Raw genomic sequence first — 111,658 nt, 5'->3', positions numbered from 1 at the left:
GATCAACACCTTCCAGAGCTGGGCCGGAGTGATCACCTCGCTCTACTGGCCCGCCGCGATCATGCTGCTGATCGTCTTCCTCACCACCCTCTACCACGTGGCCGTCCCCGTCAGCACGCCCTGGCGCGAGGACATCCCCGGTGCGCTCGTCGCCCTCCTCGTCCTGGTGGTGTGCAGCGTCGCCCTGCGGCTCTACCTGGTCAGCTCCGTCGAAGGCCACTCGGTGTACGGGCAGCTCGCCGCCCCCGTCGCCGTACTGCTGTGGATCTTCGTGGTGGCGCTCGCCGTCCTGATCGGCGCCGCGATGAACGCCGCCATAGACCGCCGCTGGCCCGCCGTCGAAACCGCCGACGCCCGCGCCGAGGTCGAACGCCTCACCGAGGACGCCGCCGTCCAGCGCGGCCGCGAGGCCGCCACCCGCCGCGCCGCCGAACGCGCCGAACGCACCCGCCAGTTCGGCCTCGCCGAAGGCCACGACGAGGACCTCTTCGACGAGGACGACGACGAGCCGGTGCCGAGCGAGTACCCCGAACGCTGGGCGAGCTTCCTCCCGCACGACGACGTCAAACGCCGGCTCGGCCGGGTGCGGCGCAGGCAGCGCTGAGATCCCGGGCTCCAAGGAGCGGCCCCCGTCGGTACCTTCCGGTACGGGCGGGGGCCGCTTCGCGTCTGCCGGGGATGTCCCGGACTTGCGTGTCAACTGCCTTGCGCTACAGGGGCGGTGAGGGTCGGCGCGGGTGGTGCGGAAATTCGGTGGCGGAGGGGGCGGGGGAGTACTAGCGTGGCGTCCGCCGATCGAGGGCGCCCCAGGGCGGGGTGCGCGAGGCGTGTCGCAAGAAGAGGAGGTGAGGACCGTGAGGCCTGTCCTTGCAGGTGTTGGTTCCCGCGTTCAGAAGTTCATCGAGTCCTGTACCCCTCGGTCCGCGGCCGACCTCGGACCGGTGTCGCCCATACGCTGACACCGCCGTCGCGCGGCCGGGGCCACCCGTTCCCTGAAGGGTTCACCCCGTGCTTTCCACGACCTCCGCTGCCCACCCGCTCTCCGGCCTCGGCTGGGACGAGGACCGGGCCGCCGATTTCCGTCCGCTCGCCGAGGCGGGCCTGCTCCCCGGGCGGATCACCCGCATCGACCGCGGCCGCTGCGATGTGCTGCTCGTCGATCCCGAAACCGGCGAGCCCGCCACGCTGCGCGCCGACACCCGGCCGGTGACCAGCGCCGACACCATTCACAACCCGTGCACCGGGGACTGGGTGGCCGTCGACCCGGCCGCCCGGCCACTGCCCGCCGTCACCACCGTGCTCCCCCGCACCACCGCGATCATCCGCAAGGGCGCCCACAAGCGCTCCGAGGGTCAGGTGCTGGCCGCCAACATCGACACCGTCCTGATCGCCGTCTCACTCGCTGCGGAACCCGACCTGGGCCGGGTGGAGCGTCTGCTCGCCCTCGCCTGGGAATCCGGGGCCGAACCGCTGATCGTCCTCACCAAGTCCGACTTGGTCCACGACGGCGACTTCGTCCGGGCGGACGTGGAGGCGGTCGCACCCGGGGTCCCCGTGCTGACGGTCAGCGCCGAGACCGGAGCCGGCATGGACGCACTGCGCGCCCTGGCCACCGGCTCCTGCGCCCTGATCGGCCAGTCCGGCGCCGGCAAGTCCACCCTCACCAACGCCCTCGCGGGCACCGACACCATGACGGTCCAGCAGGTCCGTTCCGTCGACGAGAAGGGCCGGCACACCACCACCACCCGCGAACTCGTCCCGCTCCCCGGCGGCGGCGCCGTCATCGACACCCCGGGCCTGCGTGGCGTCGGCCTGTTCGGTGGCGAGGGCATCGACCTCGCCTTCGCCGACATCGACCAGCTCGCGTCCGGCTGCCGCTACGACGACTGCTCGCACCGCACCGAACCCGCCTGCGCCGTCCGCGCCGCCCTCGCCGACGGTACCCTCCCCGAGCGCCGCTGGGAGTCCTACCTCAAGCTCCAGCGCGAGAACGACTGGATCGCCTCCCGCGCCGACGCCCGCCTTCGCGCCGAACGCGCCCGCCACCACCACAAGACCCGCACCAAGACCCTCCGCACCGTCCGCCGCCCCTGACCGCGGCCCGGGGCGGGTTCGTCGCGGCCGGTGCGCCGCACCAGGACGAACTCGCCCCGGCGCAGGGGTGATTGGGGCTGCGCCGGGTTGACGGGTGGTCAGAAGAGCTGGTCCGCGTCCTTGCCGTTCTCGTGGGCGAGCAGCCAGCGCTTGGCGTCGATGCCGGCGGCGAAGCCGGTGAGGCTGCCGTTGGCGCCCATGACGCGGTGGCAGGGGCGGACGATGAGGAGGGGGTTGGCTCCGACGGCGCCGCCGACGGCGCGGACGGCGCGGGGTGACTGGCCTGCGGCGTCGGCGAGTTGGCCGTAGGTGACGGTGGCGCCGTAGGGGATGTCGTCGATGCTCGCCCAGATCCGGCGGCGGAACTCGGTGCCGACGGGGGCGAGCGGCAGGTCGAAGGTGGTGCGCTCGCCGGCGAAGTACTCGGTGAGCTGCTCGACGGCGGGGGCGAGCGCGTCCGGGTCGGGCTGCCAGTCGGCGGCGGGCTCGGCGAGCGCGTACTTCTGGCCCGGGGCGGTGACGGCGGTCAGCGCGAAGCCGTGCTCCTCGTCGAGGGTGCCGCTGAGCAGCAGGGTGCCGAGCGGGCTGTCCATGGTGGTGAAGACGGTGGTCATGCCGGTTCCTTGCGGGTACGGAGGGCGGTGTGGTGGGCGGAGGCCGCCGACCACAGGTGGTGCAGGGCGTAGGAGCGCCAGGGCGCCCAGGCGGCGGAGCGGTCGGCGGAGCTGCGCGGATCGCCGCTCTCGCCGAGGGCGCGCAGGCCGTCGCGGACGCCGATGTCGGTGGGGAGGAAGACGTCCGGGTCGGCGAGGGCGCGCATCCGCAGGTAGCCGACCGTCCACGGGCCGATGCCCGGGAGGGCGAGCAGCTCGGCGGCGGCCTGTTCGCGGTCCACGCCCGGGTCGAGCCGGACGGTGCCCTCGGCGAGGGCGGCGCACAGGCCGAGCAGGGCGCGGCGGCGGGCCTGCGGCATCGCCAGGTGCTCGGGATCGGCGGCCGCGAGCGCGGCGGCGGTCGGGAACAGCAGGCGCAGGCTGCCGTCGCTGGACGGCAGCGGGGTGCCGTACGTCTCGGCGAGCCGACCGGCCAGGGTGCGGGCCGCGGCGACGCTGATCTGCTGGCCGAGGACGGCGCGGACCGCGAGTTCGTGCGGGTCGACGTGTCCGGGGGAGCGCAGTCCGGGCCGGGCCGCGGCGAGCGGGGCGAGCAGCGGGTCGGCGGCGAGCCGGTCGTCGACCGCGTCCGGGTCGGCGTCCAGGTCGAACAGGGCGCGCAGCCGGTGCACGGCCGTGGTGAGGTCGCGCAGGTCGCTGAGCGTGAGCCGACAGTCCAGCCAGCCGCGGGCCCGGTCGTCGCCCGGGGCGAGCCCGTCGACCTCGGCGATGCCGTGCCCGTACGGCAGTGCCAGGGTGCGCCGGTAGGTGCGGGTGCCGGGACGCGGGCCGGGGACGACTTCTTCGACGCCCGGGACGGCTCGCAGCGCGAGGAAGTCCAGCAGGTGCTCGGTGTCGACGGCGCCCCGGTACGCGAGCCGCAGACCCAGCGCGCCGGCCGCGACGGGGGCGCGGCGGTGGCCGCCGCGCTCGGTGCGCAGCGTGCTGGGGGTGCGGTCGTAGACCTCGCGGATGGTGTCGTTGAACTGCCGCACCGAGGCGAAGCCCGCCGCGAACGCCACGTCGGTGACCGGGAGTTCGGTGGTCTGCAGGAGCAGCCGGGCGGTCTGGGCGCGCTGCGCGCGGGCCAGTGCGAGCGGGCCGGCGCCGAGTTCGGCCGTCAGCTGGCGCTGGAGCTGGCGGGCGCTGTAGCCGAGCCGGTCGGCCAGCCCCGCGACGCCCTCCCGGTCCACCACGCCGTCGCCGATCAGCCGGACGGCCCGGCCGACCAGGTCGGCCCGGTGGTTCCACTCGGGCGAGCCCGGCACCGAGTCGGGCCGGCAGCGCCGACAGGCCCGGTAGCCCGCGCCCTGCGCGGCGGCCGCGGACGGGAAGAACGAGCAGTTGGTGCGCTTGGGAGTGGTGGCCGGGCAACTCGGACGGCAGTAGATGCCGGTGGTGCGGACGGCCGTGAAGAACACCCCGTCGAAGCGGGCGTCCCGGCTGTGCACGGCTCGGTACCTGGTCTCGTCGTCGATCACGCCATCCAGTCTGCGTCATCCCCGGAGGGCCGACTGGCGGAAATCGGACGTCGCCATGCCTCGGCTGGTGGCGCGGTGGGGTCGGCGTGCGGGGTCGGCGCGTGTGAGGGTGTGGGCGCGGTGGGGTCAGCGTGCGGGGTCGGCGCCTGTGAGGGGGCGAGCGCGGTGGGGTCAGCGCGCGGGGTCGGTGCCCGCGAGGGTGTGGGCGCGGTGGGATCAGCGTGCGGGGTCGGTGCCCGCGAGGGTGTGGGCGAGGTGGTCGAGGCCGGGGAGGGCCTGCATGACGGCTGCGCGGTCGGCGGGGGTGAGGCTCAGGAGGGCGGTGGCGAGGCGGCGTTCGTGGGCGCTCTGCCAGTCGCGGAGCTGCTGGTGACCGGCCTCGGTGAGGGCGATCCGGGCGGTGCGGCGGTCCCCCGGGTCGGGTTGGCGGTCGACCAGGCCGGCGTCGAGGAGCTTGGAGATCAGACCGCTGACGGTGTTGGGCGCCAGGCGTTGACGAGCGGCGAGTTCGCCGACCCGCATGGGGGCGACGGCGAGGGTCTGGAGGAGCTCGACCTGGGCCATTGGCAGCGCCTCCCAGGGGAACTCGGACCGGATGGAGCTGCGCAGGGCACGGCGCAGCCGGGTGATCACATCGGTGAGCTGCTGGGCCCCGGCGAGTGCGTCGGGCGCGGGCTGGGGCTGCGAAGACATGGCGGACAGCGTAGCGCCAGGTGGTGTCGGTGCTGCCCCAGGTCCCGACGTTGACCAGCGAGGACGGTTGCCGGGGCGGTGCGGCGGGGCTGCTGCGGGGCTGCCGCGGGGCTGTCGGGAGGGTGGATGGCTCGGGGCCGGAAACAGTCCTTGAGCGATTATATCGGTGGCAGATATATTCGACTCATGGCTGAACCTGCCGTTGCCCCCAGGCTGCTCGACGCCCTGCAGCGCGCCGAACGCCCGCGCCCGCGCGCCGTCGCACGCTGGCCGCACGCGCACTGGCTGGCCGTCGGCACGGTCTGCCTCGGCGCGTTTCTCGGCCAGCTGACCGCGAGCGTCACCTCACTGGTGTTCCCCGCGCTGGAACGCCGGTTCGACGCGGGCTTCGCCGCCGTGGAATGGGTGTCGCTCTCCTACCTGCTGGTGCTGGTCGCCCTGCTGGCCCCGGTCGGGCGGCTGTCCGACCTGGTCGGCCGCAAAACCATGTACCTGGCCGGTTTCGCCGTGTTCGCGGCCGCCTCACTCGCCGCCGGACTGGCCGACAGCCTGGCCGTACTGGTGGCCTGCCGCGCAGTACAGGCCGTCGGCGGCGCGATGATGCAGGCCAACAGCGTGGCACTGGTCGCCCGCGGCGTACCGGAACGGGCGATGCGCACCGCACTCGGCATCCAGGCCGCCGCCCAGGCCCTCGGCCTCGCCCTCGGCCCGACCCTCGGCGGCCTACTGGTCACCCACGCTTCCTGGCGCTGGGCGTTCTGGGTCAACGTCCCGATCGGGGTGCTCGGCATCCTGGCGGGCTGGTTCCTGCTACCGCGAACCTTCCCGGACGGCGCGAGGCCGTGCGGCGGGCAGGTCGGGGACGGGCGGGCTGGGGGCGTGCGGGCCGAGGGCGGGCGGATCTGGGATGGGCGGACCGGAGTCGGACGGGTCGGGGATAGGCAGGCCCAGGCCGGGGGTGGACACGTCGGAGGCGGACGGGTCGGGGATGGGCAGGCCGGGGGCGGACGGGCCGAGGGCTGGCGGATCGGCGGGCAAGTCGGAGGCGGGCGGATCGGGGGCGAGCGGGCCGGAGGCGAATGGGCCCGTAGCGGGCGGGTCGACGGTGGATGGGCCGTGGGCGGTCGGATCGAGGATGGGCGGGCCGGTGGCGGGCGGCCCGAGGGCGGGTGGGCCGGGGACGGGCGGGCCGGGGACAGGCAGGTCGAAGGTGGCGGACGGTTCGACCTGGCCGGGCTGTTGCTGCTGGCCACCGCGTCGACGGCGCTGCTGCTGGCGCTGTCCGCCGCGTCCGGATTGCCGCTGCCGGGGTGGGCGGCGGCCGGGCTGGCGGTGCTCGCGGTTGTCGCGGCGGCCGGGCTGGTCCGGCAGGAGCGGCGTGCGGACCGGCCGATCGTCCCTCCCGGACTGGTGAACACCCCGGGTATCCGGGTTGGGCTGCTGGTGGCGCTGATCGGCTACCTGCTGCTGTTCTGTCCGCTGGTGCTGGAGCCCGTGGTGCTGGCCGGTCGCGGGGCGTCCGCCGGCACGGCCGGGGTGGTGATCACCGCGCTGCCCGCGGCGTTCGCGCTGGCCGCCACGGTCGGTGGCGGGCTGCTGCCGCGCGGCTGGAGCGACGCGGTGCGCTGCCGGGCCGGTGCGCTGGCCGCCGCGGCCGGACTGCTCGCGCTCGCCGCGCTGCCCGCGCCCGGAGCCGGCACGACGGTGCTGCCGCTGCTGGTGACCGGCTACGGCCTCGGGCTGCTGCTGCCCGCCAACAACGCGCTGGTGATGCGGGCGATACCCGCGCAGAGCTCGGCCGTGGGCGGCGGCCTGGTGAACATGGTGCGCAGCCTCGGCACCGCACTCGGCACCGCCCTGCCGGTGCTCGCCGTCCACCTTGCCGGACCGGCGTCCGGCGGCCGGGCGGTCCTGCTGCTGCTCGCGGCGGTCGCCGCACTGGCGGCCCGCCTGTCCGCCCGCTGACGCCACGCCGCGACCGCCCGCCGACGCGCCGCTGCCGCCACTGGCGCACTGTTGGAAATGCCGCCAGGCGCGCCGCCGAGACCTCCCACCGCTCCGCCGCCGAGACCTCCCACCGCTCCGCCACCGCGACCGCCCGCCGGCGCACAGCCGCGAGCGCCCGCCGGTGCCGTGCCGCGACCGCCCCCACCCCAGCGCCGCGCGGGATCGCGCGAGGGGCGCCGCCCGGGCGTTTCCGGGTGGCGCCCCTCGCGGGCGGTTGACGGCGTCAGGAACTTGGCGGTGCGCCGCGTTCCGTGAGCATGGTGGTGATCAGGTCGATCTCGGCCTTCTGGCCGTTGACCATGGTCTGCGCGAGCCGCTTCTCGACGTCGTTCTTCGCCGCGTCCACGTATGCCTGGGCCATGTCCGCGCCGCCCCGGTGGTGGGCGAGCATCAGCTGGAGGTAGAACACCTCGGCGTCCTTGCCGCTGAGGGTGCGGAGTTTTTCCAGGTCGGCGTTGGTGGCCATGCCGGGCATGAGCGAGCCGTCGTGGGCCTCGTAGGTGTGACCCATCCAGGTCATCGGCTTGGCCGCGCTGGTTTGGGTGAGGCCCCACTGGTCGAGGTAGCCCATCAGCATGCCGCGCTGGTTGGCCTGCGTGTTGATGATGTCGAACGCCAGGGTGCGGACCGCCTGGTCCTGGGTGCGGTCGCGGACGATGAACGACATGTCGATCGCCTGCTGGTGGTGGGTGGCCATGTCGCGGGCGAAGCCGGCCTCCGCCGAGTCGGTGCTCGGGGTGGAGGAGGAGCTCCCGGACGCCGGGGTGCTGCTGGAGACCAGCGCGGGCACGCCGAGGCCGAGCGCGACGACCGCCGCCAGCGCGGCGGGCCACCACAGGGTGCGGCGGCGCCGGCCGGTGGCGGGCTGCGACGGTTCCCGGTCGGCGGTCAGGTCGGCGGTCACATCGCGCCCGAGCTGCAGGAGGCGCCGGGCTCCTGGGTCTGCGGGCCCTGCACGTACTTGGTGAAGAACTGGTCGATCCGCGGGTCCTTCGAGTTGTCGACGATCAGCTGGGTGCCCCAGGCGCTCAGCGTGATGGTGCCTTCCTCGTCGGGGTAGGGGCTCATCAGGCTGTAGGGAGTGGCCTTGACCTTCTCGCTCAGCGCCTTGATGTCATCGGGGTTGGCCTTGCCGTTGTAGGTGACCCAGACCGCGCCGTGCTCCAGGGAGTGCACCGCGTTCTCGTTCTTCACCGGCTGGTCGTAGACGGTGCCCATGCAGGTCGCCCAGACCGGGTTGTGGTCGCCGCCGACCGGCGGGGCCTGCGGGTACTTGACCTCGGTCTGGACGTGAGTGCGGGACAGGTTGTCCCAGGTCTTGACGCCCTCGATCGGCGACTTCGCCGCCTCGGTCTGCTGGTTCTTCTTGTTCTTGGCGTCCAGCGCCAGCCAGGTGCCGCCGCCGACCATGGCGAGCACCAGCCCGGCCGAGAGGGCGATGGTGAGGATCTTGTTGCGGCGCTCACGGCGCTGCTCGATCGCGCGCAGCTCGGCGATTCGGGCCCGGCGGTCGGCCTGCTGGGCGGACTTGCTTCCCTGCCGGGGCTGCTTGTAGGCGGAACCCATGAGTGATGTCCTTGTCCCCGCCGTGCGGTTCACGGCGGTCTGCGGTGGGGTTGGGGCAGCGGAGCCGCCGACCGCCCCTTCGTCGGGGAACGGGTCGGCGGTGGGTTCCGCTCAGGACCGGTGAACCTGGAGGATGTGCAGGTCGGGCGCGTGGTGCGGCGCCGGTCGGACGTCGCACGCCGGGGCGGCGGGCGACGCGGGGGGAGCCACCAACTGCGGCAGGACGACCGCGCCGGGCTGCGGGGGCGCGTTCGGGAGCTGCGACTCCGGGCCGCAGAAGGAGTGACTGGAACAGCCGTGACCGGGCACCCGGCCCGGGCCGTCCGCGGTGCACAGGATGAGCACGCCGGGGCCGTCCGGTGCCAGCGCGTGCTGGTGTCCGGACGGTGCGCCGACCCGGTCCCGGTCCGCGAAGACGGCGGCCGCCGCCGGAACGACGGTGGACACCGCCCGGACGGACGTGACGGGCGCGGGGGGCGCGGAGCTCGCCGTGCGGGCGTTCGCCGCGCACGGCAGCAGCGCCAGCAGGGCGGCCAGCAGCACGGACCACAGCATCGCCACGGGGCGGAATACCGCGTACGCGGTCCCTTCCCGGGGTCGAGTGCGAAGTCCTGGCGCGGTCATGCGCACATATTAATCAGCCGATCGGGTGAAGCGATGCCCCTCTTGGGCTCCGAATTTCCCCCGCGCGGCCCATCGCTGCGGCTCATTTCGACCGGCAGTGGCCGGAACCCCACCCCGGCGTCGGTGCGATGTTCCGATTCCCGGACACCGTCGTTGTGCTTCGGAAGAATGACTTGACGTCCGGCTATTCCACGGATCAATCAGGAGCCGTCAGTTGAACGAGCAGGGCGCACCCGGGCCGAGCCGACCCGACGACGCCTGGTGGCACACCGTCTACGCGGGCCCCGCCGGCACCCTCCCCGACACTCCCGACGCCGTCGCCGACACTTCGTCCGTGGACGAATGGTTCACCTCCGCCGTCGGCCTCTTCGACACCCAGGACGGGCCCGCCACCGAGCACACCCCCGTGGATGCGGTGGCGCACCCGGAACCGTCCCTGCGCAGCTGGGCCGAGGCCGCCTGGCCCGAGATCCGCCCGACCGACGACGACGCACCGGCCGAGCAGCCGCACCAGCCGCACCCCACCGAACCGCCCACCGAACCGCCCGCCGTTGCGGAGCCGGAGCCGGAGCCGGCCCCGGTGGCGGTCGCGGTCGCGGTACCCGAGGCCCCGGTGGCGGTCGCGGTCGCGGTACCCGAGGCCCCGGTGGAGCCCGAGGCCGTCGCGGAGCCGGATGCCGCAGTGGCCCCGCCGTCGGAGCGCGGTGCGCCCTGGCGCGGGCCGGAGGCGCCGGCGGTGCCGCATGTCGGGGAGCGGCCGCCGACGTACGCCGCCGAGCCGACCGCGCTGCCGGTCACCGACCCGGACGGGCTGGCCGGCATCGTGCCGGACACGGCCATCGACGGCGCCCAGTTCGCGGCGACCACGCTGCGGGCCGTGTCGATCCGCGGCGACTCCGCCCGCTACCGGGGCGAGCCGCGGCGCGACGCGCTGCTCACCGTCCGGTTCGGGGAGGCCGAGGACGGGCTGGTGCTGACGGTGCTCGCGGGCCCGGCGCGGCGGGCCGACGCCGCGTCGGGTTCCGCCGCGGCGGCGGACGCGACCCGGCAGTTGGCCGTCGCGATCGGGCGCAGCCGCGCCGAACTCGCCGCCGACCTGCGGGCCGGCGCCCGCGACCGGCTGCGGTACGGCCTGCAGCGGATCGCGCTCCAGGCGGCGGCCCGGCTGCGCGGCGACGCCGAGAACGCGGTGCCGGAGGGGGCCGAGCCGGAAGCCCTTCAGGAGACGCCGGCGGAGGAGACCGCCTCGCTGCACTGCCTGCTGATGTCCACCGACCCGGCGGCCACCCACCGGGCCGCGTTCGGCACCGGCCCGGGCGGGCTGTACCTGCTGCGGTCGGGGCACTGGATCGACGCGTACGCGGCCCGGCTGCTCCACCACCCGGACGGCCAGCCCCCGCTGCCCCCGGCCGCGCGGCAGGCGCCGCGCCCGTTCCGGTTCCGCCTGGTGCCGGCCACCTCCGGCGACATCTTGCTGCTGTGCACCCCGGGCCTCGCCGACCCGATCGCCGAGGAGCCGGCCGTCGCGCACTTCCTGTCCAGCCACTGGGCGCACCCGCACCCGCCGGGCACCGTCGACTTCCTCCGCCAGATCCAGGTCCGCGCCAAGGGCTACGCCGACGACCGCACGGCGGTGGCGGTCTGGACGGAGTGACGCCCGCGGCGGGGGCTCCGCCCCGTGCGGCAGCCGCACGGGATCCGGTGCGGCCAGGCTGGACCCGGCGGGTCCGTTCGGGCCGGTGCCCGTCGCCGCCACGCTGCGCGCGCCCGTTGGCGTCGTGCGGGCTTCGTCCGGAGGAGCGGTAGCCGGGTGGCTCGGTGGGGCCCGGCCGGAGGCGGTGGGTCTGTCCCGGCCGGTGCCCGTCGCCGGGCCGCTGCGGGTGTCCGTCGGCGCTTCCGGTTCCGTGCCGGACCGGGTCGGCCGGGTGCCAGGGTGGCCTGCGGGTGGTGAGCGGCGGCTTCGCCGGGTGGCTCGGTGGGGCCCGGCCGGAGGCGGTGGGTCTGTTCCGGCCGGTGCCCGTCGCCGGGCCGCCGCTGGTGTCCGTCGGCGCTTCGGGTTCCGTGCCGGACCGGGTCGGCCGGGTGCCCGGGTGGCCTGCGGGTGGTGAGCGGCGGCTTCGCCGGGTGGCTCGGTGAGGCCCGGCCGGTGGCGGTGGGTCTGTCCCCGCCGGTGCCCGTTGCCGGGCCGCTGCGGGTGTCCGTCGGCGCTTCCGGTTCCGTCCCGGACCGGGTCGGCGAGGTGCCCGGGCGGCCTGCGGGTGGTGAGCGGTGGCTTCGCCGGGAGGGGCGGTGGTTGCCCGGTGCGGCGCGGCATCCGATCGTGAACGCCCTGCCGCTTGCGTTCGTCGGCGGCCCGGTGCCCAACGGCCGGTGGCCGGTTGCCCGTGGCACGCCGCCGGTGGCCGGGCCTGTGCCGGTCGCGTTCCCTCGGCCCGTGCCGAAGCCGTGGCGCCCGTCCGACCGCTGCTCCGCTACTTCGCCGCCTTCGCCGGGACGCCGAGGAGGGCGTGGGCGGCGGAGGTGGCGTGGGCGGTGGCCTGGGGGCGGGTGGTGGCGGGGAGGCCGATGGCGAGGGGGATGGCGAGGCCGTCGAGGAGGGCGCGGAGCTGGGTGGCGCGAGCGGGAGCGGGGGTGTCGGCGACGGGTGTGAGGACGCCGGTGGTGAGGCCCTCGGTGATGAGTGCGGTGAGGTCGTTCTGCCAGGGGGTCTCGATGTCGGGCTGGCCCTGGCGGAGTTCCGCGGTGCCGGGGGAGCGGCTCCACACCTCGATCCACAGGATCCAGCGGGGGTCGCCGGGGCCTTCGGGCAGGTAGAGGTCGATGTAGCGGGCGAGCCGTTCGATTACCGGCAGGTCGTGGCGGGCGAGTTCGCGGGTGCGGCGTTCGCCGAGCTGGGCCTCGCTCCAGCGGAGGGTTTCCAGCAGGAGCTGGTCCTTGCTGCCGAAGTAGTAGAGCAGGTGTCCGGCGCTCATGCCGAGCTGCTGGCCGAGGCCGGCCATGGTGAGGCGGGCGAGGCCGTGTTCGGCGATGGCGGCGCGGGCGGCCGCGTACACCTCTTCCCGCGGGCGGGCCGGGCGGCGGGTGCGTGGCGGGGCCATCCGCTCTCCTCGTTGCTGGCTGTCCGGCGTCCAGTTTCCCGTACGGCGCGGGGCGGGGGTGTGGCCGGGGGTCACCAGCCGCTGTGTTCGCGTCCTTCGGCGGTCTCCTGCCGGCCGTGGTCGAGGCCGGCCCGGTAGGCCTTGCGGAGGACGGCGATGGCCTGTTCGCGGTCCAGTCCGGGGGCGAGGCGCAGCAGTTCGTCGGTGAGTTCGTCGAGCGTGGGGGGTGTCATGCCTCCATGACACCCCGGCGGGGCCGGGCCCGCCCCTCCTGCCGACGAAGGGGTGGGCCGGGCCGGGAGGTCAGCCGATGGTGGCGGCGTACGAGGTTTCCGCGCCGAAGCCCCAGGCGGGGGTGGCGTCCCACGGGTTGAGTTCGACGTCGTCGGTGGCGTACGCGTACCCGGCGCCGCGGGTGAACGCGGTGCTGAGGGCGGTCTTCATGGCGGTGGCGTTGGGCGTGGCGTGGATCAGGTGCCAGTAGGAGGTGCCGTCGGGGTCGAACCCGGCGCCGGGGTAGTAGCCGGCGGTCAGGTTGAAGACGTTCCCGCCCAGGTAGTGGTTGATGTAGTTGTCGTAGGTGCCTTCGAAGGTGACGAAGGTGTCGGCGGTGCGCTTGCCGGGCTCCAGGAAGCAGTCCTGGACGGCGGTGCCGGGGTTGTTCACCACCAGTTCCTGCACGGTCGGGTCGATCGAGTGGACGAGCGCCTGGACCTGGTGGCGCAGGTCGAGGTAGAAGTCGCGTTCGACGTTGTTGACGCCGCAGTTGCGGCTGCTGGTGTCGAAGAAGATGCCGTCGACGTGCAGCTTGCCGTCCGGGGTGACCAGGTAGTTGCGGACGTCCTTGAGCACGGCGTCCCGGTCGCGCCCGGTGGATTCGGTGTGCACGTAGCCGATCACCTTGGTGTGCTCGCCGGTGGCGGTGGTCTTGGCGCGCAGCGCGTCGGCGCGGGCCTGCCAGTCGGCGGCGAACGGGGCTTCGCCGCTGCCCGGGTTGAGGATGACGACGGACGGCGCGGGCGTGGTGGCCTGGACGTTCAGCAACATCGGGTAGTCCGGGAAGCTGTAGGCCGGGATGCCGATCTCCAGGCCTCGGGTCGAGGTGGTGGTGGCGGCCGGGGTGGTGCCGGCGCCGGCCTGCGGTGCGGCGGTGGCGCCGACGGCGAGCAGCGAGCCGAGGAGCAGGGCGGTGAGCCCCTTCGCGCGAATGCGCATGCGTGGATCCCCCAATGCTGGGCGGGCGCCCCCCTGGCGCCGCATGGGCATGCTAACCAGCGACGCGCGTTCCGAGGCCGAATACCGGAGATCGTTCGCAGGAGTTCACCGGCGACCGGACGGCCGGTCGGTGACGGAGCGTCAGCTCCACCACTGACCGGCCGTTCGATGCGTGAGGCGGCGTCAGGCCTTCGGCTGCTGCTGGGTGATGCAGTGGATGCCGCCGCCGTTGGCGAAGATCTCGCGGGCGTCGACCAGTTCGACGGTCCGGCCGGGGTACGCCTTCTCCAGGATGGCCTTGGCCTGCTCGTCGCGCGGGTCGTCGAAGGCGCACAGGACGACGACGCCGTTGGCCACGTAGTGGTTGATGTAGGAGTAGTCGACGGGCTCGCCGTCCTCGTCGAACAGGACGGTGGGGGCCGGGAGTTCGATGACCTCCAGGCTGCGGCCCCGGGCGTCGGTGGCGGAGCGGAGGATCCCGGCGAGCTCCTGGCAGACCGCGTGGTCGGGGTGCGCCGGGTCGGGCTGGGAGTGCACGACGACGGTGCCGGGGCGGACGAACGAGGCGACGATGTCGATGTGGCCGCGGGTGCCGAACTCGTCGTAGTCGCGGGTCAGTCCGCGCGGCAGCCAGATCGCCTTGGTGGTGCCGAGGTGCGCGTGCAGTTCGGCCTCGACCTGCTCGCGGGTCCAGTCGGCGTTGCGGCCCTCGCCGAGCTGGACGGTGTCGGTGACCAGGACGGTGCCCTCGCCGTCGACGTGGATGCCGCCGCCCTCATTGATCAGACGGGAGGCGAAGCGCCGCACGCCGGCCAGCTCGGTGACGTGTTCGGCGATGTGCTGGTCGTTGTCCCAGCGGGCCCAGGACTGGGCGCCCCAGCCGTTGAACACCCAGTCGGCTGCTGCCAGTTGACCTTCGCCGTCGATCAGGAAGGACGGGCCGATGTCGCGCATCCAGGCGTCGTCCAGCGGGCGCTCGACGATCTCCACGTCGGGGGAGAGGTAGGGGCGGGCAGCCTCGGTCTCGCCGGTGTTGACGACCAGGGTGACCGGCTCGTGGCGGACGATCGTGTTGGCGACCTCGGCCCAGGCGCGGCGGGCCGCGTCCAGCTGCTCCGCTCCGTCGAAGGTCGGGTTCGGGGTCGGGAAGGCCATCCAGGTGCGCTCGTGCGGGTGCCATTCGGCGGGCATCCGGAAGCCGAGCGAGGCGGGGGTGGGGGAGGTCATGAGGAATCAAGTCCTAGGAAAGTGAGGGGAGTTCACAGGAAGTACAGGCGGCTGAGGGAGACCGAGTCGGCGGGCGCGGAGCGCAGCGGCTCGCCGTCCAGCGAGACCAGGCCGGTCGCCGAGACGTCGACCTGTCCGAGCCGGCCGTTGCGCAGCATCGAGCGCGGGCCGATGCCCCGGGTGCCGCGCACTCCCACCCGCCGCCTGCGGGTGGGCAGTTGGTCGCCCGCGACGTCCAAGTAGGCGGAATCGGCGGCGGCTTGGGCGACGAACGCCACCGAGAGGTCCGCGGCGGTGGCGCCGTGCGCGCCGAACTGCGGCCCCAGCACCAGGGGTTCGCACCGGTCGGTGGAGGCGTTCGGGTCGCCGACCACGCCGTACGCGGGGAAACCGGCCTTCAGCACCAGCTGCGGCTTGGCGCCGAAGTGGTCCGGCCGCCACAGCACGATGTCGGCCAGCTTGTCGACCTCGATCGAGCCGACCTCGTGCGAGAGCCCGTGGGCGATGGCCGGGTTGATGGTCAGCTTGGCGATGTAGCGCAGCACCCGCTCGTTGTCGTCGCCGCCCTCGGCGGTGCCGTACGAGCCGGTGCCGTCCAGCGGGCCGAGTTCGGCCTTCATCTTGCCGGCCATCGCGAAGGTGCGGCGCACCGTCTCGCCGGCCCGGCCCATGCCCTGGGCGTCGGAGGAGGTGATGCCGATGACCCCGAGGTCGTGCAGCACGTCCTCGGCGCCCATCGTGCCGGCCCGGATCCGGTCGCGGGCCATCGCGGCGTCGCCCGGCAGGTCGGGCTTGAGGTCGTGGGCGGAGACGATCATGTCGTAGTGCTCGCCCAGCGCGTCCCGGCCGAACGGCAGGGTCGGGTTGGTGGAGGAGCCGATCACGTTCGGCACGCCCGCCATCTTCAGCACGTTCGGCACGTGGCCGCCGCCGCAGCCCTCGATGTGGAAGGCGTGGATGGTGCGGCCCTCCAGCACCGCGAGGGTGTCCTCCACCGACAGACATTCGTTCAACCCGTCGGTGTGCAGGGCAACTTGGACGTCGTACTCCTCGGCGACCCGCAGCGCGGTGTCCAGCGCCCGGGTGTGCGCGCCCATGTCCTCGTGCACCTTGAAGCCGGACGCGCCGCCCTCGGCGAGCGCCTCCACCAGCGGAGCCGGGTCGGAGGACGAACCGCGGCCCAGGAAGCCGATGTTGACCGGCCAGGCGTCGAAGGAGTTGAACGCGTGCCGCAGCGCCCACGGCGAGTTGACGCCGACGCCCCAGACCGGGCCGAACTCCTGGCCGATGATGGTGGTCACGCCGGAGGCCAGCGAGGCCTCCATGATCCGCGGCGACAGCAGGTGGACGTGGGTGTCGATGGCGCCCGCGGTGGCGATCAGGCCCTCGCCGGAGACGATCGTGGTGCCGGTGCCGACCACCACCTCCACGCCGTCCAGGGTGTCGGGGTTGCCGGCCCGGCCGATCGCCGAGATCCGGCCGCCCCGGATGCCGATCGAGGTCTTCCGGATGCCCTGCACCGCGTCGATCACCAGCACGTTGGAGATCACCACGTCGCAGGTCTCGCGGACCGCGGCCGGCTTCAGGTGCAGCCCGTCGCGGGCGGTCTTGCCGAACCCGGCGAGGAACTCGTCGCCCGGGGCCTGCGAGTCCGACTCGACCCGGACGATCAGCCCCGAGTCGCCGAGCCGAACCCGGTCGCCGGCCCGCGGGCCGTGCACCGAGATGTAGTCGTGCGGGGTGATAGCACTCATGCGTGGTGATCCTTCCTGGTGCGGCGGGCGTTGGCGGTCACTGAGCGGGCTCCGTGTCGTCGAACTCGGTCAGGTAGCCGGTCGCCCGGGCCTTGGCCAGCGCCGCGTCCTTCGCGCCCGGCGCGTCCAGCGTCCCGTCCACCAGCCCGGCGAATCCGATCGCGACCCGCTCGCCGCCGATCGGCACCAGGCCGACCTCGACGGTGCTGCCCGGGTCGAAGCGCACCGAGGAACCGGCCGGCACCGCCAGGTGCATCCCGTACGCGGCGGCGCGGTCGAAGGCCAGGCGCGGGTTGGACTCGAAGAAGTGGAAGTGCGAGGTCACCGAGATCGGCACCGAGGCGGTGTTGTGCACCGGCAGCAGCAGCGCCTCCTCCACCGGGTCGTAGCCCGCGCCGGCGCCCGGCAGCGCCGCGCCCGGCGCCCCGTCGCCCAGCGAACCCGCGCCGCGGAACGGGTCGTTGACCACGGCCAGGCGCGTCCCGTCCTCGAACACCGCCTCCACCTGGACGACCGTCACCACGTCCGGCACGCCCGGCAGCACGTCGGCGGCGCTCAGCACGGTGCGGCCGGCCTCGATCGCCTCGGCCAGGCGGCGGCCGTCCCGGGCCGCCTCGCAGACGGTGTCGGCGATCAGCGCCGTCGCCTCCGGCACGTTCAATCGCACGCCGCGCGCCCGTCGGGCGCGGGCCAACTCGGCCGCGGTGAAGATCAGCAGCCGGTCCCGTTCGGTGGGAGTCAGTCGCACGGTGCCTCGCTCGTCGAGGGTGGACGGAGGGTGGTCGGTGAAGAGTTTAGAACGACGTTCAAACGCGTCGGGCCCTATTGAACCCGCGGCTGCCCGCCATGTCCAGCGTCCGGCCGCGGGCCCGGGACGCCCCGCAGGCGCACGGGAGGGGTGTGGGAGAAGTGGGGAGGAGCTGTGCGGAAGTGGTCGGCAAGGATCGGAATCGATGATCGGGGCGGGCGAGGATCGCGCCGGGGACGAGCTGACGCACCAGCCCGGAGATCGCCGACCGGCGCACCGACAACGCCGCGCCCACCCGGCTGTGGGGCTGCACCAACGGCGCCAACCAGGGCCGGCGGATCTCCTGGCGTCGAACGGGCACGCGGGTGAACCGGGGCCCCGGCCCGGGCGAGCGCCCCCGGCTCACCCGCGTGCCCGCGCACGCCCTTGCGCACCGTTCACCACGGGCGTAGGGGCGGATCACTGTTGCAAACGCCGCCGAGTGGGCATGAGGATGACCAGAAGTGGCCGCCGGGCCGGTGGGGGACCGGAGCGGCCGTCCGGAACGAGGGCGGGGGCTGAAGAAGTTGATGGACGGTCAGGCAAGGTTCCCGCGGCAGCGCTCGGCCTCGCGCCGGGAGCAGACGGACCGGCAGGGGCCCGCACAGATTCAGTCACAGCCGGCGGCGAAGCCGCAGTCGCAGGGTCCGGCCCCGGTGCACCAGCCCGAGTGCGCCCTGCACCGCCGGCTGCACGCCTCCCTGGAAGCGGCGGACCTGCCCGCCGTCAGTACCGTCCGGCGCCGGCTGCGGGCCGCGCTCGACCACTGGGGTGTGCCGGAACTTGCCGACACCGCCGAGCTGCTGACCTCCGAACTGGTCACCAACGCGCTGGTGCACACCGGCAAGGGCGCCGAGTTCGACGCCCAGTTCACCGCCGAACAGCGCCTGCGGGTCGAGGTGCACGACCGCACCAGTCACCTCCCCGGCCGCCGCCACCCGAACGAGGACGCCACCTCCGGGCGCGGTCTGCTGCTGGTGGAGGCGCTCGCCGACGACTGGGGAGTGCAGTTGCGCGGGGACGGAAAAGTCACCTGGTTCGAGCTGTCCGTGCTCTGAGCGGGCCCGCCCCGAACCGGTGGGGGGAATTCCGGACCGGCCACCCGGGTGAGCCGTTCGGGTGAGGATTCTCCGGCGGGATCGTGTGCGATCAGTACCGCGCAGGTCACCGGCATTGCCGCCTTGCCGAACATACGAGAGGGTAGTGAGAATGTGTGCCAGTAGGCACACGCAACCATCGCGGTCCGGCCGGCCCAGCAGGGGACACGGAAACCAGCGGCCGCCAGGCAAGGCACCGGCAGGAGAAGCATGGCCACCGAGCCCGAGGCGCCTGGGCCCGCCCGCCGCACCCCGCCCGCCCAGGCCACCCGGAACAGCACTCCCGCGAACCCGCTGCGCACCGCCGCCGGCCGCGCCGTGCCGTCCACCGCCCGGGGCCTGCCCACCCGCACCGGGGACTCCACCCCCGAGTGGCTCGAACCGGCGATGGCCGCCAACGGCATCGGCTCCTTCGACTGGGACATCCGGCGCGACACCCTGGTCGGCGACCGGCGCGCCTGCACCATCCTGGGCCTGGCCGGCCAGCAGTTCGACCGCAGCTCCGGCGCCTTCCTCGCCCTGCTGCACCCCGAGGACGCCCCCGTGGTGCGCCGCCGGGTCGAACGGGCCGTCGCCGAACTCGGCCAGTGCGGCGCCTACTACCGCACCGTCTTCCCCGACGGCGAACTGCACGCCGTGCGCTTCCGCGGCCGGGTCCTCGCCGACGCCTTCGGCCGCCCCTCCCGGATGGTCGGCTTCGTCTGGGACGCCACCGTCGAACTCCACAAACGCGAACGCGCCGACGAACTCGCCGTGCTGCGCGAGGAACGCTCCCGGTTCATCAAGGAAGCCGCCCGCGCCCTCTCCGAAGCCGTCACCGTCCGCGACGTCACCCGGGTCTTCACCGAACTTCCGCTGCCAGGCCTCGGCCCCGACGGACTCGCCCTCGCCTCGCTCGAAGGCGGCCGGATCGCCGTGCTCGGCTCCAGCGGCTACCGCAGCACCCTCGACGACCGGTTCGACCGCATCCCGCTCGCGCCCACCCACCCCGCCGCCGAGGCGGTCCGGCAGCGCGCCCCGATCTTCGTCTCCAGCCGCGAGGAGTACCGCGAGCGCTACCCCGAGGCCTGGGACTGGGCCGAGAGCAGCGGACGCTCCTCCTGGGCGTTCCTCCCGCTGGTCGCCAGCGGCCGCCCCACCGGCGTCTGCGTGGTCTCCTTCGACGACGACCGCGAACTCGACCCCGACGAACGCACCCTGCTCTCCACCCTCGGCGGACTGGTCGCCCAGTCCCTCGCCCGGGCCCGCCTGCACGACGCCGAACACGAACTCGCCGCCGGCCTCCAGCGCGTCATGCTGCCCCGCACCGTCCCCGCCGTCCCCGGCGTCACCACCGCCGTCCGCTACCTCGCGGCCGGCTCCGGCCTCCAGATCGGCGGCGACTGGTACGACGTCGTCCCGCTGCCCGGAGGCCACGTCGGCCTGGTCATCGGCGACGTCCAGGGCCACGACGTGCACGCCGCCGGCATCATGGGCCAACTCCGCATCGCGCTGCGCGCCTACGCGGCCGAAGGGCACCCGCCGGCCGCCGTGATGGCCCGGGCGTCGCGCTTCCTGGCGGACCTCGACACCGATCACTTCGCGACCTGCACCTACGCCGAGGTCAACGTCGACTACGGCGTGGTCTACGCCGTCCGGGCCGGCCACCTCGACCCCGTGGTGCGCCGCGCCGACGGCAGCACCCACCCCGTTCCGGTGGCGGGCGGGCTGCCGCTCGGCGTCGCGCCCGACGAGGAGTACCGGGTGACCCGGTTCAGCCTCGACCCCGGGGAGACCGTGCTGCTGTTCACCGACGGCCTGGTCGAAGCCCGCGACATGGACCTCGACACCGGGTTCGCCCGCCTCTGCGACACCGTCTCCGAACACCTCGCCCCGATCGACGAATCCCCACGCGAACCACTGGAGGAACTCGCCGACCGGATCGCCTCGCAGGCCGCCGACACCAGCGAACGCGAGGACGACATCGCGCTGTTGCTACTGCGCTGGGACGGGCCCGCGGGCGGCCGCGCCGCGCAGCAGTTGCGGCGCAGGATCGGGCAGGCGGACCTGGCGCGGATCTCCGAACTCCGGGCGGAGCTGCGGGACGCGTTGCGGCGCTGGCGGGTGCCCGAACTCATCGACACCGCCGAGCTGTTGTCGTCCGAGCTCGTGACGAACGCGATTAGGCACACGGACCGGGACGCGATGTTCACCGCGCGGCTCTACCAGGAGGACGGGCGGGCGCGGCTGCGGGTCGAGGTCGAGGACGAGAGCGATCTCTGGCCGACACGCCGCACGCCCGGCGAACAGGCGTCGTCCGGGCGTGGGTTGATGCTGGTCGAGGGCTTGGCCGATGCGTGGGGGGTTGAGCCTCGCGGCTCGGGCAAGCGGATGTGGTTCGAGGTGAGCAGTTAGAGGATCGGGGTGCGAATCCAGGGGCTCGGGGAACGGCGAGGCCGAGCTGCGGGTGGTCGGGGGCAGCGAGTGGTCGGGACTGCTTCGGGTTAGAGCGGGGACCAGAAACGGCGGAACCTTTCAGCGCCCTGTTGATCGCCAGCAGACTCGGCCCCGCCGTTCCCCGGGCCCCTGTCGGGGCTCCCTTCGTTCTCCTCAGCCGAACTGCTGCTCCAGGTCCTTGAGCTTCTGTTCGAGCGAAGCGAGTCTCGTGGTGTCCTCATCCGGGGTGAGGTCGATGCTGCGGTGGGCGGGGGTGGCGGGGAGGCCGGCGGGGGCTATGGCGGGCTCCGTCGGGGTGGGGGTGGTGGGGGCGGGTTCGAGTTGGCGGGTGTGGCGGGTGCGCCAACTGGTGCCGGGCTGGCGGCCGATGGCGCGGATCTCGGCGCGTTCCCGGCGGGAGGCCATCCTGCGGCGTTCCCGGTTCTCCGCCGAGGTGCGCTTGTCGTCGCGGACCTCCTCGACGGCCTCGTCCAGGGTGCGGACGCCTTCGAGGAGCATCAGCGACCACGCGGCGTAGGTTTCGCGCGGGGCGCGCAGCCAGCGGACCACGCGGATCTGCGGGAGCGGTCGCGGGACCAGCCCCTGCTCGCGCAGGGCGGCGACCCGGGTCTGCTTGAGGGCGCGGTCGAACAGGACGGCGGCCGACAGCGACATGCCGGCGAAGAACTGGGGTGCGCCGTCGTGGCCGAAGCCGCGGGGGGCGTGCACCCAGTTGAACCAGGCGGAGGCCGCGGCGAACAGCCACACCAGGAGGCGGGAGCCGAGTGCCGCATCGCCGTGGCTGGCCTCCCGGACGGCGAGGACGGAGCAGAACATGGCGGCCCCGTCGAGGCCGAACGGGACCAGGTACTCCCAGCCGCCGGAGAGGCCGAGGTTCTGGACGCCGAAGCCGACCAGTCCGTGAAAGGAGAGCGCGGCGGCGACCGCGGCGCAGCAGAAAAGCAGTAAGTAGGAGGCGCCCCCGTAGAGGGATTCGGTGCGGCGGCGGCGTTCCTCGGCGCGTTCCCAGGAGTCCGAATTGCCGGTGTTGGTGGCTGCGGCCGAGCGGCTGCGGGCGAAGGCCAGCAGGGCGACGGCGCCCACGAGGGCGGCTGCGCCGGCGACGACCCAGCCCAGCGGTATGTCCGACAGTCTCATGAGCTGATCAAGCCTCGCTTTCCGCGTCGTGATTGAGGGGAACCATCATGGCGGAGATATGCGGGGAATCATGACCGGATCGCGAGCAAAACACCAATTGGGGGGAATTTCGGAATCAGATCAAAATATTGTCGGAGCTATTTGCTGCGGGGGCAACTGAAACAGGGTTCGGCCGGCCGGACCGTGTAGAACAGGCAGCAGCCGACCCTGGTCCTGGTGCGGTGTCCGCCCTCCTCGCGGAAGCCGGGCGGGCCGACGAACGGGGCCGAGGAGGCGTCGGCGGTCAGCAGGGCGGTCAGTTCGGCCACGGCCCGGGGCTCCTCGCCGAGCAGGGTGGCGAGGTACCAGAGGCCGTCCACCACGTCGTCGGTGGCGAGCGCCCAGAGGGTGCGCGGGCCGCGTCGCACGCGGGGGCGGAAAGCGTGGAGCACCGGCGCGAGATGGTCGGCGAGCGCGGTGCGCAGTGCGGCGTCGAGGGCCGGGCGGTCCGGGACGACCAGGGCGTTCGGGCGGTCGGCCGCCGGGTCGTCCGGCAGGCAGTGGAAGGCGGTCGGGCGGGCGGTGAGTTCGCCGGTGGCGCGGTTGATCGAGACGCGTTCGACCGGGAGCACCGGGACGCGGCGCTCCAGGAACCACGGCAGGGTGAAGGCGAGGGCGGCCGGCCAGGCGTAGCGGTGCAGGCTGAAGCCGGCGGTGACGTCCGGGCGGGTGGGGGCGCCGTACAGCTCGAGGCCGAGGCGTTCGTCGAAGGCGATCGTCGCGTCGAGGGCGGCCGGGTCGGTGGCGAGGGCGGCGGCGGTGGTCCAGCCGGCGCCGGTGCGCGGGGCGGCCGGGTGGATCCGCAGGCCCGGGAAGACCTCGGTGAGGCGCCGCCAACTCCCGTGTAATACCTGGGAGTCGGCGGCGGTCGGTGCGGGGAACTGCTCGACCTGGTGCGCGGTCACGCGGGCTCCCTGGGTGGTACCCCGGGAGCGGGGCCCGGGCACGGCGCGGTGGACCTGTCCGGGCCACTGCTCGCCCCGGACAGGTAAGGCTCACCTTAGCTGATGCCGTGCCGCGGGTCGTGCACAGTGCCGTCTTCCGGTTCCGCCGCCCTCGCCGGGGCCCGGCCCAGCCGCCGCGCCAGCCACACCGGCACCCCGCCGAGCGCCTGGACCAGCCGGGACGCCTCGGCGCGCAGCCGCTCCGCCTCGGCCGGTTCCGACACCTCCGCCAGCGAGGCCAGGGCCGGCGCCACCCCCACCGTGAACCCGAGTTGTTCACGCAGCTTCAGTGCCGCCCCGAAACCCTCCCGGGCCCGCTCCGGATCGCCCGCTGCCGCTGCCAGCCCCGCCAGGTGGCACCAGGTCGAGGAGCGCAGCAGGTCGTCGCCGCGCTCCCTGGCCCCATCGTGCGCCCGGGTGTACGCACTGTGCGCCGCCGCCGGATCGTGCAGCAGGTTCTCCGCGACCAGCCCGCGCCGGAAGTCCAGCAGTGGCCGGCCCGGTGCCTTCGGCGGCAGCAGCGCCGAGGTGCGGCCCAGCGCGGCCTGTGCCTCGTCCAGCCGGTCCCGGCGGCTCAACACGCTGGCCACGTACGCCAGGTAGCCGCGTGCGCAGGAGGCCGCCGCGCGGTGCTCGCTGCCGGCGACCGAGGCTTCCGCCTGGCGCAGGGCGTCCTCCGCGCGCTCCCAGTGGTCCGCGGTGAACAGGCACTGCTCGATCAGCAGTTCGGCCCGCTGGAGCGCCGCCGTCGGATCCCGGCCGGCCTGCGGGCGGAGCAGGTCCGCCGCCTCCTGCCAGCAGCCCCGCGACCGTAGCCGCCAGACGACGTCCGCCATGCCCCCCGGGGCAGTCCCGTGCACCGACAACGCCACCTCCTTGTGCGCGCCATGCAGCGACCAGCCGGCCCTCCCCAATCCCCAAGGGCCCGCGTCGTGGCGGCAATTCAACACGCGTAGGAGCTTGTGCACCAGATCACGAGCGTGAGGAAATCCGGAAGGCGTGCTTCCGGGTAACGGTGGCGTGACGGCGTGTCAGGACGTCCAGCCGGTCTCCATCAGCGCCTCGGCCGCGCCGTTCGAAGGCTGCGGGATGCCCGCCGCGTCCAGCGTGAAGAGGGCCACCAGCAGCTGTTCGCCGCGCACCATGGCCTGCCGGGAGTAGCCGGAGACGGTGAACATCGCCGCCGCGACCTGCTCACTGTGCAGGGTCTCCAGCCACAGGCACTCCACCGCCTTGACGTCGGCCGGCTCCGTCCAGGTGTCCACCCGGGCCACCATCCGGCCGCCCAGCAGACTGGTCGAGTCGCGCTCCTGGCTGGTGGTCAGCTCCAGGTCGTCGAAGCCCAGCCACTGCAAGTAGCGGGCCGCCGTCAGCACCGCGTCCTGCGGGGTGCGCACCGGCTGCGGGCGGAACGGCGGGCGCAGCGTCCGGGCCGGGCCCGAACCGGCCGCGAGCGGGTTCGGCGGGGAGAGCGGCGGCACCGCCGTGGTGTACGGGCGGGCCGCCTCGACCGGACGGGTCGCCCGCGGGCCCGCGCTCTGCAGCTTCGGCGCCCGGTCCACCGGCATCCGCACCGTCGCCCCGCAGTCGCAGGTGAACTCCGGCTGCGGCCACTGGTCGTTGCGCCCGCAGTGCGGGCAGCGCATGCTCACCCAGGAGTCCTCCCAGGAGCGGAACCGCACCTGCACCGGCACCCCGCCGCGCAGCAGCGGCACCCGCAGCTGTGCGCCGCACGGGCAGGGCAGGCTCGGCGGCTCGTAGCGGTGCTCGCGACGGCAGGCCGGGCAGCGCAGTTGGCTGGCCCCCGACGGCGAACCGGGGGAGAACCGGGCCGGATCTGCGGCGTCCTCGGGCAGCGGCATGGTGGGCACCGTCCGTCTGGGTCGAGCTGGCAGGGATGCCATCCATCCTCGCCGATCGGGCTCCGGCCCGGTGCGGAATGAGGTAATCCTGCACCGCAGTTGAGGCGGGGGAAAGGTGCGGACGCGCTGACGAACCGTCAACTGATGTGCCATCGGGCCAGATCCGCCGGGGTGTCCAGGTCGTCGGGGGCGGCCACGCCGGTGCAGTCCACCAGGGCGACCGGATGGGAGGACAGCAGGGCGCGGGCGCCCGCATCGCCGGTCGAAGTGGCCAGCAGCTCGGGAAAGTGCGCCGCGCCGATCAGGACCGGGTGCGCCCGGCGCCCGTGGTAGGCGCACGCCGCCAGATCCGTGCGCCGGGCGTGCGACGCCAGCAGCCTGCGCACCGCCTCCGCCGTGACGCCCGGGGTGTCCACCAGCAGCACCAGCACCGCACTCGCCCCGGCCGGCAGCGCGGCCAGGCCCGCGCGCAGAGAAGAGGAAAGCCCGGTGGGCCAGGCGGGATTGTCGACCAGCACGCAGTCGCCAGTGTCGACCCGCGACCGGACCTCCGCCGCCGACGCGCCCAGCACCGCCACGGTTTCGTCGCACCCGCCGTCCCGCGCCGCCAGCAGCGCGTGCTCCAGCAGCGTGCGCCCCCGGTAGCGCAGCAGCGCCTTGGGCCGCCCGCCCAGCCGGGACCCGCCGCCCGCCGCCAGCACCAGGGCCGGCACCCGCAATTCCGTCATACCGCCAGTCTGCGCCCCCGCCCCCGGGCCTCGGCGAATCCTTCGTGCGGACAGGTTTTGCCCGGATTGTGAGGTGTGTCATGCTGCGGCGTGGTCGCCTTGACCCGTGCTTGACCGGCTGGTCTTCTGGTGGGCCGTCAGACTCGCCCACCCGCAGAGGAATACCGTGCGATCCCGCCGCCCCGTCATAGCCGCCGCCCTGTTGCTCGGATCGCTCGCCCTCGGCGCGTGCACCAGTGCCAACAAGGCATCGACAACCGGCAGTTCGAAGCCCCAGTCGGCCCAGTCCGCCTCCAAGGGCACCAACCCGCTGCAGAACCCGGACGGCACCAAGCCCGGCCTGGCGCCCGTCACCAGCGACGAGGACCGCAAGGCGGGGCGGGATCTGATCGGAAAGGTCAAGACCGCCGACGCGGGTCCGAAGACCGGCTACGACCGCGACCAGTTCGGCCCGCCGTGGACGGACAACGTGGACGGCGTCCCGATGGGCCACAACGGCTGCGCCACCCGCGACGACATGCTGGCCCGGGACGGGCAGAAGGTGGAGCACAAGGACGGCTCCGAGTGCGTCGTCACCGGAATGACGATCTGGGACCCGTACACCGGCAAGACGGTGGACTGGAACAAGCAGCAGGCGTCGAAGATACAGATAGACCACGTGATGCCGCTGTCCTACGACTGGCAGCAGGGCGCCTCGCAGTGGGAGAAGCCCAAGCGGGTGCAGATCGCCAACGACCCGCTGAACCTGATCCCGGCGGACGGCTCGCAGAACGCCTCCAAGGGCGACTCCGGCCCGGCCACTTGGCTGCCCGCCAACACCGAGGTGCACTGCTCGTACGCGATCCGCTGGGCGCAGGTCTCGCTGAAGTACCAGCTGCCGGTGACGCCCGCCGACAAGAAGACCATGCTGTCGTTGTGCGGCGGCTGACGCGGCAGTTGTTGACCGGCGTGGAATGACCCGAGGCCGTTCGCGTCCCCCCCCGGGGGGGCGCGGCGTCGGGCCACGGCTCGCTGGTCGGAGGAACGGAACTGGACGTGGTCATGGGAGACACGTTGGGTGGCGTGCCTGAGAACCCGATGAGGCCCGACTACGAGCGGGCTGCAATCTCCGCGCAGCCCACGGTTCGTCAGCTCGCGGCGGCAGTCGGCTGCGGGAGCCGGCTGCCGAGCCAGGTGAGGGCCGGGGGGATCTCCCGGGTCCAGGTGTGGAAGTTGTGGCCGCCGGTGTCCAGGGTGATGGTGGACAGCTGGGTCGGGGCCTTGAACGCGCCGATCATCTGCTGCGTCGCCGGGTAGTTCTCCTCGTTGCGGCTGGTGGCGAGCAGCAGCGAGACCGCCGGTGCGGGCTTGTTCTGGAGCCGCCACAGCAGGTCGTTGTCCTGCTTGACCTCGGCGCTGCCGCCGAACAGGTCGCCGGTGGTCGGGTCGTTGTGGACCTCGTAGTAGCCGGACAGTGCGATCGCCGCCCGGTACGAATCCGGCTTGCGCATCGCGAACTTGACGGCGCAGTAGCCGCCGGTGGAGTCACCGATCACCGCGCGAGCCTCGGGCCGGTCGTCGATCCGGTAGGCGGCGGACATCGCCTTCGGCAGGTCCTCGGTGAAGAAGGTCTCCGCCTGCGGGCCGTTCGGCACGTCCATGCACTCGGTGTCGCGGTTGGCGACCAGGGTGGGCCGCATCATCACCAGCACCGTCGGCGGCATCTCCTTGGCCTCGATCGCCTTCAGCGTGGACGCCGGGTACTGGAGCAGCGAGATCAGCTTCTCCGCCGTGCCCGGGTAGCCGGACAGCGCGAGCAGCATCGGGAACTTCGTCCCCGCGTAGGCCGGCTGGAAGTACTGCGGCGGCAGGTACACGTACGCCGGGGTGCCGGTCAGCCCGGAGTGCTCGCCGCGGATCTCGACCTTCTGGATCACGCCGGAGCGGTCCTGCGCGGAGCCCTGCGAGGAGTACATCTTCTGCTCGCCGGTCACCGAGACGGCCTTGCCGCCCGGCTCGTGGTTCACCACCGTGCCCGGGCTGCCGTCCAGACCGAGCAGGTCGCTCCAGGTCGAGTAGAAGCCGAAGTACGAGTTGGCGACCAGCCCCATCGCGGCCAGCACCACGATCTGCGTCCCGAAGAACGCCCCCAGCCGCCCGAGCCACGCCCGCCAGCTCCGGCCGCCCAGCCGGGGCCAGAGCCACATGGTGGCGGCGAAGGCGGCGATCGCCAGCAGGCTGGCGATGATCTGGATCGGGACTCCGGTCAGGCTCGGCACCCGATGATCGTAAGGTACGGCTTCATCTGGCTCACAGCCGCCTCCCAGCACCTTCCCGGGTTTGCCAAGCCGTCCCCAAGGGCAAGCCAATTCCTCGGCCTGTCGGATCTCCCGGTTAGCCTCCGGTGCCTGTGAGAACTCCTGAGGAACTGCACCTGGTCGACTGGCCGTCGCTGCACCACGCGTTCGGGGAGGGCACCGACGTCCCCGGCTGGATTCGGGCGCTGTACGACGAGGACGGGGTGGTGGTCGACGAGGCGCTGGACGAGCTGTTCGGACGGGCGCTGCACCAGGGCACGGTGTATCCGGCGAGCGTGGCGGCGGTGCCGTACCTGGCGCACGCCGCCGTGCACGCCGTCCACCGGCGCGACAGCATGCTGGCGTTCCTGGCCAACGCCGGGAGGGCCGACGCGGATCGGTGGTTCGACGACGGGACGCTGGACGGCATCACGGTCTCCGGCGAACTCCCCGGCCTGCTGCACCTGTTGCGGGACGAGGACCCCGAGGTGCGCCGCCGGCTCGTCCGGGTGGCGCGCTGGGCGGCGGGGGACGAACTGCCGCTCGCCCTGGACGCGTTGACGGCCTGCCACCGCGACGACCCGTCCGCCCGGGTGCGGGCCGAGGCGCTGGCCGTCCTCGGCCGGCTGGACCCGGATCCGGCCGGGCGGCTGCGCGCCGCGCTCACCGATTCCGAGCCCGCCGTCCGGGCGATGGCCGCGCTCGGCCTGCTGGAGAGCGGCGAGGTGCCGTACCCGGCCGAGCTGGTGGATGTGCTCGCCGCGGACGGCGGGAGTCCCGTGTTGGCCGTGCCGTGGGCGGAGTTCTTCCACGGCGTCGGCAGCACCGACGATCGGGCGGCCGCGGTGCTGGATTCGGACGCCGAGGCCTGCCGTACCGTCGCCGCCGCCTGGATCGCCGCCGGCGACCACGATGGGCGCGGCAGCCGCCTGGCCGTGCGGCTCTCCGACACCTGGCGGGACCGGGAGGCGGACACCGTCGCGCTGCTCGCCCGCGCCCTGCCGCACCAGCGCGAGTGGCACCCGCACATGCAGGCCCTGCGGGACCTCGCCCGGTGGGTCGACCGCTGCCCCGACCCGGGCCCGGCCGCCGAGGCCGCGCTGCCGTACGTCACCCATCCGGACTGGCGGATCGCCACGGCCGCGCAACTCGTGCTGGGCCGGGCCGGCGACACCCGGCTGCTCACCGCCGTCCCCGAGCCCGACCGGGACGCGCTGGCCGCGCTGGCCGCCCGCACCGACGACCTCCAGCTCCGGCGCAGGGTGCTCACGCCCTATCTGTGCGGAGGCTGCGACCGGCCGCACAGCGGGGCCCGTGAACTCCTGGCGGCGCTCACCCCCGCGGACGCCGGCCCGCTGCTGCCCGAGCTGACCCGGCTGCTGCGTGACTGCCCGAGCGGGCAACTGGTGCGGGTGCTTGGCGGGACGGGCCTGGCGGACCCCGAATTGATCGGCCTGCTGGAGGAGTTGGCCGCCACCGCGAGCCAGGACCCGGTGCTGCACGCCGCGGTCGCGGCCGTCCGGCTCGGCGCGGACCCGGCACCCGCGCTGCGTCTGCTCGCCGAGGACCTCGGCCGCCACGGCCACGCCATGTCGGAGATCGCCCTGCTCGGACCGCTCGCGAGCCCGCTGCTGCCACTGGTCGAGCCCTACCTGACGTACCAGCACGAGTGGTCCCGGGCCCGTGCGGCCGAGGCGCTGTGGTCGATCACCGGCGACGCGGCCCGGGCAGTTCCGGTGCTGACCGAGCTGCTCCAGCCGCTCCCGGTGGGGGCGTTCGCGGTGGCGGCGCTGCGGCGGATGGGTGCGGCGCTCAGCGACGAGCAGCGGGCGACGGTCGAGGAATGGGCGCGCGCCGACCGCCGCGTGCTGGGGCCGTTCGATTCGTGGGAGCACCAGGACGACCGGCTGCGCGAGGAGGCCCGGCTGCTGCTCGACCAACAGCCGTAGGGCCTTGTCAGGGCGTTCGGCTAAGGTCCGGCGTTCGTGAGATCACCTGAGGAACTGCACCTGACCGACTGGGCATCGCTGGAGCACTCGTACGGGAGCGGCACCGACGTCCCCGACTGGATTCGCGGGCTGTACGACGAGGACCGGGCGGTGGTCGATCGGGTGCTCGGCGAGCTGTTCGGGCGGGCCCTGCATCAGGGGACGGTTTCCTCGGCGGGGGCCGCCGCCGTCCCGTACCTGGCGCACGCCGCCGTGCACGCCGTCCACCGGCGGGGCGACATGCTGGCGTTCATCGCGACCACCGGCGGGGCCGAAGAGGAGTACGAGGGCGAGGCGGACGAGTTCGGGTTCGAGGACAAGGTGACGGGGCGGACCCTGGCGGCCGAGGAACTCCCGGGCCTGCTGGGCCTGTTGCGTGACGACCCCGACCCCGAGGTACGCCGCCAGCTCGTCCGGGTGGCGCGCTGGGCGGCGGCGGGGGAGTGTCTGCCGCTCGGGGTGGCCGCGCTGACCGCGTTTCAGCGCGAGGACCCGGCGCCCGCCGTGCGGGCCGAGGCGCTGACGGTGCTGCGCTTCCTCGACGCCGACCCGGCCGGGCGGCTGCGGGCGGCGCTGGCCGACCCCGAGCCGGCCGTCCGGGCCACCGCCGCGCTCGGGCTGCTGGAGGCGGCCGAACTTCCGTACCCGGCCGAGCTGTTGGACGTCCTGGTCGCGGACGGCGGCGACCCGGCGTTCCGGGTGGTCTCGGGCGAGTGGTTCCCCGGCGTCGGCAACACCGACGACCGGCTGCGGTACCTGCTCGACGAGGACGCGGAGGCGACCCGGGCCGTCGCCGCCGCCTGGATCGCCGCCGGCGACCACGACGGACGCGGGGCCCGCCGCGCGCTGCGACTGGCCGAACGCTGGCGCGGATACGAGGAGGAGGCCGCCGCGCTGCTGGCCGCCGCGCTGCCCCACCAGCACGAGTGGTACTGGCGGATGAAAGTCCTGGGCGGCCTGGCCGATCTCGTCGCCCGCTGCGCCGACCCCGGCCCGATCGCCGAAGCGGTACTGCCGCACACCACCGACCCCGACTGGCGGATCCACCGGCCCGCCCAACTCGCCCTCGGCCGGGCCGGCGACACTCGCCTGCTCACCACCGTCCCCCAGCCCGAAGCGGCCGCACTCGACGCGCTCGCCGCCCGCACCGACGACCTCGACCTGCGCCGCCGGGCCCTCGCCCCGAAGCCCTGCGGCGGGTGCGGCAGCATGCACGGCAGCGCCGACGAACTCCTCGACACCCTCACCCACGACAGCGCCGCCCCACTGCTGCCCGAACTGACCGCACTGCTGGGCGCCCGCCCGACCGTGAAAATCGTCCGCTTCCTCGGCGGCACCGGCCTCACCGACCCCGAACTCCTCAACCTGCTGGGCGAGTTGGTGACCAGGGGCGACCGGAACCTGGCCCCCGCGGCCGCCGTCGCCGCCGCCCGGCTCGGCGCCGACCCCGAACCCGCGCTGCACCTGCTCGCCGAACGCACCGACTGCCTGGCCGACATCGCCCTGCTCGGCCCGCTCGGCGCACCGCTGCTGCCACTGGTGGAACGCTGCCTGACGGAGGGCCACCCGCGGCAGCAAGTGGAAGCCGCCGAAGCACACTGGCGGATCACCGGCGACCCCGACCGGACCCTCCCCGTCCTGCTTGCCGCACTGTCCCGCCGCGCGCCGGCCGTCCACGCCCTCACCGTGCTGCGCCGGATCGGCCGGCCGCTGCCGCCCGAGCACCGGGCCCTGGTCGAAGGGTGGTTGGCCACGGACCGGCGCGTACCGGTCGAGAGGGACTGTTGGTGGAGCATGCGCGAGGAGGACCAACTCCGCGCGGAGGCCCGGCTGCTGCTCGCCCACCGGCCGTGAAACGGCGACGGCCCGCCGCACCCATGGGGAAGATGCGGCGGGCCGTCCGTTCATTGTGCGACGAGGTGTCAGCCCAGGCTGGTGAAGATGGAGTTCAGCAGGGTGCCGGAGTTGTCGTCGTTCTCCAGGGCGAAGGCGAACATGCCGGCCAGGCCCTTGGACTTGGCGTAGGCCGCGCGGGCCTGGATGGCCTTCGGGTCGTCACCGGTCCAAAAGTTGGTGCCGTCGTAGACCCAGGTGGACTCGGTGATCGGGTCCCAGTGGGTGTTCTGGGCGGTCAGGGTGAGCTCGCGCCAGCTGGCGAGGCCGGCTTCCTGGCTGCCGGGCTTGGCGGGGGTGGCGCCGGTGGCCTTCTGGTAGAGGCCGTAGTTGTTGCCGGCCTGGACGCCGGTCCAGCCGCGGAAGTAGAACGGGACGCCGAGGACGATCTTGTTGGCGGGGAAGCCGCCGGTGATGCCGTACTCGGGGAGGCCGGTGGTGTAGGCGGCCAGCGCGGTGTCCACGTTGTACTTGGCGGTGCCGGGGGCGATCGGCAGGGTCGGGTCGGCGGGGCTGTCGTGCAGCGGGTCCTGGAGGTTGGTGGGGCCGGTGGCGTCCCAGGAGCCGTGCATGTCGTAGGTCATGATGTCGGCGTAGTCGAGGTACGCGCCGATCTTGTCGGTCTCGATGGACGAGATCTTGTCCTGTCCGGACGGCAGGGCCGCGGTGAGCAGGAACTTCTTGCCGAGGCCGGCGCCGTAGGTGTCCAGCTGGCTGCGGAACTCGGCGAGCAGCGCGGTGAAGTTCTGCTTGTCGGCGGCGGAGTAGTGGTTGCCGGTGTGGCCGCCGGCCGAGCCGGGGTACTCCCAGTCGATGTCGATGCCGTCGAAGATGCCCGCGGCGCTGGCGGCGCCGCCGGAGGCGTCACCGGCCACGCCGGTCGGCAGGTTGCCCTTGAGGAACATGTCGATGCAGGACGAGACCAGCTTCTTGCGCGAGGCGTCGGTGGCCGCCGCGTCGGAGAAGTACTTGGAGTAGGTCCAGCCGCCGAGCGACAGGGTGACCCGCAGGTTCGGGTTCTTCGCCTTGAGCTGGCGCAGCTGGTTGAAGTTGCCCTTCAGCGGCTGCTGCCAGTCGTCGCCGGAGCCGTCGACGGAGATGGCACCGCTGTAGTCCATCTGGTAGTCGGCGTACGCGTCGGCCGCGCCGTCGCCCGCGTTCGGGTTGTCCTCGTGGCTGGCGTCGGAGGCCTTGACCGCCTCGAAGCAGTCGAGGTTGGTCGGGTGGATGTTCTCGAACGCGTAGGAGATGACGTCCAGCTTGCCGGCCGCGCCGGAGGTGTCGACGTTCTTCGGGTAGTAGGCGGCGTCGTACACCGACCACTGGTCGAAGTAGGCGGACTTGACCGGCTTGGCGGTGGCGGGCGCGGCGGCGGTGGAGGTGGTCACCGCGGCGGACTGCTGGGAGGCGTGGCCGGCCTTGTCGTACGCCTGGACGGTGAAGGTGTACGAGGTGTTCGGCAGCAGCGAGGAGATCGCGATGGAGGTGCCCATCGAGGTGCCGACCAGCTGGCCCTTCGACCAGACCTTGTAGCCGACGTAGTTGCCGGTGGAGTCGGTCGAGGCGTTCCACTTCAGCACCACGGCGTTGGCGGTGGTGCTGCCGACCGTCACTCCGCCCGGGACGGTGATCTTGCCGTCGCCGGCGGGGCCGTTGCCGGTGTCGGAGCTGGAACTCGCGGACGGCGAGGGCGAGGTGGAGGTGGACGGGCTGGGGGAGGCGCTCTGCGAGGGGCTGGCCGAGGCCGAGGCGCTGGCGCTCGCGGAGGTCGACGGGCTCGGGGAACCGCCGCCGTCGGGGCCGGTCAGGCTGAGGTCGTCGGCCTGGTAGGCGCCGGCGCCGTACCAGCCGTGGGTGAACACCGTCACCGAGGTGGTGGTCGCGCCGGTGGTGAAGGTGGTGCTCAGCTGGGTCCAGTTGGCCGCGGCCGGAGTCCAGATGGAGGCGTTGACGCCGGTGCCGGTGGCGCCCAGGTACACGTAGTTGCCCTTGAGCCAGCCCGCCAGGGTGTACTTGGTGTTCGGCTGGACGGTGACGGTCTGCTGGCACTGGCCGGTGTCGCCGGCGGTGGCGTTGGCGTTCAGCGCGTAGGTCCCGCCGTGTGCGCCGGTGTTGACCACCGAGGCGCTGGTACAGGTCCAGCCGCTCGGGCTGCCGGTCTCGAAGTCGCCGTTGGCGAGCAGGTTGACGGCGGCGGCCGAGGCGCTGCCCATGGAGAGCGCGAGCGCGGTGGAGCCGACCGTCATGGCGGCGGCCACCACGAGGGCGCCGGCGCGGCGACGGGAGGGGGCCCGGCGCGTCGACCCGGGTGCGGGCGTGGCCCGTTCAAGCATGGAGGAACCTCCGGAGTCAGTGGGGTTTGTCCGGTAGGTGCGGTGGCCCGACGGGCCCAGGTGGGAGCCTGTGCGCTTTGGGGTGAGCGCGTCACCTAGATTGGACTGGACCAATCGCCCGGGTCAAGGATTTCGGCTCACGAACCGTCAGGAAGCTTTCCGATCGGTTCGGTTGGGGAGGGCCGGGCGGGACCGGGGATCGCGCCGTTGTGCGCCTTTGGCTTTCAGTTGCATATGACTTGCAATTACGAGCTGATCAAAGGAAGGATGATGCGGCTCGCCACCCTCCCGGAAGGACCTCCCCAATGCCCGCGCCCACGCGCCTGCGCGACCGGCTCACCCGCGAGGAGTGGATCCGGCTGGCCGGAATGGCCGCGTTCGTCCTCGCCCTGCACGTGGTCGGCTGGTTCACCCTGCTGGCGGTCATCGCGCCCAAGCACTACGACGTCGGCGGCCAGGTGTTCGGCGCCGGCATGGGCCTGACGGCGTACACCCTGGGCATGCGGCACGCCTTCGACGCCGACCACATCGCCGCCATCGACAACACCACCCGCAAGCTGATGGGCCAGGGCAAGCGCCCGCTCTCGGTGGGCTTCTGGTTCTCGCTCGGGCACTCCTCGATCGTGTTCGGCCTGTGCGCCCTGCTGGCGTTCGGCATCCGCTCGCTGGCCGGGCAGGTCGAGTCCGACGAGTCGGCGCTGCACAAGGCGACCGGCCTGATCGGCGTCACCGTCTCCGGCACGTTCCTGGTGCTGATCGGCCTGATCAACCTGGGCGCCTTCAACGGCATCCTGAAGGTGTTCCGGCGGATGCGGCAGGGCGACTTCGACGAGGCCGAGCTGGAGCGCCAGCTCGACAAGCGCGGTTTCCTGAACCGGATCCTCGGCAAGGTCACCCGGGCGGTCACCAAGCCCTGGCACATGTACCCGGTGGGCCTGCTGTTCGGCCTCGGCTTCGACACCGCCACCGAGGTGTCGCTGCTGGTGCTGGCCGGCGGCGCGGCCGCGTTCTCGCTGCCCTGGTACGCGCTGCTGGTGCTGCCGATCCTGTTCGCGGCGGGCATGAGCCTGCTGGACACCATCGACGGCTCGTTCATGAACTTCGCCTACGAGTGGGCGTTCTCCAAGCCGGTCCGCAAGATCTACTACAACCTCACCGTCACCGGCCTGTCGGTGCTGGTGGCGCTGGTGATCGGCGTGGTCGAGCTGGTCGGCCTGCTGGCCGAGAAGCTGGACATCACCAGCGGCCCGATCGGCTGGATCGGCTCGCTCGACCTCAACCTGGTCGGCTACGTGATCGTCGGCCTGTTCGTGCTCACCTGGGGCGCCGCGATGGCGTTCTGGAAGTTCGGCAAGGTCGAGCAGAAGTGGTCGGCGGGGCTGCGCGAGCAGTCCTGACCGACGCGTCGTCAGCGAACAAGGGGCACCCGGCGGGTGCCCCTTTCGCATGTGCGGGGGCCGGGGTGTACCCGCTCGGCGGCGAGAAGTTCACGTCAAGGCCCTTGTCGGGTCAACTTCTACGCGCGTATCTTTCTGGCTGGATCTACGCGAGTTGCCGTTCGGGGCCCGCCCGGCAGGGCCGGAGAGGCCCCGACAGTCAGCCTCCTGACGAACCCTCAATGCCACCCGGCGCCCGAGTGACGGCGACCGGGCCATGGTCCTGCCACGAAGGAGCCCCGCCAAGGTGCCCAGCCCCACCCCCGCCCGCCGCTCCCGCCGCACGCTGCTGCGCGTCACCGCGCCGGCCGCGGTCGCCGCGTCCCTGGTCCTCGTCCCGCTGCCGGGCGCGTTCGCCGCGCCGTCCACCGGTGCGGTGATCGCCGAGGTGTACGGCGGCGGCGGCAACTCCGGTGCGACGCTGAAGAACGACTTCATCGAGCTCGGCAACCCGACCGGCGCCGCCTTCGGCCTGTCCGGCTACAGCGTGCAGTACCTGCCCGGCAGCCCCGGCGCCACCACCCAGTGGGGCGTCACCCCGCTGAACGGCTCGATCCCGGCCGGCGGCCGCTACCTGATCTCCGAGGCGCCCGGCGCCGGCGGCACCGCCGACCTCCCGGCCGCCGACGCCGGCGGCAGCCTGAACATGTCCGCCACCTCCGGCACCGTCGCGCTGGTCAACGGCACCGCGCCGCTGAGCTGCAAGACCGCCGCCGACTGCGCCGCCGACACCCGGATCGTCGACCTGGTCGGCTTCGGCTCCGCCGTGGTCCGCGAGGGCGGCGGCCCGGCCGCGGGCGCGTCCAACAGCGCCTCGGTGGCCCGCGGTTCGTCGCTCGCCGACACCGACGACAACGCCAAGGACCTCACCGCCGGCGACCCGACCCCGGTCAACTCCAAGGGCCAGACCACCGGCGGCGGCACCACCCCCGGCGGCGGTGGCACGCCCGTCCCCGGCGACGTGCGGATCCACGACATCCAGGGCACCACCCGGATATCGCCGCTGAACACCAAGACCGTCACCAACGTCCCCGGCATCGTCACCGGCGTGCGCGGCTACGGCACCAAGGGCTTCTGGATCCAGGACCCCAACCCGGACAACAACGCCGCCACCAGCGAGGCCGTCTTCGTCTTCACCGGCTCCGCCGCCCCGACCGTCAAGGTCGGCGACTCGGTGCTGGTCACCGCCAAGGTGAGCGAGTACTACCCGAACAGCGCGGGCGGCTCGCAGTCCGTCACCGAGCTGACCGGCCCGAAGGTCGCCGTGCTGTCCTCCGGCAACGCCGTGCCCGCCCCCGTGGTGCTGGACGCCGCCAAGATCCCGGCCGGGTACGCCCCGGACGCCGCCGGCGGCTCGATCGACAACCTGCCGCTGGACCCGTCGAAGTACGCCCTCGACCTGTACGAGTCGCTGGAGGGCATGAACGTCGAGGTCCGCGACGTGCCGGTGGTGCAGGCCACGGACAAGTACCACGAGCTCTGGGTGGACGCTTCGTCGGCCGACCCGCGCACCAACCGCGGCGGCGTGGTCTACCTCGGCTACGACAAGCCGAACAACGGCCGGATCATGATCCAGTCGCTGCCGCCGCTGACCGAGCAGCCCTTCCCGGTCGCCAACGTCGGTGACAAGCTGACCGGTTCCACCGCCGGCCCGCTCGACTACAACCAGTTCGGCGGCTACACCATCGCCGCGAACACCGTCGGCACCGTCCAGGACAACGGCCTGCAGCGCGAGGTCGCCGACCGGGCACTGCCCAGCGAACTCGCCATCGCCACCTACAACGTGGAGAACCTCGCCCCCGGCGACCCCGACGCCAAGTACAGCGAGCTCGCCCAGGCCGTCGTCACCAACCTGCGCTCGCCCGACATCGTCGCCCTGGAGGAGATCCAGGACAACAGCGGCGCCGCCGACGACGGCACCGTGGACGCCTCGGCCACCGTGCAGAAGTTCATCGACGCGGTCAAGGCCGCCGGTGGCCCCGCCTACGACTGGCGCTCCATCGACCCGGTGAACGACAAGGACGGCGGCCAGCCGGGCGGCAACATCCGCCAGGTCTTCCTGTTCAACCCCGACCGGGTCTCCTTCACCGACATCGCCGGCGGCGACTCCACCACCGCCGTCGACGTCACCGGCACCGGCAAGCGCACCTCGCTGACCGCCTCGCCCGGCCGCATCGACCCGAACAACGAGGCCTGGAACAGCAGCCGCAAGCCGCTGGTCGGCCAGTTCAGCTTCCACAACAAGCCGGTCTTCGTGATCGCCAACCACTTCAACAGCAAGGGCGGCGACCAGGGCATCGACAGCCGCTTCCAGGCCCCCACCCGCAGCTCCGAGGTGCAGCGCCAGAAGCAGGCCGAGATCGAGCACGCCTTCATCGCCAAGCTGGAGGCCGCCGACCCGAACGCCCGGATCGTCTCGCTCGGCGACTTCAACGACTACCAGTTCTCGCCCGCGATGCAGACCCTCACCAAGGACGGCGTGCTCCGCGACCTGGTGAACGACCTGCCCGCGAGCGAGCGCTACTCGTACGTCTACCAGGGCAACTCGCAGGTGCTCGACCACATCCTGGTCAGCCCCGCGTTCAAGCAGCAGCACGTCCGCTACGACGTGGTGCACATCAACAGCGAGTTCGCCACGCAGGCCTCCGACCACGACCCGCAGGTGGTCCGCGTCAAGCCGTGACGGCCCTTCGGGAGCCCTCGTTCTGCCTGAATCGGTGGGGCGGGGGCTCCCGCGTTGTTACCGGTGGGTTGACCTCGCGGCCCGGTGGCCGCAGGATCGGGGCTCACTGTCTCTGGGAAGGACCTCGGATGGCCCTCGACGCCGACGTCATCGTGATCGGAGCCGGCCTGGCAGGCCTGGCCGCCACCGCCGAACTCGCCGACGCCGGACGGCGCGTCATCCTGCTCGACCAGGAACCCGCGGGGTCGCTCGGCGGGCAGGCGCACTGGTCCTTCGGCGGACTCTTCCTCGTCGACTCGCCCGAACAGCGCCGGATGCGGATCAAGGACTCCCGCGAACTCGCCTGGCAGGACTGGCTCGGCACCGCCGGCTTCGACCGCCCCGAGGACGCCTGGGCGCGCCGCTGGGCCGAGGCGTACGTCGACTTCGCGGCCGGCGAGAAGCGGGCCTGGCTGCACGCGATGGGCGTCCGGCTGTTCCCGGTGGTCGGCTGGGCCGAACGCGGCGGGCTGCTGGCCACCGGACCGGGCAACTCCGTCCCGCGCTTCCACATCACCTGGGGCACCGGGCCCGGCCTGGTCGAACCGTTCGCCCGCCGGGTCCGCGACGCCGTCCGGGCCGGACGGGTCACGCTGCGCTTCCGGCACCGCGTCACCGGCCTTGCCTCGAGCGGCGGTTCACTCGACACCGTCACCGGCGAGATCCTCGCGCCGTCCGCCGTACCGCGCGGCGAGGCCAGTTCCCGGTTGGTGGTCGGACACTTCGAACTGCGCGCCCAGGCCGTGATCGTCGCCTCCGGCGGCATCGGCGGCAACCACGACAAGGTCCGCGCCGCCTGGCCCGAACGACTCGGCACCCCGCCCGCCCGGATGCTCTCCGGCGTCCCCGCGCACGTCGACGGCCTGATGCTCGACGTCGCCGCCGAAGCCGGCGCCGGACTCGTCAACGGCGACCGGATGTGGCACTACACCGAGGGCATCGAGAACTGGAACCCGATCTGGGCCCGGCACGGCATCCGCATCCTGCCCGGCCCGTCCTCGCTCTGGCTCGACGCCACCGGCGCCCGCCTCCCCGTCCCGCTGTTCCCCGGCTTCGACACCCTCGGCACCCTCGACCACATCATGCGCACCGGCCACCAGCACACCTGGTTCGTGCTCACCCAGAAGATCATCGAGAAGGAGTTCGCGCTCTCCGGCTCCGAACAGAACCCCGACCTGACGGGGCGTTCACTCCGGCGCGTCCTCGGCCGGGCGCTGCCCGGCGCACCCGGGCCGGTCGAAGCGTTCAAGCAGCGGGGCGCGGACTTCGTGGTGGCCTCCACGGTGGAGGAGCTGGTGCGCGGCATGAACGAGCGCCAGGACGGCGCCCCTGCGATCGACGCCGACGCGCTGCGCCGCGAGATCGAGGCCCGCGACCGCGAGATCGCCAACCCCTTCGGCAAGGACCTCCAGGTCACCGCGATCCACGGCGCCCGCCGCTACCTCGGCGACAAGCTGATCCGCACCGCCACCCCGCACCGCCTGCTCGACCCCGCCGCCGGACCGCTGATAGCCGTCCGGCTCCACATACTCACCCGCAAGTCCCTCGGCGGCCTGCACACCGACCTCGACTCCCGCGTCCTGCGCTCCGACGGCTCGGTGCTGGACGGCCTCTACGCGGCAGGCGAGGCAGCCGGCTTCGGCGGCGGCGGCATCCACGGCTACCGCTCCCTCGAAGGCACCTTCCTCGGCGGCTGCCTCTTCACCGGCCGCACCGCCGGCCGGGCGGCCGCAGCTGCCACCGCCTGATCCGCGTACTACCGGCCGGTCGCGCCGTCGATCTGCTCCCGCAGGATGTCGGCGTGACCGGCGTGCCGGGCCGTCTCACTCGTCATGTGGGCGACCACCCAACGCACCGACAGCAACTCCTCACGGACCGGCACCGCCACCGGACGCGACAGGTCGGCGGACGCGCCGATCACCTCGTCACTGGCCTCGATCGCCTCCGCGTATGCGGCCAGCACCTGCTCGGCGCTGGTGTTCGCCGGGACTGCCATGTCGAAGTCCGCGTTCTCGTAAGCCATTTGGCCCGCCACATGGTGCCCGAACCAGTACCGCTCGGCCGCCGTCAGGTGCTGCACCAGGCCCAGCAGGTTCGTCCCCGTCCCGACCAGGACGCGGCGCAGCTCCTCCTCCGTCAGCCCCTCGGTCTTCTTGACGACGGACTCCCGGGCAAACCTCAGAAAGGCCAGCGCGGTGTCGAGTTCGCCGCTGTCGTTGAACGGAACGGGGCGGCGCTGGGTCTCGGTCGCAGTCATCCTTCGAACCTATCCGGCCGCCGCGTGGGTCGCACCGAGATTTCCGGGCCGGTCAGCCCTGGCCGGTCAGCTGGGCCAGGACGATCTTGGCCATGGTCTCGGCGCCGAGCGTGGACTCCGGATCGAGAGCCAGCGAACCGAGAACGGCGACCGCCGCCGCCGGGTCGGTGTGCTGCAGCAGCAGCGCCTTGTTGACCAGCAGCATCCCCCGGGTCTCCCCGTCCGGCTCCCCGGCCAGCCCGCGTTCCAGGGCGGTCAGTTGCTCGTCCGGGTCGGTCAGCAGTGCGGCCAGCTCCTTCCAGGCCGGCGGGAAATCCGGGAAGCGCCGCACGATGCCCTGGAGCAGCTCACGCTTCTGCGCCGGATCCTCCAGCCACTCCAGCTGCAGGAACGCCTGACTGAAACCGTCGAACAGCTCGCCGCGAAGCTCCCGGCGCAGCGTGTCCAGCGTGGTCTTGCAGGTGAAGAACCCACGCGGCGCGATCCGGTCCACCTCCGCGTACAGCTTCTCCGCCCCCACCGCGTCACCCTGCAACAACACCGTGAACGCCGCGTCGTACGACGGATGCGGCCACCCCGGAGCCAGCGCCTGAGCCTGCCCCAACAGCCCGAGCGCCTCCTCGTACTCGCCGCGCTCCCCGGCCTCCCGCCCCCGCCGGTGCAACAGCCGCGCCTGCGCCGGTACTTCCTCACCCCCGACGAGCTCCCACCCCACCTGCCCGGTCACCCCGGCCAGGTCCTCCTCCGTGAGCTCCCGCCCCTCCGCGTCCCTGAACACGACCCGTCCGGCCATCGGGCACCCCCACCTGTCGCAGCGAATCCGTCGGGTGAGGCTACCGGGTGCAGGGAGCCGGCGTGGAGGAGAAGTACGCGGGCTCCCTGAGGCTCCATGAGAGTGTCGGAGAAGCCTGCTCTCGACCCGCACTCACGAACCCTCCGGAGCTGCCACAGTGACGAGCAACACCGCACAGCAGGACGCCGCAGTCGCCGACAAGTCCATCCTCGCGAACAGCGCATACGCTGACGGACGCCACCTGGCCGCCCGTCAGTCCATCTACCGGTGGCAGCAGCCGCAGTACGACCTACCCGGGATCGTCGTCGAAGAGCTGGCCGACACCAGCGGCACGGTCCTCGATGTCGGCTGCGGCAACGGCAAGTTCGTCAGCCGTCTGCACACGGACCGCCCGGATCTCCAGGTCGTCGGGATGGACATCTCATGGGGCATCCTCGCCGATGTCCCGAAGCCGGTCCTGGTGGCCGATGCCCAGGCCCTGCCCTTCGCCGACAACAGCGTCGACGCCGTGCTGGCCCTGCACATGCTGTACCACGTGGGCGACATCCCGGGCGCGGTCGGCGAGTTGGCGCGGGTGCTGCGGCCGGGTGGGGTGCTGATCGCGTCGACCAACAGTGAGAGCGACAAGGCGGAGCTGGACCGGCTGTGGGCGCGGGCGGCCGGGGATGTGCTCGGGGTGGCGGAGGGCCCGGGGCGGGTGTCGTTGAGTGCGCGGTTCTCGTTGGAGCGGGCACCCGGGATTCTCCGCGAGGTGTTCGGGGAGGTGCGAGTACGACGGTTGCCCGGGTTGATCGAACTGACCGATCCGGCACCGGTGGTGGCGCATCTGGCGTCGTACGAGGCATGGGCGGGGCAGTGCGGGGTGCCGTTCCGGGAGACGGTGGCGCGGGCGGCCGAGATCGTGGCGGACGTGATCGAGTCCGAGGGGGCATTCCGGATCGGGTGCCTCGGCGGGGAGCTGGTGTGCCGGTACTGAGTGGGCGGGTGCGGAGAATGGGGAGCGTGAACAGAGCGGAGTTGGATGGGCGGCCGGTGACGGTCGGGGAGTTGCAGGTGCTGGCGCTGACGAACTACGGGCACTTCACCACGATGTTGGTGGAGGACGGCCGGGTGCGGGGGCTGGGGTTGCATCTGGCGCGGCTGGAGCGGGACTGTGCGGCGGTGTTCGGGGTGCGGCCGGATCGGGAGTGGGTGCGGGAGTTGGCGCGGCGGCAGGCTCCGGCGCGGGGGGCGGTGGTGGTGCGGGTGACGTTGTTCGATCCGGCGATCGACCTGGGGAGTGTCGGGGGGCCGGCGCATCCCCGGGTGTTGGTGACGGCCCGTTCGGCGGGGAGTGGGGTGCCGGGGGCGACGAGGGTGCGGACGGTGCGGTACCGGCGGGATCTGCCGGAGGTGAAGAGCGTGGCGCTGTTCGGGGCGTTGCGGCAGCGGCGGCTCGCGCAGCAGGCGGGGTTCGACGACGCGCTGTTCGTGGACGAGGCGGGCGGGCTGACGGAGGGCGCGACGTGGAACGTCGGGTTCCTGCGGGGCGGTGAGGTGGTGTGGCCGCAGGGGGAGTACCTGGCGGGTACGGCGATGGCGCTGCTGCGCGAGGCGTGCGGTGGGGAGTTCGCCAGGGTGGGGAAGGAACTGGCGGGCGTGGACGCGGTGTTCGCGACCAATGCGACCACCGGCGTGCGGGCGGTGGCGGCGGTGGACGGCCGGGAGTTCGATGTCGAGGCGGCGGGCCTGGCGCGGTTGCGGGCGGCGTACCTGGAGGTGCCGGGTGACCCGCTGTGAGCTGTGACGACGCGTCATGATCGGGCCGGGCACCTCGCGGCGGAGGTGGCTTTGCCAACACATGGTCTGATCATGTGCGCGGCCAGACCGACACGATGACGCTCGTTCACCGAGCATCCGGGTGGCGGCCACCGGCCACTGACAGTCTCCCGCGCATGGATATCCCCAACATGGGCGTGCCCGCCCAGCTGGCCGCTCGCATGAACATGGCCGAGCAGCACGAGTACCTGCGCAGCAAGCTCTCCCGCCGCACCCTGCTGCGCTCCAGCGCGGTGACGGTCGGCGTGCTGGCCGTCGGCGGGGCGCTGGGCTCCGGCACGGCGTTCGCCGACCAGGCCGCGAAGCAGGGCAACGCGACGGACGCGGTGTCCGGTGCGCTGGTCGCCCCGGTCGGTCGTCACCTGCAGTTCGGTGCCGAGGCCGACACCCAGATGCGGGTGTCCTGGCAGGTGCCGGCGCCGGTGAAGAAGCCGTTCCTGCGCTTCGGCCGGCACCCGTGGGAGCTCAGCCACAAGATCGAGGCCGAGGTCCGGGCGCTGCACACCCCCGCGCTGGTCGACGGTGCCACCCCGGTCGACCAGTACTACCTGCACGTGGAGCTGAACCACCTGCAGCCCGGCACCACCTACTACTACGGCGTCGGCCACGAGGGCTTCGACCCGGCGTCGCAGCAGGCGATCTCGACGCTCCAGACCTTCACCACCGCGCCGTCCCGCAACGGCCGGCGGGGCCGCCCGTTCGAGCCGTTCACCTTCACCGCCTTCGGTGACCAGGGCGTCTCCTCGCACGCGGCCGGCAACGACCACGTGATCCTGGCCCAGAAGCCGGTGTTCCACCTGCACGCCGGCGACATCTGCTACGCCGACCCGATGGGCCAGGGCAAGGACAGCGACCGCGTCGCGTTCAACGCGCTGACCTGGGACGCGTTCCTCGCGCAGACCGAGACGGTGGCGGCGAGGATCCCGTGGATGGTCGCCTACGGCAACCACGACATGGAGGCCTGGTACTCGCACAACGGGTACGGCGGTGACGACGCCCGCTTCACCCTGCCGACCAACGGCCCGGACCCGCGCAAGGCGCCCGGCGTCTACGCGTTCAACTACGGCAACGTGGGCGTCATCTCGCTGGACGCCAACGACGTCTCCTACGAGATCCCGGCCAACCTGGGCGTCACCGCGGGCCGCCAGACCGAGTGGCTGGAGCGCAAGCTGCGCGAGCTGCGGGCGGACGAGGCGATCGACTTCGTGGTGGTCTTCTTCCACCACTGCGCCTTCTCCACCACCCACCAGCACGCCTCCGACGGCGGCGTCCGGGACGCCTGGGTGCCGCTGTTCGAGAAGTACCGCGTGGACCTGGTCATCAACGGCCACAACCACGTGTACGAGCGCACCGACGCGATCCTCGGCAACAAGGTCAACAAGGCGGTGCCGAGCGGCGCCGGCATCGACCCGGCCAAGGACGGCGTGGTGTACGTGACCGCCGGTGCGGCCGGCCGCAGCCTGTACTCGTTCGACGCCCCCGACACTTACGAGGGCCACGAGAACCACCAGGACGAGGTGGTCACCTACCACTTCGACAAGGGCAGCGTGAAGGTCGCGGAGACCGTGCAGTGGTCGCGGGTCCGCTACACCGGCTACTCGTTCATCAAGGTGGACGTCACCCCGGCGCACCGCGGTGCGACCAGCACCATGAAGGTCACCGCGCTCGCCGAGAACGGCACCCAGATCGACCACTACTCGATCACCCGCCGCGCGGGCCGCGGCGAGCACGGTCACTGACGCCCACGTGCGGCGCCCCCGGCCCCGGTGCTGTCGGGTCCGGGGGCGCCGCCGTCTAGGGTTGTTCGGTGAGTACCGCCCGTTCGATCATGTTGTTCGCCGTGGCCGCGCTGCTGGAGATCGGCGGCTGCTGGCTGGTCTGGCAGTCCGTCCGCGAGTCCCGCCCGTGGTGGCTGGCCGGCCTCGGCGTCCTCGCGCTCGGCCTGTACGGCTTCACCGCCGCCCTCCAGCCCGACGCCAACTTCGGCCGGGTGCTGGCCGCGTACGGTGGGGTCTTCGTGGCGGGCTCCCTGCTGTGGGGCGTCGTCGTGGACGGCTTCCGCCCCACCCGCTGGGACGTGTTCGGCGCGCTGATCTGCCTGGCCGGCGTCGGCGTGATCATGTACGGACCGCGGCGCTGAGCGGGCCTCAGGCCGCGACCCACCGCCAGCCGTTCTTGTCCTCGCACCGGATGGTGCGCCCCGAGGCGTCCGTACCCGACACCCCGTGGTCCGAAGCCCGGCAGTACTGGCCCGCCTTGTAACAGTTCCCCGCGTTCGACAACGGGTGGCACCCCGCCGCCTCCTGCGTGTGCGTCGGCTCCGCCGGCGGCTTGGCGGTGGTGGTCTTCGGCGCGGGCTGCGGCGGCTGGGTGGCCGGCGGGGTCGGCGTCTCGGCGCTCGGGCTCGGCGTGGCGCTCGGCGTCGGGCTCGGTGTCGGCGTGGGCGACGGCGTCTCGGACGCGCTGGGCGATGGCGCGCTGCTGCTGACGGCGGCGGGTGTGGACGGCGCGGCGGGCGCCGTGTCGGCGGGCTCGCAGGCGGTGGCGAACAGTGCGGCGGCCAGCAGCGCACCGGCCGCGGAGGCCCGGCGCAGGCGGAGGGAGAAGGACAAGACGGCTCATCTCGGAAGGGCGGCTCAGGACGGGACGCCATCCTTCCGAGTGTGTGCGAGCCGTGTAGTTCGAGTGATGGGTTCGTTATCGATCGGCAACCGGAGCGCGGTGCAGCAACGTACCTTCGACGCAGGCCCGGACGTGCCGGCTCGGGTCCTCGCGTAGCTGCCGGATCACCGCGAAGGCCTCCGAAGTGCCGATCAGCGCAAGTGACTTGACGGCCTGGGCGCGTACCCGCTGGTCGCCGTCCCGGGTGGCGGCTTCGAGGCGCTTCAGCCGCTCCGGTCCGTCCGGGAGCCGGGGTTCGAGCCAGGTTCGGGAGATCGGTTCGCGGATCCAGGGGATCCGACGCTCGACCAGGGCGGGGTCAGTCTCGGCGATCCGCCGGATGCCGTGGGTGGCGAGTCGCCGGATCTTCCGGTTGGTCGTGGTGTTGACCAACTCGGCCAGCACGTCGAACAGTTCGGGGTCGCCGCGCTCGGCCAGCGGGCGGACCAGCTCGGTTCGGACCACGCCGTTCAGCAGGAGGGTGACGACCAGGTCGGTGGCGCGTCGGTCGGTGCAGCGGGCCAGGGCGTTCATGACCAGCGTGCGGTTGCCGTGGAGCGGGTTGCGGGCCTCGGCGAGGAGCAGGTCCACGGCCGGGTCGGGGCCGAGCTGTGTCAGGGCCGTGATCAGCATCGGCTGTGCCCACTTCGCGCGGCGGAAGGCGTCGACGAGGGCGGGCACCGCCTCGGTCGCGCCGAGTCGGGTGAGGGCCACCACGACGTCGTGGACGACCCCGTTGGTGCGGCCGATGGCGGCGATCAACTCGGGGACGGCCTCTGTGAGTTCGAGCCGGTGGGCGACATGCGCGGCCCGGTCGGGTGCGGCGGTCGGGTCGCGCAGCACGGCGAGGGCGGCGCGACGGCGGGCCTCGGTGCCGCCGATCGCCTCGATCGCCTCGTCGGCGGCGCGCTGCAGCGCACTGCTCCGGTGGCCGAGGGCGGCCGTCAGCACGGGTAGGGCGGACGCGTCGCCGTGGCGGCCCAGGGCGCGGACGGCGCCGAGGTGTGACGGGTCGGCGGTGACGAGGACGATCAGCCGGCGGTTGATCTCCTGCGGCCGGCGGGGCGTCGGTTCGTCCTCGGCGAGCCCCAGGACCGGGCGCAGCCGCTGTAGGTCGTACTCGGTGACGGCTGCGCGGGCGGCGGGGTCGTCGAGGCGGCGCAGGACCCGGGCCGCGCTGTCGCGCAGCAGCTCGTCGGGGTGGGTGACCAGGCGCAGGGCGAGCGGCAGTTGGGCGGTGGTCATGCAGCTGGCGGCGACTTGGATCAGCGTGAGCCGTCCGTTGTGTGCCTGGGCCGGGTCCAGCCGGTCGGCGGCGGCGAGCAGCGGTTCGACCGCTTCCGCGGGACGGATCCGATCGCACATCACCCTGGCGTAATGGGCGGTCTCGGGGTCGGCGGATTCCAGGTCGGCGATCAGCTGCCGGATGCCGGCGGCATCGGGGGCGCCGTGCCGGACCAGGTCGGCTTCGGCCCGCTGCCAGGCCCAGTATTCGGCCATCGCGGCTCTCGGCCCCGGTACGGTGCGCCGGCAGTCGCGGATCAGGGCGCCCCGCGCAAGGGACTTGGCGGAGAGGCGGAGGCGCGCGGTCGCCTCGGCCCGGACGCCCTCGGCGGCGTCGATCAGCCGGGTGTCGATCCCGGCCTCGACCAGCTGCGGGCGCCGCCACCCGCCGTGTTCCGCCAGGCCGTGCACGTAGACGGCGGCGACGGTGATCGGGTCGGCGGTGCGGGCGGCGACGGCGGTGGCGAGCTGTTCGATGCCGTCCAGTGCCAGGGTCGGGGTGCCGTCGAACATGACGGTGCGGCCGCGGAGTTGACGGTGGGTGAAGGCCCGGACGGCCGAGGTTCGCATGCCGCGCATTGTGGGCGACCGGGTGCCCGCGCCGCCAGCCTCCCTGCTGGGAGCTGCCGGTGCGGGTTCGAACTACTGTGCTAGGTTCGCCTGGTTTCGACAGCGGATGATCACGAGGGTGGGGCATGGCGGAGCAGCCGGTGCAGCGGATCACGAGCCAGTGGGTGTGGGGGATGTCGGCGGTGGGGGCGCTGGTCCTGCTGGGCACGGTGGCCTGGGGCTCCGGGTTGATGCCGTCGGCGGTCGGGCCGGGGGGTGCCGAGCCGGCTGCCTGCAGGCCGCCCACCCCGGCCATGGGCCGCTCGGAGCCCACGTCCTGGATCAGCTTCGACTCCGCGGGCAAGGCCAAGTCCGGTGGCGGCCCCGGCGGCAGGACCGAGACCCTCCTGGCGGCCCGGAACGCGGACGGCTCCGGCGGCTGCGTCGAGTTGGCCGTGTGGCGCGACGACGGTGGCCCGGTGAACCGCGAGATGCTGCTCCGCCTCGCCGAGAAGATCTGCCCACCCTGGACGGCTGGGGCCCGGCCGGAGCGGCGAGCGGCCCCGGCCGTCGGCTGACGCGCCGCTACTGGCGGTAGGTGGCCAGGAAGCGCCCGATCCGGTTGATGGCCGTCTCCAGGTCGTCGGCGCGGGGGAGGGTGACGAAGCGGAAGTGGTCGGGGCGGGGCCAGTTGAAGCCGGTGCCCTGGACGATGTGGATCTTCTCGCGGAGCAGCAGGTCGAGGACGAAGCGCTCGTCGTCGACGATCTTGTGGACGGCGGGGTCGAGCTTGGCGAAGGCGTAGAGCGCGCCGCGCGGCTTGACGCAGGAGACGCCGGGGATCTCGTTCAGCGCCCGCCAGGTGACGTCGCGCTGTTCGGTGAGGCGGCCGTTCGGCAGGACCAGGTCGTTGATGGACTGCCGGCCGCCGAGCGCGGCCTGGACGGCGTACTGGGCGGGCACGTTGGGGCACAGGCGCATGCCGGCCAGCATGGTGAGGCCTTCGAGGTAGTCCTTGGCTCGCTGCTTGGGGCCGGAGACGACCAGCCAGCCGCTGCGGAAGCCGGCCACTCGGTAGGACTTGGAGAGGCCGTTGAAGGTGAGGGTGAGGACGTCGTCGGCGAGGGCGGCCAGGCAGTGGTGCTCGACGCCGTCGTAGAGGATCTTGTCGTAGATCTCGTCGGCGAAGACCATCAGGTTGTGACGGCGTGCCAGGTCGAGCAGGCCTTGGAGGAGTTCCTTCGGGTAGACCGCGCCGGTCGGGTTGTTCGGGTTGATCACCACGATGGCCTTGGTGCGGTCGGTGATCTTCGAGGCGATGTCGTCCAGGTCCGGGTACCAGTCGGACTCCTCGTCGCACAGGTAGTGCACCGCCTTGCCGCCGGCGAAGGTCACCACGGCCGTCCAGAGCGGGTAGTCCGGCATCGGGACGAGCACCTCGTCGCCGGTGTCCACCAGGGCCTGCACGCTCATCTGGATCAGCTCGGAGACGCCGTTGCCGAGGTACACGTCGTCCACGCCGACGTTCGGGACGCCGCGCTGCTGGTAGTACTGCACGACGGCGCGGCGGGCCGGCAGGATGCCGCGGGAGTCGCTGTAGCCGTGTGCGTTGGTGAGGTTGCGGACGATGTCCTGGACGATCTCCTCGGGCGCCTCGAAGCCGAACGGCGCCGGGTTGCCGGTGTTCAGGCGCAGGACGCTGTGGCCGGCCTCCTCCAGGGCGTTGGCGGTGTCGACGACCGGGCCGCGGATCTCGTAGCACACGTCTTTCAGCTTGCTGGACTGGCGAAACTCCATCAGCGGCCTCCCGACCCGTCACCGAGCCCCTGCGGCCGGCTTGCTTCGTTCTACCAAGTGAGCACTTGGAAAGTCCAACTTCTTGGCTATGCTGACGACATGCCACGCCGAAGCTACGACCAGTACTGCGCCGTCGCCCGCGCCCTGGACGCGGTCGGGGAGCGCTGGAGCCTCCTGATCGTCCGTGAACTCCTCGGCGGACCGCGCCGCTACACCGACCTGCACGCCGACCTGCCGGGCGTCTCCACCGACATCCTGGCGACCCGCCTCAAGCAGCTGGAGGCCGAAGGACTGGTCGAGCGCCGCCGCCTGGAGCGCCCCGCCAACGCCACCGTCTACGAACTCACCGACCGCGGCACCGAACTGCGCCCCGTCATCGAGGCGCTCGCCCACTGGGGCACCCCCGAACTTGGCGAGCCGCGCCCGACCGACGCCTTCCGCGGACACTGGTACGCCGCCAAATGAGTTGAGCCGTACCACAGTTGGGTAAAATCACGTCGTCCGGGCACGACCGGTCGCCCGGCGGCGAACGGGGGGTTCCGCTGTGCTGCGTCCAATCGCGATGCTTGTCGATGTCTACCGCTGGTCACGCCGCCGGTTCGGGCGCCGGCGCCCGGCGTACGACCACACCGAGGCCCACCGCGCCGCCGTCGGCCGGGACGCCGCGGCAGCCCGGCACCACCGCTCCGCCAACCACACCTGGACCGGCGGCGGACCGGCCCAATAGCCCGGTGCTGTCGGCGAGTTGTGCTTGGCTGGCGGCCATGGACGACTCCTCGCGCATGTGGATCACCGCCGTACCCCCGTTCGGGCCGGACGAGATCGGGGTGCTGCTCTCGCTGGACGGCGAGTCCGCCGACCCCGGTGAACAGGCCGCCTTCCGCCTGCTGGACCGCGGCCACGAGGGCGAGGAGGGCGTCTTCTACCTGCTGCCCTTCGACCTCTCCGCCCGCTACACCCGCACCGGCGACCGGCTGGCCGTCACGCTGGTCGCCCAGCGGGCCGTGCTCGACGAGGAACTCGCCGCACCAGAGCGACAGTTGGACGAGGGCGGCTGGGTGACGCTGCTGCGCCGCGAACTCGTTACCGACTTTGAGCCGGCCGAGCAGGACGGCGAGAAGCAGGCCGTCCTGCTGATCGACCACCTCGGGCCGGTGCATACCCTGGACGAACTGCTCGCCGGGTTCGAGGCCGGGGATTCGGGGATCGCGGTGCTCAACGCCCAGTAGGAGGAGGGGACATGCCGGAGACCGACCGTTCGCGCGCGCTGGGCGGGCTGGTGGCGGGGGCGCTCGGGGCGGTCCTGGGGGTGGCCCTGATCCTGCTGGCCTGGGGCGTCATGGCGCTGCTCGGCGACAGCGAGTTCCCGTCCGGCCTGCTGGGTGCGGCGCTCATTCCGGCGGGCGGCCCCATGCGCTCGCTGTGGGACCGCCGGCCCGTGAACCGGCGGCCCGCCGTGCTGGTCGCGCTGCTCCTGCTCCTGCTGGTCGTCATGTTCGTGACCGCCCTCGGTGACCTCTATGCCGAGGATTCGGACGAGCAGTCGCGCCTCGCTCAACTGCTGTTCGGCTACGTCCCGGGGGTGTTGCTGTTCGGCACGGTCTTCGGCGCACTGTGCGGCGAGTCCGTCGACGAGCCGGGCCGCCACTGGCTGCGCTTCACCGGCCGCGGGGGCCGCTTCCATCTCGCTGTGTACGGCGGCCTGTTCGCGCTGCTGATGCTGACCGTGGCCGCGATCTGGGCGTCCGGCTGACACCGGTTCCGCGGCCGGGGGACACGCCCGATTAGGGCGCTATCGCGAAGTCTTGGGCCTTTTGCCCGGTATGGTCGGCGGGCGTCCGATCGTCCCCCCTGGGAGCATCCGCCATGCCGCAGCCCCAACCGGTCCTCGCCAATCTGACCGGGGCCGCCGTGTTCCTGGTGCTCGGCATCGAGGACGGTGGCGAGCAGACCGTCCGCGACCTGCTGCCCGACCTCGGCGGGCTGACCCGCTCGGTCGGCAGCCGCGCCCCGCACGACGGGCTGGCCCTGGTCGTCGGCATCGGATCGGACGCCTGGGACCGGCTGTTCGCCGGCGCTCGCCCCGCCGGGCTGCACCCCTTCGAGGAGTTGGCCGGCTCCCGGCACCTCGCCCCCGCCACCCCCGGCGACCTGCTGCTGCACGTCCGCGCCGAACGCATGGACCTGTGCTTCGAACTCGCCACCAGGATCACCGGCCGGCTCGGCGCCGCGGTGAGCGTCCTCGACGAGACGCACGGCTTCCGGTACTTCGACTGCCGCGACCTGATCGGCTTCGTCGACGGCACGGAGAACCCGGTCGGCCAGGACGCCACCGACGCCGTGCTGATCGGCGAGGAGGACCCGGCGTTCGCCGGCGGCTCCTACGTCATCGTGCAGAAGTACCTGCACGACATGGCCGGTTGGAACGCGCTCAGCACCGAACGGCAGGAGCTGATCATCGGGCGCACCAAGCTCGACAACGTCGAACTGGACGATGCGGCCAAGCCCGCGGACTCGCACGTCGCGCTGAACACCGTCACCGGGCCGGACGGCGAGGGGCTCGACATCTGGCGGCTGAACATGCCGTTCGGCTCGTTCACCGAGGGCGGCGAGTGCGGCACCTACTTCATCGGCTACGCCCGCGACCCGTGGGTGACCGAGGAGATGCTCCGCAACATGTTCCTCGGCCGCGGGCCCGCCACCCACGACCGGCTGCTGGACTTCTCGACTCCCGTCACCGGGACGCTCTTTCACGTCCCGAGCAAGGGCTTCCTGAGCGACCCGCCGCCCGCGCCCGGCACCCCCGACGCGGCCCGGGCACGCACCGACGCACCGTCCGCACCGCAGCCACCGGAACCGTCCGCACCTTCGGCGGCCCGGGACGGCAGTCTCCACATCGGCAGCCTGAAGAGGAGTCTCTCCCCGTGAACAACCTGCACCGCGAGCTGGCGCCCGTCTCCGCCGCCGCCTGGGCCGAAATCGAGGAGGAGGCCCGGCGCACCTTCACCCTGCACCTGGCCGGTCGCCGGGTGATCGACCTGCTCGGCCCCGACGGGCCGGAACTCGCCGCGATCGGCACCGGCCACCTCGCCGACATCGCCGCCCCGTCCTACAACGTCCAGGCCCGGGCCCGGGAATGCCGGGCACTGGTCGAACTGCGCGTCCCGTTCACCGTCACCCGGGCCGCCGTGGACGACGTCGAACGCGGCTCCAAGGACTCCGACTGGGACCCGGTCAAGGACGCCGCCCGCACCATCGCCCTCGCCGAGGACCGCGCCGTCTTCGACGGCTGGTCCGCCGCCGGCATCACCGGCATCCGGGACGGCTCCAGCAACCACCCCGTCGCCCTGCCCGCCGACGTCCGCGAGTACCCCAACGCCGTCAGCCGCGGCCTCACCGCGCTGCGCCTGGCCGGCGTCGGCGGCCCCTACTCGCTGCTGCTCGGCGCCGACATCTTCACCGCCGTCAACGAGACCTCCGACCACGGCTACCCCGTCCACAACCACCTCGCCCGGCTGCTCGACGGCGACATCATCTGGGCCCCCGCCGTCGAGGGCGCCATCCTGCTCTCCGCCCGCGGCGGCGACTTCGAGCTCCACCTCGGCGAGGACCTGTCGATCGGCTACCTCTCGCACGACGACAGCACCGTCCACCTCTACCTGCAGGAGTCGCTCACCTTCCAACTGCACACCCCCGAGGCCTCGGTGTCCCTCACCTCCGACTGATCAATTGGCTTTAGTGGAGCGGGAGTTGGCGTTGGGAGGGGCGGAATCAGGCCAATGGTGAAGGGAGGCTTCCGGGTGCCGGGCGGGGGCGCCACGATGTGAGGCATCGCAAGGGCGTTCGGTGATGAGGGGAGCACGCCGTGTCCGATCCTTCCGTTCCCAAGTGTCCGTTTCTCGACCCCACCGCGGCCTCGCCGCACGCGGAGGCCGCCGAACTTCGGGTGCAGGGCCCGGCGGTGCTGGTCGAGCTGCCGGGCCGGGTCCGCGCCTGGTCGGTGACCAGGCACAGCGTGATCCAGGCACTGACCACCGACCCGCGGGTGTCGCGGGACTTCCGCCGCCACTGGCCGGGGGTGGCGGACGTACCGGACGGCTGGGTGCTGGGGTCGGTGGCGTTCCAGGACAGCCTGGTCAACCGGTACGGCGAGGAGCACCGCCGGGCCCGGGGCCGGATCGCCCCGACCTTCATGCCGCGCCGGGTCAAACTGATGCGCCCCCAGGTGCAGGCGATGGCCGACCAGCTGGTGGCGGCACTCGGCGCGCTCGCGCCGGGTGAGTGCGCCGACCTGCGGTCCGCGCTGGCGAGGCCGCTGACCATGACGGTGATCTGCGACCTGTTCGGCGTGCCCGAGGAGCGGCGCGAGAGGCTGGGCGCGCTGATCGACCGCGCGCTGGACTCCTCCATGGCCGAGGACGCCGCGCTCGCCGTGCAGAACGAACTCTACGAGCGCCTCGGCGAGTTGGCCGCCCACAAGCGGGCCAACCCGGGCGCGGACCTGACCAGCGACCTGCTGCTCTCCGACCGGCCGGGCGAACAGCCGCTGGCAGAACACGAGTTGGTCGGCACGCTGTTCACGATGATCGCCGCCGGCTTCGAGACGGCCGTCAACCTGATCTCCAGCGCCGCGCTGGAACTGCTCACCCACCCCGAGCAACTGGCCAGGCTGCGGGCGGGCACGATCGACTGGACGGACGTGATCGAGGAGACGCTGCGGGTGGAAGGCCCCGTCATGTACGTCCCGCTGCGGTACGCGCTGGAGGACATCGACCTCGGCGAGGGCGTGCTGATCGCCAAGGGCGACCCGATCATGGTCGGCTTCGCCGCCGCGGGCCGCGACCCGCAGGAACACCCGGACCGCCCCGACGAGTTCGACCCCACCCGCGCGGACAAGAGCCACCTGGCGTTCGGCCACGGCCCGCACTTCTGCGTCGGCGCGCCGCTGGCCCGGCTGGAGGCGGAGGTGGCACTGAGCACCCTGTTCGAGCGACTGCCCGAGCTGGCCCTGGCCGAACCCGGGCAGCGGCCCGCCCGTCTCCCGTCGCTGGTCGTCAACGGCCCGGAGGCCGTGGAGGTGGTGCCCCGGCCCCGCAGCGCCCCGGTTACGCCTGGGTAGGGTGGGGCGGGGCAGGAGCGAAAATCCAGGAGGCGGTGTGCGGCAGTACCGGGCGATGGTGGCGGTCGGGGACTCGTTCACCGAGGGGATGTGCGACGACGTCCTGCCGGACGGGGAGTTCCTGGGCTGGGCGGACCGGGTCGCGGGCGTGCTGGCGGCCGAGCAGGACGGCTTCCGGTACGCGAACCTCGCCGTGCGGGGCAAGCTGATCGGCCAGATCCGGGACGAGCAGGTGGGCCTGGCGGCCGCGACCGACGCCGACCTGGTGACGCTGGCGGGCGGGCTGAACGACGTACTGCGGCCCGGGTGCGACGTCGCCGAGGTGGAACGGCGGCTCGGCGAGTGCACGGCCGAACTGGTCGCCGAGGGCCGCACCGTGGTGCTGTTCACCTCGACCGACCCGACCCGGCGGATGGCCGGCAGCGCGCGACTGCTGCCGGCGATCCTGCGGATGAAGGCGTTCGTCGAACGGACGGTCCGGGAGTACCCGGGCCGGGCGGTGCTGGTCGACCTGTTCTCGGCGCCCGCGTTCGACGACCGCCGGCTGTGGGCGGAGGACCGGCTGCACCTGTCGCCGGAGGGCCACCGCCGGGTCGCGCTGGCGGTGCTGGAGGCGCTCGGCCGCCCGTCCGAGGAGGACTGGCGGGCGCCGCTCGCCGAGCCCGACACCCGCACCCGGGGCCAGAAGGTCCGCGAGGACGCCCGCTGGCTGCGCACCCACGTCGGCCCGTGGATCGGCCGGCGGCTGCGCGGCCGCTCCTCCGGCGACGGGCGGCCCGCCAAGCGGCCCGAGCTGCTGCCCTACCAGGCGTAAGGCGTCAGGAGAGCCGGATCGTGAGCCCGACGGTGCCGGTCCTGCCGCGGCGCAGCATCCTTGCGGTAACTGGTGACCAGCAGGTACTTCCCGGCGGCGAGCCGGTCCAATTCGGTGTCGGCCATGGCCGCGAGTGTACGGCCGGAGGCCGGTGCGGTCAGGAGGTGCGGACCGGATCGGCGTCCGGCCGGGGCCCGGCGGGCGCGTCCGCGGCGCGGCGGGCACGGGACGGGACGGTGGCCCGCCACAGCCGGCCGGCCGACCACAGGCCCGCCGCCAGCAGCAGCCCGTTGCGGGCCACGATCACCACGGTGGGCCGCCAGCCGCCGGCCATCGCCGCCTCGAAGAACAGCGGGTAGTCGACGGTGGTCAGACCCACCACCGGGATCAGCAGCAGCGCCACCGGCCGCTGGCAGGTGCCCCGCACGGACAGGCAGACCGCGGCCAGCCCGACCAGCCAGATCAGGTACTGCGGGGAGATCACCCGGCTGGTCAGGGTGAACAGCAGCACCGCGCTGAGCGCCGCGTCGTACGGGGTGGCGGCCGTCCAGCGGCGGGCGCGCAGCCGCCACAGCAGCAGCCAGCCGAACGCGGCGGCGGTCAGCAGCAGGGACAGCTGGGACGCCCGGTGCACGTACGGGCCGAGGAACTCCATCGAGCCGTAGTGGTGCTCGACCCGGCCGGGCCAGCCGAACAGCCGGGCCACCTGGAAGGCCGTGCCGCCCAGCGACTCGATCTCCACGCCGCGGGCGCGCTGCGCGTGCAGGAAGTCGAAGGCGTGGTCGAACAGCGCGGCCAGCACCAGCAGCAGGGCGAGCGCGGCGACCACCATCGACGTCCACGCCTGCCGGGTGGTGCGGCCGCGCGGGGTGCCGAGCACCGTCAGCGCCGGCCACACCTTGACCATCGCGCCGATCCCGGCCAGCGCCCCGCCCAGCCGCGGCCGGGCCGGAAGCAGCAGCAGCGCGAGCACCGCCAGCGCCGTCACCGCCAGGTCGTAGCGGCCGTACGGCAGGCCGAGCAGCAGCGGCAGCGTCAGCGTCCACATCCACGCGCCCGACGTCGAACGGCCGGGCCGCCCCAGCGAGACCCGCAGCAGCGCCCACAGGGTCAGTGCATCGGCGATCAGCATCAGCAGCCAGAACGCCTGAAGGTACGTCAGGAACGGCAGCAGGTCGGGCGCGAGCATCGACAGCGCCGCGCCCGGCGGGTACTGCCAGGTGACGTCGTTCACCGGGAAGGTGCCGGTGCGCAGCACCTGGGACCAGCCCTGGTACAGCCACTCCACCTCGACGGCGTTCTCGGGCCGGCCCGAGCGGATCACGCCGATCATCAGCATCCGGCTGGCGATCCAGTACACGGCCAGCGCGACGACCTCGCGCGGCCAGGTCGCGGGGCGGGTCCAGCGGATCGGCCGGGCGGGGACCTGCGCCACCGTGTCCTCCAGTGCGGTCGTACTGCGGTCGTACTACAGGGGCGAGCCTTCGTGCGAACTTTCTCATATCAGACAAATCGGGCACGCCTTGATGGGCGCCGGTGCGTGTCCGCCGACGTCCCCGGAACGCGCCACGCCCCCTGCCGCCACCCGGCCGACGGATATCCGTCGGCCGGACCTGCCAGAATGCACGGGCGAGAAAGCGAAACCACCAGAAAGGGTGACCGGCATCGTGACCATGCCCGTCGAACGCAAGATCGCCGAGGAACTGGGCGTCCGCGAGAACCAGGTGCAGGCCGCCGTCGGCCTGCTCGACGGCGGAGCGACCGTCCCCTTCATCGCGCGCTACCGCAAGGAAGCCACCGGCGCCCTCGACGACACCCAGCTGCGCACCCTCGAGGAGCGGCTGCGCTACCTGCGCGAACTGGAGGAGCGCCGGACCGCCGTCCTGGAGTCCATCGACTCCCAGGGCAAGCTCGACGACAAGCTGCGCGCCCAGATCCTCGCCGCCGACTCCAAGGCCCGCCTCGAGGACATCTACCTCCCGTACAAGCCCAAGCGGCGCACCAAGGCGCAGATCGCCCGCGAGGCCGGCCTCGAACCGCTCGCCGACACGCTGCTCGCCGACCCGACCCAGGACCCGGCCGCGCTCGCCGCCACGTTCCTGGGCGAGCAGGTCGCCGACGCCGCCGCCGCGCTGGACGGCGCCCGCGCGATCCTCGTCGAACGCTTCGGCGAGGACGCCGACCTGGTCGGCTCGCTGCGCACCCGGATGTGGACCCGCGGCCGGCTGGTCGCCAAGGTCCGCGACGGCAAGGAGCAGGACGGCGCCAAGTTCGCCGACTACTTCGACTTCGCCGAGCCGTACACCAAGCTGCCCTCGCACCGGATCCTCGCCATGCTGCGCGGCGAGAAGGAAGAGGTCCTCGACCTCGACCTCTCCCCGTACGACGGCGCCGAAGAGGCCGACCTCCCCGGCGCGAGCGACTACGAACAGCGGATCTCCGCCCGGTTCGGCATCGCCGACCGCGGCCGGCCCGCCGACAAGTGGCTCACCGACACCGTCCGCTGGGCCTGGCGCACCCGCATCCTGGTCCGCCTCGGCATCGACCAGCGCACCCGGCTGCGCGCCGAGGCCGAGGACGAGGCGGTGCGCGTCTTCGCCGCCAACCTGCGCGACCTGCTGCTCGCCGCCCCCGCCGGCACCCGCGCCACCATGGGCCTCGACCCCGGCTTCCGCACCGGCGTCAAGGTCGCCGTGGTCGACGCCACCGGCAAGGTCGTCGCGTACGAGACGATCTACCCGCACCAGCCCGCCAACAAGTGGGACGCGGCGCTGGGCGTGCTCGCCCGGCTCGCCGCGGAACACAACGTCGACCTGGTGGCGATCGGCAACGGCACCGCCTCCCGGGAGACCGACCGGCTCGCCGCCGACCTGATCAAGCGCCACCCCGAGCTCGGGCTCACCAAGGTGATGGTCAGCGAGGCCGGCGCGTCCGTGTACTCCGCCTCCGCGTTCGCCGCCCAGGAACTGCCCGAGCTGGACGTCTCCATCCGCGGCGCCGTCTCCATCGCCCGCCGCCTGCAGGACCCGCTGGCCGAACTCGTCAAGATCGACCCCAAGTCGATCGGCGTCGGCCAGTACCAGCACGACCTGAGCGAACTCAAGCTCTCCCGCTCGCTGGACGCCGTCGTCGAGGACTGCGTCAACGCCGTCGGCGTCGACGTCAACACCGCCTCCGCGCCGCTGCTGACCCGGGTCTCCGGCATCACCGGCACCCTGGCCGACAACATCGTCGCCCACCGCGACGCGAACGGGCCGTTCCGGACCCGGCGCGCGCTCAAGGACGTCGCACGGCTCGGCCCGAAGGCGTTCGAACAGTGCGCGGGCTTCCTGCGCATCCCCGACGGCGACGACCCGCTCGACGCGTCCGCGGTGCACCCCGAGGCCTACCCCGTGGTGCGACGGATCCTCGCCGCGACCGGCGGCGAACTGGGCGCCCTGATCGGCAACGGCGCCGTGCTGCGTTCGCTGCGGCCCGGCGACTTCGCCGACGACAAGTTCGGCGTGCCGACCGTCACCGACATCCTCGGCGAACTCGACAAGCCCGGGCGCGACCCGCGGCCCGCGTTCCAGACCGCCAGCTTCAAGGACGGCGTCGAGAAGATCTCCGACCTGGAGATCGGCATGATCCTGGAGGGCGTCGTCACCAACGTCGCCGCGTTCGGCGCCTTCGTCGACATCGGCGTCCACCAGGACGGCCTGGTGCACGTCTCCGCGCTCTCCAAGAACTTCGTCAAGGACCCGCGCGAGGTCGTCAAGCCCGGCGACATCGTCCGCGCCAAGGTCACCGCCGTCGACGTCCAGCGCAAGCGCATCGGCCTCACCCTGCGCCTCGACGACGAGACCCGTCCTGCCGCCGCCCCCCGCGAGAGCGCACCCCGCCGCGACTCCCGCCCCCCGCGCCAGGACCGCCGCCAGAACGACCGCACCCCGCCGCCACCCGCCAACTCCGCCATGGCCGACGCCCTCCGCCGCGCGGGCCTGGGCAAGTAGCAGGCCTCCGCACGACGGCCGGTCCCATGGCAGGGGTCCGGCCGTCCTGTGCTGCCCGCAGCGCAAGATTCCCCGTACAAGTGGGTGTGTGAGTTGGACGCGTGGTCTGGCTGAGGAGGCAACGGTGAGCGCTCAACCGCACGACTACACCGGTGCGAGCCCCGGGATCCCCCGCACGCCGGACGGCATCGCGGCCGCGCTCTCGCCGAGCAGACGCATGCAGTTCCGCGTCGAGCTCGGCCGGACCGCTACTGGTGAGGCGTTCGAACGTCTGCTGGAGGTCTGGTGGTGTCGAGCCACCCTGGACCGGCGTGGTGGGCGTGAGGCCCGAACCGCCGCCGCCCGCGCGGGTACATTCCCGCTGGGCTCCTGGGATTCGCTCCAGAGCCGGAGGGCGAACCGGGAGGGGTAGGGGCGGACACGCCCTGCTGGCCGTGCAGTTGCGTCTCATGCGAGATCCGTGGGACGGGGCCAGTGCGCCGATCGGCGACGATCCCTGCACTCGTGACATTCCGCTCGACGGTCACGCCGCCCTCGTCGAGTACGAGATCGTCACCGGCCCCCATCGCCATGTGGTGCTCACCGCCGTTCAGTGGTGGCACACGGACTTCCAGGACGGAAGTCCGTTCTGACTCACCCGCCGGTGCGGGATTCCGTTGCCAGGGCCACGAGTTCGGGCCACCAGGGCTCGCGGTGGTGGGCGAGGAGGTGTTGGGCCTCTTCGGGGGTGGTGAGGCGGACTTCGAGGACCTGTTCGCCGTCGGCGGGGTTGGTGGGGGCGGAGTCGACGAGGACTTCGGCCCAGCCCCAGAGCCAGGCCTTGACGGGGTGGGGTTGCCAGGGGCGGTAGGGGGTGGGGCCCTCGGAGACGGCGAGGTGGTGGCCGATCCAGGTCGGGGGGCCGGTGAGGCGGGCGCCGGCCTCTTCGCGGAGTTCGCGGGCCAGGCAGGACTCGATGCTCTCGGCGGCCTCGCGGGTGCCGCCGGGGAGGAACCAGTGGCCGCGGACGTCGCGGCAGAGGACCACGCGGCCCTCGGTGAAACCCACCAGGTGGATGTTGGTGACCAGTTCGTCCGGGGGCAGTTCCGTCGTGAACTGCACGTCCATGCCGCCCCACTCCCAGCGCTGCGGCGCGTGGAGGGCCGGGAACCTGGCCGCGACGGCGGCTCTGTCGTCTGTTCTGGGCGTTGTGTCCGTCATCGATCGATCGTAGTCCTGAGTGGGCGGAACCGGACCCGGGTGGTCAACAAATCGGACGGAACGTCACCCTCCAGTGTCCTTACGTCAATTCACCGCACCGGGGCGTCACCCGACGGTGGCCTCCCGGTCGTTCCGGCGGGTCAGTTCGCGGCAAGATCCGCTCGCCGCGACCACTCCAGCGGGCCGTGCCACAGCAGCAGCAGGCCGGAAGAGAGCAGGATCAGCACTTCGAGGGCGGCAGGCACCGAGCCGGCGGGCAGGAACGGCCAGGCCCAGACTCGTGGGACGCCGGCCCGGATCCCCAACGAGGCGCAGACGAACGGGAACACGGACACCACCAGGCCCGCCGTGAGCACCCCCGCGCACCAGCGGACGATCAGCGCCAGGCCCAGGTAGCCGGCGAAGTCCCGGGCCACCATCACCCCCGTCGCGGAGTGGAACCCGGCGGCGCCGGCCACCGCCGTCGCCGTGAGCGCCGCGGCCACGTCCAGCCGCGGGATGCGGCGCACCGCCGTCCGTTCGGCGGCCGCGTCGGACCGGCCGTGGCCGTACAGGAAGAGGCAGACCGGGGCCAGCGGGAACAGGAAGGCCATCGGCAGTGGGAAGGAGATCCCGCCCACCACGATCGGGACGGGCACCACGAGCGACCGGGCCTGCGAGCCGAGCAGTACCGTCAGCGCGGTGCCGGCCAGTACCGCCGGGAGGGCGCGGACGCGCAGCCACCAGAGCACGGCTAACCCCGTCCCGGTGGGTCGGCGAGGTAGTGGGCCGGGTCCAGGTCCGGCGTCCGGTCGCAGGACGTCAGGGTCTCCGCATTCTGTTGGAACCAGGCGAGTTGGGCGTCGGCCGGGGACGCGAGGAGTTGGCGGACCAGTGGGGCCTCGTCCTGGCGGAGCCTGCCGCCCGCGCTGGCCGTCAGCCAGGCGTCGACCGGTCCGACGGCTCGGGAACCCGGCCAACTGCCGGTGCAGTCCGGCACGGTGTGGGTGACGGCGGAGTGGGCGACCGCGTTGATCACCTCGTCCCGCGAGGGGGTCGCGGAGAGCAGGGTCAGCCGGCCGGAGTCCTGCACGCCCGCAGCGGCGAGGTGCGCGTGCGCCTGGTCCGCCCAGGCCCGGATGTCGGCCTCGGACTTGCGTTGCTCCGGCCACAGGCAGAGTTGCGGACGTCCGGAGTCGCAGCGCAGCAGGCTCTCGTCCCGGGCCACCGACGCCCGGGTCCCGAGCGGCATCGCGACCAGCGACCCGGCGGTCAGCGCGGCCGCGACCGCGAGGGCCGAGACCGCCCGCAGCGGCCGGGCCGCACCGGCGAGCCAGAGCAGGGCACCGGCGATCAGGCCGACGGCGACCAGGCAGGTCGCGGCGAGCGACCGGTACGACACCTGCTGGTCGAGCGCGCAGCACTCGGCGAGGTTGTGACCGTTCAACTGCCGTACCCAGAGCGTGTTCAGCGAGGCCGGGTAGGCCATCCACACGAAGCTCGTCACGGTGACCAGCGGCACCGCGAGCAGCGTCGGCAGTGCGTGGCCGGCGGCGTACCCGAAGGCGGTGTGGGCCGCCACGACGAGCAGTTCGGTGCCCAGGACCGACAGCGTCGGACCGCCCGGCGACCCGGCGGCCTCCGGTGCCAGCAGCGCGAGCGGCAGCAGCACGGCGATCAGGCCCATCGCGAGGACCGGCAGCATCCGCCAGCCGGCGATCGCCGCCGCCGACCTGACAGGCGCTCCGCCCAGCACCCGGGAGGCCTTCACCCGGGCGCCCTCCCAGGCGGCGCACGCGGCGCAGGCCGGGGCGGTGAAGCCCAGCAGGAACGAGCTCTGGGCCGTGACCGACTCCCAATAGCCCTGCACAACCCAGGCGTTGAGGTTGCCGACGTACGCCACCACCCAGATCAGCAGCGCCGGCGCGACCCGGAGCGCGATCGAGGTACGCAGGAGAGTGGACCAGCGCATCAGGCCTCCTCGACGACGAGCCGGGCGTACGCGGCCTCGGCCCGGCGCTCCTCGGACACCGCGGCCGGCGCCCGGTCGAGGAACCCGCCGATGGAGCCCTGGTACCGGACCTGCCCCTGGTCGAGGACGACCACGCTGCGGTAACTCGCGGCCAGGTCCTCGGTCTGGTGGGTCGACACGATGAAGCTGACGGTGTCCTGGAGTTCGGCGAGCAGTCTGCGGAAGGCCGCGCGCTGCGCCGGGTCGAGACCGGCGGTGGGCTCGTCGAGCAGCACCACCTCCGCGTCGTGCACCAGCGCCTGGGCGATGCCGAGGCGGCGGAGCTGGCCGCCGGAGAGTTCGGTGCTGCGGCGGTCGGCGAGCTGGGTCAGCCGGACCTTGGCGAGGGCGGCGTCCGAGGCGTCCCAGGCGGCGGCGCGGCTCATGCCCTTGAGCCAGCCGCCGTACGCGACCTGCTCGCGGACCTTGAGCCCGGCCACCGGGCGGACCTGCTGCGGGAGCCAGCCGACCTTGCGCCGGTACGCCCGGACGGAGGTGGTGCTGTCACCGAGCCGGACTTCACCGGACTTCGGTTTCAGCGCCGTGGCGGCGATTCCCAGCAGCGTCGACTTCCCGGCGCCGTTGGGCCCGAGCAGCACCGTCGCCCCGGGTTCGAAGGAGATGCTCAACCGCTCGATGACCGGCAGGCCGCGGCGATAACCGAAGGTGCAGTTCGACAGCTTGATCGGCACGGCACTCCCTCACTCCGATGCGGTGGTCAACTCGAGGGCTGCCGCGCGGACTTCGGGATCGGGGTGGGCCCGCAGCGCGGCCAGGGTGGCGGGCCAGGGGTCGGACCAGCCGCTGCGGGCCCCGAGCCGGTCGGTCAGTGCGGCGGCCAGCAGGCCGGGGACGCTCTCGCCGGTGGTGGCGAGGGCGTGGATGTCGGCGGCGGCCGCGGCCAGCGCGTCCGGCATCGGCGGGGGGCCGCCGGCGACGGTCTCGGCCAGGCTCTCGGCGAGGCGGGCGGCCAGTACGGGGCGGTCGGCGAGGGCGTCTGCCAGGCGGGCGAGGTCCGTGCCGAACTCCGGTCGGCCGGGGACGGCGAGCCGCGACAGCAGCGTCGCCCGGATCGCCAACAGGCTCTCGTGGCCGCGCAGTTGCTCGGCATGGGCGAGCAGCGCCGGTCGCCGGTGCGGCTCCCGGGGCTGGTCGGTGAGGACGGCGATCCGCTGCCGGGCGGGCAGGTCGCGGCCCGGCAGCCGCACGTTCTCGGCGGCCAGCAGCCCGGCCAGCGCCCGGTGGACGAGGCCGCCCTCGGCGGTGCCGCCGGTCGGGTGGGCGATGGTGGAGACGGCCAGAGCGCGCAGCGCCAGCGCGGCCGGGCGCCAGAGCTGGCGGTCCTCGAGGTCGGTGACCAGTCCGGGCAGCACGTCGGCGATGCCCGGCGCGTAGCGGGCCCACTGCGGCAGTGCGGAGATCGCGGTCCGGGCCGCCGTCAGGCCGTCGGTCGAGTCGGTGCGGGCGGCCACCGCCGCCACCAGCCGCGCGTAGCGCGGGCGGTGACGGTCAGCCAGCAGGTGTGGGGCGGCGGCCAGCACGGCCTCGCGGACCTGCGGCTGCGGGTCGGCGGCGGCCTCGGCGAGCAGCGTCCAGGCAGGGTCGGCGTCCAGCAGTCGGGTGCTCCAACTCGCGGCGGCGGCGCGGACGTCCGGGTGCTGGCCGGGGGCGTGGAAGGCCGCGGCGACCAGCTCGGCGGCCTGCGCGGTCGGCAGGAAGCGGGCGGCGAGCCGGACCACCTCCTTGCGCGCCGTGACCTTGGTGCCGGTGGTGCGGGTGGCGAGCCCGGTCAGCAGCTCCAACAGCCGGGCCGGGCCGGTGTGTTGGGCGGCCCGCCCGGCGGCGTACAGCGCGACCCGGGCCCGGTCGTCGCCGACGTGCTCCAGCAGCAGGGGGAGGGCGGCCGCCGGGTCGTCCGTCCAGGGCAGCGCGGCGAGCGCCGCCTCGGCGAGCAGCGCGTCCGGGCCGGCGAGGTGGTGGTGGATCAGCAGGGCGCCGTGCACCGGCAGGTCGGCGGCCCGGCGGATCGCCCGGGCCCGGTCGTCGCGCGGGCGGTCGGGATCGGCGGCGGCCGCCGCGAGCAGTCCGGCGGCCCGCGCCACCTGCCGGGGCAGCCAGCGGCCCGCGTACCGGGTCGGTGGCAGCGGCCGCTGCTGGCCGGCGCGCAGGAACCGGCCGGTGGGCGGCCGTTCGGCGAGCAGGGTGGTGTCGAGCAGGTCGGTGCGGACGGTGGCCAGGTGGCGGCCGACGGGCTCGAAGAACGCCGCCGACGGGTCGAGTTCGAGCGCCGCCAGCACCTTGGCGGTGCGGCCCCGGCGCGGGGCGAGCCACGCCCGCAGCAACTCGGGGAACGCCCGGGTGTGTTCGTCCGTCAGGGCGTGGCGCAGCCGTTCGTCGAGCTCCGGGAGCAGTTCGGCGCGCGGGCCGAGCGCCTGGATCAGGGCGAGCAGCAGGCCGGGCCGGTCCTTGCCGTCCAGCGCGGGGCGCAGCGCGTCGAGCACCTGCTTCTCCTGGCCGCGGCGCAGTCGGCCGGCCAGCGGGGGGAGGGTCAACGTGCCGGTGCGGGCGGTGAGTTGCTCGACGGTGGTGAGGGCCCGGGCGAGCAGCTCGGGGTGCTCGCCGGTGGAGTGGGCGGCGAGCACGCCGAGCGCCACGCGGGACAGCGCCTGCCGGGTGTTCGGCGAGCAGTCGCGGGCGGCGAGCGTCGTGTCGGCGAGCTCGGTGAGGGCGTCGGCGTGGGCGTCCGTGAAGCGGCGGGCGGGGAAGGCGGCGAGTGCGAACAGGGCGCGCTGCCGGACCAGGTCCTGCTCGTTGCGGAGCCGGCGCAACAGTTCGGCCAGCAGCCGGTCGGGCGCGGTCGGGCGGGGGTCGTCGGTGGCGACGGCGATCAGGCGCTGCCAGGCCTCGATGCGCCCGCCCGGGTCGGGCCGCCGGGTGGCGGGCAGCAGGGCGTCCCACGCCTCGTCGGGCGGCAACAAGGGCTTCAGATACTGGAGTTGGCGTTCCGTCCGGCCGCGGGCGAGTGCGGCGGCGTGCAGTCGGCGGGCCTCCGCGTACCGGCGTTCGCGGGGCAGCAGCCGTAGCGCCGATGGCGCCAACTGGTCGGCGGCAGACGGGAGTTCACCGGATACGGCGTCCAGGAAGGCGGCGCGGCGGGAGGGCGGCAGAGCACGCATCAGGGTGACGAACCGGTCGGGCTGGGCCAGTTGGCGGCGGCCCAGCGCGGGCAGCGACGGCGGGTCGGCGCGGGCGATCCGGGCCAGCGTGGTGCGGCTCGGCAGCGGCTCCCAGACGTTCGGTGCACGGTCGGGGTCGGCCAGCACGGCGGTGGCCCGTTCGGCGTCCACCCGCACCAGCGGGCCGAACGAGGCCACCAGCCCCGGATCGAGCCGGGGCGGACGGTGGCGCTCCAGCAGGTCGAGCACACGCGCGGGGCGCAGCGGCAGCACGTCCAGCAGCGGACGGGTGAGCTCCGGCCAGCCGGCGGTGCCCCGGGCGGTGAACTCCCGCTCCAGATGGTCCAGCACCAGGTCCGGGTGCCGGGCCGCCAGCCTCGACCAGGAGCCCACCGCCGTTGCCAGGCCCGGCAGTTCGGCGGCCACCACCTCCGGCGGGCAGAGCGGCAGCAGCGCCGCGGCCTCCTCCGCGCCCCACCGCTCCCGCGCCAGCGGCAGCAGTCGGGCGACGAGAGCCTCGTGGCGGCCGCGGGTGAGCTGCCGGCGCAAGGCGTGCCGGACCACCGACGAGCCGTCGGTGTACGCGGCCAGCACCGCCTCCTCCGACACCGGCAGGGTGCGCAGCGCGCCGATCGCCCGACCGCGAACCTCCGCATCCGGGTCGGTGAGCCAACCGCCGAGCAGATCGACCCGCCCCGCCAGCACGGCGGCGAAAGCGGCCAGCCGTCGCAAGTGCCAGTCACCGGCAGCGAGTTCGGCGATCAGCCGGTCGACATCGGCGGACGGCGCGGCGCGCACCGTGCGGACGAACAGCGCGGTGCGCTCCGGGTGGGGCAGCGGATCCATGGCGGCCAGCAGCGGCGCGGCATCGAGCGAAGGCATGCGGATCATTGTCGCCGGATCCGGCGGCCGGGCCGACTGCTTTTCCGGGGACGGGACTTGGACGGGGGAGGGGAGTCTCGTCCGGTACGCAAGCGTTGGTGATGCGCCGGGCGGCGACCAGGGGCTTGTCGGCGTCGGCGGGCGGCGCGTTCCGCGCGGTGTGGCGTCGAGCGGAGGGGTGCAGATCGTTCTCCCCGGACCTGGTGGCCGGGCCGACTGCTGTGCCCGGTGCGGGGGTTGGGCTCGATCCTGCTCCGACAGCGAGGGCGGTGGGTCGGGCTGCGGGGCGCCGCGGCGAAACGCGGCCGGCGCCGGGAGGGAGAAGTCCCTTCCGGCGCCCGGGCGGTGGTGGTGGGTCAGGCGGCGGTGACCAGGTGGTTTTCGGCGTTCTGGGCGGTGACCAGCTGCTTGCCGGCGTCGCGGGCGGCGTCCAGGGCCTGGGTGTGGTACTCGGCGGCCAGGCCGCGGAGGCTTTCCATGGCGGGGTTGACGGCGGCCATGGTGAGTTCGCGGCGGACCACGGTGAGGTCGGCGCCCCAGACGTCGCGCAGGATGCGCTCCAGGTAGGGGGTGGAGTGGTCCCAGCCCTCGCGGGGGGTGCCGGGGGCGAAGCCGCCGCCGGCGGAGGTGACGAGCAGGACGGGCTTGTCCTTGAGCAGCTGGGCGGTCGGGCCGGCGCCGGCGATCACCACGTCGAGCCAGGTCTTGAAGTGCTGCGAGACGCCCCAGTTGTACAGCGGGACGGCGATGATCGCGGCGTCCGCGGCGCGCAGTTCGTCGGCGAGCTGGTTGCCGAGCTCGGCGGCGGCGCGCTGCTCGTCGGTGTGCTGTTCGGCGGGGGTGAAGGCGGCGATGGCGGCGTGGGTCCAGGCGTCGGCGGGCAGCGGGTCGGTGCCCAGGTGGCGGCGGGTGACGGTGCTCTCCGGGTGGGCGGCGGTCCACTCGGCGTGGGCGGTGTCGGCCAGTTCGGAGCTGCTCGAGGCGGCGGGCATGATGCTGGCGTCCAGGCGGAACAGGTGCATGACAGTTCTCCTCGGATTCCGGCCCGCCGGGGAGGCGGCCGTGGGCAGGCAGGGCAGGGGGCGGCGCCCTGGGGTGGCGCTTCCGTCGAAGCGGACTTTACCCCGCTTCGATGAACCGGACTTTACCCCGTTTCGCTCGGAAGGTAAATTGGCAGCCATGGACGTCCCCTTCGGCAAACCCCCCGTCGAGCGCGCGGACGCGGCCCGCAACCGCGAGGCGCTGCTGTGCACGGCCCGCGAGATGATCGCCGAGCTCGGCACCGAGAAGGTCACCATGGACGGGCTCGCCGAACGGGCCTGCCTGGGCAAGGGCACCGTGTTCCGCCGCTTCGGCACCCGGGCCGGCATCTTCCGCGCCCTGCTGGACGCCGAGGAACGGTGCTTCCAGAACGAGGTGCTGACCGGCGCGCCGCCGCTCGGCCCCGGCGCCGACCCGATCGACCGGCTGATCGCCTACGGCCGCGAGCGGACGGTGTTCCTGCTGGCGCGGCACGACATCGCGCGCGCCGCGATCGAACGCAAGGGCGCCGTCCCGGCCGGCGGGCCGGTGTTCACCCAGCCGCACATCCGGATGCTGATCGGGCAGGCGGGGCTCGGCCTGTCCGACCTGGACACCCTCGCCTTCCAGCTCACCAGCGCCCTCGAAGGCCCACCGCTGCTGTTCCTGGCGATGGACCCGGCCGATGCCGAGCAGCGCGCCGAGAGCTGCCAGGGCGACCTCCCCACGCTGCTCGCCGACGGCTGGCAGGCGTTGATCGAACGGCTCGCCCGGCGCTGAGACGTCACGGTCGCCGGGAAACGTTTCTTCGGCGGTCGGCGGTCGGCGGTCGGCGGTCGGAGGGCGCGTTGGAAGCGCGTCGGAAACGCGAACGGGGACGGCCGCCGTCCGTCCCCGTCAGTACTGCCGAGCGAGCGTCAGGAGCCCGTCACCCAGATCATCTTGCGGCCGGTCTCCGCCGGGGCGGTCGGCGCCGCCGAGTCGATCCGGTCCAGCGTGTAGCCGAGCTTGCGCGGCACGGCGGCGCTCGCGGTGTTCGACTCGTCGCAGTGGATCTCCGCCCGGGTGATGCCCGGCAGGGCGAGCGCGGCTCCGGTGAGCGCGCGGGCGGCGGCGGTGGCCAGGCCGCGGCCGGTGTGCTCGCGGTGCACCCAGTAGCCGATCTCCAGCGCGCCCGGGCCGAGCCGGCCGTGCAGGCCGAAGCCGCCGATCACGAGGGCCGGTTCGGCGTCCAGGCCGAGCAGGTACATGAAGTCGGTGCCCTCGTCCCAGACCTGCTCGCCGCGCACCGAGAGCTGCTCGCTCTCGGGCAGCGTCGGCGCGTTGGCGGCCCACGGCATGTAGGGGCGCAGGTGGTCGAGGTTGGCGAGCACTGCGGCGTTCAGCGCGGCGGCGTCGGCCAGCCGGCGGCGGCGCAGGTGGGCGCCGCCGCCGATCGGCAGCAGCTCGGGCGGGCGGCCCGCGGTCAGCGGGTGTGCGGTGTGCTCGGAGGCACCGGTGTCAGGAGCGTCGGTGGAATGACTCATGATCGCGAGTATGGGTCATCCGCAACCGCTCCGACCAGCGATATTCCGTACCAACACGGCTTGTTCACGGCCCGGGCCGGGGCGGGGTCGCGCACGCCCGGAGCGCCGACCCCGCCCGCACGCTGCCCGCCGTCAGAGCCGGACCAGCACCTCGTCCAGCGGCTTGCGCTCCAGGTCCGGCACCCGGGCGTCGTCCGCCGGGTAGCCGACCGGGATCACGTACGCGGCGCGCTCCTCCTGCGGACGGTCGCAGATCTCGTTCAGGAAGCGCATCGGGCTCGGCGTGTGCGTCAGCGTCGCCAGGCCCGCCTGGTGCAGCGAGGCCAGCAGCAGGCCGACGGCGATGCCCACGCTCTCCTTCGTGTAGTACGGGCGCGGCGAGTTGGGGCCCTTGTGCACCTCGAACACCACGATCACCGCGGGCGCGTCCTCCAGGAACGGCTTGCGCCAGTCGGTGCCGATCGGGGCCAGCGCCGTCAGCCACTCCTCGGACGCCCGGTGCGCGTAGAACTCCCGCTCCTCCGCCTCGGCAGCCTCCCGCAGCCGCTGCTTGCGCTCCGGATCGGTCACCACCACGAACCGCCACGGCTGCACGTGCGCGCCGCTGGGCGCCGTCGCCGCCGTGCGGATCGCCCACTCCAGCACGCCCTCGGGCAGCGGGCGGGTCGAATAGTCGCGGACGGTGCGGCGCTGCGCCATCACCTCGTGGAAGTCCCGGCAGCGGTCCGCCGCCTGCTCGGCAGGCACACTCATCGGACGCAGGGGCACCGTCGGGAAGGACGGCGCTTCGGTGGTGGATGCACTGTCAACCATGGGCGACAGCACAGCACATGACAGGTACCCAGCGGAAGGCTCGACCTTGCCATTACTTGCCAGGCCGTGCCAGACCTGCCGGCCAGGCCGTGCCAGACCTGCCGGTCAGGTCGTGCCGGGCTGTGCCAGGGCTGCCACGACCTGTCGGTCAGGCCTCGGTGACCCGGCCGTCCGCGACCACCAGCCGCCGGTTCACCTTCACCGTGTCCAGCATCCGGCGGTCGTGGGTGACCAGCAGCAGCGTGCCGGTGTAGGAGGCCAGCGCCGACTCCAACTGCTCGATGGCGGGCAGGTCCAGGTGGTTCGTCGGCTCGTCCAGCACCAGCAGGTTCACCCCGCGGGCCTGCAACAGCGCCAGCGCCGCCCTGGTTCGCTCGCCCGGCGACAGCGTCGCGGCCGGGCGCATCACGTGCACCGCCTTCAGGCCGAACTTGGCCAGCAGGGTGCGGACGTCCTCCGGGTTCAGGTCCGGCACGGCGGCGGAGAACGCCTCCAGCAGCGGACGCCCGGCGTCGCCGCCGAACAGGTGGCCGCGGGCCTGCTCGACCTCGCCGATCTGCACGCCCGAACCGAGCGCCGCACTGCCCGAGTCCAGCTCCAGCCGGCCCAGCAGCGCCGCCAGCAGCGTCGACTTGCCCGCGCCGTTCGCGCCGGTGATCGCCACCCGGTCCGCCCAGTCGATCTGCAGATCCACCGGGCCGAACACGAAATCGCCGCGCTTGACCGACGCCTGCCGGAGCGTCGCCACCACCGAACCGGAACGCGGCGCGGCGGCGATCTCCATCCGCAGCTCCCACTCCTTGCGGGGCTCCTCCACCACGTCCAGCCGCTCGATCATCCGCTGGGTCTGGCGGGCCTTCGCGGCCTGCTTCTCGCTGGACTCGGCGCGCTGCGCACGGGCCTTCTTGTCGTTGTCGCCGCCCTTGCGCCGGGCGTTGCGGACGCCGTTGTCCATCCAGTTGCGCTGCATCTGCGCGCGCGCCTCCAGACCGGCCTTGGTGTCCGCGTACTCCTCGTACTGCTCGCGGGCGTGCCAGCGGGAGATCGCCCGCTCCTCCAGGTAGGACTCGTAGCCGCCGCCGTACAGGTTCACCTGGTGCTGGTGCAGATCCAGCTCGAGCACCCGGGTCACGGTGCGGGCCAGGAACTCGCGGTCGTGGCTGATCAGTACGGTGCCCGCGCGCAGGCCCTTGACGAACGACTCCAGGCGCTCCAGGCCGTCCAGGTCCAGGTCGTTGGTCGGCTCGTCCAGCAGGAACACGTCGTAGCGGGACAGCAGCAACGAGGCCAGGCCCGCGCGGGCCGCCTGGCCGCCGGACAGCGCCGTCATCGGCAGGTCCAGCGAAACCTTCAGACCCAGCTGGTCGGCGACCTCCTCGGCGCGTTCGTCCAGGTCCGCGCCGCCCAGGTCGAGCCAGCGGTCCAGGCTCACCGCGTACGCGTCGTCCGCGCCCGGACGGCCCTCCACCAGACCCTCGGTCGCCTCGTCCAGCGCGGCCTGCGCCGCCGCGACGCCCGTCCGGCGGGCCAGGAAGTCGCGCACCGACTCGCCCTCCCGCCGCTCCGGCTCCTGTGGCAGGTGCCCGACATTCGCCGTCGGCGGGCTCAGCTTCAGGCTGCCGCCCTCCGGCGCGTCCAGCCCGGCCAGCAGCCGCAACAGCGTGGACTTGCCCGCGCCGTTCACCCCGACCAGCCCGATCACGTCCCCGGGGGCGACGACCAGGTCCAGCCCGGCAAACAGCGTGCGCTCACCGTGGCCGGCGGCGAGGTCCTTGACGACGAGAGTGGCAGTCATGATGAATCGATTTTAGACGGAGAGCGAAGCGCTCCCGGCCGGGCCGGATGTGGGGCGTACGACACCGGGAGTTAATTCCGTTGCATCCGGCGGCGGGGGTTCCGTACGCTCGGAGGCGTCACATTCCCGCATGTCTGGAGAAGGCCGTTGCTTGTCTGAGGTCATGAGACACCGCGCCACGCCACACCCGTGTTGTTTCCGGGTTTCTTGGTGTGCGGACGCGAGTGCGACCTCGGCTGGGCAGCGATCCATGGCTCCCGTGCGGGTTCTTGCTTTCCCGTGACGGCCCTTCTCGCAGCCGCGTCCTCGGTGTCTCCCCGTGTTGTCCCCTTTTCCACGGCAACTGACGGAGGCCCTCCATGGCGCAACCCACCACCTCGATCCTCTGCACCGACCTCGGCTTCGAATGGCCCGACGGCCGCCCTGTGCTGAGCGGTTTCCATCTCGCGGTCGGCCCCGGCCGCACCGGGCTGGTCGGCCTGAACGGCGCCGGCAAGTCCACCCTGCTGCGGCTGATCGCGGGCGAGCTCACCCCGGCCTCCGGCACCGTCCGGATCGCCGGTGAACTCGCCTACCTGCCACAGGACCTGACGGTCGCGTCCGACCAGCGGGTGGACGAGACGCTCGGCATCCGGGCCAAGCGCGAGGCCCTGCACGCCATCGAGTCGGGAGACGTCGACGAGCGGCACTTCACCGCCGTCGGCGACGACTGGGACGTCGAGGAGCGCGCCCGCGCCACCCTCGACCGGCTCGGCCTGACGGGGCTGCATCTCGACCGCACCACCGGCGAACTCTCCGGTGGCCAGGCCGTTCTGCTGCACCTGGCGGCCCTGCTGCTGCGCCGCCCCGACGTGCTGCTGCTCGACGAGCCCACCAACAACCTGGACGCCCAGGCCCGGGCCCGGCTGTACGACGCGGTGTCGGCGTTCCCGGGCGTGCTGCTGCTGGTCAGCCACGACCGGGAGCTGCTGGAGCGGGTCGACCAGATCGCCGACCTGCGGGACGGCGAAGTCACCTGGTACGGCGGCAACTTCAGCGCCTACCAGGAGACCCTGGCGGCCGAGCAGGAGACCGCCGAGCGCCTGGTCCGCAACGCCGAGGCCGATGTGAAGCGGCAGAAGCGGGATCTGGTCGAGGCCAGTCAGCGGCTCGCCAAGTCCGCGGCCTACGGCAAGGCCCGCTCGGTGCGGCGCAACGACCCCAAGGCCCTGGCCGACAAGCTCCAGGGCAAGGGGGAGGAGACCGCCGGCCGGCTGCGCGGCATGCACACCGAACGCCTCAACGAGGCCAAGGAGCGGCTCGCCACCGCGGAGGAGGCGGTCCGGGACGACGCGGAGATCCGCATCGACCTGCCCCGCACCGCCGTCCCCGCCGGGCGCAGCGTGCTGCTGCTCGAACGGGTGCGGCTGGCCTACGGTGGCGCGGTCGACCTGGAGCTGCGCGGCCCCGAGCGGGTCGCCCTGATCGGCCGCAACGGCTCCGGCAAGACCACGCTGCTGCGCACCGTCGCGGGCGAACTCGCTCCCACCGAGGGCATGATCACCACGCCGGTGCCGATGCGGTACCTGCCGCAGCGCCTCGACGTGCTGGACGACGAAGCCACCGTCTTCCGGAACGTGAAGGCGCACGCCCCGGCCGCCACCGACAACGACATCCGGGCCAGGCTCGCCCGGTTCCTGTTCCGCGGCGCCCGGGCCGATCAGCCGGCCGGCACGCTCTCCGGCGGAGAGCGCTTCCGGGCGACGCTGGCGGCGCTGCTGCTGGCCGACCCGCCGCCGCAGCTGCTGCTGCTCGACGAGCCGACCAACAACCTGGATCTGGCCAGCGTCCGCCAGCTCACCCAGGCCCTCGCGGGCTACCGGGGCGCGCTGGTCGTCGCCAGCCACGACTATCCGTTCCTGCGGGAGATCGGCATCACCCGCTGGCTGGAGTGGGACGGGGGTGAGCTCCACGCGGTGGATCCGCGCTGAGCCGCTTCCTGCGGCGTCAGGCCTTGGTGACGGTCACGTCGTCGCACCAGCCGTAGCCGCTGCCGGTGCGCGCGTAGCAGTAGATGCGCGCGGTGGTGGCGGTCGGGCCGGTGGTGAAGACGGCCGAGCCCTGGCTCCAGCCCGTCGCGGTGAACGCCGCCCGGTTGCTGGAGCCGGCGGTGTCGTACTCCTTGGCGCCCAGCGACAGTTCGGTGCCGGCCGCCGACACCCGGCCCCAACCGGTCAGCCGGTAGCTGGTGAGAGGTGGACGGCCGCGCTCTGGCTGCTCGCCGGGTCGCCGGCCACCACCGGGCGGGCGGTGCCGGTACCGTAGCCCGCCAGGATGATCGGCGCGCCGGCCGTTCCGGAGCCCTGCGGCTGAAGGGTGCCGGTGCAGGTCGCGCCGCGCTTGAGCAGCAACTGGTCACCGGGCTGGAAGAGGTGCGCATTGGCGGAGGCGAGGCTGTTCCACGGGGCGGCCTGGCTGCCCGAGCCGTCGTTGGCGGCCGAACAGTCCACGTACCACGCGGTGCCGGTGGCGGCGTCCGCGGTGGCTGCCGGCAGCGCGGGGTCAGGAGGGCGGCGGCGGCCAGTGCCAGCGGCAGGGCACGCCGGAGGGAACGGTGCAGGAGCATCGTTGGGACTCCCGAGAATGGAGGGTGGGATGGGGCGCCCGTTCCGGCACCGTAGGTTGACCATGTGATCGAGTCAATACATTCAGACCTTTCGATCGAATGGCGATCGAATGATAAAAATTGATCGGGTAGTTGTCGTCGCACCGGTCGCGGCAACTGCCATCGCGGCCCGCCCGGGCCGCGGCCCGAACCAGGAGGGGACGCCATGACCGTCACGGCAGACGAACGCCGGACGCGGATCCTGCAGGTCGTGCGCGACCTCGGCACCGTCCGGGTGGTCGACCTGGCCGCCCGCCTCGGCATCCCCGCGGTCACCGTCCGCCGGGACGTCGCCGCCCTCGCCGACGCGGGCGAACTCGCCCGCTCGCACGGCTCCGTCGCCCTCCCCGACAGCGGCCCGAACGCCCGCCCCGGCCACCACGACCGGGTCATCGGCATGCTCGTCCCCACCGTCGGCTCCTACTTCGACGAAGTGATCGCCGGCGCCCGCGCCGCCGCCGCCACCGCCGGCGCCCGACTCGTCCTCGGCATCGCCGCCTACGAGGCCCGCGACGATCGCGCCCAGGTCGAGCGCCTGCTCGAATCCGGCGTCGACGGCCTGCTGCTCACCCCCAACTGGCAGCCCGGAGACCCGCTGCACCACCCCGGCGACCACCACTGGCTCGCCGAACTCCCCGTCCCCGCCGTCCTGGTGGAACGCAAGGCCGACCCCGGCAGCGCCGCCGCCGAACTCGACGCGGTCGGCTCCGACCACCGCCACGGCGTCCTGCTCGCCCTGCGCCACCTCGCCACCCTCGGCCACGACACCGTGCTGCTCGCCGCCCGCGCCGACACCTGGACGGCCCACCAGGTCCGCACCGGCTACGCCGAAGCCGGCCCGCTGCTCGGCCTGCGCACCCGCCCCGTCATCGACATGCACCGCCCCGGCACCCCCGCCGGCGTCCCCGACCCCGAATGGGTCGCCCAGCAGATCGCCGAAGCCGTCGCCGACGGCGTCCGCGCCGTCCTCGTCCACAACGACCAGGACGCCATCCAACTCCCGCCCCTGCTGCGGATCCGCGGCCTGCGCGTCCCCGAGGACGTCGCGCTGATCTCCTACGACGACGTCTTCGCCGCCCTCGCCGCACCCCCGCTCACCGCCGTCGCCCCGCCCAAGAAGTCCGTCGGCGCCACCGCCCTCGAAATCCTGCTCCGCCGCCTCGACGGCGGAGCCGGCCTGCCCGCGTACCACGTCGAACTGCTCCCCACCCTGAAGGTCCGCACCTCCTGCGGGGGCGAGGGCGGGGCCTAACGCGCTGCGGCGGGCAGGCCGAAGAGGGGGAGGCAGGGCGTGAGGCCGTCGATCGTGACGGGTGTGGTGCGGCCGGCCTCCCAGTCGGCGCGGGTCAGCCGGTACCGGTGGGACGTCACCCGGCGGCCGCGCACCACGACGTGCTCGACGCCGTCAGGCCGGTAGCCGTGCTTGCGGGAGACGGCGGACGAGGCGGGGTTGTCCGCGAACGCGGCCGAGACCGCCTCGTCGGCGCCCAGGCCCGCGAAGGCCACGTGCAGGACGGCCGCGCGCATCTCGGTGCCGATGCCCTGCCCCTGGTGCCGCGCGCCCAGCCACGATCCGGTGCTCACCTGCCGCAGCACGCCGAAGTTCCGTGCGGCGACGGTCTGCAGGCCCACCACCTGCCCGTCCGCGAGCACGGTGAGGTTGAGCGCCCAGTCGTCCGGCGCCCACGAGCCGAGCCGCCGCCAGTGGTGCTGCACCACCGAGCGGGCGCGCTCGGTGGGCGGCAGGTCCGTCCACGGGACCGTGAAGGGCATGCGGTCGGGTTCGTGGATGCCGTCCGCCGCGAGTGCCGCCAGTGCGGCCAACTCCGCGTCCCCGGGCAGCCGGAGTTCCAGCCGGGGCGTCCTCAGACGCAGGCCCAGTACGGGCCAGTGATCGATCAGCATGCGGCATTGTGCTGTGCGCCGGCGGCCCTGGGCATGTGGTTTTCGGGCCCGGGGGTGTGGGTGTGACCTGCTTGGATGACGGTATGACTGTTGAACGCGTCGCTGCGTCGCTGCCCGGGATCGCCGAACTCCAGGACCACTGCCGGACCTTGGCGGTGCTGGACGCGATCCTGCTGCCCGTCTGGCACGACCGGTACTTCAGCTACGACGCGCGGTGGGGCGCGGCGGCCGGTGAGGAGATGGCCTCGATGCGGGACGGCAGCGGCGACGAGTACTCGATCGTGTTCGGCCCCGCTGGCGCGTACGTGCGCGGGTTCGCGCACGAGACGGAGATGAGCCCGTACCGCGACGAGGACCACGAGGTGTGGCCCGGCGTGCTGGACGAGGTACCCGCCGCGTTCGCCGCGCAGGTCGCCGAACCGGCGTTCAGCGACGAGAACGGCACCCCCGCAGTGACTGCCTGCCTGTGGCGCGAGACCGCCGACGGGGCGTGGAAGCACGGCACGATCGACTTCCCGGCCGGGCCCGATCCCGACGGCGCGGACGGCCTGTTCGCACTGCTGACGGACCGCCGGCCCGAGGCGTACCACGCGCACGCCGAGGACTACCTGGAGGAGGAGATCGACCTGGCGGCCGTCCGCGCCGTCTTCGCCGGCGAGCCGCTGACGGACGACCTGGTGGCCGCCCTCAACCCCGAACTGGCCCTGGCGGACCTGGCGGACGACCTGGCCGAGATCGGTGCCGGGGGCTCGTCGCAGCCGCCGCGGTAGGGAAGACTGCGGGGATGCCAGCTCCCGGCCCGCGCGCCACCGTCGAAGAGATCCACGCCCACCTGGTGGAGCGGACCAACCTTGCGCTGCGCCGGATCGTGATCTACGGGGGCGAGAGCGTCCTTCGGATGATGATCGACCACCTGCTGTTCGTCGAGCGCAGGCCCGAGGAACTCACCCGGCAGCAGCGGGAATGGGAGACCCGGGGCGTCTGGACGTGCCGAGGCGTTGTCGGCGCGTTCCGGGAGGTGCTCCCCGGGCAGGAGGAGCAATATGCGGCCTCCTCGGTGTACGCCGAATTCGCGCACCGCTGCGGCTGGTTGGAGCCGGACCGGGTGCTCACGGAGGACGAGTACGCGACGCTGGCGGGCCGGGCCCGCGCATGGGCGCGGGAGGACCGGACCTGGCCGGAGGTGACGGCGGAGTTCGGGCCGCCGTCGGTGCAGTTCGGCGGGACCAACCCGCTGTACGGCAAGACGCTCGGCTACCTCGGCGCGGACCCCCGGCTGCCGATGGTGTCCTTCCACCTGGGCAACGGCGAGGCAGGGCAGTGGCCCCCGCCGTACGAACAGCCGCTGCTGCTGGCGGTGCGCTTCGGCGAGGGGCCGTTCCTGGAGTCGTTCACCTTCACGCCGGAGGGCGAGCGGCGGCGGGCGGTGCCCGAGCCGGACGAGTTCTAGTGCCGGACTAGTTGAGCTGCTGGCTGGCGAACAGCTCCAGGTGGCCGCACTGCGGGCAGCGGTAGGCGTCGATCTGGAAGCGGGTGCGGCCCATTCGCTTGGCTCCGCCGAACAGGCCGCGTTCCAGTGGGCCCGCGATCCAGCGGGCGTCGCCGCGGCTGTGCTCGCCGGTGTCCTCGATGAAGCCCTGGTCGAGTCCGGGATTCCCGCAGTGGGTGCACTTCAAGTCCTTTGTCACGGCGGGATTTTAGGCCCGGCTCGAGGGCTAAATTCGGGTGACCCTGCCCCATGGCAACAGTGACACTGACGCCGTGACTGTTTCCGCACTGCCTCACCTGCTCCGGCCGCGTGCGCTGAGGCCCGGAGATCTCGTCGTCATCGCCGCGCTGTCCGGTCCGCTGCCCGCCGCCCACGAACCCAACGTCGAGCGGACGGTGGCGGTGTTCGAGCGGATGGGATTCCGCGTGCGCCGGGCTCCGCTGCTCGAAGTGGGCCGCCGTCGCTGGTGGAGCGCGGCCACGCCGGCGGAGATCGCCGGGGAGCTCAACGGTCTGCTGCGCGATCCCGAGGTGCGCGCGATCGTCGCGAGCGACGGCGGTCAGACGGCGCTCGGCTACCTCGACCTGATCGACGTCGAGGCGATCCGGGCCGACCCGAAGCCGATCCTCGGCTACAGCGACATCTCACTCCTGCACCTGGTGCTCCACGCGCGCACCGGTCTGGTCGGGTTCCACGCCGACATGGCCGTCCCCGGCTTCGGTGGCTGCTGGCCGTCCGCGTCCGTGGCGCGCCAGGCGGAACTCGAGAAGCTCTACTTCGACCTACTGACCGGGACCGGGGCGATCGGCGTGCTGCCCGCCAGCCCGTCCTGGGAGTGCTGGCGGCCGGGTCGTGCCGAAGGCCGACTGATCGGCGGGGTGATCAACCGCATCGTGCTGGCGCAGGCAACGCCGTTCGCGCTGCCGCTCGAACAGTACGACGGGGCGGTGCTGTTCTGGGAGGAGTTCGGCGGCCCGGCCTCGTACGTGTGGAGCTACCTGCAGGTGATGCGGTACAGCGGCATCCTCGACCGGATCTCCGGCATGGTCGTGGGCGTCCCGCGCGAGATCGGCGGACTCGAGCCCGGCGCGTCCCCGACCCTGCGTGAGATCGTCCTCGACGTCCTCGGCGACCGTGACATCCCGGTCCTGGGCAACGTCGACTTCGGCCACGCCGGTCCGAACCTGCCGATGCCGGTGGGCATTCGCGCCGGCCTCGACGCGGAGCGGCGGACGCTGTCGCTGCTCGAACCGGCGGTGGGGGCGCCTACGCTCAGCGCTGACCGATCGTGAAGGCGGCACCCGGCGCGGCGTACTCGACCGGGCCCGGGTAGCGGGGACGCGGCGTGGGTGAGTGCGCGATCGTGGCACTCGGTCAGCCGGCCGGGCGGCGGCGGTGGGCCCGTTGGCGGCAGGTGGGTCCGCAGTAGCGCGGCGGGCGGCCGGTGGGGCGGGGCGTGAGTGCGGTGCCGCACTCCTCGCAGCGGGCGTTCAGCGCGTCACGAAAGGGCGGATGTTCCGTGACGGGCGTGGACGGCCGCAGGCCGTCCAGGGCGAGCCGGACGAGAGCGAGGCCGGCCTGGCGGTCGCGGCGCGCGGTGAGCATCGCGGTGCACCCGACGGCGAACGAGGCGACGCCTTCGGGGTCGAGGTCGGGACGGGCGCCGCCCGCCCGCTGGGCGGCGTGGAGCAGGGCGGTCAGCACCTGGCGGAACCGCTGCACGGCCGCCGTGAGCACCGGGCGCGGCCAGCTCGGGTCGGCGGTCACCAGGTCGCAGACCGGTCCGCGCCGCTGGGACGTCTCGACGACCTCCAGCAGGAACCCGAAGAACGCCTCGGTGGGCGGGAGTTGGGCCAGCCGCCGCTCCCCGGAGGCGATCAGGTCGCTCAGGTGCTGGGCGTGCACCGCCTCCAGGAGGGCCTGCTTGCTCGGGAAATGCCGGTATATGGTGCCCGCGCCGACACCGGCCAGGCGGGCGATGTCGCCGAGCGGGACGTCGAGCCCGTGTTCGGCGAACGCCTCCCCGGCGGCGGACAGCACCTTCGCCCGATTGCGGCGGGCGTCGGCCCGGTCGCCGCCGTCGATCACTGCGGTCATGTCACGAAACCCCTTGTGCCCTCGGAGTCAACCGGGTTGGAGTGTCTCAGATAGCTCGGGCCGAGCACACCCATCCGCAACCGGGCCCGGGCGAGAGGGAGGACCGCATGACCACCGAAACCGTTCGGGGCGTCGTTGCCGTGACCGGCGCCACCGGGAAGCAGGGCGGCGCGACCGCCCGCCGCCTGCTGGCCGCCGGCCGGCCGGTGCGCGCGCTGGTACGGGACCGCACCGCACCCGCCGCCGTCGCGCTCGCGGACGCCGGGGCCGAACTGGCCGTCGCGGACTTCGACGATCCGGCCGGCCTCGAACCGGCGCTGGCCGGCGCCACCGCACTGTTCGCCGTGCCGCCGGTCGCCTACGGACCGTCAGGCAGCGACGACGAACTGGAGTTCACCCGCGGCCGGGTCCTCGCCGACGCGGCAGCCGCCACCGGCATCCGCCAAGCGGTGTTCACCGGCGTCGCCTCGACCTCCGGCGCGGCGTTCGCCGCACCCGGGAAGCGGCGCATCGAGGAGTACCTGCACGAGCGGATCCCGCTGGTGACCGTCCTGCGGCCGGTCCGTTTCATGACCAACTACCTCGGCATGAACGGCCTCGCCCTCGACGGCATCGTCAACGGCGTCCACCGGCACCTCTTCACGCCGAACCAGCCCCTCCAAATCATCGCCCTGGAAGACATCGCCGAATTCGCGGCCCTGGCCTTCGACCAGCCGGACCGTTTCGCCGGACGCACCCTGGAACTCGCCGGGGACGCCCCGACACCGGTCGAAGCCGCCGCCGCGATCACCGCCGCGACCGGAATCGCCGTGCGTTACCAGCAACTCACCCACGACGAAGCGACCGCACTGAACCCCGGCTTTGCCCAGGTCCGCCGGCAGTGGGACGCCGGACACCGCTGGCGCGCCGACATCGAGGCCCTGCGGGTCATCCACCCCGGACTGCGCACGTTCACGGACTGGCTCACCGAGACCGGCGCCGCCGCACTTCGCACCCAGCTGCTCGGCGCCCCGTAGCGGTAGACGTGGCAACGCGGGCGGCCCGGGTGACGTTGACCGAAACTCGTCGACTTCCCCTATGCGGCGGGGTTCGTGGGCAGGAGTCGGGCGAGCCAGTCAGTGCGGGTTCGGCGGGCTGTGGCCGAGATGTGTGCCTGCGGGTACAGGGCGTCGAATCCGTGGAAGCCGCCTGCCCAGACGTGGAGTTCGGCCTGGCCGCCGGCCGCCCAGATGCGGGTGGCGTAGTCGGTGTCCTCGTCGCGGAAGACTTCGGCGGAGCCGGTGTCGATGTAGGTGGTCGGCAGGCCCGCGAGGTCGTCGGCCAGGGCGGGCGAGACGTATGCGGGTACCTCGTCGTCGGTGAGGTCGCCGAGGAGGCAGCGCCACCCGAATCCGTTCATCTCGCGGGTCCAGACGCCGGGCCCGTTCGAGTACTGGAGGCTGGAGGCGGTGGTGTTGCGGTGGTCGAGCATGGGGCCGATCAGGACTTGGGCGGCGATCGCCGGGGTGCCGAGGTCGCGGGCCAGCAGGGTGACGCCGGCGGCGAGGCCGCCGCCCGCGCTGGCGCCTGCGACGATGATCCGGGCGGGGTCGATGCCCAGTTCTTCGGAGTGTTCGGCGATCCAGAGCAGTCCCTGGTAGCAGTCGTCGACCGGGATGGTACCGGTGGACTCGGGCGCGAGCCGGTAGTCGACGGAGACCACGACGGCGCCGAACTCGTCGAGCCACTCCAGCGGGATGTCGATCTGTGAGAAGCGGTCGCCCATGACCATCCCGCCGCCGTGCATCCAGTAGACGCAGGGTGCGGCTGTGGCGCGATCGGTGGTCGCGGGGCTGAAGACGGACAGGGGGATCGGGGTGCCGTCCGGACTCGCAGCGGTGACCTCGCGCCGGTCGATCGCGCGACCTTCCATGAGGGGTTCGACGGGCATCGAGGAGAAGGGGCGTACCTGCGCCAGCACTTCCGGGCTGAGCTGGGACATCAGCGGCATGTCGGCCAGGAGTTCATGCAGTTCGGGGTCGAGGGAGGGGCGTGCCGTGGTCATGGTCGTTGCCTTTCATGGATGGTGGCGGACGGTCGGGCGAGGACGGAGGTCGCCTCGGCGGGACCGAGGCGGCAGAGGCTGGGGTGCGGGGTGTTCGGCGGGTCAGAAGGCGGCCTTGCCGCGGACCGGCACGTAGTCGGTGTACTCGGACTCCTTGGCCAGCAGTCCGCCGATCTGCGCCACGATGGCCTGGGCGGCCTCGCCGGCGAAGATCCGCTGGTGGTCCTCCTCGCTGGTCCAGCCCTCGGTGACGTGGACGACGTCGGGGGCGGACGCGGACCGGGAGACGAGGTAGACCACGCAGTACTCGCTCGCGCCGGGGCTGCCCTCGTGCAGGCCGGTCAGCAGCAGGTCGACGAGCCGGTCGCCCATTCCGGGCCTGGCGGTCAGCGTGGCGTTGAAACCGTACGTGGCAATCATGGAGGCCTTTTTCTGCGTTGATGGAGTGCGGTGATTCCATTCAATCGCCGTGACCTGCGTAAACGTTAGAACGATGCTCGCTGGCACTTGCACGATCCTCGCGAGTACGGGAATTTCAGCACAGAACAGTGCTGCAATGGACGCATGCACCTCGAAGAGCTCCGCACCCTGCTGGCCCGGCATGCCCGGCCCGACTGGACCACCGCCATCGACGGCGTCCTCATCTCCAAGGTCGACCGGCCGGATCCGCCGGCGCCCTCGATGTCCGGCACGGTGCTCGCAGTCATCGCCCAGGGCGCCAAACGCCTCGCGCTAGGCGACCGGGTCTACGCGTACGGCGCCGGGCAGTACCTGGTCGCATCCGTCGACCTGCCCGTCACCGGACAGTTCACCCAGGCCGCCCCCGCGCAGCCGGCCCTCGGCTTCGGCCTCACGCTGGAACCGTCCGCCGTCGCCGAACTGCTACTGCAAGCCGGTCCCGGCGACATCCCCCGCCCCGCCGCAGGCACTCCGTCGGGGATCGTCGTCAGCGACGCCCCGCCCGCGTTGCTCGACGCGGTGGTCCGGCTACTGCGCCTGCTCGACGAGCCCAGCGACCGCGCCGTACTGGCCCCGCTGGTCAAACGCGAGATCCTGTGGCGCCTGATCACCGGCGAGCAGGGCGCGACGGTGCGCCAGCTCGGCCTCGCCGACAGCGGCCTCAGCCATGTCGCCCGGGCGGTGCGCTGGATCCGCGAGCACTACGCCGAGCCCTTCCGGGTCGCGGACGTGGCACGGCTGTCCGGGATGAGCGTCTCCGCGTTCTACCGCAACTTCCAGGCGGTGACCGCGATGAGCCCCATCCAGTTCCAGAAACAGATCCGGCTCCAGGAGGCCCGGCTGCTGCTCGCCACCCACCCGGGCGACGTCACCGGAGTCGGCCACCGCGTCGGCTACGACAACCCGTCGCAGTTCAGCCGTGAGTACCGCCGCCAGTTCGGCGCACCCCCGAGCCGGGACGCGGCCCGCCTGCGAAGCACTGCAGGCGTCCTTCCTTGAGCGGCCGGACCATGAGGGAGGATCGTGCAAGACGAAGCGACAATAATTCTACTATTCCAGCAGGTCAGAGCGATTCAATGGGATCACCGGTTCTTCCGCGGGGCAGGAAAATGCCTGTCCATTCGCGGATCCCACTACATCGCAAGGATCACCGCATGAAGACAGTTCTGATCACTGGTGCCTCATCCGGATACGGACGGGAGACCGCCCTGTACTTCCACTCGCAGGGGTGGAACGTCATCGCCACGATGCGGGCGCCGCGTGCGGGCGTCCTGCCCGAGTCGGACCGGCTCCGCGTCGTCGAGCTCGACGTGACCAAGCCCCAGAGCATCACGGCCGCGTTCGAGGCGGCCGGGCCCGTCGACGTCCTGGTCAACAACGCGGGCGTCCCGTCGATCAGCGTGTTCGAGGGCACCCCCATGGCCCGAGTGCGGGAAGTCTTCGAAACCAACACGTTCGGCGTGATGGCGACGACGCAGGCGGTGCTGCCCCAGTTCCGCGAGCGCGGCTCCGGCGTGGTGGTCAACGTGACCTCCAGCGTGGTGCTGGGCCACATGCCGCTCTCGGCCGTCTACAAGGCAAGCAAGATGGCCATCGAGGGGTTCACCGCATCCCTCGCGCTCGAGCTCGCGCCCTTCGGTGTGCAGGCCAAGACGGTCGAGCCGGGCGCCTGCCTGACGACGAACTTCGCGGCCAACGCGACGAAGGGCGCCTCGCTGGACGAGCTGGTCCCGGCGCCCTACGCACCATGGGCGAAGAAGGCCATGGGCGACTTCACGGGCCAGGACCTGTTCACCAAGGAGAGCGACGTCGCCGAGACAGTGTGGCGAGCCGTGCACGACACGACCGGCCAGCTGCGATTCCCCGCCGGCCCCGACGCGGTCTCGCTCTCCCAGGCGAAGTGATCAGCCGGCAGGCAAGGTCACGCCGAACTGACACCAGGAGCCGGCCCCGCGCCCACGCACCGGGTCGGCTCGCCGTCGGGCGCTCACCCCGATGAACGGAAGATCTTGCGGGCGAGCGCGTGGCGGCCTTCCTGCAGGTTGGCTCCCGTCCACCGAGGCGACCAGACCGCCGCCCCACGCTTGCGCGAGCGGGACCGACGCCTGGTCCGCGCCGGTCCAGGGACTGAGCGGGGGACCGTCGGGCCGGGCTGTCCAGGGGAGCCGGTGTGCGACTCAGTCACCCACGAAGCACAGGTAGCTGCCCGGCGTTGCCGCGCACGCTTCCAGCAGCCCGTCAAGGTCGAGGAGGGCGGCCCGCTGCCGCTCGTCGGCGCAGCCGCGGAGCAGGACGGTGACCTCCTGGCGAGCGACTTCGGCCTCCTGCTCGTTGAACAGGGTGTCCCCGTACGGGTCGACCCGGCCCAACTTGCCGGACCCGTGGCGGACGAGCGCACTCAGCGCATCCGCGAGCGCGTCGCCGTGTTCGTAGGACCCGCGGAGCAACGTAGCCCGGGACGGACCCTTGCGCGGTCTCTCCGAGTGCAGTTCGAGCTCGATTCCCATGACTCTCCAGTGATCACCGTGTGCGTCCGCCAGTAGATCACCTGTCGTGTGCGCGGGATTGCGGCAGGACGCGCCAGGCCGCTTCCAGCGGCAGCACATGGCCGGTCATCGATCGGATGTCGTGCTCGAGGGTGGCGCGGGAGCGCAGGGTCGGGAGGTGGTGGGTGCTGTAGTGCTGGTGGGCGGCGGAGTTGGACCAGAGGGTTGTGACCAGGTGGCGGTGCGCATCGAGTCGGGTGACGGTTCCGGCCAGCATGCCCCCGGCTGCGGCCATGCCCGGGGCCCACACGGTGCGTTGGACTTCGAGGAAGTGCTCCTCGCGGCCGGGCAGCAGCCGGCAGTCGGCGACCCGTAGGAGAGTGGCGCGTTCGAGGGCGTGCGGGAGGTCGGCGGCGTCTCCTGCCATTTCGAGGACGGTCTCGCCGGTGGCGACGTCGATCTCGGTGTAGGTGGTGTTCTGCTGGTTGCCGGCGACGACGGCGTCGTGTCGCTCGTGCATGAACGATCGGTAGGCCTCGGCGTCTGTCCACAGCCCCAGTAGGTGGGCTCGGCCCGTGGCCGGGTCCCAGCCGCCCAGCTGGCCGACCAGGCCCGGCTGGTCGCTGATCGTCGACCAGGCGGCCTGCGCGGTGAAGAACTGCTCGCGCGCAGCAGCCGGCACCGTGCAACCGATCCACTTGCCCCACATACGCATCCTTCCTCCCAGCCGGACTGGCACAAAAAATGATCGGCCGCGGACCACGGTCGGCGTCAATCAGCCTATCGGTGCGGGTAGTTCGGGCCAGCGGCGTACGTCGCCACGCGCGAGCTCGGCGTCAGGCCGTGAGGTGGGACGTCAAGTAGGCCTGGCCGTCGGCGAGTTGGGGGGCAAAGGAGGCGGCGGTGGGGTGCCAGGGGGCTTCGTACTCCCAGGAGATCCAGGTGTCGGCGGGGAGTTGGGCCAGGCAGGCGGGGAGGGGGAGGACACCCGTGCCGAGGGGGAGAGGGGTGAGATCTTCGGCGGAGGCGACGTCCTTGACCTGGACGTAGCCGAGACGGGGGGCGAGCAGGCGGTAGGAGTCGGTGGGGGTCTCGCCGGAGAGCCAGGTGTGCATGACGTCCCAGAGGGCGCCGACGGCGGGGTGCGGGGTGGCGGCGAGAAGGGCGGCGAGGGCGGCGCCGGAGCGGTGGGAGTCGTGCGTCTCGACCAGGATGGTGACGCCCAAGTCGACTGCGGTGTCGGCGAGTTCGAGCAGTCGGTGGGCGGCGGTGCGGGTGCCTTCGGTGGCGTCGGCGCCGCCGCGTGGGAAGACGCGGACGTACGGGGCGCCCAGGTCGGCCGCGAGGTGCAGGTGGGCGAGCAGGTCGGCGAGGACGGGGGCGTCCGGGCCGGGCTCGGCGATGCCGACGTACGAGGCGACGGTGAGTGGGGTGACGGCTGCAGCGGTGAACTGGCGGGCGGCGGCGCGACGTTCGGCGGAGTTCAGGCCGGTGTGGACGGGTTCGCCCGGGGCGGCGCGGAGTTCGAGGCCGTCGTAGCCGTGGTCGGCGGCGAGAGCGAGGACGGCGGGGAGGGGGTGGGCGGGGAGGCCGAGAGTGGAAAAGGCGAGGGGCATGGGTTCCTCGGGGTGGGTGGTCGCTGTTTTCGGGCGGGGGAGGGGTGGCGCGGAGAAGCGTCAGGAGGCAGGCGGGAGCGGGCAGTTGGTGGTCGTCCCGTCCGGCCAGGTGATGGTGATGACGTCATCGGCGAGGGCGAAGGCGAGGGCCGTGAGCGCGGGCAGGGAGCCGGCGGCGGCCGTGAGGCGGGCAGCGGTGGCGAAGAGGCCGGTGGTGATGGTGCCGTGCAGGTGGGGGGTGGTGGCGGTGGGGCCGAAGGCGGTGCCGTCGGGGGTGGGGGTGGTGGTGGCGGTGGTCCAGCCGTGGAGGGCGAGGAGTTCGGTGTGGAGGTGGTCGTCGGCGGTGATCTGCGCGTGGCGCCCGGTAACGCGGGAACGGGCGCCGGTGACCGCCCAGCCGCCCTCGCGGACGGCCGTGCCGGCCGTCGCGCCGCGTACGACGTGCACCCGGACTTCGTCGGCGCCGTGGGCGAGGGTGAGTGAGGTGACGGTGATGCCGGGCAGTTCAGCGCTGCGGTGCCGGGGCCGGTGCGAGGACGCGGCCCAACCGCAGGCGCCCAGGCGGCCCGCGCCGAGGGGGGTGATGGGGCCGCGTTCGCTCGGCTCGCCGTCGAGCAGCAGCGCGAAGTGGTTGTCGCCGGCGGTGCCCGGTCCGGTGCGGGTGGAGTGGGCGAGGCGGGAGTAGAGGGGGTTGTCGGCGACGGGCTCGTCCGCGGGCTGGTCGTCGCTGCCGTGGTTGTGCAGGCGGACGAGGCCGTCGGCGGCGGTGGACTGGATCAGCCAGCCGGGGGCGGGCAGGGGGGTGACGGCGTCGGCGGTTTCGGCGGGGGAGGGGGTTTCGGGGGCGGTCCAGACGGGGTGGTCGGGCGGGAGCAGCAGGCCGAGGAAGCCGCCGGAGGCCCAGTAGGGGGAGGCGGGGCCGGAGTAGGGCTGGACGATCGGCGGGTAGGGGCCGTGCCAGCCGAGGGTGAGCAGGCCGTGGTCGTCGAGGGCGTCGCGGTCGAGGAAGTAGCGGAGGGCGCCGGAGGCGAGCCGGCGGGTGGTGCCGGGGTCGAGGGGGGTGGTGCCGAGCAGGGCGCCGGCCCAGAGCGGGGCGGCGGCGGCGAACCGGTAGCTGAGTGAGCGTCCCTGGTGGATGGGTGCGCCGTTGCGGTCGAACAGCCGGGAGTAGTCGGCGAGGTAGGCGTGCAGGCGGCTCCCGTAGCGGGCGGTGAGTGCGGGGTCGGCGGCGAGGTGGGCGTGCAGGGCGGGGTAGAGGTGCAGGGCCCAGCCGTTGTAGTGGTCGATGGCGCGGGGGCGGCCGTCGGTGTACCAGCCGTCGCCGAGGTACCAGCGGTCGATGCGTTCGAGGCCGCGGTCGATGGCGGCGTTGGCGGCGTCGGTGTCGATGCCGGTTTCGGCGAGGAAGCCGCCGACGGTGAACGGGAACAGCCACCAGTTGTTGTCGACGGGCTGGTGGTGCAGGGCCTGGGCGAGCCAGGCGCCGGCGCGTTCCTGGACGGCGGGGTCGAGGCGGTCCCAGAGCCAGCGGCGGGTGAGGCGCAGGCCGATGGCGACGGAGGCGGCTTCCACCATGGGCTGGCCGCGGTCGGTGATGGCGCCCCAGGAGGTGAGGTCGCCGTCGCTGAGGTTTCGTTCGGTGGTGGGGGTGCGGGTGCCGGCGGCGAGGCCTTCGGCGTAGCGCTCCAGCAGGTTGGTGGGGTCGGCGCCGCCGGCGCCGGCGACTCGGATCGCGGCGAGCAGGAAGGTGCGGGCGTAGCCTTCCAGGCCGTCCGAGCGGGGGCCGGACCAGCTGGGGCGGGTGCCGGGGAGGTTGATCAGGGCGTTGGCCGGCCCGGCGTAGGGGCGGACGGCGGCCAGCAGGTGGTCGGCGGCGCCTTCCCAGTGGGCCCTGGTCCAGCCGGTGTGCGGGCTGAGCGCGCGGTCTTCCGGCGGGAGGGGGAGCGGGTGCGGCATGGCGGCCTCGGTTCCTGTGTGGGCACGGCTGGGCACTGGGGCTACCGGCCGACCCTAGGAAGAGGCGATCACCCCGTCAAGAATCGGTGATCGAATGATCCCCTTGATCCGATTGTGACCTCCGAGAAAACGCCGAAAACTCAAGGTGAACGGCGCCTGAAGGGCTAAGAGTGATTGATCAAGCCCGATCATTTGATCCCACTCTCTTGACGTCTGATCGGAGGCCGTCCCAAGATAGCGATCAACCCGGCCCGACCTGCTCAAATCGGGTGATCGGGTACCTACCCGGCGTTTCAAGGACCCCCACAGGAGCCGTGCCATGTCCTCTCCCGCTCTCCACCGCCGCAGAGCTCTCCGTCTCGCCGCCGCCGCCACCGCCACCGTCCTGGGCGTGACCCTGCTCGCCGCGTGCGGCAGCGACGGCGACAAGTCGGCGTCGGCCTCCGACGCGGGCAGCGACGGCAAGCCGGTCTCGATCACCTTCTGGGGCTGGGCCAAGGGCACCAAGGACGTGGTGCAGGCCTTCAACGCCTCCCACCCGAACATCCAGGTCACCTTCGAGGAGATCCCGTCCGGCAACGCCGGCGGCTACGCCAAGATCTCCAACGCGGTGAAGGCCGGCAACGCCCCCGACGTGTTCAACGTCGAGTACCCGCAGCTGCCGGACTTCGTCAGCCAGGGCGCGGTGCAGGACATCAGCAAGCTGGTCTCCGCCGACCTGAAGGGCAAGTACCTGCCGCAGTCGATGGAGCTGACCACGCTGGGCGGCTCCACCTGGGCGCTGCCGCTGGACGCCTCCCCGCAGGCGCTGTACTACCGCAAGGACCTCTTCGAGAAGGCCGGGGTCGCCGTCCCGAAGACCTGGGACGAGTTCAAGGACGCCGCGGCGAAGCTGAAGGCCGCCGACGCCAACACCCGCATCGCCACCTTCTTCCCGGACGACCCGAGCACCTTCGAGGCGATGGTCTGGCAGGCCGGCGCCAAGTGGTTCGGCACCAGCGGCGACAGCTGGAAGGTCGACATGGCCGGCGCCGACACCAAGAAGGTCGCCGACTACTGGCAGGGCATGATCACCGATGACCTGATCCGCGTCCAGCCCTCGTTCAGCCAGCAGTGGACGGCTTCGCTGCAGAAGGGCGAGACCGCCGCGTACCTCGGCGCCGCGTGGGGCGGCGGCGTGCTGAAGTCCACCCTCGGCACCGACCCGGCCGCCAACGGCAAGTGGGCCGTCGCCCCGATGCCGAGCTGGGACGGCCAGCCCGCCTCCGGCATGCTCGGCGGCACCACCTTCGCGGTCTCCAAGGACAGCAAGAAGGCCAAGGCCGCGGTCGAGTTCGCCACCTGGGCGACCACCACCCCCGAGGGCATCCAGGCCCGCATCGCCTCCGGCAGCTCCTCCGCCTACCCGGCCGACCCGGCGCTGATCCCGGTCGCCAAGGCCGCGTTCAAGACCGAGTTCTACGGTGGCCAGGACATCTACGCGATCTACCAGGACGCCGCGAAGTCCATCAAGCCGAACTGGGCCTGGGGCCCGTCCATGGGCGCCACCAACAGCTCGATGAAGGACGCCTTCGGCAAGCTCGGCCAGGGCACCACCGTGCCGTCCGCCGTCGACGCCGCCCAGCAGGCCACCCTCGCCGAGCTGAAGAACCGCGGTCTGAAGGTGGCCGGCTGATGTCCGGCAGCACTCCCGTCCCGGGCGGCGGCACCTCCGCCGCCGCCCGGGGCGGTGCCGCGGTCGCCCCGGGCACGTCCGTCCGGGGCGGTTCCGCCGGATCGCGAGGCCCCCGGAAGCGCCGGGCGCCGCTCGCCGCCCCGGCCGTGCTGCTCGCCCCGTTCATGGTGCTGTTCACCGCGTGCACGCTGATCCCGATCGGCTACGCGGTCTACCTCAGCCTGTTCAGCGAGCGCCGCTCCGGCCTCGGCTTCGGCGGCACCACCAAGCAGGTGTTCACCGGCCTCGGCAACTACACCCGGGCGCTCGGCGACGCCGCGTTCCGCGACGGCTTCTGGAACACCGCCCAGTACTGCCTGCTGTACATCCCGCTGATGCTCGGCCTGTCGCTGGCCGTCGCGCTCCTGCTGGACTCCACGCTGGCCCGCGCCAAGCGGTTCTTCCAGCTCGCGCTGTTCATGCCGCACGCCGTCCCCGGCATCATCGCCGCCCTGGTGTGGACGTACCTGTACACCCCCGGCATCAGCCCGGTGATCGACGCGCTCAGCTCGGCCGGCACCCAGGTCGACGTGTTCGGCCACCCGCTGCCCGCGATCGTCAACATCGCGATCTGGGAGTGGACCGGCTACAACATGGTGATCTTCTACGCCGCGCTGCAGGCCATCCCGCGCGAGGTGCTGGAGGCCGCCGTGGTCGACGGCGCCGGGCCGCTGCGCACCGCGTTCAGCGTGAAGATCCCGCTGATCCGCGCGTCCGTGGTGATGGTCGGACTGTTCACCGTGATCGGCTCGCTCCAGTTGTTCACCGAACCGGTGATCCTGCACGACGTCGCCCCCGGCGTGGTCTCCACCTGGACCCCCAACATGTACGCCTACTCCGCCGCGTTCGAACGCAACGACTACGGCCTGGCCGCCGCGTCCTCGGTGATCCTCGCCCTGGTCGCCGCCGCACTGTCCTTCGTGGTCACCCGCTTCACCCGCGGCCGCGACGAGAAGCGGACGTCGCAGGCGACCTCGAAGCGGACGGAGACCGCCCGATGAGCAGCACCCTCACCCCCGTCCGCCCCGCCGCCGACACCGGTTCCGCCGCCGGGAAGCCGCGCCGCCCCTGGACGATGTCGAAGACCGCCGTCAACGGGGCGCTGGTCCTCGCCACCCTGTACACCCTGCTGCCGCTCGGCTGGCTGCTCACCGCCTCCGCGAAGAACACCGCCGACCTGATCGGCGGCCGCTCGCTCGGCGCGGGCAACTTCCACCTCGGCCAGAACCTGCAGGACCTGGCCACCCAGGGCGACGGCATCTACTTCCGCTGGTACCTCAACTCCCTGCTGTACGCCGGGATCGGGGCCCTGCTGTGCGCGCTGATCTGCGTCGGCGCCGGCTACGCGTTCCACGTCTACAGCTTCCGCGGCAAGGAGAAGCTGTTCGGCGTGGTGCTGCTCGGCGTGCTGGTGCCCACCACCGCGCTCGCCCTGCCGATGTACCTGCTGGCCTCCCAGCTGCACATCGTCAACACCTACTGGGCGGTGCTGCTGCCCTCCCTGGTCAACCCGTTCGGGGTGTACCTGGCCCGGGTGTTCTGCGCCGGCTACCTGCCCGGCGAGACCCTGGAGGCCGCCCGGATGGACGGCGCGAGCGAACTGCGGATCTTCTGGTCGATCGGCCTGAAGATGGTCATGCCCGGCTTCGTCACCATCTTCCTGTTCCAGTTCACCGCCATCTGGAACAACTTCTTCCTGCCGCTGGTCATGCTCTCCGACAACCGGCTCTTCCCGGTCAGCCTCGGCCTGTACACCTGGAACGCCCAGACCCACGCCTTCCCCGAGTACTACCCGCTGGTGGTCACCGGCTCGCTGCTCGCCGTCCTGCCGCTGGTCATCGCCTTCGTGGCGCTCCAGCGCCACTGGAAGGCCGGAATGACCGCCGGCAGCGTCAAGTAACCACCTCCTTTTCCACTGCGCCTTCTGGGGAGCCCCGCCATGCCCAACTCCGCGCCCGCCGAGGCACCGAACTCCGCCGCCACCGTCCGGACCCGCCCGCGCGCCCTGCTCGCCATGCACGGCGACCTCGCCGCCCGGCTGATCGCCCCCGACACCATGGCCCGGATGGTCGAACTCGCCGACCTCGACCCGGAGTTGGTCATCGACGACTTCTCCTCCCCCGAGGGCGCGGCCGCCCTCGCCTCCGCCGAAGTCATCATCAGCAGCTGGGGCTGCCCGCCGCTCACGGACTCCGTCCTGGCCGCCGCCCCCAAGCTCCGCGCCGTCCTGCACGCGGCCGGCTCGGTCAAGCACCACATCACCGACGCCTGCTGGGACCGCGGCCTCGGCATCACCTCCGCCGCCTGGGCCAACGCCCTCCCGGTCGCCGAATTCACCGTCGCCGCCGTCCTGTTCAGCAACAAGCCGGTGCTCCGCCTCGCCGCCGACTACCGCTCCCGGCGGGCCCCCCACGACTGGCAGGCCGCATACGCCGGCGTCGGCAACTACCGGCGCACCGTCGGCGTCGTCGGTGCCTCCCGGATCGGGCGGCGAGTGCTGGAACTCCTCGCCCCCTACGAGTTCGAGCTGCTTCTGCACGACCCGTACGTGACCTCCGACCAGGCCGCCGCCCTCGGCGCCGAGCTGGTCTCCATGGACGAACTGTGCATCCGCTCCGACGTGTTGAGCGTGCACGCCCCCGAACTCCCCGAGACCAGGCACCTGCTGGACGCCCGCCGCCTCGCCCTGATGCCCGACGGCGCCACCCTGATCAACACCTCCCGCGGCTCCCTGATCGACCAGGACGCCCTCACCGCCGAGCTCATCACCGGCCGCATCGACGCCATCCTCGACGTCACCGTCCCCGAGACCCTCCCCGCCGACTCCCCCCTCTACGACCTGCCCAACGTCCTCCTCACCCCCCACATCGCCGGCTCCCTCGGCGGCGAACTCCACCGCATGGCCGCCGCCGCAGCCGACGAACTCGCCCGCTACGTCGACGGGTTGCCGTTCGCCCACCCGGTGACGCGCGAGGAGATCGGCCGCACCGCGTAGCACGTCGGGAGCGCCCGGAGGCGCCCGTCGGCCGGATCGCGAACCTGTGCCAGTCATCGGCAGGTGCCACGGTCCCGTCGACGGGCGCCTCCGCTTTCGGGAGCCCCGCGCCGCTGGGGATCTCAGGGTGTAGCCAGCACCACCCTCAAGACGGATACCTGCATGATCGAGCGTCAGGGCGGGGCCGGGCAGGATCGTGCCCGTGAACACCACTTCGAACCGCAAGCGCCGTATCAGCGCTGTCGCAATCCTGGGTCTCGCCGCATCAGTGGCCGCGACCGGCACCGGACTCGCCGCCACGACCCCGCCGTCCACCGTGCACGCGACCACCGCCACGGCTGCCGCCGCGCCCACGCGGTCCTTCCAAGGCGTGCTCCCCGCGCCGACCGGCCCCTACGCCGCCGGCGAGGACGTCATCCACCTCACCGACGCGAGCCGTCCCGACCCGTGGGTGCCGTCATCCGGCCCCCGCCAACTGACCGTCACGATGGTCTACCCGGCCGTCCCCGGGACCGGGACTCCCGCCCCTTACATGACCCTCGGCGAGGCAGCCGGAATCGTCCAGCGCCGGAAGCTGCCGGCGAGCTCCGGCGTCACCCCGGAGAGCCTCTCCAGCGTCACCACCCACGCCTTCGACGGCGCGCGGCCGCAGATGGGCAAGTATCCGCTGGTGGTCCTCTCACCCGCGTTCGAGAACCCGCGCATGACGCTCACCTCGCTCGCGACCGACCTGGCCAGTCACGGCTACGTCGTCGCGCTCGTCGGCCACACCTACGAGGACAGCGGCGAGACGCTGGCGAACGGCCAGACATCGCCGTGCGCGATCTGCGACTACCCGGCGTGGCTCGACTTCGACTCCGTCGCCTCCGGCCGTGCGCTGGACGCGTCCTTCGTGATCGACCAGTTGACGCACGGCAACACCGCGTGGCGCCTGGCACACCTCATCGACAAGCACGAGATCGGCATGGCCGGACACTCCATCGGCGGAGCGGCCGCCGCCGCCACGATGATCGCCGACCCGCGAGTACGGGCCGGAGTGAACATGGACGGCACCTTCCACCCGGACCCGATGCCCGGCCAGATCACACGGCCGTTCCTCATGCTGGGTAAGACCGCCAACACCGATTGGGAGCACCCCTGGGCCGCCCTCGGCGGCTACAAGAAGTGGCTGACGGTCACCGGCGCCGACCACTTCAGCTTCTCCGACCTGGAGCTGCTCCAGGGGCAGGCCGGGTTCCCGACGCCGCCCCTCTCCCCGGACCGCGGGATAGCGATCACCCGCGAGTACGTGACGGCGTTCTTCGACCAGACGCTGAAGGGGACCCACAGTCCGCTGCTGGACGGCCCCTCGCCGGACAATCCGGAAGTACTCTTCCAGCACTAGTCGACGCGCTCGGCGGCATACTGGCGGGATGAGCTTCGGGGCGGGGTCCGGCGAGAACGACCGGGGCGGGGTGACACTCGGGGAGAGGTTGCTGCGTGCGGCGGACGGCCTCGGAGTTGTCCTGCCCCAGCCGGACGGGCAGTGGAGCGGCACAGCCGCGTACGCCGACGCGGGGCTCGACCGGCGGGTGACGGTGCATCCGGCCGACGAGCAGCGTCGGACTTTCTGGGTGTACCTCCAGCACAATGGCCGCCGCCTGGCCGGCGGGTCGACCGCCGATCCGGCCGAGGTGGTCAGGGCGGTGGTGGCCTGGACCGGCGGAGCGGGGCTCGAGGAAACCAAGGAGCAGGCCCCGTGCATCGAGTTCCGCCCCTGGGCTCTCGCGCACGAGCGGGAGCCGCTCGGTGCCGTCGAACTGGAGTGGTGCCGCAGGCTCGACGGCATCCACATGCCGCCGATGAACCGTTTCCCGCGCGTGCACGCGCTGTTGGCGGCGGCGTACGCCGAGCCGGTGCTCCGCCAACTGATGCCGGTGACCTCCCACTTCAACCTCTGGTTCTCCACCAGCACCACGGCGAATCGGCGTACGACAGGGGTCGGTCCCATGATCTGGCCGCACTACGAGAGGTCCTACGCGGTACGCGACGGGCACGAAGTGCTCGCACGCTTCGAGACGCCGGAGGAGGCCGTCGCCTTCATGGTGGCCGCCCTGCCGGAGGGGATCGGGCCGGCGCGCTGAGCGTCGTCCGAGCGGTACCGGCAGCGATCGCGTCCGTCGTCAGTCCGGCGGCACCTGGCGCCGGACACCCCCAAGGGCGGCCGGCCGCCGGTCGGACAGCTGCCGGTTCTCCTTGCCACCTTGACGGTCAACGGGCGGCGAGAATCTCCCCGCGCTCGACGGCCCCGCGCAGGACGGCCGCGAAGTCCCGGGGCAGGAGATTGACCGCGTCGAGGGCGTTGGTGGTCAGGGGGATCTCTTCGAGGAGGTACTCGCCCCGGCCTTCCTGGCTGAACTCGGGGCCGGTGCGGTCCGCGAAGCTCCACTTCTCGATGGTGGCGAGGTAGAAGTCCTGGCGCTCGTCGTCGGTCTCGATGGTGTGGAGGAGGCTGACGATCTCAGCCTCGCCCGCGATCTCCTCGCGGACCTCGCGCAGCAGGGCCTCCTCGGGGCTGGCATCGGTCGGCTCGATCTTGCCGCCGACGATCACCCAGTACGGGTCGATGCCGGGGCGGATGCGCTTGATCAGCAGCATGGTGTCGTTCGGGGTGAGGAGGACGGCGCGGACGCGGTGCTGCATGGTGATCTCTTCCTTCTCCGGTGGTTTGGTCCTCGGGTCGGGCTCGGTGGCGGGAGGGCAGGCCGTTCTCCGCCTCCACCTGGATGGCCCCGGGTAGGACAGTGTTCACGCAGATCCCTGCTGGTCCAAGTTCCCTGGCCAGCGACCTGGTGAGGCTCAGCAGTCCGGCTTCGGCGGCGCTGTAGGCGGTGAGTCCGGGACGGCCGGCGCGGGCGTTGACGCTGTCGATGTTGACGATCCGGCCCCACCGGCGCTCCGCCATGCCGGGGCTGACGGCCCCGCAAGTGCGGTAGTGGATGGTCAGGTTGGACTCGATGGTGCGCGCCCACTCGTCCTCGCCGAGCTCGTCCCGCGGGATACGCGGGTAGGCGCCCGCGTTGTTGACGAGGACATCGACCGGCCCGAGTTCGGACTCGACCTGACTGACCAGCGCGGCCACGGCGTTCGGGTCGGTGAGGTCGGCGCTGACCTCGATACCGCTGCGGCCCTCGCGCCGTACGTCGGTGAGCACGGCGCGGGCCTGGCGGATCTGCGCGAGGTGGTTGACGGCGACGGCAGCTCCGGCGGCGGCCAGGGCGCGGCCGATCGCGGCGCCGATCCCGGTGGCTCCGCCGGTGACCAGCGCGACCCGGCCCTTGAATGGCATAGCGGCGATGGGCAGTTCAGTTCGCCCACCCGGTCACCCGCGAGGAGATCGCCCGCACGGCATAGCGCGGCTGGAGCAGTTGCTGGATGAGTGAGGCCCCGCCGTCCCGGGAAGAGGGACGGCGGGGCCTTCTCTGCTGCTTCGCGCGGTTCAGGCGGCGCCGAGCCGTCCGTTGGCGACGGCCGACACGAAGGTCGCCCAGGCTTCGGGAGTGAACTTCAGGACGGCTCCGTTCGGGTCCTTGGAGTCCCGGACGTGGCCGAAGTTGGCGTCGTCGACCTCGACGCACGTGCCGCCGTTGCCGCCGGAGTAGCTGCTCTTCCGCCAGCGTCGTGCCGAGACGGACTCATTGGGGGTCGCTCGCATGTTCGTGTTCCTCCACAGCCGACTTGATCCGAGCCAGGGACGCCTCTGGTGACAATGCGGCGGCCCGTACCAAATCGTAGGACTGGCGGCATTTCGCGACCAAGGCGGTTTCGTCGATCAGGTGGCCGACGTGTGGACCTTCCACGTACACCAAGGGCGGTGCATCATCGAAGGTCATCAGGCTGATCAACCCTTCGAGCAGGGCGTGGGCGCCCGCCCCGAACTCCACTACCTGGACGATGATATGGCGCTCGATGATCAGCCGAATGATGTGGCGGAGTTGCTCTGCCATGATGTTTCTGCTACCGACCACCCTGTGAAGTACGGCCTCATCGAGGATCATCCACAACACGGGGCCTGTTGGGTTACCGACGATCTTCTGACGCTCCAGCCGGGCGGCCACACGATCCGCCAACCCGTGGTCCTTCAGTAGGGGTTGAGCGCCGAGGAAGATCGCTTCCGCGTACTCCCGGGTCTGGATCAGCCCAGGAATCACCAGTGCCGCGTACTCCGAGATGGATCGCGCCCGGGCCTCGTGCTCCGCTGCCTCCACGAAGTACTCGGCCACTCGCGCGGGCCGGAGCAGCGGATGAAGGCGCTCAAGGTGCCCACCCGTGGCGAGCTCCTTGTCGATCAGGCGTGACAGGTCCAACTGTGGCCGTCGCGTCGCGTTCTCCAGCTGGCCGATGTAGGCGCCGGAGACGAACACGCGCTCCCCGAGGGCCTGTTGGGAGAGGGCGGCGTTCTCTCTCAAGCGGCGCAGCTCGCTCCCGTAGAACGCTGCGGGTGAGCTGGCGGGATCAAGTTTCTTTGGGCTGACCATCGGCCACCTCTGAGCAGTTCGGTTGTTGTGGTGTCGCCGCTTACCGCGGTCGGCGCCGAGCAGCGACGATTGAAGCACAGAAAGTCACCACCTCGGCGAGATCGAACGGGCGGCAACACCGTGACTGATTCCCTGCCGGCCCGCGTTCACCGGGCCCAACGCGACGAAGCGCGCGACGCGTGCGAGGAACTGCGGGCGGTGCTCGCGGTCGAAGGCATCGTCCTGCCGTCACTCGGAGTTGAGGATTCGTCGGTCTTTACGGGCGAGACCCTGGTCCAGCTCGGAGGAGCGTCGCCGACGGTTGTCAGCGGGATTGCGTTCGCACTCGACGTGGGGTTCTCGGTCATCCGGGCCGGCCGCGGAGCTGGCAGCGTGGTGCAGGTGCTGCGCACACCCGACGTCGGCGCTCTGGTGGTGGATACGCGGGCCGATCGGGTCGGTGAGTACCGCGCGACGGACGAGTCGGGCCGCTTCGTGCTCGCCCCGCCCGCCGGTGGTGACCTGTGGACTGCGGATCCCGGCGACGTCCACGCGGCGACCCGGAACGATGTGGCCCGCGCGGAGGCGGCCAGGCAGACGGCCCGCAGCAACCGGAGGTGGGCTGGATGACCGGGCAGCGGCGGCCAGTTGAGACTCCCGCCCTGAACGTGACTCCCGTGTGCAGGGCGGGCACACCATCCGGCCGGTCGTTCGATCGGCTGGTGAACACCATTCCCCAAGGAGGGCATGTCGGAGATCAACCTGTACGTGCTGCCGATCGAGGGCGCGACCTTCGTGCGCCAGTGCGGCGGCAACCTGACCAGCGAGGACGAGAGCTGCGTGGGTCTCGCGGCCATCCCGGGCCTCGCAGACGGCTTCGTCCTGCGCGACACCAAGGCAGAAGGCGCGGGCCGGGAACTGCGGTTCACCCGCCACGAGTTGGACGCCTTCGCCGTTAAGTGGGTGGAGGGCCGGGCCCTGGCGGTCTGACGTCCTTGGGCTGACGTACCGAGCTGAATTCACGCGGGGGACGTCCGGTCTGAGTCGCAGTCAGGCCGGGCGGCCCTCGCTCCATGGAGGATACCTGTGACGAATTCCCGGCACTGGCACGGCTACGGCCCCTGGATCGGCAGGCCGGAGCAGTACTTCGGCGAGTACCTGCGGCGGCCCTCGCCGTTCGACTCGGCCTGGCACGCGATGGTTGCCGGCATGAAGGGCCCCGACCAGGAGGCCCATCTGCCCTTCGAGCAGCGGACGATTCCGCCCATGCAGACGGGGCACTACCTGCTGCGCCGTCCGTCCTATTTGGGGAAGCAGACCTGGCCGGAGCCCAAGGAGGCCGCCGAGTGGCTGGCGAACATCTACGAGCTGCACCCGCCGGCCCTCCGCCCGGACGGCGGTGCGGTGGACTGCGGGCTCGGCGCAAAGGTGGCGCACGCAACGATGTCTTTGGGCAGCGGTGTTGACGTCGTGTGGGTCCACTACCTGCCCGGCGAACGCATGCTCTGCATGGCGGTGGTCGCCTGCCCCAACCGGTTCCACCCGGGCGTTCCCTGCCCGCACCCCCTCTTGTGATCGGAGGCGACTGAATGGCACTCGCAACACTGGTCGGCCAAGAGGCCGCCGCCGCCCTCCTTCGGGCATGCCCGACCGAACCCGCGGTATACCGCCGTGAGGGCTCCGAGTTGGACGAACGGATCCCGCTGTCGCTGATCGAGGCATACATCGACCACGGGTTGACGGACCCGGCGTTCACCGCGGCGGTGAAGGACGGCAGGGCCGTTCACCCGGGGCGATTCTCGCGGGGCGGCAGGATGCGTTCCGGTCGGCTGAGGACACTGTTCGAGAGCGGGCACACTGTCAACCTGCGGCACCTGCAGGAGCGCGTGCCGTACCTGGCCGAGCTGTGCCGCGCGATCCATGCCGAGACCGGGTACACCCTGTTCGTCTCGGGAATCGTCACTCCACCGGGGCAGCAGGGGCTGACCCACCACTGGGACCAGTTCCAGGCCGCGGTCACGCAGGTCAACGGCCGGAAGCGGTGGCCGATTTGGCGGCCCGAGGTGGTGTCCCCGGTGGACGACTACCTGGACTCGCCGGGCATGTGGACGGTAGAGATGCAGGAGCGCTGGGACAGCACCGAGCCGTACGCGGAGTACGTGCTGGCGCCCGGCGACACGCTGGTCCTGCCACGGGGGTGGGTGCACAGCCCGCACTGTCTGTCGGGCGATCCGGACCCGTCGTTCCACCTCACGTTCGCTCTGCGGGAGCGGATGCCGCTCGACCTGGCGGAAGCGCTGGTGCGCACCGCGCTGCACAGCGAGGAGTTCCGGGCCGGGATCCCGCCGGAGAGGCTGACGGCGGAGAATCTGCCGGGCACGCTGGACGGCGTGCGTTCGGCGCTGGTGAGGTTCCTCGCCATGGCGGACACCAGCGCCACTGCCGGGGCCGTCCGAGCAGGGCTGGTGCCGTTGCTGTCCGAGGCGTAAGACGATCCGTCTCGCCCGCGGCGTGGCAGGGCAGGATCGGGGACTGCCCTGTTGTCGGTTCGGTTGGAGTTCCTGTGGCTGTCGTCGAGATTCCCGGTTCGAAGTCGGTCACCGCGCGTGCGCTGTTCCTGGCGGCGGCTGCGGAGGGGACTACCACGTTGGTGCGGCCGTTGGTGTCGGACGACACGGAGGGGTTCGCGGAGGGGCTGCTCGCGCTGGGGTATGCGGTGGGGCGCGGAGAAGACGAGTGGCGGATCGGGGGGCGGCCGGGCGGGCCCGGGGTGGAGGGGGCGCGGGTGTTCTGTCGGGACGGGGCGACGACGGCGCGGTTTCTGCCGGCGTTGGTGGCGGCGGGGCGGGGGACGTTCCACTTCGACGCGTCGGCGCAGATGCGGCGGCGGCCGCTCGGGCCCTTGACAACTGCGTTGCGGGAGTTGGGCGTTGAGGTGGAGTGCCACGGGGAGGACGGCCACCATCCGTTGAGTGTGCGGACGGACGGGGTGCGGGGCGGCGAGGTGACGCTGGACGCGGGGCTGTCCTCGCAGTACCTGACCGCTCTGCTGCTGCTCGGCCCGCTCACCGAGGACGGGCTGCGGATCCGGGTCACGGATCTGGTGTCCGCGCCGTACGTGGAGATCACCCTCGCGATGATGCGCAGTTTCGGCGTCGAGGTCGAGCGGGAGGGCGAGATCTTCAGCGTGCCGCCCGGCGGCTACACGGCGACCAGGTACGCGATCGAGCCGGATGCGTCCACGGCGTCGTACTTCTTCGCGGCGGCAGCGGTGACGGGACGCGAGGTGACGGTCCCGGGGCTGGGGCGGAACGCGTTGCAGGGCGATTTGAGGTTCGTCGAGGTGCTGGAGCAGCTGGGCGCCGAGGTGGAGGTGGGAGCGGACGCCACCACCGTCAAGGGCTGCGCGCTGACCGGCGGGACGGTCAACATGCGCGACATCTCCGACACCATGCCGACGCTCGCCGCGATCGCGCCGTTCGCGTCGGGGCCGGTGCGGATCGAGGACGTGTACAACACCCGGGTCAAGGAGTGCGACCGGCTGGACGCGTGCGCGGAGAACCTGCGGCGGCTGGGCATCGACGTGCGGACGGGGCGGGACTGGATCGAGATCCGGCCCGGTGCGCCGCGGGCGGCGGAGATCGCCAGCCACGGCGACCACCGGATCGTGATGTCGTTCGCCGTCACGGGGCTGCGCACCCCGGGCATCACGTTCGACGATCCGGGGTGCGTGCGCAAGACCTTCCCGGGCTTCCACGAGGCGTTCAAGGGCTGGGCCCGATAAGGGAGTTCAGTCCTTCACGGCGCCGCCGAGTCCGGACACCATGTGCCGCTGGACCAGGACGAAGAAGATCAGCACCGGGACGGTCATCAGGGTGGAGGCGGCCATGATGCCGCCCCAGTCGTTCTCGTCCGGCTTGAAGAACACCATCAGGGCTGCCGGCAGCGTCTGGTGGTCGGTGTCCAGGATCAGCGTCTTGGCGAACACGAAGTCGTTCCAGGCGGTGATGAAGGAGAACACGCTGGTCGCTGCCAGCCCGGGCGCGACCAGCGGGAACAGAATCCGCCACAGGATGGTGAAGCGGCTGGCACCGTCGATCCGGGCGGCCTCCTCGAGCGATTCGGGGACGGCGGCGACGAAGCCGCGCAGCATCCAGACCGCGAACGGCAGCGAGAACGCCAGGTTGACCAGCATCAGCGCGCCGAGCGAGGAGAGGCCGAAGCCGGGGGCGACCGTGCCGATGTCGCGGACCAGGAAGAACAGCGGGATGGTGAGCGCCTCGACGGGCACCATCTGGGCGACCAGGAACATGATCAGAATGGTGGTCCGGAACCGGAACTTGAACCGGGACAGTGCGACGGCCGCCAGGAAGGCGATCGCGGCGGAGACGACCACCACGACCACGGCGACGGCCAGGCTGTTCAGGAAGTACCGCCCGAAGCCCGAAACCCCCAGCGCGTTGCGGAAGTTGTCCAAAGTGGGCGCGAAGGTCCACGGCCGCGGGTGCGCGCCGGTGATCTCGCCCTTCGGCTTGAGCGCCGACAGCACCATCCAGTACAGCGGGAAGACGGTCAGCAGGGCGAGCACGATCGCCACCACGTTCGCGCCCTGCCTCAGGACGCGATTGTCGCGCTTCAAAGTTCCTCCCCGGAGCGGCGCAGGCTGCGGATGTACACGGCGGTGACGGCCAGCAGGATCAGCGTCATCAGGACGCCGATGGCCGCGCCGAGGCTGTAGTTCTCCGCGACGAAGGCCTTCTGGTAGGCGTACACGTTGAGGACGAGGTTCTGGCCGGCGATGCCGCCGCCACCGGTCATCACGTAGATCTGGGTGAAGACCTTGAAGTCCCAGATGATCGACTGGATGACCACGATCACCAGCAGCGGCCGCAGCATCGGCAGCATGATCCGGCGGAAGATGGTGGCGGTTCCGGCGCCGTCGAGGCGGGCGGCCTCCAGGACGGAGTCGGGGATGGCCTGGATGCCCGCGTACAGGGTGATCATCACGAACGGGAAGCTGTGCCAGACCACGACCACGGCGACCATCGCGAACGCCGACCACTTGTCGTACATCCAGTTGTGGCCCTGGGTGCCGAGGATCTCGTTGACCAGGCCGGAGTTGGTGTCCAGCAGGAACATCCACACCGTGGAGCCGGTCATCGCGGGCGCGGCCCAGGCGCCGAGCGCGCCGAACATCAGCAGCAGCCGCGGCCACTTGCCGACCCGGGTCAGCAGCACCGCGCAGACCGCGCCGGCCACCAGGGTGGCGACGACGCAGAACGCGGCGAACGCCAGGGTCTGGCCGAGCACCTCCCAGAACTGCGAATCGCCGAGGATGCCGGTGTAGTTGGACAGTCCGACGAACTCGGTCGGCACCCCGCCGGAGGCCTGTGGCTGGCCGAACTTGAGCACCGACAGCAGGCCCAGCTGGTACAGCGGATAGCCGAACAGCGGGATCAGCACCAGCGCGGCCGGCAGCAGCAGCCACAGCGGGACGGGGATCCGGGCGAGCGGCCCGGATCGGCGGCGGCCCTTCGCGGGGGCGCCGCCCGCCGGGCGGACCGGGGAGTCCCCGTGGTCCGCCCGGGCGGTGACGGTCGTGGCAGGCATCGACAACTTCCGCTTCTCGTCTACAGGTTGAAGGCTCCGACGGCTACTTGCCGCTGAACGAGGTGTTCATCGCGGCCGCCGCCTCCTTGGTCGCGGCAGCCACGTCGGACTTGCCAGTGATGACCTTCTGCAGCATCGTCGGCACCACGGCCTGGGCGTCGATCTTCGCCCAGGCGGCGTCCTTCGGGACGAACTTGGTGCCCGCCTCGATGGTGTCCGTGAACGGCTTCAGCCACGGCTGCTTCTGCACCACCTCGGCGCGCGCCGAGGACAGCGTCGGCAGGTTGCCCATCGCGTCGAACAGCGCCAACTGGTTCTTCTTGGAGGCCAGTTCCTTGATGAAGTCGGCGGCCAGGCTGCGGTGCTGGGTGGACTTCATGACACCCAGGTCGTTGCCGCCGGAGAACGCCGGCGCGATCTGGCCGGCCGCCGCGCCCGGCAGCGGGACGATCGCGTACTTGCCCTTCGCCGCGCCCGCCTCCACCGCGCTGCGCGAGGAGTTCGGCAGGATCGCCATGCCGGCCTTGCCGGCCGCGAATGACTCCACCGTCTTGCCGCCGGTCAGGTCGGCGCACTGCTGCGCCGGACAGATGGCGTCGGTGAACAGGTCGGTGTACGCCTTCACACCCGCCTGCGACTTCTCCGAGTCGATCGCCGAGGCGTACGCCGAACCGCTCTGCGCCGCCAGGTCGCCGCCGTTCGCCCAGACGAACGGCAGCGCGCCGAAGGTGTACTTGCCGCCGACCGCGATGCCCAGCATGTCGCCGTGCGCCGAACGGACCTTCTCCGCCGCCGACTTCAACTCCGCGTACGTGGTCGGCGCGGCCAGGCCCAGCTCGGTGAACACGTCGGTGCGGTAGTACAGCGCGCGGACACCCAGCCACCACGGCAGGCCGTACGTCTTGCCGTCCACCACCGCGGTGTCCTTCAGGTCCTGCGGCAGGTCCTTGCCCTCCTCCCAGCTCGCCAGGTCGGAGGTGATGTCGGCCAGGCCGCCCGAGGCGGTGTAGCCGAACAGGTCGGTGTTGCCGAACTCCACCACGTCCGGCGCGGAGGACGGGTCGTTGAACGCGCCCTTCATCTTCTCCGCGCGCGGCCCGGCGTCCGTCGGAATGTACGACACCTGCACGTCGACGCCCGCGTGCTTGGCCTTGAAGTCGGCGACGGCCTGCGCCACCACCTGCTCCTTCGGCGCCCGGTTCGCCTCGTCGTACAACCACACCTTCACGGTGCCGGTCTGCTTGTCCGCGGACGAAGCGGTCTTGGCGGTACCCGGCGCGCAGGCCGTCGCCACGGTGCCCGCCAGCACGGCAAGGGCGGCACCACGGGCCAGCTTCTTCATGCTCAACGTCATCTCCTCGCCGAAAAGCGGGACGCACCTGCAAGATCCGGAGGAAACCAGGACATGCAGTGGGGGATCGGTGTGAGCGGGACATTAGAAAGCCGCCGGGCACGCCGACAAGAGCAGAGCGCGAAAGTTGTGCACTGCAAAACGATGTGCTGCGGAACTGGAACTGCGGCCCACCGCGTCGTAGCGTCACACCCCATGACCAGCACCGCCGCCGAAAGCCGGCCCGCCGACCGGCCGGAACGCAACCAGTCCGCGTCGCTGCGCCGCGCCCTGGCCGTGCTCGAACACGTCCGCGACCACGCCGCGACCGGACCCGACCTCAGCCTGACCGCGCTCGCCGAGGGCCTCGGCATGTCGAAATCCACCGTGCTGCGGCTCGCCGCACCCCTGGTCGACGCCCAGCTGCTCGCCCGCGATCGCGACACCGGCCACTTCCGGCTCGGCCCCGGCGCCCTCCAGCTCGGCCAGGCCTACCTCGCGACCCTCGACCTGCGCACCGCCGCCTCCGAAGAGGCCCACCAGCTGATGCGCGAGGTCGGCGGCACCGTCCACCTGTGCGTCCCCGACGCGCCGTACGTGGTCTACGTCGACAAGGTCGAGAACGAGACCGCCGTCCGGATGGCCTCCCGGATCGGCAGCCGGGCCCCCATGTACTGCACCGCCGTCGGCAAGGCCATGCTCGCCTGGATGTCCGAGGACGCCTTCACCACCGTGGTCACCCACGGCCTCCCCGCGATCACCCCCCGCACCCTGACCTCGGCCGCCGCCCTGCGCACCGAACTCATCCGCATCCGCAGCCGCGGCTACGCCGTCGACGACCGCGAGAACGAACCCGAGGTCCGCTGCATCGCCGCCCCCGTCTTCGACCACAACAACACCGTCATCGGCGCCATCTCCACCTCCGCCCTCACCTCCCGCATCACCGCCGCCCGAGCCCGCGACCTCGGCCCGGTCGTCGCCGCGACGGCCGCAAGGGTGTCGCGGACGATGGGCTCCACCCGCTGACGGCTATACGGCGACCAGCCGGACCTGGCCGCCGCAGAGCTTGGTGAGATCGTCGACGTCAGAGGTCAGCACCACCACGGGCCGCTGCTGGCGCAGGGCGAGTTCGGCCACGACAGCGTCGATTGCGTACTTGTGGCCATGCAGGCCGGCCGCGAGCAGGAGGGCTGACGCCGCCTTGGCCTCCTCGTCGCCGACTGGGGCGATGCGCATGCCGGACAGCAGCCAGCTCAGTCGGACCCGATCGGTCCGGTCGTGCACCGCTTCGATGATCGTCAGGGCGCTGATCACCACTTCCATGCCGCGGGCACGCGCTTCCGCGACCAGGGCGACCACCGGTGCGTGGTCCGAGAGCAGCTTGGAGAGCCCCTCGGAGTCGAGGACCAGCGTTCCTTCGTGGTTCAGCTTGCGGCGGGCCATTCGCCCTCTCCGGCGAACACTTCGTCGAACACCTGGCGGGCACGGTCCTGTTCAGCGGCGGGGATCGGCCCGTTGCGGCGCTCGTAGTCGGCCAGATATTCGTCCAGTATCCGGCCACGGAGCTCGCGTTCGACGGCTGTGGTGATGAACGCGGAGAACTCGCGCTTGCCGACCCGCTCCCGGATCGCGGCCGCGGTGCCCTCGGGGAGGGACAGGCTGACCCTGGTCGCCGGTCCGTCGCCGATGCTGTAGGTGCGCTCGGTCATGAGGCCAGATTATCAAAGGAGTGGGAATCGGCCCCGGGGCGACCGGCCGTCAGGCCTCCGCCGGCGCCGCAGGCTGGCGGCGGAGCTTGGTGCCGAGGCGGTCGAGGGCGACGACCAGGGCGGCGAGGACGATGAACTCCAGGACGAGCTGGACCATTTGGAGGCCGACCCAGCCGTAGCCCTTCTCGGTGGGGTCGAGGAAGAAGTAGGGGTAGCGGAGGGGGAAGTTCGGGAAGGCGATGGCGCGGGCCTCGGTGAGGAAGGCGTAGCCGAGGGGGTAGGAGAGCCAGAGCGGCAGGTCGCGCCAGCGGGACGCGTTGCGGGGGGAGAGCAGCAGCCAGTCGGCGAGCACCATCAGCGGGGTGGTGTAGTGCAGGAAGAAGCTGGACCAGTGCTGGAGGCGGTCGGGGCCGGAGACCAGGCCGGGCAGCGGGTTCTCGCCGTGGTTGAGCAGCACGTGCGCGACGATGCCGGTGATGGTGATGTACAGGACGGCGGCGCCGCGCAGCCGCGGCGCGGGGGCGTCGACCGTCCCCCGCTTGACCATCCAGTAGGCCGCGCCGAGGAAGTAGCCCAGCACCAGCACGTTGCTCTGGAGCGTGAAGTACACCAGTGAGCTGTTGCTGAGGTAGATCCCCAGGAACGCGGACAGGGCGATGGCGCAGCGCCACCACAGGGCGGGGCGGGTCCAGACGGTCATGCGGTCACCGGTGATTCGTCTCGCTGGTGCCCCCCGTGGGCACGACTGATCGCCGCACTCTACCTGCCGGTTCGATGGTCCGAAAAGATCACCGGCCGGTGGACGGGCCCGCCCCGTAAGGGAGTTCGGCGCCGCTCAGACGCTCGGACGCTCAAACGCTCAGACGCTCAGCTGCGCGAGGCGGTCAGAGCGGGAGGTGCGCCGGGCTGTGGGTGTGGCTCTCGATTCCGGTCTCCGCCTGGCCGGCCAGTTGGTGGGCCAGGTCGTGGAAAGCGCGGGCGGCGGCCAGCTCCTCGCCGATGACGGTGTCGGGGTCGTCGGTGGGATTGCGTCGAGCCATGCCCTTGCCCTGAGCGCCGGGCGCGCTGAAGCCGCTGAGCGATGCTGTGCAGGTGGTGCGGGACTCGTCCTCTTCGAAGGTCAGGTCGACGATCCAGTGGTTCTGCATGACGTGTCACCTTCCCGTGCGCACCGGCGACGGGCGGCCGGTGCGCCTTCCTCCCAGCGTCCGCCCGCCCCCGGCAAGCGGCAAGAGGCGGCGGCCGGGGTGCGGTCGGAGAAGGTTCAGCGGTCGGAGAAGGTTCAGCGGTCGGAGAAGGTTCAGCGGTCGGAGAAGGTCCAGCGGTCGGAGAAGGTTCAGGAGAAGTGCAGCTCGCGGTCGGTGACCTGCCCGGTGCCGAGCATCCGGCTGTCGTCGCGGTAGCTGGTGGAGGTCTGCCACGGCGCCCGGTCGCCCTGCCGGGGAAGCCCGTCGACGGCGCGCAGGATGTACCCGGCCGTGAAGTCCAGGAAGGGCCGGGTGGGCATCGCGGGGTCGGCGACCTCGGGGCGGCAGATCCGGTGCCCGCGCCGCTCCATGTGGGCCAGCAGGCGGCAGAAGTGCTCGCACAGCAGGCCGATCTTCAGCGTCCAGGAGGAGTTGGTGTAGCCGATCGCGTAGGCGAAGTTGGGGACGCCGGAGAGCATCATGCCCTTGTACGCGACGGTCTCGGCGAGCCGCACGGGCTCGCCGTCCACGCTCATCGGGATCCCGCCGAACGCCTGCACGTTCAGCCCGGTCGCGGTGACCACGATGTCCGCCTCCAGTTCCCGGCCGGACTCCAGCAGCACTCCGCGCTCGGTGAACGTGCGGATCCGGTCGGTCACCACGGCCGCCCGGCCGCCGCGGATCGCCTTGAACAGGTCGCCGTTGGGGACGGCGCACAGTCGCTGGTCCCACGGGTCGTAGGGCGGGCTGAAGTGCTCGTCCACCGGGTAACCCTTCGGCAGCTGGCGGGCGTTCACCCAGCGGATGATCCGCCGGGCCGCCTTCGGGTGCCGCTGGCAGAACGACCAGATCGCGTACTGCTGGGCGATGTTCTTGCGCCGGGCCAGCGCGTAGCCGCGCTCGTCGCCGAGCAGCCGCCGCAGCAGGTTGGCGATGTGGTCGCGGCGCGGCACCGGCATGATGTACGTCGGCGTGCGCTGGAGCATCGTCACCTGCCGGGCCCGCTTCGCCATCGCGGGCACCAGGGTGACGGCGGTCGCGCCGCTGCCGATCACCAGCACGCGCTTGCCGGTGTGGTCGAGGTCCTCGGGCCAGTGCTGCGGGTGGACGACGGTGCCGGTGAAACGTTCCAGCCCCTCGAACTCGGGCGTGAAGCCCTGGTCGTAGCGGTAGTAGCCCATCGCGCAGAACAGCCAGTCGCAGGTCAGGGTGAACTGCTCGCCGGTGTCGGCGCGTTCCACCCGGACGCTCCAGCGGGCGTCCGCCGTCGACCAGGACACGTCCAGCACCCGGTGGTGGTAGCGGATCCGGTCCCGCAAACCGTTCTCCCGGACGGTTTCGCGCAGGTAGGACAGGATCTGCGGGGCGTCCGCTATCGACTCCTTCTCCCGCCACGGCTTGAACGCGTAGCCGAAGGTGTGCAGGTCCGAGTCGGACCGGATGCCCGGGTAGCGAAACAGGTCCCAGGTGCCGCCGAGATCGGCCCGGGCCTCCAGGATCGCGAACTCCTTGCCGGGCAGTTCGGCGGTCAGGTAACGGCCCGCGCCGATACCCGAGATCCCGGCGCCGACGATCAGCACGTCCAGGTGCTCGACGGGCGCGGCCATCCGGTCGTCGGGCGCAGTGGCGGTATCGGTGGACACGGGCGACTCCTGTGGCGGTGGCGGACGAGACCACGTCATCGTCCACAAATCCTGCGGCAGTTGCCCAGGTTCAACCTGCACCGGACTGCCCCTTTCCCGGTGCACTCTGCACCAGTACGGTGACGGGCATGCCGCTGCCCCCGCCCCGGATCCTCAAATTGATCCGCCAGGGCGCCGAACTCGCCCTCAACCCGCAGCCCGACTGGCTCGCCGAACTCGACGCCGCCACCCTCGCCGGCGAGACCCGGCGACCCATCGCCGACGACCCCGTCCTCTCCGCCGGCCTGCGCCGCGTCAACCGCGCCAACCTGCTGCGCTGGGCCGCCGCCAACGTCACCGCCCCCGGCGCGCCCGTCCCCGCCCCCGAAGGCGAGGAACAGCGACTGATCGCCCGCGACATCGTCCGCCGCGGCCTCGACGAACCCGCCCTCGACTCCTACCGGGCCGGCGAGAGCGTCGCCCTCCGCCTGTGGACCCGGATCGCCTGCACCCTCACCACCGACCCCGACGACCTGCGCGACCTCCTCGACGTCTCGCTCCGCTCCATCTCCGCGTTCGTGGACGCCTGCGTCGGCGAGATGACCACCCTGCTGCGCGCCGAACGCGCCGCACTCACCGGCTCCAACCACGCCGAACGGCTGCACGCCGTCGCCCTCCTCCTCGACGGCGCGCCCATCGCCCGCGCCCGCGCCGAAGCCCGGCTCGGGTACCCCCTCGCCGGCACCCACACCGCCGCCGTCCTGTGGGTCGACGACCTCGACCAGGACTTCGCCCAACTCGACCGCGCCGCCGACCTGTTGGCGTCCTCCGCAGGCCGCCCCCCGGTCCTCGACGTCACCGCGAGCGCCGCCACCCGCTGGGTCTGGACCGCCGCAAGCCCCGACCTCTCCCGGCTACGCGCCGGCCTGGACCGGCTCCCCGCCGTCCGCATCGCCCTCGGCCCCGCCGCCACCGGCGTCAACGGCTTCCGCCGCAGCCACCTCGACGCCCTCACCACCCAGCGCATGCTCGCCCGCCTCGCCTCCGTCCAACGCCTCGCCTCCCACGACGAGATCGAACTCGTCGCCCTCCTCACCCAGGACCTCGAAGGCGCCGATCGCTTCGTCCGCCACGTCCTCGGCGCACTCGACGGCCCCCCGGCCGAAGCCGTCCGCGCCTACCTTGCCGAACAGTGCAACGCCACCCGCGCCGCCGCCCGCCTCTTCACCCACCGCAACACCCTCCTCCGCCGCCTCGCCCGCGCCGACACCCTCCTCCAACGCCCCCTCGCCGACCACCCCCTCGAAGTGGCCGCCGCCCTGGAAATCCGCCACTGGCGCGGCCAGACACCCGCCTGACGGCCGCCCGAGAGCCGGTCACCGGCAGGTCGTGGTCCAGGGCCTGCTTCAGAAGTGGCTCCTTCTGTCCGGCTGTTCGCCAGGAGATGAGCGTCTGCCGTTAGAGTGATCGGATGGTCACGGTGCTGGTCAACGGGCTTCCCGGAGCGGGAAAGACAACGCTCGCGCGGGCCTTGGCGGCCGAGATGAGCCTTCCGCTGTTCAGTAAGGACGCGATCAAGGAGACGCTCGCGGACACTCTGGCCGACCTTCGTCCGCCGGAATGTCCCGACCATGAGTGGAGCCGGGTTCTGGGGATCGCCGCCGGTGAGACCCTTTGGACGCTGCTCGGTGACGCGCGGGGCGCGGCCATTCTGGAGAGCCCGTGGTTGGCCCATACGCGGCCGATCGTGAAGGCCGGACTTCAACGCGCGGGTGTGGCCGAAGTACGGGAGGTCTGGTGCGAGGTGCCGCTGGACGTCGCCCGCAGCCGGTTCGCCGAGCGGATGGTCGAACGACACCCCGTGCATCCTGAGCGTCCTGGTGGCTTCGGCGGAGACTGGGAGATGTGGTCCCGGGGTGCTGAACCACTCGGGCTGGGGATCGTCCATCGCTTGGACACCACCGGGCCGATCGACATTCCGGCGCTGGCCGCGTCGCTCACAGCCACTCGTTGATGGCCGCGATCAGCACGGTGGCGCTTGAGGCGGTTGATCACTCCCGGCCTTGATCCACTTCCGAAGCAGGGCCCTGAGACCGGAGGGTCAGGTCGCACCGGAACCAGGTGCCCGGCTTGCCGTCGAGCTCGGCCGGGCCGTCCGGGACGAACCCGGCCTTGAGCAGTACCTTCTGCGACGCCGGATTGGCTTGGGCGGCGGCCGCCCGCAGCGTCCGCAACCCGTGCCGCGTCACCGCCAGCCCGCACAACTCCCGGACGGCCGCCGTCGCGACGCCGCGCCCCGCGACGTGCTGCGCGACCCGGTAGCCGAGATCGGCACTGCCGTCCGCGAAGTCGTACAGGTTGAACCGGCCCAGCACCGAGCCGTCCCCGGCGAGCAGCACGTAGAACGTGCAGACGCCGGCCTCCTGCTCGGCGAGCAGGGCGCGGTGCCGGTCGGCGAAACGCTCAAAGTACTCGTCGCCCCGGTCGGGAATCGACGCCGCGAAGTACGCACGGTTCGCGAGTTCGAAGGCCAGCACCGCCGGGGCATGGTCGGCGTCCAACTGATGCAACTCAGGCATGGCGCAACCCTATTCAGGCGTCGCACCGAGATCACCTGATTTCCCTCCGGGCTTCGCCGTTGTCCGGCTTCGCCGTTGTCCGGCTTCGCCGTTGTCCGGCTTCGCCGTTGTCCGGCTTCGCCGTTGTCCGGCTTCGCCGTTGTC

108 protein-coding genes and 2 pseudogenes (1 of these 110 cut by a window edge) are annotated in these 111,658 nt (G+C 72.4%); 51 read left to right on the top strand and 59 right to left on the bottom strand.

Annotation, left to right across the window (positions count from 1 at the left end):
• Positions 1-604: the 3' portion of a YihY/virulence factor BrkB family protein gene (locus ACFYS8_RS27470; RefSeq protein ID WP_387645669.1), read on the top strand. It extends 470 nt beyond the left edge of the window; only the last 604 of its 1,074 coding nucleotides appear in the window; its start codon lies beyond the left edge, outside the window; it ends in the stop codon at positions 602-604.
• A 404-nt stretch (positions 605-1,008) separates the two neighbouring features.
• Positions 1,009-2,094 (top strand): ribosome small subunit-dependent GTPase A, encoded by a 1,086-nt coding sequence (rsgA, locus tag ACFYS8_RS27465; protein ID WP_387645667.1) that lies wholly within the window; start codon positions 1,009-1,011, stop codon positions 2,092-2,094.
• A gap of 98 nt (positions 2,095-2,192) precedes the next feature.
• On the opposite strand, the gene ACFYS8_RS27460 is transcribed toward rsgA, so the two are convergent.
• The 3 genes from ACFYS8_RS27460 to ACFYS8_RS27450 form a co-directional block, all read right to left on the bottom strand.
• On the bottom strand, positions 2,193-2,708 hold the full coding sequence (locus tag ACFYS8_RS27460; protein ID WP_387645664.1) for a methylated-DNA--[protein]-cysteine S-methyltransferase: 516 nt from the start codon (positions 2,706-2,708) through the stop codon (positions 2,193-2,195).
• Positions 2,705-4,228 (bottom strand): DNA-3-methyladenine glycosylase 2 family protein, encoded by a 1,524-nt coding sequence (locus tag ACFYS8_RS27455; RefSeq protein WP_387645662.1) that lies wholly within the window; start codon positions 4,226-4,228, stop codon positions 2,705-2,707. Before ACFYS8_RS27455 ends, ACFYS8_RS27460 begins: the two co-directional genes overlap by 4 nt.
• 216 nt (positions 4,229-4,444) lie before the next feature.
• Complete coding sequence (locus ACFYS8_RS27450) at positions 4,445-4,921, bottom strand: MarR family winged helix-turn-helix transcriptional regulator (RefSeq protein ID WP_387645659.1); 477 nt, start codon at positions 4,919-4,921, stop codon at positions 4,445-4,447.
• A 186-nt stretch (positions 4,922-5,107) separates the two neighbouring features.
• On the opposite strand from ACFYS8_RS27450, the gene ACFYS8_RS27445 reads away from it, so the two are divergent.
• A complete protein-coding gene (locus tag ACFYS8_RS27445; protein ID WP_387645656.1) occupies positions 5,108-6,886 on the top strand; it encodes an MFS transporter in 1,779 nt (592 codons plus the stop codon).
• Between the two features lie 265 nt (positions 6,887-7,151).
• Here ACFYS8_RS27445 and ACFYS8_RS27440 read toward each other — a convergent pair whose 3' ends face one another.
• From ACFYS8_RS27440 to ACFYS8_RS27430, 3 genes are all read right to left on the bottom strand, one after another.
• Positions 7,152-7,832, bottom strand: coding sequence for a DUF305 domain-containing protein (locus ACFYS8_RS27440; protein ID WP_387645653.1), 681 nt, complete (start codon positions 7,830-7,832; stop codon positions 7,152-7,154).
• Complete coding sequence (locus ACFYS8_RS27435; RefSeq protein WP_387645650.1) at positions 7,829-8,494, bottom strand: DUF3105 domain-containing protein; 666 nt, start codon at positions 8,492-8,494, stop codon at positions 7,829-7,831. The genes ACFYS8_RS27440 and ACFYS8_RS27435 overlap by 4 nt, the downstream gene beginning before the upstream one ends.
• 111 nt (positions 8,495-8,605) lie before the next feature.
• Positions 8,606-9,055, bottom strand: coding sequence for a hypothetical protein (locus ACFYS8_RS27430; protein WP_387645648.1), 450 nt, complete (start codon positions 9,053-9,055; stop codon positions 8,606-8,608).
• A gap of 277 nt (positions 9,056-9,332) precedes the next feature.
• Between ACFYS8_RS27430 and ACFYS8_RS27425 the strand changes: the two genes are divergently transcribed.
• Complete coding sequence (locus ACFYS8_RS27425) at positions 9,333-10,772, top strand: hypothetical protein (protein ID WP_387645646.1); 1,440 nt, start codon at positions 9,333-9,335, stop codon at positions 10,770-10,772.
• Between the two features lie 817 nt (positions 10,773-11,589).
• Here the strand turns inward: ACFYS8_RS27425 and ACFYS8_RS27420 are convergent.
• The 6 genes from ACFYS8_RS27420 to ureA form a co-directional block, all read right to left on the bottom strand.
• Positions 11,590-12,216 carry a TetR/AcrR family transcriptional regulator gene (locus ACFYS8_RS27420; RefSeq protein WP_387645644.1) on the bottom strand — a complete coding sequence of 209 codons (627 nt, stop codon included), beginning with the start codon at positions 12,214-12,216 and terminating at the stop codon, positions 11,590-11,592.
• Between the two features lie 71 nt (positions 12,217-12,287).
• Positions 12,288-12,449, bottom strand: coding sequence for a hypothetical protein (locus tag ACFYS8_RS27415; protein WP_387645642.1), 162 nt, complete (start codon positions 12,447-12,449; stop codon positions 12,288-12,290).
• A gap of 70 nt (positions 12,450-12,519) precedes the next feature.
• Entirely contained in the window at positions 12,520-13,431 is a 912-nt protein-coding gene (locus ACFYS8_RS27410; protein WP_387645639.1) for a spherulation-specific family 4 protein, read from the bottom strand.
• 183 nt (positions 13,432-13,614) lie between these two features.
• Positions 13,615-14,658 carry an agmatine/peptidylarginine deiminase gene (locus tag ACFYS8_RS27405; protein WP_387645637.1) on the bottom strand — a complete coding sequence of 348 codons (1,044 nt, stop codon included), beginning with the start codon at positions 14,656-14,658 and terminating at the stop codon, positions 13,615-13,617.
• Between the two features lie 32 nt (positions 14,659-14,690).
• Entirely contained in the window at positions 14,691-16,412 is a 1,722-nt protein-coding gene (locus ACFYS8_RS27400) for an urease subunit alpha (RefSeq protein WP_387645634.1), read from the bottom strand.
• Positions 16,413-16,449: 37 nt separating this feature from the next.
• The gene (gene ureA / locus ACFYS8_RS27395; RefSeq protein WP_387645632.1) at positions 16,450-17,160 is read right to left on the bottom strand and encodes an urease subunit gamma; all 711 of its coding nucleotides are present in this window, start codon (positions 17,158-17,160) and stop codon (positions 16,450-16,452) included.
• A 695-nt stretch (positions 17,161-17,855) separates the two neighbouring features.
• On the opposite strand from ureA, the gene ACFYS8_RS27390 reads away from it, so the two are divergent.
• Both ACFYS8_RS27390 and ACFYS8_RS27385 read left to right on the top strand, forming a co-directional pair.
• Positions 17,856-18,257 carry an ATP-binding protein gene (locus ACFYS8_RS27390; protein ID WP_387645630.1) on the top strand — a complete coding sequence of 134 codons (402 nt, stop codon included), beginning with the start codon at positions 17,856-17,858 and terminating at the stop codon, positions 18,255-18,257.
• A gap of 249 nt (positions 18,258-18,506) precedes the next feature.
• A complete protein-coding gene (locus tag ACFYS8_RS27385; RefSeq protein ID WP_387645628.1) occupies positions 18,507-20,690 on the top strand; it encodes a SpoIIE family protein phosphatase in 2,184 nt (727 codons plus the stop codon).
• A 195-nt stretch (positions 20,691-20,885) separates the two neighbouring features.
• On the opposite strand, the gene ACFYS8_RS27380 is transcribed toward ACFYS8_RS27385, so the two are convergent.
• The 5 genes from ACFYS8_RS27380 to ACFYS8_RS27360 all read right to left on the bottom strand — a co-directional run bounded on the left by ACFYS8_RS27380 (position 20,886) and on the right by ACFYS8_RS27360 (position 25,442).
• Positions 20,886-21,869: a DUF2637 domain-containing protein gene (locus ACFYS8_RS27380; protein WP_387645626.1), complete on the bottom strand. Its 984-nt coding sequence runs from the start codon at positions 21,867-21,869 to the stop codon at positions 20,886-20,888.
• 137 nt (positions 21,870-22,006) lie between these two features.
• Positions 22,007-22,813 carry an iron-sulfur protein gene (locus ACFYS8_RS27375; protein ID WP_387645623.1) on the bottom strand — a complete coding sequence of 269 codons (807 nt, stop codon included), beginning with the start codon at positions 22,811-22,813 and terminating at the stop codon, positions 22,007-22,009.
• Between the two features lie 95 nt (positions 22,814-22,908).
• A complete protein-coding gene (locus ACFYS8_RS27370) occupies positions 22,909-23,688 on the bottom strand; it encodes a hypothetical protein (RefSeq protein ID WP_387645620.1) in 780 nt (259 codons plus the stop codon).
• A 195-nt stretch (positions 23,689-23,883) separates the two neighbouring features.
• The gene (locus ACFYS8_RS27365; protein WP_387645618.1) at positions 23,884-24,714 is read right to left on the bottom strand and encodes a hypothetical protein; all 831 of its coding nucleotides are present in this window, start codon (positions 24,712-24,714) and stop codon (positions 23,884-23,886) included.
• Positions 24,715-24,851: 137 nt separating this feature from the next.
• On the bottom strand, positions 24,852-25,442 hold the full coding sequence (locus ACFYS8_RS27360; protein WP_387645615.1) for an NTP transferase domain-containing protein: 591 nt from the start codon (positions 25,440-25,442) through the stop codon (positions 24,852-24,854).
• Between the two features lie 166 nt (positions 25,443-25,608).
• Here ACFYS8_RS27360 and ACFYS8_RS27355 point away from each other — a divergent pair, with 166 nt between their 5' ends.
• Positions 25,609-26,370: an HNH endonuclease family protein gene (locus ACFYS8_RS27355; protein ID WP_387645612.1), complete on the top strand. Its 762-nt coding sequence runs from the start codon at positions 25,609-25,611 to the stop codon at positions 26,368-26,370.
• Positions 26,371-26,569: 199 nt separating this feature from the next.
• Here ACFYS8_RS27355 and ACFYS8_RS27350 read toward each other — a convergent pair whose 3' ends face one another.
• Positions 26,570-27,700: an alpha/beta hydrolase gene (locus tag ACFYS8_RS27350; protein WP_387645610.1), complete on the bottom strand. Its 1,131-nt coding sequence runs from the start codon at positions 27,698-27,700 to the stop codon at positions 26,570-26,572.
• Between the two features lie 131 nt (positions 27,701-27,831).
• Here ACFYS8_RS27350 and ACFYS8_RS27345 point away from each other — a divergent pair, with 131 nt between their 5' ends.
• Together ACFYS8_RS27345 and ACFYS8_RS27340 are read left to right on the top strand one after the other, a co-directional pair.
• Complete coding sequence (locus ACFYS8_RS27345; RefSeq protein ID WP_387645609.1) at positions 27,832-29,667, top strand: HEAT repeat domain-containing protein; 1,836 nt, start codon at positions 27,832-27,834, stop codon at positions 29,665-29,667.
• Between the two features lie 36 nt (positions 29,668-29,703).
• On the top strand, positions 29,704-31,560 hold the full coding sequence (locus tag ACFYS8_RS27340) for a hypothetical protein (RefSeq protein ID WP_387645607.1): 1,857 nt from the start codon (positions 29,704-29,706) through the stop codon (positions 31,558-31,560).
• Positions 31,561-31,628: 68 nt separating this feature from the next.
• Here the strand turns inward: ACFYS8_RS27340 and ACFYS8_RS27335 are convergent, their stop codons facing one another.
• Positions 31,629-33,932 (bottom strand): glycosyl hydrolase family 18 protein, encoded by a 2,304-nt coding sequence (locus tag ACFYS8_RS27335; RefSeq protein WP_387645604.1) that lies wholly within the window; start codon positions 33,930-33,932, stop codon positions 31,629-31,631.
• A 305-nt stretch (positions 33,933-34,237) separates the two neighbouring features.
• Here ACFYS8_RS27335 and ACFYS8_RS27330 point away from each other — a divergent pair, with 305 nt between their 5' ends.
• The 3 genes from ACFYS8_RS27330 to ACFYS8_RS27320 all read left to right on the top strand — a co-directional run bounded on the left by ACFYS8_RS27330 (position 34,238) and on the right by ACFYS8_RS27320 (position 39,838).
• Positions 34,238-35,329, top strand: coding sequence for a HoxN/HupN/NixA family nickel/cobalt transporter (locus ACFYS8_RS27330; protein WP_387645602.1), 1,092 nt, complete (start codon positions 34,238-34,240; stop codon positions 35,327-35,329).
• A 286-nt stretch (positions 35,330-35,615) separates the two neighbouring features.
• A complete protein-coding gene (locus ACFYS8_RS27325; RefSeq protein WP_387645600.1) occupies positions 35,616-38,051 on the top strand; it encodes an endonuclease/exonuclease/phosphatase family protein in 2,436 nt (811 codons plus the stop codon).
• A gap of 128 nt (positions 38,052-38,179) precedes the next feature.
• On the top strand, positions 38,180-39,838 hold the full coding sequence (locus ACFYS8_RS27320) for an FAD-binding dehydrogenase (RefSeq protein WP_387645597.1): 1,659 nt from the start codon (positions 38,180-38,182) through the stop codon (positions 39,836-39,838).
• Positions 39,839-39,846: 8 nt separating this feature from the next.
• Here the strand turns inward: ACFYS8_RS27320 and ACFYS8_RS27315 are convergent, their stop codons facing one another.
• Together ACFYS8_RS27315 and ACFYS8_RS27310 are read right to left on the bottom strand one after the other, a co-directional pair.
• Complete coding sequence (locus tag ACFYS8_RS27315; protein WP_387645595.1) at positions 39,847-40,347, bottom strand: DinB family protein; 501 nt, start codon at positions 40,345-40,347, stop codon at positions 39,847-39,849.
• Between the two features lie 52 nt (positions 40,348-40,399).
• A complete protein-coding gene (locus tag ACFYS8_RS27310) occupies positions 40,400-41,140 on the bottom strand; it encodes a hypothetical protein (protein ID WP_387645592.1) in 741 nt (246 codons plus the stop codon).
• 157 nt (positions 41,141-41,297) lie between these two features.
• Here ACFYS8_RS27310 and ACFYS8_RS27305 point away from each other — a divergent pair, with 157 nt between their 5' ends.
• From ACFYS8_RS27305 to ACFYS8_RS27290, 4 genes are all read left to right on the top strand, one after another.
• Positions 41,298-42,116, top strand: coding sequence for a class I SAM-dependent methyltransferase (locus ACFYS8_RS27305; protein ID WP_387645589.1), 819 nt, complete (start codon positions 41,298-41,300; stop codon positions 42,114-42,116).
• Positions 42,117-42,142: 26 nt separating this feature from the next.
• Positions 42,143-42,919 (top strand): aminotransferase class IV, encoded by a 777-nt coding sequence (locus ACFYS8_RS27300; protein WP_387645586.1) that lies wholly within the window; start codon positions 42,143-42,145, stop codon positions 42,917-42,919.
• Between the two features lie 155 nt (positions 42,920-43,074).
• Positions 43,075-44,697 carry a purple acid phosphatase family protein gene (locus ACFYS8_RS27295; RefSeq protein WP_387645583.1) on the top strand — a complete coding sequence of 541 codons (1,623 nt, stop codon included), beginning with the start codon at positions 43,075-43,077 and terminating at the stop codon, positions 44,695-44,697.
• Positions 44,698-44,765: 68 nt separating this feature from the next.
• Complete coding sequence (locus tag ACFYS8_RS27290; protein ID WP_387645581.1) at positions 44,766-45,098, top strand: YnfA family protein; 333 nt, start codon at positions 44,766-44,768, stop codon at positions 45,096-45,098.
• 7 nt (positions 45,099-45,105) lie between these two features.
• On the opposite strand, the gene ACFYS8_RS27285 is transcribed toward ACFYS8_RS27290, so the two are convergent.
• Positions 45,106-45,570, bottom strand: a complete 465-nt coding sequence (locus ACFYS8_RS27285; RefSeq protein ID WP_387645579.1) for a hypothetical protein — start codon at positions 45,568-45,570, stop codon at positions 45,106-45,108.
• An 85-nt stretch (positions 45,571-45,655) separates the two neighbouring features.
• Entirely contained in the window at positions 45,656-47,473 is a 1,818-nt protein-coding gene (locus ACFYS8_RS27280; RefSeq protein ID WP_387645577.1) for a HEAT repeat domain-containing protein, read from the bottom strand.
• A 125-nt stretch (positions 47,474-47,598) separates the two neighbouring features.
• On the opposite strand from ACFYS8_RS27280, the gene ACFYS8_RS27275 reads away from it, so the two are divergent.
• Positions 47,599-48,030, top strand: coding sequence for a hypothetical protein (locus tag ACFYS8_RS27275; protein WP_387645575.1), 432 nt, complete (start codon positions 47,599-47,601; stop codon positions 48,028-48,030).
• 7 nt (positions 48,031-48,037) lie between these two features.
• Here the strand turns inward: ACFYS8_RS27275 and ACFYS8_RS27270 are convergent, their stop codons facing one another.
• A complete protein-coding gene (locus tag ACFYS8_RS27270) occupies positions 48,038-49,249 on the bottom strand; it encodes a pyridoxal phosphate-dependent aminotransferase (protein ID WP_387645572.1) in 1,212 nt (403 codons plus the stop codon).
• A gap of 99 nt (positions 49,250-49,348) precedes the next feature.
• On the opposite strand from ACFYS8_RS27270, the pseudogene ACFYS8_RS27265 reads away from it, so the two are divergent.
• The 8 genes and pseudogenes from ACFYS8_RS27265 to ACFYS8_RS27230 all read left to right on the top strand — a co-directional run.
• Positions 49,349-49,705, top strand: a pseudogene (locus ACFYS8_RS27265) (winged helix-turn-helix transcriptional regulator); the annotation flags it as partial.
• 106 nt (positions 49,706-49,811) lie between these two features.
• Positions 49,812-49,976, top strand: coding sequence for a hypothetical protein (locus ACFYS8_RS27260; protein WP_387645569.1), 165 nt, complete (start codon positions 49,812-49,814; stop codon positions 49,974-49,976).
• A 37-nt stretch (positions 49,977-50,013) separates the two neighbouring features.
• The gene (locus tag ACFYS8_RS27255; RefSeq protein WP_387645566.1) at positions 50,014-50,478 is read left to right on the top strand and encodes a hypothetical protein; all 465 of its coding nucleotides are present in this window, start codon (positions 50,014-50,016) and stop codon (positions 50,476-50,478) included.
• An 11-nt stretch (positions 50,479-50,489) separates the two neighbouring features.
• The gene (locus ACFYS8_RS27250) at positions 50,490-51,002 is read left to right on the top strand and encodes a hypothetical protein (protein WP_387645563.1); all 513 of its coding nucleotides are present in this window, start codon (positions 50,490-50,492) and stop codon (positions 51,000-51,002) included.
• Between the two features lie 113 nt (positions 51,003-51,115).
• Positions 51,116-52,177, top strand: a complete 1,062-nt coding sequence (locus ACFYS8_RS27245; protein ID WP_387645561.1) for a Dyp-type peroxidase — start codon at positions 51,116-51,118, stop codon at positions 52,175-52,177.
• A complete protein-coding gene (locus tag ACFYS8_RS27240; RefSeq protein WP_387645560.1) occupies positions 52,174-52,974 on the top strand; it encodes a family 1 encapsulin nanocompartment shell protein in 801 nt (266 codons plus the stop codon). The genes ACFYS8_RS27245 and ACFYS8_RS27240 overlap by 4 nt, the downstream gene beginning before the upstream one ends.
• Positions 52,975-53,114: 140 nt before the next feature.
• Entirely contained in the window at positions 53,115-54,368 is a 1,254-nt protein-coding gene (locus ACFYS8_RS27235) for a cytochrome P450 (protein ID WP_387645559.1), read from the top strand.
• 37 nt (positions 54,369-54,405) lie between these two features.
• The gene (locus ACFYS8_RS27230) at positions 54,406-55,182 is read left to right on the top strand and encodes an SGNH/GDSL hydrolase family protein (RefSeq protein ID WP_387645556.1); all 777 of its coding nucleotides are present in this window, start codon (positions 54,406-54,408) and stop codon (positions 55,180-55,182) included.
• On the opposite strand, the gene ACFYS8_RS27225 is transcribed toward ACFYS8_RS27230, so the two are convergent.
• Together ACFYS8_RS27225 and ACFYS8_RS27220 are read right to left on the bottom strand one after the other, a co-directional pair.
• Positions 55,170-55,307: a hypothetical protein gene (locus ACFYS8_RS27225; RefSeq protein ID WP_387645553.1), complete on the bottom strand. Its 138-nt coding sequence runs from the start codon at positions 55,305-55,307 to the stop codon at positions 55,170-55,172. The two genes, ACFYS8_RS27230 and ACFYS8_RS27225, sit on opposite strands and share 13 nt — an antisense overlap.
• A 32-nt stretch (positions 55,308-55,339) precedes the next feature.
• On the bottom strand, positions 55,340-56,617 hold the full coding sequence (locus tag ACFYS8_RS27220) for a glycosyltransferase 87 family protein (protein WP_387645550.1): 1,278 nt from the start codon (positions 56,615-56,617) through the stop codon (positions 55,340-55,342).
• 238 nt (positions 56,618-56,855) lie between these two features.
• Here ACFYS8_RS27220 and ACFYS8_RS27215 point away from each other — a divergent pair, with 238 nt between their 5' ends.
• The 3 genes from ACFYS8_RS27215 (at position 56,856) to ACFYS8_RS27205 (ending at position 59,806) form a co-directional block, all read left to right on the top strand.
• Complete coding sequence (locus tag ACFYS8_RS27215; protein WP_387645978.1) at positions 56,856-59,174, top strand: Tex family protein; 2,319 nt, start codon at positions 56,856-56,858, stop codon at positions 59,172-59,174.
• A gap of 124 nt (positions 59,175-59,298) precedes the next feature.
• Positions 59,299-59,586 carry a hypothetical protein gene (locus ACFYS8_RS27210; RefSeq protein ID WP_387645547.1) on the top strand — a complete coding sequence of 96 codons (288 nt, stop codon included), beginning with the start codon at positions 59,299-59,301 and terminating at the stop codon, positions 59,584-59,586.
• A 22-nt stretch (positions 59,587-59,608) separates the two neighbouring features.
• The gene (locus ACFYS8_RS27205) at positions 59,609-59,806 is read left to right on the top strand and encodes a hypothetical protein (protein ID WP_387645545.1); all 198 of its coding nucleotides are present in this window, start codon (positions 59,609-59,611) and stop codon (positions 59,804-59,806) included.
• Between the two features lies 1 nt (position 59,807).
• On the opposite strand, the gene ACFYS8_RS27200 is transcribed toward ACFYS8_RS27205, so the two are convergent.
• The 6 genes from ACFYS8_RS27200 to ACFYS8_RS27175 all read right to left on the bottom strand — a co-directional run bounded on the left by ACFYS8_RS27200 (position 59,808) and on the right by ACFYS8_RS27175 (position 67,444).
• On the bottom strand, positions 59,808-60,374 hold the full coding sequence (locus tag ACFYS8_RS27200) for an NUDIX domain-containing protein (RefSeq protein WP_387645542.1): 567 nt from the start codon (positions 60,372-60,374) through the stop codon (positions 59,808-59,810).
• Positions 60,375-60,514: 140 nt separating this feature from the next.
• Positions 60,515-61,105, bottom strand: coding sequence for a hypothetical protein (locus tag ACFYS8_RS27195; protein WP_387645539.1), 591 nt, complete (start codon positions 61,103-61,105; stop codon positions 60,515-60,517).
• A gap of 2 nt (positions 61,106-61,107) precedes the next feature.
• Entirely contained in the window at positions 61,108-62,325 is a 1,218-nt protein-coding gene (locus tag ACFYS8_RS27190; protein ID WP_387645537.1) for a hypothetical protein, read from the bottom strand.
• Positions 62,325-63,056, bottom strand: coding sequence for an ATP-binding cassette domain-containing protein (locus ACFYS8_RS27185; protein WP_387645535.1), 732 nt, complete (start codon positions 63,054-63,056; stop codon positions 62,325-62,327). The genes ACFYS8_RS27190 and ACFYS8_RS27185 overlap by 1 nt, the downstream gene beginning before the upstream one ends.
• 9 nt (positions 63,057-63,065) lie before the next feature.
• Positions 63,066-66,422: a hypothetical protein gene (locus tag ACFYS8_RS27180; RefSeq protein ID WP_387645532.1), complete on the bottom strand. Its 3,357-nt coding sequence runs from the start codon at positions 66,420-66,422 to the stop codon at positions 63,066-63,068.
• Between the two features lie 356 nt (positions 66,423-66,778).
• Positions 66,779-67,444 carry an FMN-dependent NADH-azoreductase gene (locus ACFYS8_RS27175; RefSeq protein WP_387645529.1) on the bottom strand — a complete coding sequence of 222 codons (666 nt, stop codon included), beginning with the start codon at positions 67,442-67,444 and terminating at the stop codon, positions 66,779-66,781.
• Between the two features lie 157 nt (positions 67,445-67,601).
• Here ACFYS8_RS27175 and ACFYS8_RS27170 point away from each other — a divergent pair, with 157 nt between their 5' ends.
• Positions 67,602-68,222 carry a TetR/AcrR family transcriptional regulator gene (locus ACFYS8_RS27170; RefSeq protein ID WP_387645527.1) on the top strand — a complete coding sequence of 207 codons (621 nt, stop codon included), beginning with the start codon at positions 67,602-67,604 and terminating at the stop codon, positions 68,220-68,222.
• Positions 68,223-68,359: 137 nt separating this feature from the next.
• Here the strand turns inward: ACFYS8_RS27170 and ACFYS8_RS27165 are convergent, their stop codons facing one another.
• The 3 genes from ACFYS8_RS27165 to ACFYS8_RS27155 form a co-directional block, all read right to left on the bottom strand.
• A complete protein-coding gene (locus ACFYS8_RS27165; RefSeq protein ID WP_387645525.1) occupies positions 68,360-68,968 on the bottom strand; it encodes a GNAT family N-acetyltransferase in 609 nt (202 codons plus the stop codon).
• Between the two features lie 132 nt (positions 68,969-69,100).
• Positions 69,101-69,781 carry a nitroreductase family protein gene (locus ACFYS8_RS27160; protein ID WP_387645523.1) on the bottom strand — a complete coding sequence of 227 codons (681 nt, stop codon included), beginning with the start codon at positions 69,779-69,781 and terminating at the stop codon, positions 69,101-69,103.
• 148 nt (positions 69,782-69,929) lie between these two features.
• Positions 69,930-71,576: an ABC-F family ATP-binding cassette domain-containing protein gene (locus tag ACFYS8_RS27155; protein WP_387645522.1), complete on the bottom strand. Its 1,647-nt coding sequence runs from the start codon at positions 71,574-71,576 to the stop codon at positions 69,930-69,932.
• Positions 71,577-71,935: 359 nt separating this feature from the next.
• Here ACFYS8_RS27155 and ACFYS8_RS27150 point away from each other — a divergent pair, with 359 nt between their 5' ends.
• On the top strand, positions 71,936-73,546 hold the full coding sequence (locus ACFYS8_RS27150) for an ABC-F family ATP-binding cassette domain-containing protein (protein ID WP_387645520.1): 1,611 nt from the start codon (positions 71,936-71,938) through the stop codon (positions 73,544-73,546).
• Positions 73,547-73,562: 16 nt separating this feature from the next.
• Here the strand turns inward: ACFYS8_RS27150 and ACFYS8_RS27145 are convergent, their stop codons facing one another.
• Complete coding sequence (locus ACFYS8_RS27145; protein ID WP_387645518.1) at positions 73,563-73,775, bottom strand: hypothetical protein; 213 nt, start codon at positions 73,773-73,775, stop codon at positions 73,563-73,565.
• A 14-nt stretch (positions 73,776-73,789) separates the two neighbouring features.
• The gene (locus ACFYS8_RS27140) at positions 73,790-74,065 is read right to left on the bottom strand and encodes a hypothetical protein (protein WP_387645516.1); all 276 of its coding nucleotides are present in this window, start codon (positions 74,063-74,065) and stop codon (positions 73,790-73,792) included.
• A 321-nt stretch (positions 74,066-74,386) separates the two neighbouring features.
• Between ACFYS8_RS27140 and ACFYS8_RS27135 the strand changes: the two genes are divergently transcribed.
• Positions 74,387-75,472, top strand: coding sequence for a substrate-binding domain-containing protein (locus tag ACFYS8_RS27135; RefSeq protein WP_387645514.1), 1,086 nt, complete (start codon positions 74,387-74,389; stop codon positions 75,470-75,472).
• On the opposite strand, the gene ACFYS8_RS27130 is transcribed toward ACFYS8_RS27135, so the two are convergent.
• Positions 75,469-76,125 carry a GNAT family N-acetyltransferase gene (locus ACFYS8_RS27130; RefSeq protein ID WP_387645511.1) on the bottom strand — a complete coding sequence of 219 codons (657 nt, stop codon included), beginning with the start codon at positions 76,123-76,125 and terminating at the stop codon, positions 75,469-75,471. The two genes, ACFYS8_RS27135 and ACFYS8_RS27130, sit on opposite strands and share 4 nt — an antisense overlap.
• Positions 76,126-76,208: 83 nt before the next feature.
• On the opposite strand from ACFYS8_RS27130, the gene ACFYS8_RS27125 reads away from it, so the two are divergent.
• Positions 76,209-76,895: a hypothetical protein gene (locus ACFYS8_RS27125; protein ID WP_387645508.1), complete on the top strand. Its 687-nt coding sequence runs from the start codon at positions 76,209-76,211 to the stop codon at positions 76,893-76,895.
• A 14-nt stretch (positions 76,896-76,909) separates the two neighbouring features.
• Complete coding sequence (locus ACFYS8_RS27120; protein ID WP_387645505.1) at positions 76,910-77,575, top strand: hypothetical protein; 666 nt, start codon at positions 76,910-76,912, stop codon at positions 77,573-77,575.
• 7 nt (positions 77,576-77,582) lie between these two features.
• Here the strand turns inward: ACFYS8_RS27120 and ACFYS8_RS27115 are convergent, their stop codons facing one another.
• Positions 77,583-77,813, bottom strand: coding sequence for a hypothetical protein (locus tag ACFYS8_RS27115; RefSeq protein ID WP_387645502.1), 231 nt, complete (start codon positions 77,811-77,813; stop codon positions 77,583-77,585).
• Positions 77,814-77,886: 73 nt separating this feature from the next.
• On the opposite strand from ACFYS8_RS27115, the gene ACFYS8_RS27110 reads away from it, so the two are divergent.
• A complete protein-coding gene (locus tag ACFYS8_RS27110; protein ID WP_387645500.1) occupies positions 77,887-78,906 on the top strand; it encodes an LD-carboxypeptidase in 1,020 nt (339 codons plus the stop codon).
• An 82-nt stretch (positions 78,907-78,988) separates the two neighbouring features.
• On the opposite strand, the gene ACFYS8_RS27105 is transcribed toward ACFYS8_RS27110, so the two are convergent.
• A complete protein-coding gene (locus ACFYS8_RS27105; protein ID WP_387645497.1) occupies positions 78,989-79,711 on the bottom strand; it encodes a TetR/AcrR family transcriptional regulator in 723 nt (240 codons plus the stop codon).
• 107 nt (positions 79,712-79,818) lie between these two features.
• On the opposite strand from ACFYS8_RS27105, the gene ACFYS8_RS27100 reads away from it, so the two are divergent.
• Positions 79,819-80,727: an NmrA family NAD(P)-binding protein gene (locus ACFYS8_RS27100; RefSeq protein WP_387645494.1), complete on the top strand. Its 909-nt coding sequence runs from the start codon at positions 79,819-79,821 to the stop codon at positions 80,725-80,727.
• 59 nt (positions 80,728-80,786) lie between these two features.
• Here the strand turns inward: ACFYS8_RS27100 and ACFYS8_RS27095 are convergent, their stop codons facing one another.
• Positions 80,787-81,755 (bottom strand): alpha/beta hydrolase, encoded by a 969-nt coding sequence (locus ACFYS8_RS27095; RefSeq protein ID WP_387645491.1) that lies wholly within the window; start codon positions 81,753-81,755, stop codon positions 80,787-80,789.
• Between the two features lie 102 nt (positions 81,756-81,857).
• Positions 81,858-82,175, bottom strand: a complete 318-nt coding sequence (locus ACFYS8_RS27090) for a putative quinol monooxygenase (protein ID WP_387645488.1) — start codon at positions 82,173-82,175, stop codon at positions 81,858-81,860.
• A 144-nt stretch (positions 82,176-82,319) separates the two neighbouring features.
• Here ACFYS8_RS27090 and ACFYS8_RS27085 point away from each other — a divergent pair, with 144 nt between their 5' ends.
• Complete coding sequence (locus ACFYS8_RS27085; protein ID WP_387645485.1) at positions 82,320-83,213, top strand: AraC family transcriptional regulator N-terminal domain-containing protein; 894 nt, start codon at positions 82,320-82,322, stop codon at positions 83,211-83,213.
• A 155-nt stretch (positions 83,214-83,368) separates the two neighbouring features.
• The gene (locus tag ACFYS8_RS27080) at positions 83,369-84,118 is read left to right on the top strand and encodes an SDR family oxidoreductase (protein ID WP_387645482.1); all 750 of its coding nucleotides are present in this window, start codon (positions 83,369-83,371) and stop codon (positions 84,116-84,118) included.
• A 273-nt stretch (positions 84,119-84,391) separates the two neighbouring features.
• Here ACFYS8_RS27080 and ACFYS8_RS27075 read toward each other — a convergent pair whose 3' ends face one another.
• From ACFYS8_RS27075 to ACFYS8_RS27060, 4 genes are all read right to left on the bottom strand, one after another.
• A complete protein-coding gene (locus ACFYS8_RS27075) occupies positions 84,392-84,721 on the bottom strand; it encodes a hypothetical protein (RefSeq protein ID WP_387645479.1) in 330 nt (109 codons plus the stop codon).
• A 37-nt stretch (positions 84,722-84,758) separates the two neighbouring features.
• Positions 84,759-85,415, bottom strand: coding sequence for a DUF4937 domain-containing protein (locus ACFYS8_RS27070; protein ID WP_387645476.1), 657 nt, complete (start codon positions 85,413-85,415; stop codon positions 84,759-84,761).
• Positions 85,416-85,536: 121 nt separating this feature from the next.
• A complete protein-coding gene (locus ACFYS8_RS27065) occupies positions 85,537-86,316 on the bottom strand; it encodes a sugar phosphate isomerase/epimerase family protein (protein WP_387645473.1) in 780 nt (259 codons plus the stop codon).
• Between the two features lie 60 nt (positions 86,317-86,376).
• Positions 86,377-88,272: a DUF2264 domain-containing protein gene (locus ACFYS8_RS27060; protein ID WP_387645470.1), complete on the bottom strand. Its 1,896-nt coding sequence runs from the start codon at positions 88,270-88,272 to the stop codon at positions 86,377-86,379.
• Between the two features lie 319 nt (positions 88,273-88,591).
• On the opposite strand from ACFYS8_RS27060, the gene ACFYS8_RS27055 reads away from it, so the two are divergent.
• From ACFYS8_RS27055 to ACFYS8_RS27030, 6 genes are all read left to right on the top strand, one after another.
• The gene (locus tag ACFYS8_RS27055) at positions 88,592-89,947 is read left to right on the top strand and encodes an ABC transporter substrate-binding protein (RefSeq protein ID WP_387645467.1); all 1,356 of its coding nucleotides are present in this window, start codon (positions 88,592-88,594) and stop codon (positions 89,945-89,947) included.
• Between the two features lie 164 nt (positions 89,948-90,111).
• The gene (locus ACFYS8_RS27050) at positions 90,112-90,987 is read left to right on the top strand and encodes a carbohydrate ABC transporter permease (RefSeq protein ID WP_387645977.1); all 876 of its coding nucleotides are present in this window, start codon (positions 90,112-90,114) and stop codon (positions 90,985-90,987) included.
• A gap of 74 nt (positions 90,988-91,061) precedes the next feature.
• Positions 91,062-91,886 carry a carbohydrate ABC transporter permease gene (locus ACFYS8_RS27045; protein ID WP_387645975.1) on the top strand — a complete coding sequence of 275 codons (825 nt, stop codon included), beginning with the start codon at positions 91,062-91,064 and terminating at the stop codon, positions 91,884-91,886.
• A 39-nt stretch (positions 91,887-91,925) separates the two neighbouring features.
• Positions 91,926-92,981, top strand: a complete 1,056-nt coding sequence (locus ACFYS8_RS27040) for a hydroxyacid dehydrogenase (protein WP_387645464.1) — start codon at positions 91,926-91,928, stop codon at positions 92,979-92,981.
• Between the two features lie 202 nt (positions 92,982-93,183).
• Entirely contained in the window at positions 93,184-94,365 is a 1,182-nt protein-coding gene (locus tag ACFYS8_RS27035) for an alpha/beta hydrolase family protein (protein ID WP_387645462.1), read from the top strand.
• A gap of 28 nt (positions 94,366-94,393) precedes the next feature.
• Positions 94,394-95,104, top strand: coding sequence for a DUF6193 family natural product biosynthesis protein (locus ACFYS8_RS27030; protein WP_387645459.1), 711 nt, complete (start codon positions 94,394-94,396; stop codon positions 95,102-95,104).
• Positions 95,105-95,231: 127 nt separating this feature from the next.
• Here ACFYS8_RS27030 and ACFYS8_RS27025 read toward each other — a convergent pair whose 3' ends face one another.
• The 4 genes and pseudogenes from ACFYS8_RS27025 to ACFYS8_RS27010 form a co-directional block, all read right to left on the bottom strand.
• Positions 95,232-95,663, bottom strand: coding sequence for an NUDIX domain-containing protein (locus ACFYS8_RS27025; RefSeq protein WP_387645456.1), 432 nt, complete (start codon positions 95,661-95,663; stop codon positions 95,232-95,234).
• 100 nt (positions 95,664-95,763) lie between these two features.
• Positions 95,764-96,309: pseudogene (locus ACFYS8_RS27020) on the bottom strand (SDR family NAD(P)-dependent oxidoreductase); the annotation flags it as partial.
• Positions 96,310-96,459: 150 nt separating this feature from the next.
• On the bottom strand, positions 96,460-96,675 hold the full coding sequence (locus tag ACFYS8_RS27015) for a DUF397 domain-containing protein (RefSeq protein WP_387645453.1): 216 nt from the start codon (positions 96,673-96,675) through the stop codon (positions 96,460-96,462).
• The gene (locus ACFYS8_RS27010) at positions 96,656-97,498 is read right to left on the bottom strand and encodes a Scr1 family TA system antitoxin-like transcriptional regulator (protein WP_387645450.1); all 843 of its coding nucleotides are present in this window, start codon (positions 97,496-97,498) and stop codon (positions 96,656-96,658) included. The genes ACFYS8_RS27015 and ACFYS8_RS27010 overlap by 20 nt, the downstream gene beginning before the upstream one ends.
• 120 nt (positions 97,499-97,618) lie before the next feature.
• On the opposite strand from ACFYS8_RS27010, the gene ACFYS8_RS27005 reads away from it, so the two are divergent.
• The 5 genes from ACFYS8_RS27005 (at position 97,619) to aroA (ending at position 101,261) form a co-directional block, all read left to right on the top strand.
• A complete protein-coding gene (locus ACFYS8_RS27005; protein WP_387645448.1) occupies positions 97,619-98,107 on the top strand; it encodes a hypothetical protein in 489 nt (162 codons plus the stop codon).
• Positions 98,108-98,224: 117 nt separating this feature from the next.
• Entirely contained in the window at positions 98,225-98,467 is a 243-nt protein-coding gene (locus ACFYS8_RS27000; protein WP_387645445.1) for a DUF397 domain-containing protein, read from the top strand.
• Positions 98,468-98,563: 96 nt separating this feature from the next.
• Positions 98,564-99,052, top strand: a complete 489-nt coding sequence (locus tag ACFYS8_RS26995; protein ID WP_387645442.1) for a hypothetical protein — start codon at positions 98,564-98,566, stop codon at positions 99,050-99,052.
• A 14-nt stretch (positions 99,053-99,066) separates the two neighbouring features.
• On the top strand, positions 99,067-99,966 hold the full coding sequence (locus ACFYS8_RS26990; protein ID WP_387645439.1) for a JmjC domain-containing protein: 900 nt from the start codon (positions 99,067-99,069) through the stop codon (positions 99,964-99,966).
• Between the two features lie 74 nt (positions 99,967-100,040).
• The gene (gene aroA, locus ACFYS8_RS26985) at positions 100,041-101,261 is read left to right on the top strand and encodes a 3-phosphoshikimate 1-carboxyvinyltransferase (RefSeq protein WP_387645436.1); all 1,221 of its coding nucleotides are present in this window, start codon (positions 100,041-100,043) and stop codon (positions 101,259-101,261) included.
• Between the two features lie 6 nt (positions 101,262-101,267).
• On the opposite strand, the gene ACFYS8_RS26980 is transcribed toward aroA, so the two are convergent.
• From ACFYS8_RS26980 to ACFYS8_RS26970, 3 genes are read right to left on the bottom strand one after another with little or no spacing between them, the layout of a single operon-like run.
• Positions 101,268-102,116, bottom strand: a complete 849-nt coding sequence (locus tag ACFYS8_RS26980) for a carbohydrate ABC transporter permease (RefSeq protein ID WP_387645433.1) — start codon at positions 102,114-102,116, stop codon at positions 101,268-101,270.
• Positions 102,113-103,087 carry a carbohydrate ABC transporter permease gene (locus ACFYS8_RS26975; RefSeq protein ID WP_387645430.1) on the bottom strand — a complete coding sequence of 325 codons (975 nt, stop codon included), beginning with the start codon at positions 103,085-103,087 and terminating at the stop codon, positions 102,113-102,115. Before ACFYS8_RS26975 ends, ACFYS8_RS26980 begins: the two co-directional genes overlap by 4 nt.
• Before the next feature lie 43 nt (positions 103,088-103,130).
• Entirely contained in the window at positions 103,131-104,429 is a 1,299-nt protein-coding gene (locus tag ACFYS8_RS26970; protein WP_387645972.1) for an extracellular solute-binding protein, read from the bottom strand.
• 204 nt (positions 104,430-104,633) lie between these two features.
• Between ACFYS8_RS26970 and ACFYS8_RS26965 the strand changes: the two genes are divergently transcribed.
• A complete protein-coding gene (locus ACFYS8_RS26965; protein ID WP_387645428.1) occupies positions 104,634-105,443 on the top strand; it encodes an IclR family transcriptional regulator in 810 nt (269 codons plus the stop codon).
• Positions 105,444-105,446: 3 nt separating this feature from the next.
• On the opposite strand, the gene ACFYS8_RS26960 is transcribed toward ACFYS8_RS26965, so the two are convergent.
• The 5 genes from ACFYS8_RS26960 to ACFYS8_RS26940 all read right to left on the bottom strand — a co-directional run bounded on the left by ACFYS8_RS26960 (position 105,447) and on the right by ACFYS8_RS26940 (position 108,920).
• Positions 105,447-105,860, bottom strand: a complete 414-nt coding sequence (locus tag ACFYS8_RS26960) for a DNA-binding protein (protein ID WP_387645426.1) — start codon at positions 105,858-105,860, stop codon at positions 105,447-105,449.
• Entirely contained in the window at positions 105,842-106,126 is a 285-nt protein-coding gene (locus tag ACFYS8_RS26955) for a hypothetical protein (protein ID WP_387645424.1), read from the bottom strand. Before ACFYS8_RS26955 ends, ACFYS8_RS26960 begins: the two co-directional genes overlap by 19 nt.
• Before the next feature lie 49 nt (positions 106,127-106,175).
• Entirely contained in the window at positions 106,176-106,826 is a 651-nt protein-coding gene (locus tag ACFYS8_RS26950; protein WP_387645422.1) for a Pr6Pr family membrane protein, read from the bottom strand.
• 184 nt (positions 106,827-107,010) lie between these two features.
• Positions 107,011-107,274, bottom strand: coding sequence for a DUF1876 domain-containing protein (locus ACFYS8_RS26945; protein ID WP_387645419.1), 264 nt, complete (start codon positions 107,272-107,274; stop codon positions 107,011-107,013).
• 188 nt (positions 107,275-107,462) lie between these two features.
• Positions 107,463-108,920, bottom strand: a complete 1,458-nt coding sequence (locus ACFYS8_RS26940) for a flavin-containing monooxygenase (protein ID WP_387645969.1) — start codon at positions 108,918-108,920, stop codon at positions 107,463-107,465.
• Between the two features lie 164 nt (positions 108,921-109,084).
• Between ACFYS8_RS26940 and ACFYS8_RS26935 the strand changes: the two genes are divergently transcribed.
• Both ACFYS8_RS26935 and ACFYS8_RS26930 read left to right on the top strand, forming a co-directional pair.
• A complete protein-coding gene (locus ACFYS8_RS26935; RefSeq protein ID WP_387645416.1) occupies positions 109,085-110,293 on the top strand; it encodes a PucR family transcriptional regulator in 1,209 nt (402 codons plus the stop codon).
• A gap of 113 nt (positions 110,294-110,406) precedes the next feature.
• Positions 110,407-110,949 (top strand): AAA family ATPase, encoded by a 543-nt coding sequence (locus ACFYS8_RS26930; RefSeq protein WP_387645414.1) that lies wholly within the window; start codon positions 110,407-110,409, stop codon positions 110,947-110,949.
• Positions 110,950-110,986: 37 nt separating this feature from the next.
• Here the strand turns inward: ACFYS8_RS26930 and ACFYS8_RS26925 are convergent, their stop codons facing one another.
• A complete protein-coding gene (locus ACFYS8_RS26925) occupies positions 110,987-111,514 on the bottom strand; it encodes a GNAT family N-acetyltransferase (protein WP_387645411.1) in 528 nt (175 codons plus the stop codon).
• Positions 111,515-111,658: the final 144 nt, after the last annotated feature.

The organism is Kitasatospora sp. NPDC004615 (assembly GCF_042873545.1).
Taxonomy (GTDB): Bacteria; Actinomycetota; Actinomycetes; order Streptomycetales; family Streptomycetaceae; genus Kitasatospora.
This window is presented reverse-complemented; position numbering and strand designations above follow the sequence as displayed.

Bases quoted from the DNA above. Each gene is read 5' to 3' on its own strand.
- ACFYS8_RS27360 (WP_387645615.1), bottom strand. From the start codon at position 25,442: ATGACGGAATTGCGGGTGCCGGCCCTGGTGCTGGCGGCGGGCGGCGGG.
- ACFYS8_RS27260 (WP_387645569.1), top strand. From the start codon at position 49,812: ATGCTTGTCGATGTCTACCGCTGGTCACGCCGCCGGTTCGGGCGCCGG.
- ACFYS8_RS26965 (WP_387645428.1), top strand. From the start codon at position 104,634: ATGACCAGCACCGCCGCCGAAAGCCGGCCCGCCGACCGGCCGGAACGC.
- ACFYS8_RS26975 (WP_387645430.1), bottom strand. From the start codon at position 103,087: ATGCCTGCCACGACCGTCACCGCCCGGGCGGACCACGGGGACTCCCCG.
- ACFYS8_RS27200 (WP_387645542.1), bottom strand. From the start codon at position 60,374: ATGACGGACACAACGCCCAGAACAGACGACAGAGCCGCCGTCGCGGCC.
- ACFYS8_RS26960 (WP_387645426.1), bottom strand. From the start codon at position 105,860: ATGGCCCGCCGCAAGCTGAACCACGAAGGAACGCTGGTCCTCGACTCC.
- ACFYS8_RS27040 (WP_387645464.1), top strand. From the start codon at position 91,926: ATGCCCAACTCCGCGCCCGCCGAGGCACCGAACTCCGCCGCCACCGTC.
- ACFYS8_RS27030 (WP_387645459.1), top strand. From the start codon at position 94,394: ATGAGCTTCGGGGCGGGGTCCGGCGAGAACGACCGGGGCGGGGTGACA.
- ACFYS8_RS27130 (WP_387645511.1), bottom strand. From the start codon at position 76,125: ATGCTGATCGATCACTGGCCCGTACTGGGCCTGCGTCTGAGGACGCCC.
- ACFYS8_RS27175 (WP_387645529.1), bottom strand. From the start codon at position 67,444: ATGCACCTGTTCCGCCTGGACGCCAGCATCATGCCCGCCGCCTCGAGC.
- ACFYS8_RS27255 (WP_387645566.1), top strand. From the start codon at position 50,014: ATGGACGACTCCTCGCGCATGTGGATCACCGCCGTACCCCCGTTCGGG.
- ACFYS8_RS27450 (WP_387645659.1), bottom strand. From the start codon at position 4,921: ATGTCTTCGCAGCCCCAGCCCGCGCCCGACGCACTCGCCGGGGCCCAG.
- ACFYS8_RS26940 (WP_387645969.1), bottom strand. From the start codon at position 108,920: ATGGCCGCGCCCGTCGAGCACCTGGACGTGCTGATCGTCGGCGCCGGG.
- ACFYS8_RS27010 (WP_387645450.1), bottom strand. From the start codon at position 97,498: ATGGTCAGCCCAAAGAAACTTGATCCCGCCAGCTCACCCGCAGCGTTC.
- ACFYS8_RS27080 (WP_387645482.1), top strand. From the start codon at position 83,369: ATGAAGACAGTTCTGATCACTGGTGCCTCATCCGGATACGGACGGGAG.
- ACFYS8_RS27280 (WP_387645577.1), bottom strand. From the start codon at position 47,473: ATGCGAACCTCGGCCGTCCGGGCCTTCACCCACCGTCAACTCCGCGGC.
- ACFYS8_RS27125 (WP_387645508.1), top strand. From the start codon at position 76,209: ATGACTGTTGAACGCGTCGCTGCGTCGCTGCCCGGGATCGCCGAACTC.
- ACFYS8_RS26945 (WP_387645419.1), bottom strand. From the start codon at position 107,274: ATGCAGAACCACTGGATCGTCGACCTGACCTTCGAAGAGGACGAGTCC.
- ACFYS8_RS27330 (WP_387645602.1), top strand. From the start codon at position 34,238: ATGCCCGCGCCCACGCGCCTGCGCGACCGGCTCACCCGCGAGGAGTGG.
- ACFYS8_RS27135 (WP_387645514.1), top strand. From the start codon at position 74,387: ATGACCGTCACGGCAGACGAACGCCGGACGCGGATCCTGCAGGTCGTG.
- ACFYS8_RS27065 (WP_387645473.1), bottom strand. From the start codon at position 86,316: ATGCCCCTCGCCTTTTCCACTCTCGGCCTCCCCGCCCACCCCCTCCCC.
- ACFYS8_RS27165 (WP_387645525.1), bottom strand. From the start codon at position 68,968: ATGAGTCATTCCACCGACGCTCCTGACACCGGTGCCTCCGAGCACACC.
- ACFYS8_RS27100 (WP_387645494.1), top strand. From the start codon at position 79,819: ATGACCACCGAAACCGTTCGGGGCGTCGTTGCCGTGACCGGCGCCACC.
- ACFYS8_RS27055 (WP_387645467.1), top strand. From the start codon at position 88,592: ATGTCCTCTCCCGCTCTCCACCGCCGCAGAGCTCTCCGTCTCGCCGCC.
- ACFYS8_RS27075 (WP_387645479.1), bottom strand. From the start codon at position 84,721: ATGGGAATCGAGCTCGAACTGCACTCGGAGAGACCGCGCAAGGGTCCG.
- ACFYS8_RS27160 (WP_387645523.1), bottom strand. From the start codon at position 69,781: ATGGTTGACAGTGCATCCACCACCGAAGCGCCGTCCTTCCCGACGGTG.
- ACFYS8_RS27025 (WP_387645456.1), bottom strand. From the start codon at position 95,663: ATGCAGCACCGCGTCCGCGCCGTCCTCCTCACCCCGAACGACACCATG.
- ACFYS8_RS27420 (WP_387645644.1), bottom strand. From the start codon at position 12,216: ATGGCCCCGCCACGCACCCGCCGCCCGGCCCGCCCGCGGGAAGAGGTG.
- ACFYS8_RS27090 (WP_387645488.1), bottom strand. From the start codon at position 82,175: ATGATTGCCACGTACGGTTTCAACGCCACGCTGACCGCCAGGCCCGGA.
- ACFYS8_RS27275 (WP_387645575.1), top strand. From the start codon at position 47,599: ATGGCGGAGCAGCCGGTGCAGCGGATCACGAGCCAGTGGGTGTGGGGG.
- ACFYS8_RS27180 (WP_387645532.1), bottom strand. From the start codon at position 66,422: ATGCCTTCGCTCGATGCCGCGCCGCTGCTGGCCGCCATGGATCCGCTG.
- ACFYS8_RS27095 (WP_387645491.1), bottom strand. From the start codon at position 81,755: ATGACCACGGCACGCCCCTCCCTCGACCCCGAACTGCATGAACTCCTG.
- ACFYS8_RS27435 (WP_387645650.1), bottom strand. From the start codon at position 8,494: ATGGGTTCCGCCTACAAGCAGCCCCGGCAGGGAAGCAAGTCCGCCCAG.
- ACFYS8_RS27215 (WP_387645978.1), top strand. From the start codon at position 56,856: ATGCCCGTCGAACGCAAGATCGCCGAGGAACTGGGCGTCCGCGAGAAC.
- ACFYS8_RS27400 (WP_387645634.1), bottom strand. From the start codon at position 16,412: ATGAGTGCTATCACCCCGCACGACTACATCTCGGTGCACGGCCCGCGG.
- ACFYS8_RS27190 (WP_387645537.1), bottom strand. From the start codon at position 62,325: ATGCGCTGGTCCACTCTCCTGCGTACCTCGATCGCGCTCCGGGTCGCG.
- ACFYS8_RS27015 (WP_387645453.1), bottom strand. From the start codon at position 96,675: ATGCGAGCGACCCCCAATGAGTCCGTCTCGGCACGACGCTGGCGGAAG.
- ACFYS8_RS27295 (WP_387645583.1), top strand. From the start codon at position 43,075: ATGGATATCCCCAACATGGGCGTGCCCGCCCAGCTGGCCGCTCGCATG.
- ACFYS8_RS27445 (WP_387645656.1), top strand. From the start codon at position 5,108: ATGGCTGAACCTGCCGTTGCCCCCAGGCTGCTCGACGCCCTGCAGCGC.
- ACFYS8_RS27150 (WP_387645520.1), top strand. From the start codon at position 71,936: ATGGCGCAACCCACCACCTCGATCCTCTGCACCGACCTCGGCTTCGAA.
- ACFYS8_RS27045 (WP_387645975.1), top strand. From the start codon at position 91,062: ATGTCGAAGACCGCCGTCAACGGGGCGCTGGTCCTCGCCACCCTGTAC.
- ACFYS8_RS27315 (WP_387645595.1), bottom strand. From the start codon at position 40,347: ATGACTGCGACCGAGACCCAGCGCCGCCCCGTTCCGTTCAACGACAGC.
- ACFYS8_RS26955 (WP_387645424.1), bottom strand. From the start codon at position 106,126: ATGACCGAGCGCACCTACAGCATCGGCGACGGACCGGCGACCAGGGTC.
- ACFYS8_RS26925 (WP_387645411.1), bottom strand. From the start codon at position 111,514: ATGCCTGAGTTGCATCAGTTGGACGCCGACCATGCCCCGGCGGTGCTG.
- ACFYS8_RS27170 (WP_387645527.1), top strand. From the start codon at position 67,602: ATGGACGTCCCCTTCGGCAAACCCCCCGTCGAGCGCGCGGACGCGGCC.
- ACFYS8_RS27415 (WP_387645642.1), bottom strand. From the start codon at position 12,449: ATGACACCCCCCACGCTCGACGAACTCACCGACGAACTGCTGCGCCTC.
- ACFYS8_RS26990 (WP_387645439.1), top strand. From the start codon at position 99,067: ATGGCACTCGCAACACTGGTCGGCCAAGAGGCCGCCGCCGCCCTCCTT.
- ACFYS8_RS27310 (WP_387645592.1), bottom strand. From the start codon at position 41,140: ATGGCCGGACGGGTCGTGTTCAGGGACGCGGAGGGGCGGGAGCTCACG.
- ACFYS8_RS27050 (WP_387645977.1), top strand. From the start codon at position 90,112: ATGGTGCTGTTCACCGCGTGCACGCTGATCCCGATCGGCTACGCGGTC.
- ACFYS8_RS27000 (WP_387645445.1), top strand. From the start codon at position 98,225: ATGTCGGAGATCAACCTGTACGTGCTGCCGATCGAGGGCGCGACCTTC.
- ACFYS8_RS27250 (WP_387645563.1), top strand. From the start codon at position 50,490: ATGCCGGAGACCGACCGTTCGCGCGCGCTGGGCGGGCTGGTGGCGGGG.
- ACFYS8_RS27070 (WP_387645476.1), bottom strand. From the start codon at position 85,415: ATGCGTATGTGGGGCAAGTGGATCGGTTGCACGGTGCCGGCTGCTGCG.
- ACFYS8_RS27335 (WP_387645604.1), bottom strand. From the start codon at position 33,932: ATGCTTGAACGGGCCACGCCCGCACCCGGGTCGACGCGCCGGGCCCCC.
- ACFYS8_RS27155 (WP_387645522.1), bottom strand. From the start codon at position 71,576: ATGACTGCCACTCTCGTCGTCAAGGACCTCGCCGCCGGCCACGGTGAG.
- ACFYS8_RS27385 (WP_387645628.1), top strand. From the start codon at position 18,507: ATGGCCACCGAGCCCGAGGCGCCTGGGCCCGCCCGCCGCACCCCGCCC.
- ACFYS8_RS27225 (WP_387645553.1), bottom strand. From the start codon at position 55,307: ATGGCCGACACCGAATTGGACCGGCTCGCCGCCGGGAAGTACCTGCTG.
- ACFYS8_RS27365 (WP_387645618.1), bottom strand. From the start codon at position 24,714: ATGCCGCTGCCCGAGGACGCCGCAGATCCGGCCCGGTTCTCCCCCGGT.
- ACFYS8_RS27405 (WP_387645637.1), bottom strand. From the start codon at position 14,658: ATGACCTCCCCCACCCCCGCCTCGCTCGGCTTCCGGATGCCCGCCGAA.
- ACFYS8_RS27410 (WP_387645639.1), bottom strand. From the start codon at position 13,431: ATGCGCATTCGCGCGAAGGGGCTCACCGCCCTGCTCCTCGGCTCGCTG.
- ACFYS8_RS27320 (WP_387645597.1), top strand. From the start codon at position 38,180: ATGGCCCTCGACGCCGACGTCATCGTGATCGGAGCCGGCCTGGCAGGC.
- ACFYS8_RS27370 (WP_387645620.1), bottom strand. From the start codon at position 23,688: ATGGCGGACGTCGTCTGGCGGCTACGGTCGCGGGGCTGCTGGCAGGAG.
- ACFYS8_RS27380 (WP_387645626.1), bottom strand. From the start codon at position 21,869: ATGAGACTGTCGGACATACCGCTGGGCTGGGTCGTCGCCGGCGCAGCC.
- ACFYS8_RS26930 (WP_387645414.1), top strand. From the start codon at position 110,407: ATGGTCACGGTGCTGGTCAACGGGCTTCCCGGAGCGGGAAAGACAACG.
- ACFYS8_RS27460 (WP_387645664.1), bottom strand. From the start codon at position 2,708: ATGACCACCGTCTTCACCACCATGGACAGCCCGCTCGGCACCCTGCTG.
- ACFYS8_RS26950 (WP_387645422.1), bottom strand. From the start codon at position 106,826: ATGACCGTCTGGACCCGCCCCGCCCTGTGGTGGCGCTGCGCCATCGCC.
- ACFYS8_RS26935 (WP_387645416.1), top strand. From the start codon at position 109,085: ATGCCGCTGCCCCCGCCCCGGATCCTCAAATTGATCCGCCAGGGCGCC.
- ACFYS8_RS26970 (WP_387645972.1), bottom strand. From the start codon at position 104,429: ATGAAGAAGCTGGCCCGTGGTGCCGCCCTTGCCGTGCTGGCGGGCACC.
- ACFYS8_RS27120 (WP_387645505.1), top strand. From the start codon at position 76,910: ATGCCAGCTCCCGGCCCGCGCGCCACCGTCGAAGAGATCCACGCCCAC.
- ACFYS8_RS27085 (WP_387645485.1), top strand. From the start codon at position 82,320: ATGCACCTCGAAGAGCTCCGCACCCTGCTGGCCCGGCATGCCCGGCCC.
- ACFYS8_RS27105 (WP_387645497.1), bottom strand. From the start codon at position 79,711: ATGACCGCAGTGATCGACGGCGGCGACCGGGCCGACGCCCGCCGCAAT.
- ACFYS8_RS27060 (WP_387645470.1), bottom strand. From the start codon at position 88,272: ATGCCGCACCCGCTCCCCCTCCCGCCGGAAGACCGCGCGCTCAGCCCG.
- ACFYS8_RS27270 (WP_387645572.1), bottom strand. From the start codon at position 49,249: ATGGAGTTTCGCCAGTCCAGCAAGCTGAAAGACGTGTGCTACGAGATC.
- ACFYS8_RS27245 (WP_387645561.1), top strand. From the start codon at position 51,116: ATGCCGCAGCCCCAACCGGTCCTCGCCAATCTGACCGGGGCCGCCGTG.